This is a genomic window from Streptomyces sp. NPDC044064, assembly GCF_056434245.1.
Genome location: NZ_JBWKFN010000026.1, coordinates 12,885 through 126,572 on the forward strand (window position 1 = coordinate 12,885; position 113,688 = coordinate 126,572).

100 protein-coding genes and 2 pseudogenes (1 of these 102 cut by a window edge) are annotated in these 113,688 nt (G+C 72.6%); 30 read left to right on the forward strand and 72 right to left on the reverse strand.

From position 1 onward, the window contains the following. From AC07DS_RS33735 to AC07DS_RS33745, 3 genes are all read right to left on the reverse strand, one after another. On the reverse strand, positions 1-762 hold a 762-nt coding region (locus AC07DS_RS33735), incomplete at its 3' end, for a protein kinase family protein (RefSeq protein WP_479151504.1). A gap of 26 nt (positions 763-788) precedes the next feature. Beyond that, positions 789-2,354 (reverse strand): serine/threonine-protein kinase, encoded by a 1,566-nt coding sequence (locus AC07DS_RS33740; RefSeq protein WP_479151505.1) that lies wholly within the window; start codon positions 2,352-2,354, stop codon positions 789-791. Continuing rightward, positions 2,351-4,081 carry an FHA domain-containing protein gene (locus AC07DS_RS33745; RefSeq protein WP_479151507.1) on the reverse strand — a complete coding sequence of 577 codons (1,731 nt, stop codon included), beginning with the start codon at positions 4,079-4,081 and terminating at the stop codon, positions 2,351-2,353. Before AC07DS_RS33745 ends, AC07DS_RS33740 begins: the two co-directional genes overlap by 4 nt. 110 nt (positions 4,082-4,191) lie before the next feature. Here AC07DS_RS33745 and AC07DS_RS33750 point away from each other — a divergent pair, with 110 nt between their 5' ends. After that, positions 4,192-5,595, forward strand: coding sequence for a hypothetical protein (locus AC07DS_RS33750; RefSeq protein WP_479151509.1), 1,404 nt, complete (start codon positions 4,192-4,194; stop codon positions 5,593-5,595). 383 nt (positions 5,596-5,978) lie between these two features. On the opposite strand, the gene AC07DS_RS33755 is transcribed toward AC07DS_RS33750, so the two are convergent. The 6 genes from AC07DS_RS33755 to AC07DS_RS33780 all read right to left on the reverse strand — a co-directional run bounded on the left by AC07DS_RS33755 (position 5,979) and on the right by AC07DS_RS33780 (position 12,196). After that, positions 5,979-6,854 carry a methylenetetrahydrofolate reductase gene (locus AC07DS_RS33755; RefSeq protein ID WP_479151511.1) on the reverse strand — a complete coding sequence of 292 codons (876 nt, stop codon included), beginning with the start codon at positions 6,852-6,854 and terminating at the stop codon, positions 5,979-5,981. Between the two features lie 191 nt (positions 6,855-7,045). Beyond that, positions 7,046-8,473, reverse strand: coding sequence for an MFS transporter (locus AC07DS_RS33760; RefSeq protein WP_479151513.1), 1,428 nt, complete (start codon positions 8,471-8,473; stop codon positions 7,046-7,048). Continuing rightward, positions 8,466-10,385 (reverse strand): glycoside hydrolase family 15 protein, encoded by a 1,920-nt coding sequence (locus AC07DS_RS33765; RefSeq protein ID WP_479151514.1) that lies wholly within the window; start codon positions 10,383-10,385, stop codon positions 8,466-8,468. The genes AC07DS_RS33760 and AC07DS_RS33765 overlap by 8 nt, the downstream gene beginning before the upstream one ends. Positions 10,386-10,440: 55 nt before the next feature. Beyond that, a complete protein-coding gene (locus AC07DS_RS33770; protein ID WP_479151516.1) occupies positions 10,441-10,893 on the reverse strand; it encodes a DUF7144 family membrane protein in 453 nt (150 codons plus the stop codon). A 30-nt stretch (positions 10,894-10,923) separates the two neighbouring features. After that, positions 10,924-11,394, reverse strand: coding sequence for an SHOCT domain-containing protein (locus tag AC07DS_RS33775; protein WP_479151517.1), 471 nt, complete (start codon positions 11,392-11,394; stop codon positions 10,924-10,926). A gap of 157 nt (positions 11,395-11,551) precedes the next feature. Next, positions 11,552-12,196: an HdeD family acid-resistance protein gene (locus AC07DS_RS33780; protein WP_479151519.1), complete on the reverse strand. Its 645-nt coding sequence runs from the start codon at positions 12,194-12,196 to the stop codon at positions 11,552-11,554. Between the two features lie 247 nt (positions 12,197-12,443). On the opposite strand from AC07DS_RS33780, the gene AC07DS_RS33785 reads away from it, so the two are divergent. After that, positions 12,444-13,853: a DUF2252 domain-containing protein gene (locus AC07DS_RS33785; RefSeq protein WP_479151520.1), complete on the forward strand. Its 1,410-nt coding sequence runs from the start codon at positions 12,444-12,446 to the stop codon at positions 13,851-13,853. 9 nt (positions 13,854-13,862) lie between these two features. Here the strand turns inward: AC07DS_RS33785 and AC07DS_RS33790 are convergent, their stop codons facing one another. The 6 genes from AC07DS_RS33790 to AC07DS_RS33815 all read right to left on the reverse strand — a co-directional run bounded on the left by AC07DS_RS33790 (position 13,863) and on the right by AC07DS_RS33815 (position 21,546). Further along, on the reverse strand, positions 13,863-14,060 hold the full coding sequence (locus tag AC07DS_RS33790) for a hypothetical protein (protein ID WP_145886974.1): 198 nt from the start codon (positions 14,058-14,060) through the stop codon (positions 13,863-13,865). A gap of 100 nt (positions 14,061-14,160) precedes the next feature. Beyond that, complete coding sequence (locus AC07DS_RS33795; RefSeq protein WP_479151522.1) at positions 14,161-14,679, reverse strand: hypothetical protein; 519 nt, start codon at positions 14,677-14,679, stop codon at positions 14,161-14,163. An 18-nt stretch (positions 14,680-14,697) separates the two neighbouring features. Continuing rightward, positions 14,698-16,326 (reverse strand): MFS transporter, encoded by a 1,629-nt coding sequence (locus AC07DS_RS33800; protein ID WP_479151524.1) that lies wholly within the window; start codon positions 16,324-16,326, stop codon positions 14,698-14,700. Between the two features lie 14 nt (positions 16,327-16,340). Further along, a complete protein-coding gene (locus AC07DS_RS33805; protein ID WP_479151526.1) occupies positions 16,341-18,998 on the reverse strand; it encodes a winged helix-turn-helix domain-containing protein in 2,658 nt (885 codons plus the stop codon). Positions 18,999-19,110: 112 nt separating this feature from the next. Beyond that, a complete protein-coding gene (locus AC07DS_RS33810; protein ID WP_479151528.1) occupies positions 19,111-20,451 on the reverse strand; it encodes a hypothetical protein in 1,341 nt (446 codons plus the stop codon). 90 nt (positions 20,452-20,541) lie between these two features. After that, on the reverse strand, positions 20,542-21,546 hold the full coding sequence (locus AC07DS_RS33815) for a YhjD/YihY/BrkB family envelope integrity protein (RefSeq protein WP_479151529.1): 1,005 nt from the start codon (positions 21,544-21,546) through the stop codon (positions 20,542-20,544). 226 nt (positions 21,547-21,772) lie between these two features. On the opposite strand from AC07DS_RS33815, the gene AC07DS_RS33820 reads away from it, so the two are divergent. After that, positions 21,773-22,231 carry a DUF6325 family protein gene (locus AC07DS_RS33820; protein WP_261386952.1) on the forward strand — a complete coding sequence of 153 codons (459 nt, stop codon included), beginning with the start codon at positions 21,773-21,775 and terminating at the stop codon, positions 22,229-22,231. Positions 22,232-22,320: 89 nt separating this feature from the next. Continuing rightward, positions 22,321-22,623: an SHOCT domain-containing protein gene (locus AC07DS_RS33825; protein ID WP_479151532.1), complete on the forward strand. Its 303-nt coding sequence runs from the start codon at positions 22,321-22,323 to the stop codon at positions 22,621-22,623. 12 nt (positions 22,624-22,635) lie between these two features. Here AC07DS_RS33825 and AC07DS_RS33830 read toward each other — a convergent pair whose 3' ends face one another. After that, positions 22,636-23,049, reverse strand: a complete 414-nt coding sequence (locus tag AC07DS_RS33830) for a CBS domain-containing protein (protein WP_479151534.1) — start codon at positions 23,047-23,049, stop codon at positions 22,636-22,638. A gap of 110 nt (positions 23,050-23,159) precedes the next feature. Further along, a pseudogene (locus AC07DS_RS33835) lies at positions 23,160-23,308 on the reverse strand (flavodoxin family protein); the annotation flags it as partial. A 225-nt stretch (positions 23,309-23,533) separates the two neighbouring features. On the opposite strand from AC07DS_RS33835, the gene AC07DS_RS33840 reads away from it, so the two are divergent. Then, a complete protein-coding gene (locus AC07DS_RS33840) occupies positions 23,534-24,010 on the forward strand; it encodes an SRPBCC family protein (protein WP_479151537.1) in 477 nt (158 codons plus the stop codon). 210 nt (positions 24,011-24,220) lie between these two features. Here the strand turns inward: AC07DS_RS33840 and AC07DS_RS33845 are convergent, their stop codons facing one another. From AC07DS_RS33845 to AC07DS_RS33865, 5 genes are all read right to left on the reverse strand, one after another. Beyond that, the gene (locus tag AC07DS_RS33845) at positions 24,221-24,730 is read right to left on the reverse strand and encodes an O-acetyl-ADP-ribose deacetylase (protein WP_479151538.1); all 510 of its coding nucleotides are present in this window, start codon (positions 24,728-24,730) and stop codon (positions 24,221-24,223) included. Further along, positions 24,727-26,145: a phytoene desaturase family protein gene (locus AC07DS_RS33850; protein WP_479151540.1), complete on the reverse strand. Its 1,419-nt coding sequence runs from the start codon at positions 26,143-26,145 to the stop codon at positions 24,727-24,729. Before AC07DS_RS33850 ends, AC07DS_RS33845 begins: the two co-directional genes overlap by 4 nt. Before the next feature lie 79 nt (positions 26,146-26,224). Next, positions 26,225-27,070 carry an inositol monophosphatase family protein gene (locus AC07DS_RS33855; protein WP_479151542.1) on the reverse strand — a complete coding sequence of 282 codons (846 nt, stop codon included), beginning with the start codon at positions 27,068-27,070 and terminating at the stop codon, positions 26,225-26,227. Positions 27,071-27,161: 91 nt separating this feature from the next. After that, on the reverse strand, positions 27,162-28,928 hold the full coding sequence (locus tag AC07DS_RS33860) for a gamma-glutamyltransferase family protein (protein ID WP_479151699.1): 1,767 nt from the start codon (positions 28,926-28,928) through the stop codon (positions 27,162-27,164). Positions 28,929-29,010: 82 nt separating this feature from the next. Beyond that, positions 29,011-30,087: a lysostaphin resistance A-like protein gene (locus tag AC07DS_RS33865; RefSeq protein ID WP_479151543.1), complete on the reverse strand. Its 1,077-nt coding sequence runs from the start codon at positions 30,085-30,087 to the stop codon at positions 29,011-29,013. Positions 30,088-30,226: 139 nt separating this feature from the next. Between AC07DS_RS33865 and AC07DS_RS33870 the strand changes: the two genes are divergently transcribed. The 4 genes from AC07DS_RS33870 to AC07DS_RS33885 all read left to right on the forward strand — a co-directional run bounded on the left by AC07DS_RS33870 (position 30,227) and on the right by AC07DS_RS33885 (position 35,256). Next, positions 30,227-32,569, forward strand: a complete 2,343-nt coding sequence (locus AC07DS_RS33870) for a sensor histidine kinase (protein WP_479151545.1) — start codon at positions 30,227-30,229, stop codon at positions 32,567-32,569. Beyond that, positions 32,566-33,225 carry a response regulator gene (locus AC07DS_RS33875; RefSeq protein WP_479151547.1) on the forward strand — a complete coding sequence of 220 codons (660 nt, stop codon included), beginning with the start codon at positions 32,566-32,568 and terminating at the stop codon, positions 33,223-33,225. The genes AC07DS_RS33870 and AC07DS_RS33875 overlap by 4 nt, the downstream gene beginning before the upstream one ends. A 104-nt stretch (positions 33,226-33,329) precedes the next feature. After that, positions 33,330-34,394: a lipoate--protein ligase family protein gene (locus tag AC07DS_RS33880; RefSeq protein WP_479151548.1), complete on the forward strand. Its 1,065-nt coding sequence runs from the start codon at positions 33,330-33,332 to the stop codon at positions 34,392-34,394. A 196-nt stretch (positions 34,395-34,590) separates the two neighbouring features. Next, positions 34,591-35,256 (forward strand): hypothetical protein, encoded by a 666-nt coding sequence (locus tag AC07DS_RS33885; protein ID WP_479151550.1) that lies wholly within the window; start codon positions 34,591-34,593, stop codon positions 35,254-35,256. Positions 35,257-35,277: 21 nt separating this feature from the next. Here AC07DS_RS33885 and AC07DS_RS33890 read toward each other — a convergent pair whose 3' ends face one another. Further along, positions 35,278-35,820, reverse strand: coding sequence for a TlpA family protein disulfide reductase (locus AC07DS_RS33890; protein WP_479151553.1), 543 nt, complete (start codon positions 35,818-35,820; stop codon positions 35,278-35,280). A 110-nt stretch (positions 35,821-35,930) separates the two neighbouring features. Here AC07DS_RS33890 and AC07DS_RS33895 point away from each other — a divergent pair, with 110 nt between their 5' ends. Continuing rightward, positions 35,931-36,425 carry a DUF3515 family protein gene (locus tag AC07DS_RS33895; RefSeq protein ID WP_479151554.1) on the forward strand — a complete coding sequence of 165 codons (495 nt, stop codon included), beginning with the start codon at positions 35,931-35,933 and terminating at the stop codon, positions 36,423-36,425. Between the two features lie 30 nt (positions 36,426-36,455). Here AC07DS_RS33895 and AC07DS_RS33900 read toward each other — a convergent pair whose 3' ends face one another. The 4 genes from AC07DS_RS33900 to AC07DS_RS33915 are packed head-to-tail and all read right to left on the reverse strand — an operon-like array spanning position 36,456 to position 43,328. After that, positions 36,456-37,028 carry an FHA domain-containing protein gene (locus tag AC07DS_RS33900; RefSeq protein WP_479151556.1) on the reverse strand — a complete coding sequence of 191 codons (573 nt, stop codon included), beginning with the start codon at positions 37,026-37,028 and terminating at the stop codon, positions 36,456-36,458. Further along, entirely contained in the window at positions 37,021-39,015 is a 1,995-nt protein-coding gene (locus AC07DS_RS33905) for an AAA family ATPase (RefSeq protein ID WP_479151558.1), read from the reverse strand. Before AC07DS_RS33905 ends, AC07DS_RS33900 begins: the two co-directional genes overlap by 8 nt. 60 nt (positions 39,016-39,075) lie before the next feature. Next, a complete protein-coding gene (locus AC07DS_RS33910) occupies positions 39,076-40,686 on the reverse strand; it encodes a hypothetical protein (protein WP_479151560.1) in 1,611 nt (536 codons plus the stop codon). Further along, positions 40,683-43,328, reverse strand: a complete 2,646-nt coding sequence (locus AC07DS_RS33915) for a protein kinase domain-containing protein (protein ID WP_479151561.1) — start codon at positions 43,326-43,328, stop codon at positions 40,683-40,685. Before AC07DS_RS33915 ends, AC07DS_RS33910 begins: the two co-directional genes overlap by 4 nt. A gap of 170 nt (positions 43,329-43,498) precedes the next feature. Between AC07DS_RS33915 and AC07DS_RS33920 the strand changes: the two genes are divergently transcribed. After that, positions 43,499-44,695, forward strand: coding sequence for a macro domain-containing protein (locus AC07DS_RS33920; protein WP_479151563.1), 1,197 nt, complete (start codon positions 43,499-43,501; stop codon positions 44,693-44,695). On the opposite strand, the gene AC07DS_RS33925 is transcribed toward AC07DS_RS33920, so the two are convergent. Beyond that, positions 44,670-45,341: a 4Fe-4S single cluster domain-containing protein gene (locus AC07DS_RS33925; protein WP_479151565.1), complete on the reverse strand. Its 672-nt coding sequence runs from the start codon at positions 45,339-45,341 to the stop codon at positions 44,670-44,672. The two genes, AC07DS_RS33920 and AC07DS_RS33925, sit on opposite strands and share 26 nt — an antisense overlap. A gap of 284 nt (positions 45,342-45,625) precedes the next feature. On the opposite strand from AC07DS_RS33925, the gene AC07DS_RS33930 reads away from it, so the two are divergent. From AC07DS_RS33930 to AC07DS_RS33940, 3 genes are read left to right on the forward strand one after another with little or no spacing between them, the layout of a single operon-like run. Continuing rightward, complete coding sequence (locus tag AC07DS_RS33930; protein ID WP_479151567.1) at positions 45,626-46,288, forward strand: hypothetical protein; 663 nt, start codon at positions 45,626-45,628, stop codon at positions 46,286-46,288. 41 nt (positions 46,289-46,329) lie between these two features. Beyond that, the gene (locus AC07DS_RS33935; RefSeq protein ID WP_479151568.1) at positions 46,330-47,094 is read left to right on the forward strand and encodes a hypothetical protein; all 765 of its coding nucleotides are present in this window, start codon (positions 46,330-46,332) and stop codon (positions 47,092-47,094) included. Continuing rightward, the gene (locus AC07DS_RS33940; protein WP_479151570.1) at positions 47,069-48,697 is read left to right on the forward strand and encodes a hypothetical protein; all 1,629 of its coding nucleotides are present in this window, start codon (positions 47,069-47,071) and stop codon (positions 48,695-48,697) included. The genes AC07DS_RS33935 and AC07DS_RS33940 overlap by 26 nt, the downstream gene beginning before the upstream one ends. 104 nt (positions 48,698-48,801) lie before the next feature. Here AC07DS_RS33940 and AC07DS_RS33945 read toward each other — a convergent pair whose 3' ends face one another. The 3 genes from AC07DS_RS33945 to AC07DS_RS33955 are packed head-to-tail and all read right to left on the reverse strand — an operon-like array spanning position 48,802 to position 53,812. Further along, positions 48,802-49,455: an RES family NAD+ phosphorylase gene (locus tag AC07DS_RS33945; RefSeq protein ID WP_479151572.1), complete on the reverse strand. Its 654-nt coding sequence runs from the start codon at positions 49,453-49,455 to the stop codon at positions 48,802-48,804. Continuing rightward, positions 49,455-50,120: a hypothetical protein gene (locus AC07DS_RS33950; protein ID WP_479151573.1), complete on the reverse strand. Its 666-nt coding sequence runs from the start codon at positions 50,118-50,120 to the stop codon at positions 49,455-49,457. The genes AC07DS_RS33945 and AC07DS_RS33950 overlap by 1 nt, the downstream gene beginning before the upstream one ends. Continuing rightward, complete coding sequence (locus AC07DS_RS33955; RefSeq protein ID WP_479151575.1) at positions 50,117-53,812, reverse strand: CHAT domain-containing protein; 3,696 nt, start codon at positions 53,810-53,812, stop codon at positions 50,117-50,119. The genes AC07DS_RS33950 and AC07DS_RS33955 overlap by 4 nt, the downstream gene beginning before the upstream one ends. Before the next feature lie 273 nt (positions 53,813-54,085). Here AC07DS_RS33955 and AC07DS_RS33960 point away from each other — a divergent pair, with 273 nt between their 5' ends. Beyond that, entirely contained in the window at positions 54,086-54,403 is a 318-nt protein-coding gene (locus AC07DS_RS33960; RefSeq protein WP_479151577.1) for a hypothetical protein, read from the forward strand. Beyond that, the gene (locus AC07DS_RS33965; protein ID WP_479151579.1) at positions 54,400-55,056 is read left to right on the forward strand and encodes a hypothetical protein; all 657 of its coding nucleotides are present in this window, start codon (positions 54,400-54,402) and stop codon (positions 55,054-55,056) included. Before AC07DS_RS33960 ends, AC07DS_RS33965 begins: the two co-directional genes overlap by 4 nt. A 107-nt stretch (positions 55,057-55,163) precedes the next feature. Here the strand turns inward: AC07DS_RS33965 and AC07DS_RS33970 are convergent, their stop codons facing one another. The 9 genes from AC07DS_RS33970 to AC07DS_RS34010 form a co-directional block, all read right to left on the reverse strand. Continuing rightward, the gene (locus AC07DS_RS33970) at positions 55,164-56,699 is read right to left on the reverse strand and encodes an NCS1 family nucleobase:cation symporter-1 (protein WP_479151580.1); all 1,536 of its coding nucleotides are present in this window, start codon (positions 56,697-56,699) and stop codon (positions 55,164-55,166) included. Between the two features lie 148 nt (positions 56,700-56,847). Next, positions 56,848-57,867, reverse strand: a complete 1,020-nt coding sequence (locus AC07DS_RS33975; RefSeq protein ID WP_479151582.1) for a TIGR03842 family LLM class F420-dependent oxidoreductase — start codon at positions 57,865-57,867, stop codon at positions 56,848-56,850. Positions 57,868-57,879: 12 nt separating this feature from the next. After that, positions 57,880-59,283 (reverse strand): dihydropyrimidinase, encoded by a 1,404-nt coding sequence (gene hydA / locus AC07DS_RS33980; RefSeq protein ID WP_479151584.1) that lies wholly within the window; start codon positions 59,281-59,283, stop codon positions 57,880-57,882. A 31-nt stretch (positions 59,284-59,314) separates the two neighbouring features. Further along, positions 59,315-60,157 (reverse strand): nitrilase-related carbon-nitrogen hydrolase, encoded by an 843-nt coding sequence (locus tag AC07DS_RS33985; protein ID WP_145880828.1) that lies wholly within the window; start codon positions 60,155-60,157, stop codon positions 59,315-59,317. 155 nt (positions 60,158-60,312) lie between these two features. Then, a complete protein-coding gene (locus tag AC07DS_RS33990) occupies positions 60,313-61,890 on the reverse strand; it encodes a PucR family transcriptional regulator (protein WP_479151586.1) in 1,578 nt (525 codons plus the stop codon). Between the two features lie 17 nt (positions 61,891-61,907). Further along, entirely contained in the window at positions 61,908-63,191 is a 1,284-nt protein-coding gene (locus tag AC07DS_RS33995; RefSeq protein WP_479151588.1) for an aspartate aminotransferase family protein, read from the reverse strand. Next, positions 63,188-64,030, reverse strand: coding sequence for a nitrilase-related carbon-nitrogen hydrolase (locus tag AC07DS_RS34000; RefSeq protein WP_145880822.1), 843 nt, complete (start codon positions 64,028-64,030; stop codon positions 63,188-63,190). Before AC07DS_RS34000 ends, AC07DS_RS33995 begins: the two co-directional genes overlap by 4 nt. 157 nt (positions 64,031-64,187) lie before the next feature. Then, positions 64,188-66,326: a hypothetical protein gene (locus tag AC07DS_RS34005; RefSeq protein ID WP_479151589.1), complete on the reverse strand. Its 2,139-nt coding sequence runs from the start codon at positions 66,324-66,326 to the stop codon at positions 64,188-64,190. A gap of 148 nt (positions 66,327-66,474) precedes the next feature. Beyond that, on the reverse strand, positions 66,475-66,726 hold the full coding sequence (locus AC07DS_RS34010) for a helix-turn-helix domain-containing protein (protein ID WP_479151591.1): 252 nt from the start codon (positions 66,724-66,726) through the stop codon (positions 66,475-66,477). A gap of 63 nt (positions 66,727-66,789) precedes the next feature. On the opposite strand from AC07DS_RS34010, the gene map reads away from it, so the two are divergent. Next, complete coding sequence (gene map, locus AC07DS_RS34015; RefSeq protein WP_479151592.1) at positions 66,790-67,557, forward strand: type I methionyl aminopeptidase; 768 nt, start codon at positions 66,790-66,792, stop codon at positions 67,555-67,557. A gap of 83 nt (positions 67,558-67,640) precedes the next feature. After that, positions 67,641-70,181, forward strand: coding sequence for an ATP-dependent Clp protease ATP-binding subunit (locus AC07DS_RS34020; RefSeq protein WP_479151594.1), 2,541 nt, complete (start codon positions 67,641-67,643; stop codon positions 70,179-70,181). 3 nt (positions 70,182-70,184) lie between these two features. Here AC07DS_RS34020 and ggt read toward each other — a convergent pair whose 3' ends face one another. Continuing rightward, positions 70,185-71,987: a gamma-glutamyltransferase gene (ggt, locus tag AC07DS_RS34025; protein ID WP_479151596.1), complete on the reverse strand. Its 1,803-nt coding sequence runs from the start codon at positions 71,985-71,987 to the stop codon at positions 70,185-70,187. A gap of 142 nt (positions 71,988-72,129) precedes the next feature. On the opposite strand from ggt, the gene AC07DS_RS34030 reads away from it, so the two are divergent. Both AC07DS_RS34030 and AC07DS_RS34035 read left to right on the forward strand, forming a co-directional pair. Then, the gene (locus tag AC07DS_RS34030) at positions 72,130-72,882 is read left to right on the forward strand and encodes a hypothetical protein (RefSeq protein WP_479151598.1); all 753 of its coding nucleotides are present in this window, start codon (positions 72,130-72,132) and stop codon (positions 72,880-72,882) included. 107 nt (positions 72,883-72,989) lie between these two features. Beyond that, complete coding sequence (locus tag AC07DS_RS34035; protein ID WP_479151600.1) at positions 72,990-74,555, forward strand: alpha/beta fold hydrolase; 1,566 nt, start codon at positions 72,990-72,992, stop codon at positions 74,553-74,555. A 121-nt stretch (positions 74,556-74,676) separates the two neighbouring features. Here the strand turns inward: AC07DS_RS34035 and AC07DS_RS34040 are convergent, their stop codons facing one another. The 13 genes from AC07DS_RS34040 to AC07DS_RS34100 all read right to left on the reverse strand — a co-directional run bounded on the left by AC07DS_RS34040 (position 74,677) and on the right by AC07DS_RS34100 (position 88,817). Beyond that, on the reverse strand, positions 74,677-75,096 hold the full coding sequence (locus AC07DS_RS34040) for a DUF6278 family protein (protein WP_479151601.1): 420 nt from the start codon (positions 75,094-75,096) through the stop codon (positions 74,677-74,679). A gap of 15 nt (positions 75,097-75,111) precedes the next feature. After that, a complete protein-coding gene (locus tag AC07DS_RS34045; protein ID WP_479151602.1) occupies positions 75,112-75,891 on the reverse strand; it encodes an exodeoxyribonuclease III in 780 nt (259 codons plus the stop codon). Between the two features lie 36 nt (positions 75,892-75,927). Further along, positions 75,928-76,563 (reverse strand): MBL fold metallo-hydrolase, encoded by a 636-nt coding sequence (locus AC07DS_RS34050; RefSeq protein ID WP_479151603.1) that lies wholly within the window; start codon positions 76,561-76,563, stop codon positions 75,928-75,930. A 35-nt stretch (positions 76,564-76,598) separates the two neighbouring features. After that, positions 76,599-77,888, reverse strand: coding sequence for a bifunctional 3-oxoadipate enol-lactonase/4-carboxymuconolactone decarboxylase PcaDC (gene pcaDC / locus AC07DS_RS34055; protein WP_479151607.1), 1,290 nt, complete (start codon positions 77,886-77,888; stop codon positions 76,599-76,601). A gap of 94 nt (positions 77,889-77,982) precedes the next feature. After that, positions 77,983-78,228, reverse strand: coding sequence for an alpha/beta hydrolase (locus AC07DS_RS34060; RefSeq protein ID WP_479151609.1), 246 nt, complete (start codon positions 78,226-78,228; stop codon positions 77,983-77,985). Positions 78,229-78,351: 123 nt separating this feature from the next. After that, a complete protein-coding gene (locus AC07DS_RS34065) occupies positions 78,352-80,322 on the reverse strand; it encodes an SWIM zinc finger family protein (RefSeq protein ID WP_479151611.1) in 1,971 nt (656 codons plus the stop codon). Continuing rightward, positions 80,319-83,171, reverse strand: coding sequence for a DEAD/DEAH box helicase (locus AC07DS_RS34070; RefSeq protein WP_479151612.1), 2,853 nt, complete (start codon positions 83,169-83,171; stop codon positions 80,319-80,321). The genes AC07DS_RS34065 and AC07DS_RS34070 overlap by 4 nt, the downstream gene beginning before the upstream one ends. A gap of 96 nt (positions 83,172-83,267) precedes the next feature. Continuing rightward, positions 83,268-83,849: a sugar kinase gene (locus AC07DS_RS34075; RefSeq protein WP_479151614.1), complete on the reverse strand. Its 582-nt coding sequence runs from the start codon at positions 83,847-83,849 to the stop codon at positions 83,268-83,270. Beyond that, entirely contained in the window at positions 83,846-84,991 is a 1,146-nt protein-coding gene (locus tag AC07DS_RS34080) for an ROK family glucokinase (RefSeq protein WP_479151616.1), read from the reverse strand. Before AC07DS_RS34080 ends, AC07DS_RS34075 begins: the two co-directional genes overlap by 4 nt. Before the next feature lie 116 nt (positions 84,992-85,107). Continuing rightward, the gene (locus tag AC07DS_RS34085) at positions 85,108-85,878 is read right to left on the reverse strand and encodes an ATP-binding cassette domain-containing protein (RefSeq protein ID WP_479151619.1); all 771 of its coding nucleotides are present in this window, start codon (positions 85,876-85,878) and stop codon (positions 85,108-85,110) included. Next, on the reverse strand, positions 85,875-86,915 hold the full coding sequence (locus tag AC07DS_RS34090; protein WP_479151622.1) for an ABC transporter permease: 1,041 nt from the start codon (positions 86,913-86,915) through the stop codon (positions 85,875-85,877). The genes AC07DS_RS34085 and AC07DS_RS34090 overlap by 4 nt, the downstream gene beginning before the upstream one ends. Next, a complete protein-coding gene (locus AC07DS_RS34095; RefSeq protein ID WP_479151625.1) occupies positions 86,912-87,916 on the reverse strand; it encodes a sugar ABC transporter substrate-binding protein in 1,005 nt (334 codons plus the stop codon). Before AC07DS_RS34095 ends, AC07DS_RS34090 begins: the two co-directional genes overlap by 4 nt. Before the next feature lie 163 nt (positions 87,917-88,079). Then, positions 88,080-88,817, reverse strand: coding sequence for a GntR family transcriptional regulator (locus tag AC07DS_RS34100; RefSeq protein WP_479151700.1), 738 nt, complete (start codon positions 88,815-88,817; stop codon positions 88,080-88,082). A 137-nt stretch (positions 88,818-88,954) separates the two neighbouring features. On the opposite strand from AC07DS_RS34100, the gene AC07DS_RS34105 reads away from it, so the two are divergent. After that, positions 88,955-89,977 (forward strand): Gfo/Idh/MocA family protein, encoded by a 1,023-nt coding sequence (locus AC07DS_RS34105; RefSeq protein ID WP_479151627.1) that lies wholly within the window; start codon positions 88,955-88,957, stop codon positions 89,975-89,977. Positions 89,978-89,988: 11 nt separating this feature from the next. On the opposite strand, the gene AC07DS_RS34110 is transcribed toward AC07DS_RS34105, so the two are convergent. The 3 genes from AC07DS_RS34110 to AC07DS_RS34120 form a co-directional block, all read right to left on the reverse strand. Next, positions 89,989-91,179, reverse strand: coding sequence for a cytochrome P450 family protein (locus AC07DS_RS34110; RefSeq protein ID WP_479151629.1), 1,191 nt, complete (start codon positions 91,177-91,179; stop codon positions 89,989-89,991). A 72-nt stretch (positions 91,180-91,251) separates the two neighbouring features. Then, entirely contained in the window at positions 91,252-91,929 is a 678-nt protein-coding gene (locus AC07DS_RS34115) for a response regulator transcription factor (protein WP_479151631.1), read from the reverse strand. A gap of 70 nt (positions 91,930-91,999) precedes the next feature. After that, positions 92,000-93,262, reverse strand: coding sequence for a sensor histidine kinase (locus AC07DS_RS34120; RefSeq protein WP_479151634.1), 1,263 nt, complete (start codon positions 93,260-93,262; stop codon positions 92,000-92,002). Between the two features lie 179 nt (positions 93,263-93,441). Here AC07DS_RS34120 and AC07DS_RS34125 point away from each other — a divergent pair, with 179 nt between their 5' ends. After that, complete coding sequence (locus AC07DS_RS34125; protein WP_479151635.1) at positions 93,442-93,642, forward strand: hypothetical protein; 201 nt, start codon at positions 93,442-93,444, stop codon at positions 93,640-93,642. A 55-nt stretch (positions 93,643-93,697) separates the two neighbouring features. On the opposite strand, the gene AC07DS_RS34130 is transcribed toward AC07DS_RS34125, so the two are convergent. From AC07DS_RS34130 to AC07DS_RS34140, 3 genes are all read right to left on the reverse strand, one after another. Then, entirely contained in the window at positions 93,698-94,090 is a 393-nt protein-coding gene (locus AC07DS_RS34130) for a guanyl-specific ribonuclease (protein WP_479151638.1), read from the reverse strand. 169 nt (positions 94,091-94,259) lie between these two features. Further along, on the reverse strand, positions 94,260-94,892 hold the full coding sequence (locus AC07DS_RS34135; protein ID WP_479151641.1) for a dihydrofolate reductase family protein: 633 nt from the start codon (positions 94,890-94,892) through the stop codon (positions 94,260-94,262). Between the two features lie 74 nt (positions 94,893-94,966). Further along, a complete protein-coding gene (locus tag AC07DS_RS34140; protein ID WP_479151642.1) occupies positions 94,967-95,788 on the reverse strand; it encodes an AIM24 family protein in 822 nt (273 codons plus the stop codon). Between the two features lie 102 nt (positions 95,789-95,890). On the opposite strand from AC07DS_RS34140, the gene AC07DS_RS34145 reads away from it, so the two are divergent. After that, on the forward strand, positions 95,891-96,640 hold the full coding sequence (locus AC07DS_RS34145; RefSeq protein ID WP_479151644.1) for an SDR family oxidoreductase: 750 nt from the start codon (positions 95,891-95,893) through the stop codon (positions 96,638-96,640). A gap of 90 nt (positions 96,641-96,730) precedes the next feature. Here AC07DS_RS34145 and alc read toward each other — a convergent pair whose 3' ends face one another. Together alc and allB are read right to left on the reverse strand one after the other, a co-directional pair. Further along, positions 96,731-97,846 carry an allantoicase gene (gene alc, locus AC07DS_RS34150; RefSeq protein WP_479151647.1) on the reverse strand — a complete coding sequence of 372 codons (1,116 nt, stop codon included), beginning with the start codon at positions 97,844-97,846 and terminating at the stop codon, positions 96,731-96,733. 53 nt (positions 97,847-97,899) lie between these two features. Beyond that, on the reverse strand, positions 97,900-99,237 hold the full coding sequence (allB, locus tag AC07DS_RS34155; RefSeq protein WP_479151649.1) for an allantoinase AllB: 1,338 nt from the start codon (positions 99,235-99,237) through the stop codon (positions 97,900-97,902). Between the two features lie 274 nt (positions 99,238-99,511). Between allB and AC07DS_RS34160 the strand changes: the two genes are divergently transcribed. Continuing rightward, the gene (locus AC07DS_RS34160) at positions 99,512-100,306 is read left to right on the forward strand and encodes an IclR family transcriptional regulator (RefSeq protein ID WP_479151653.1); all 795 of its coding nucleotides are present in this window, start codon (positions 99,512-99,514) and stop codon (positions 100,304-100,306) included. 59 nt (positions 100,307-100,365) lie between these two features. Here the strand turns inward: AC07DS_RS34160 and AC07DS_RS34165 are convergent, their stop codons facing one another. Further along, on the reverse strand, positions 100,366-100,692 hold the full coding sequence (locus tag AC07DS_RS34165) for a DUF5955 family protein (RefSeq protein WP_479151656.1): 327 nt from the start codon (positions 100,690-100,692) through the stop codon (positions 100,366-100,368). Positions 100,693-100,821: 129 nt separating this feature from the next. Here AC07DS_RS34165 and AC07DS_RS34170 point away from each other — a divergent pair, with 129 nt between their 5' ends. Further along, positions 100,822-101,430 carry a nucleotidyltransferase family protein gene (locus AC07DS_RS34170; protein ID WP_479151658.1) on the forward strand — a complete coding sequence of 203 codons (609 nt, stop codon included), beginning with the start codon at positions 100,822-100,824 and terminating at the stop codon, positions 101,428-101,430. A 184-nt stretch (positions 101,431-101,614) separates the two neighbouring features. After that, on the forward strand, positions 101,615-103,240 hold the full coding sequence (aceB, locus tag AC07DS_RS34175) for a malate synthase A (protein ID WP_479151659.1): 1,626 nt from the start codon (positions 101,615-101,617) through the stop codon (positions 103,238-103,240). A gap of 40 nt (positions 103,241-103,280) precedes the next feature. Here aceB and AC07DS_RS34180 read toward each other — a convergent pair whose 3' ends face one another. The 5 genes from AC07DS_RS34180 to AC07DS_RS34200 all read right to left on the reverse strand — a co-directional run bounded on the left by AC07DS_RS34180 (position 103,281) and on the right by AC07DS_RS34200 (position 106,656). Then, on the reverse strand, positions 103,281-104,405 hold the full coding sequence (locus AC07DS_RS34180; RefSeq protein WP_479151661.1) for a WD40 repeat domain-containing protein: 1,125 nt from the start codon (positions 104,403-104,405) through the stop codon (positions 103,281-103,283). Between the two features lie 552 nt (positions 104,406-104,957). Then, the gene (locus tag AC07DS_RS34185; RefSeq protein WP_479151663.1) at positions 104,958-105,089 is read right to left on the reverse strand and encodes a hypothetical protein; all 132 of its coding nucleotides are present in this window, start codon (positions 105,087-105,089) and stop codon (positions 104,958-104,960) included. Positions 105,090-105,165: 76 nt separating this feature from the next. Beyond that, positions 105,166-105,444 (reverse strand): Rdx family protein, encoded by a 279-nt coding sequence (locus tag AC07DS_RS34190; protein ID WP_145880645.1) that lies wholly within the window; start codon positions 105,442-105,444, stop codon positions 105,166-105,168. Next, entirely contained in the window at positions 105,441-106,355 is a 915-nt protein-coding gene (locus AC07DS_RS34195; protein ID WP_479151665.1) for a HipA family kinase, read from the reverse strand. Before AC07DS_RS34195 ends, AC07DS_RS34190 begins: the two co-directional genes overlap by 4 nt. Before the next feature lie 79 nt (positions 106,356-106,434). Beyond that, positions 106,435-106,656 carry an integrase gene (locus tag AC07DS_RS34200; RefSeq protein WP_479151666.1) on the reverse strand — a complete coding sequence of 74 codons (222 nt, stop codon included), beginning with the start codon at positions 106,654-106,656 and terminating at the stop codon, positions 106,435-106,437. Positions 106,657-106,759: 103 nt separating this feature from the next. Here AC07DS_RS34200 and AC07DS_RS34205 point away from each other — a divergent pair. After that, positions 106,760-107,795 (forward strand): annotated as a pseudogene (locus AC07DS_RS34205) (IS630 family transposase). 239 nt (positions 107,796-108,034) lie between these two features. Continuing rightward, positions 108,035-108,232 (forward strand): hypothetical protein, encoded by a 198-nt coding sequence (locus tag AC07DS_RS34210; protein ID WP_479151668.1) that lies wholly within the window; start codon positions 108,035-108,037, stop codon positions 108,230-108,232. 51 nt (positions 108,233-108,283) lie between these two features. Here the strand turns inward: AC07DS_RS34210 and AC07DS_RS34215 are convergent, their stop codons facing one another. Next, a complete protein-coding gene (locus AC07DS_RS34215; protein ID WP_479151670.1) occupies positions 108,284-109,429 on the reverse strand; it encodes a 2,3-diaminopropionate biosynthesis protein SbnB in 1,146 nt (381 codons plus the stop codon). A 255-nt stretch (positions 109,430-109,684) separates the two neighbouring features. Here AC07DS_RS34215 and AC07DS_RS34220 point away from each other — a divergent pair, with 255 nt between their 5' ends. Together AC07DS_RS34220 and AC07DS_RS34225 are read left to right on the forward strand one after the other, a co-directional pair. Beyond that, positions 109,685-110,950: an MFS transporter gene (locus AC07DS_RS34220; protein ID WP_479151671.1), complete on the forward strand. Its 1,266-nt coding sequence runs from the start codon at positions 109,685-109,687 to the stop codon at positions 110,948-110,950. A gap of 6 nt (positions 110,951-110,956) precedes the next feature. Further along, entirely contained in the window at positions 110,957-111,247 is a 291-nt protein-coding gene (locus tag AC07DS_RS34225) for a phosphopantetheine-binding protein (RefSeq protein WP_479151674.1), read from the forward strand. A gap of 101 nt (positions 111,248-111,348) precedes the next feature. Here the strand turns inward: AC07DS_RS34225 and AC07DS_RS34230 are convergent, their stop codons facing one another. The 3 genes in view from AC07DS_RS34230 to AC07DS_RS34240 are tightly spaced (each overlapping or abutting the next) and all read right to left on the reverse strand, a layout consistent with a single transcriptional unit that may run on beyond the window. After that, positions 111,349-112,230: an acyl-CoA dehydrogenase family protein gene (locus AC07DS_RS34230; protein WP_479151676.1), complete on the reverse strand. Its 882-nt coding sequence runs from the start codon at positions 112,228-112,230 to the stop codon at positions 111,349-111,351. Next, the gene (locus AC07DS_RS34235) at positions 112,227-113,339 is read right to left on the reverse strand and encodes an acyl-CoA dehydrogenase family protein (RefSeq protein WP_479151678.1); all 1,113 of its coding nucleotides are present in this window, start codon (positions 113,337-113,339) and stop codon (positions 112,227-112,229) included. Before AC07DS_RS34235 ends, AC07DS_RS34230 begins: the two co-directional genes overlap by 4 nt. After that, on the reverse strand, positions 113,329-113,688 hold the 3' portion of the coding sequence (locus tag AC07DS_RS34240) for an acyl carrier protein (RefSeq protein WP_479151680.1). Its footprint extends 15 nt past the window's final position; only the last 360 of its 375 coding nucleotides appear in the window; its start codon lies beyond the right edge, outside the window; its stop codon occupies positions 113,329-113,331. The genes AC07DS_RS34235 and AC07DS_RS34240 overlap by 11 nt, the downstream gene beginning before the upstream one ends.

Consider the following 113,688-nt stretch of genomic DNA (forward strand, 5'->3'; position numbering starts at 1 on the left):
TGCGGTCGCCGCGCCGATGTCCGCCCGCCCCTGACCCGGAAGGTCACCTGGCAGGGGTGCGACTGCCCGGCTCGAGTCCGACCGGCCCGGCTGCGGGAAGTCGCACGGCAGAGGTGCGGTCGCCGCGCCGATGTCCGCCCGCCCCTGACCCGGAAGGTCACCTGGCAGGGGTGCGACTGCCCGGCTCGAGTCCGACCGGCCCGGCTGCGGAAGGTCGCACGGCAGAGGTGCGCCCACCCCGTCGACGCCCGCCGCCGGAGGCTCGGGCTGTGGTGTGTCGCCCAGTGTCTCGTTCAGTGCCGTCTCCGCCAGCAGTGCCACGCCGTCCGGTGCGAGGACCACGGTGTCCGGGCCGAGCGAGCCGTGGGCCAGGCCTGCCGTGTGCAGGGCCAGCAGGGTCTGTGCGGTCTCGTTGAGGATGCTCGCCACGCTGCCCGCATCGGGACGGGGGCCGTCGGCGGACAGGACGTCGGCGAGCGCGGGGGCCGGCGGGCGGGCCGTGAGCAGCCAGACTTCGCCCGCCTCGGCCACCAGGTCGACCGTGCCGAGCAGCCCTGGCAGCCGGAGCTTCGCCGTGGCGAGCACCGCGGCCGCCAGGCGCTCGCGGGTGCCCTGCGGCCCGAGCAGGGCCCGGTCGATGCGCAGCGCCCCGAGCACGGGCTCGCCGGAAGCATCCGGGAGCAGGGCGTGCCAGGTACCGAGGCGCGTGTCCCGTGACCAGCCGGACAGGGGCCGGCCGGCCACTGTGGTGGCTGTCGTCATGTCGATCCGTTCTCGTCGGGCGGTGTTCAGCACGGCGGTGCGTCCAGGGAGGCCGTCTGGGGACCGTCGACGGCCGCCGGGTCACTGCTGAGCGTGACGTCCCAGGTCCCCCGGCAGGGGTGGTTGGAGAAGTCCGCCTCGAAGGTCAGGTCGTACCGGGTGCTCCCGGACAGCGGCTGGGACTGGGAGCCGTACGGGTCGGCGGGGGTGTCGACGTAGTAGTTCGCGGTGACGGTCAGCGGGCCGGTGCCCGTCGTCTCGACGGTCACCGCCGCCACGAGCGTGCCCGGTTTCTGCCCGCGCTGCCACGAGCCGATGGTGATGGTGATGTCGCCGGGTGTGGCCGGGCCGGGAGCCGTGCTGGTCGGGGTCCCGTCCGGTGCCGTCGGCTCGGTGGAGGGTGTGGGCGAGGACGACGGGCTGTCCGAGGGAGTGGCCGAGGGTGCGGTGTCCGCCGTGGGCGGGAGGCCGCTCGGCGAAGCGGACGGGGATGGGGAGGGGGACGGGGAAGTGCCGGGCTTCATCGGGGAGTTGAGCGGTGCGGGGGTCGAACTCGCCGCCGTCGTCGACGTCTCGTGCGGGCGGCCCGCCGCATACGTCGCTCCGCCCGCGACGACCGCCAGCGCGGCCACCCCGCCGGTCGCCACCTTCCATCCCCCGCGCTTCAGCCGGCCCAGCAGGGTGAGTGCGGTGGCCGAGCCGTCCAGCGTCGCGGTCGCGGTGAACGGGAACAACAGGGCCAGCAGCGCGGCGAGTTCGGCGAGCCGGCGGCGACCGCGCTGCTCCCAGCCCGCGCCGTACCCCTCGGTGGCGGCCCGCTCCAGCTCGGCGAGGAAGGCCTCGACGCCGGGCCGGTCCGCCGGGTCCTTCGACAGGCCCGCGCGCAGCAGCCCCCGCACCGGAGCGGGTACGTCGTCCAGCGGGGCCGGTGCGCGCAGGTGCTGCAGGCGCAGGGCCGTCAGGTCGTCGGCGGGGAACGGGCGCCGTCCGGTCAGGCACTCGAAGAACACCACGGAAGCCGCGTAGACGTCGGCGGCGGGACCGGCCGGCGCGCCGTCCCACTGCTCGGGCGCCATGTAGGCGGGCGTGCCCGCGGCCTCGGTCTCCCGGCCGCTGCGCACCGCGATGCCGAAGTCGGCCAGTGCACTGGTGCCGTCGGCGCGGACCAGGACGTTCTCCGGCTTGTAGTCGCGGTGCACCACCCCGGCCGTGTGGGCCGCGCCCAGCCCGAGCAGGGAACCCTTGAGCAGGACGAGCGCGGCCTCGGGGCCGGTCGCCCCGTGCCGGTGCAGCAGCCGGCGCAGGCTGACGCCGTCGACCGCCTCCATCACGATCGCGGCACCGGTGCGTGCCTCGACGTACTCGTACAGCCGCACCACGCACGGGTGCCGCAGCTCGCCCAGCAGCCGTGCCTCGGCCCGGAACCGGGCCAGGAACTCGTGGTCCGTGCGCAGGCGTTCGCCCAGGTACTTGACCGCGACAGGCACGCCGGTCGCGGTGTGCCTGGCGAGGACGACCCTGCCTCCTGCCCCCTCCCCCAGCGTGCGGACGGTCTCGTAGCCGGGTACGGCCCAGCCGGCGTCGTCGGTCATGCCGTCCCCTCCACGGGCGCGGCGATCCCGGCACCCTGCGGTACGTCCCTGGCACCCCGTCGGCGCCGTACCCTGCGCAGCACCCAGCGCACGGGGGCGGACCACACCGGGAAGGCCACCAGGGCGACGACGGCCACCTCGATCACCGTGGTCCACGGCTCGGCCAGCCGGCCTTCGAGCAGGTCGCCGATCCGGGAGCGCCAGGCCAGCAGGGCGAGGGCGAGGAAGCCGTAGGTGCCCACGACGACCGCGAGGCCGTAGGCGGCCATGCCCGCCTGGCGCGGCCCCGGCCGGTTGCCCGCGCGCAGGTCCCGCCACAGGCCGGTGCGGAAGTAGGCGCTCGCCTCCTCACGCAGCCGCGGCACCCGCAGCGCGTCGGTCAGCGCCTGGTAGCCGTCCAGCGGCATCAGCGGGTTGAAGTTGTACAGCGTGTTCAGGTAGAGGCCGAAGGCCAGGTGGTAGAGGACGGCCGAGGCGGGTCCGGCGGGCAGCAGCGCCGCGCCGGTCGCGCACCAGCCGGCCAGCGCCGCCGTGGCCAGCGGCCCGGACAGGGCCACGACGACCCGGGACCAGCGGGTGCCGAACCACATGTCGCTGGTGTCCACGAACGCGAACGGCATGCCCATCATCAGCAGGAACCCGCCGCGCCGGACCTTGCGGCCGTACGACTTCACGGCCAGCGCGTGCGTCAGCTCGTGCACGAGCAGCGCGGTGACGTACCCGGCGGCCAGCAGGACCGGGCCCCACACGCCCGCCCCGCCGAAGTCCAGCAGGTGGTGCCGGCCCTGGGCGGCGAAGAACGCGACCAGGCCACCGGTCACCGACAGCCAGGCGAGCAGTACCCCGGTGCGGGTGAACAGCCGCCAGCCGAATCCCTGGTAGAGCCGGGTCACCAGCCCGTCGAGGCCGGGGACCGACACCTCCAGTTTCAGCAGCGCCCGGTACACGGCGTGCACCGCCCGGCGCCAGCCCGTCGGCCGTTCCTGCTCCGGCCGGCCGGGCAGACCGCGCAGCAGGCCGGCGTCCGCGAACGCGGCCAGCGCGGACTCGATACGGGGCAGGGCGAGTTCGCCGTAGCGCTCGGCGTAGGCGAACAGCAGGTCCCGTACGGTGTTCTCGCCGTCGACGGCGTGCCACAGGAAGACCTGGCGCTCGTCCAGCTCCAGATAGCGGCCGGTACGGGTTGAGCTGAGCACCCAGCGGGGTGCGCCGCGTTCGGTGGGGATCTGCTTGAGGGCCCAGCCGGAACGGCGGCGGGGGCGCGCGGTGAGCGGGCCGCCCGCCTCCGGGGCCTCCTCCTGTCCGGTGGCGGGCAGTTGGGTCAGCTGGGTGCCGACGACCATCGTGCGCGAGCCGATCCGGGCGTCGCGGGGCTGCTCGAACACCAGGCGTACGTCGCCCACGGACAGCTCGGTGCCGTCGGCGAGCCGGGCCGCGCCGCCGTGCAGGTCGACGCCGGCGACGGCGGTGCCGTTGAAGGAGTCCAGATCCTCGATCCGGAAGCCCTCGGCGGTGCGGACGACACGGGCGTGGCGGCGCGAGACGCTGCCGTCGGACAGGACCACGTCGTTGTCGTCGCCGCGGCCCAGCGTGGTGACCGGGCCGGTCAGCGGGACGAGCAGCGCGGGGTCGTCGAGGCCGCGCAGCTGGGGCGCGGCGTACGACGCCGGTGCGGCACCCCGGCGCGGGGTGCCCCAGTGCAGGCAGTACGGGAAGTCGCGTCGCACGTGGACGCGGCAGACATGGCAGAGCATGCGGTGGCTCAGCCTCCGCCGGAACCGCTGAGGAACGTACCGCCGTTGAAGCCGCCGTCCGCGTCGGGCGCGGAGGGTGACAGGTGGGTGGCTATGTCGCCGGTGCCGGGCAGGTCGATGCCACCGCGCACGGTCGTCCCGGCACGGCCGAGGGTGCCTTCACGGCCACCGCCGCCACTGGGACGGTTGGTGTTGTCCGGGTCGCCACCGCCTTCACCACCGCCACCGCCGTCACCGCCGCCATGACCACCGCCACCACTCGGGCGGTTCGTGTTGTCCGGGTCGCCACCGCCTTCACCACCACCGCCGCCACCCTCACCGCCGCCATGACCACCACCGCCACTGGGACGGTTGGTGTTCTCCGGGTCACCCCCGCCCTCACCACCGCCACCGCCGTCACCGCCGCCATGACCACCGCCACCACTCGGGCGGTTGGTGTTCTCCGGGTCACCCCCGCCCTCACCACCGCCACCGCCGTCACCGCCGCCATGACCACCGCCACCACTGGGGCGGTTCGTGTTCTCCGGGTCGCCGCCACCTTCACCACCGCCGCCACCCTCGCCACCACCGTGGCCACCACCGCCACTCGGGCGGTTGGTGTTCTCCGGGTCACCGCCGCCCTCACCACCACCGCCACCGCCGCCGCTGTCCCCGCCGCCGTCGCCGCCGTCGCGGTCGTAGATGCCTCCGTGACCGAAGTGGCCGGCGTCCCCACCGCCTTCACCGCCTGCACCACCGAAGCCGCCGTCCCCACCGAAGCCGCCATGGCCACCGAGGTCGCCGAAGCCACCGTCACCGTCACCGCCGCCACCGAAGCCGCCATGGCCGAACCCGCCGTCACCGAATCCACCAGTGCCCAGACCGCCGTCGCCGAAGCCGCCGTCCGCGCCACCGAACCCGCCGTCGCCGAAGCCGCCCGCGCCCGGCCCCCCGTCACCGAAGCCGCCGTCGGCGCCGCCCCCGAACCCGCCGAAGCCTCCTTCGGCTCCGCCGAAACCGCCGTCGCCCCCGGCGCCGAAGTCACCGAAGCCCCCTTCGGCTCCCCCGCCGAGCCCGCCGAGGTCCGCGCCGACACCCTCGTTCCCGTGGTCGCCGAAGCCGCCGAAGTCACCGAACTCGCCCGGACCGCCGCTCAGTTCAGCGGGCGACCGGTCCAGCAGCGGGCCCCCGAGCAGGCTGTGGGAGCCGGTCGACGCCACGTCGACGCCGCTGACACCGTCCTGACCCGCGGCGGGATCCGGCAGCTCCGACGAGTGGCCGGCGGAGGCCGGGCCCGCTGCGTCGTGGTCGCCGGAGACGTGGTCGGTCGATACGGATTGGTCGGCCGATACGGCATGGTCGGCCGGGACGTCGTGGTGTGCCAGCGCATGCGCCGCGCCGCCGAAGAACAGGGACGACTTGGACAGCCGGGGGTCGAGTGCGGCCGGTCCCCCGTCGGTGCCGGACTCGACGCGGAGGGAGCGGAGTTCGCCGACCTGCGCGGGTGACAGGCCGAGTCTTCGCGCCACCTCGTCGGTGTCGCCGTCGAGTTCGGCGCGGAAGGCCGGGTCCACGGCCAGGCGGGTCAGGGCAGCACGATAGGCGTCGTCGGTCATGGTTCGGTCTCCGTCGGTCTGCGGGGCACTGATGCCGATCGCGGCGGAGCCGAGGATCCCCCCTGGTCGGCGGCAACTGCCATTTCCGGCCATCCCCGCCGATACCTGCTGGAGACGTTATAGAGCTCTGGCATGACCAGCGCAAGAGCAGCAAGCAGGGAGGCAGGCGGGTCCCGGGCGTCCGGCCGGGTCTGGAGCCCACCGATCAGAAATGGCCACCGGCCCACCGGCAGGCCGTCGAGATGTCGAACAGGAGGCCCGGGGCGCCCCGCCGGTCAGGCCTCCCGGTCCGACCGCCGGAAGCGGGCGATCCACTCCGCGGTCGCGCGGAGGCCGCCGAAGGTGTAGAAGTGCACCTTCACCTCGCCGTGGCGTGCGGGGTCGTACCCCTGGGCGAGCGCGTGCAGGAAGCGGTCGGGGCCGGCCGTGCCCATGAGGTTGGTCAGCGAGAAGCCGTACTTGCGGGCGATGGAGGCGCTGGTGCCGACGCCGAAGCGGGTGGCGTAGGTCACCAGCCGGCGCACGCCGGCCGGGCCGGGGACGCCGATGCGGATGGGCAGGGTGACGCCCCGGGCGCGGACGTCCGCCACCCAGCCGAGCACCCGGTCGGCGTCGAAGCCGAACTGGGTGATGACGTCGCCCGCGATCCGCTGCGCCCCGAGCACCGCGCTCTTGTCGCCGAGCGCCGACCACAGGGAGTGGTCGGTGATCGCCGGGTGCCCCTCGGGGTAGCCGCTGATGCCGACGTGCCGTACGCCGTGGCGTTCGAGCAGTCCGGTGCGGATGACGGCGAGGGCGTCCTCGTACGGGCCCTCGGGGCGGGCGGGGTCGCCGCCGACGACGAACACGTTGTCGGCGGTGCCGTCCGCCGCCAGGCCGGCCAGGAATTCCTCCAGGTGGCGCTGGGAGGGCAGCCGGCGGGCGGAGATGTGCGGGACGGGGACGAAACCGAGCCGTTTGACCGCGCGGGCGGCCGCGAGCCGCATGTCCGGGTCCTCGCCGGCGAGGAAGGTGACGTTGATCCGCGTGCCACGGGGGATGCTGTCGCGCGCCTCCTCCAGCTTCGGTACGTCCTTGCCGGTCATCTCCAGGGAGAAGTCGTCCAGCAGCGAGGTGCCCACCGCGGGCGGGACGGTGGCGGTGGGGTTCATCGTGCTCCTCGTACGGCTGCCTGCGACCGCGCACGTCCGTCATCGGCTTCGTACGGCTTCGGTCCTTACCTCGGCCGATGATGCCACGCGCACCCGCGGGCGGAGCAGCCGGGAGAGGGGCCGGGAGGTGTCTTCTGGGTCACGTGGGCGACGCGGGACCCCGGTCGGGGGCCGCCGGGCCCCGGTCGCCCTCAGGCGTGCGTCTCCGGTGCCGTGGCAGGGGCGTCGTGGGGCGTCGGGCCGCCCGGTCCCCGTGGCAGGAGGGCCGCCGCGGCCAGGCCGCCCAGGCCGATCACCGCCAGCGTGATCATGGCGGCGGCGTACGCGCCCCTGCTGAGGCCGGCGACCAGGATGGTGCCGGCGATCGCCGTGCCGAAGGACGAGCCGAGGTTGGACACACTGCGGGACAGGCCGGAGATCTCGCCCTGCTGTTCCTCCGGGAAGGCCGACTGCACCACGTTCACCGACGGGGTCAGCATGACGCCGAGGCCGAGCCCGATCAGGAGGAGCCCGGGGACGAAGGCCCAGGCCGAGGAGGTGCTGCCGACCAGGCCGACCAGCACCGCCACGCCCACGACGGAGCACGCGAAGCCGGTCATGATCAGCATCCGCTGGGAGCGCCGTCGCGCCAGGCTCTCGGCGGACAGCGACGTGACCAGCAGGCCGAGCGTGGCCGCCGTGAAGACCACTCCGGTCTGGATGGCGTCGTAGCCGCGGACGACCTGGAGATAGGCGGCCACCGTGAAGGACGTTCCCATGAGCAGCAGCCACTGCACGTTCTGCGTGACCAGCCCGAGGTTGGAGGTGCGGTTGCGGAACAGGGAGAGCGAGAGCAGCGGCTCCTGGCCGGCCTGTTCCTTGGCCCGCGACGAGCGGAAGAACCAGCCGAGGACCAGGACCCCGAGGACGATCAGGGCGATCATCAGCCAGATGTTGTTGTCCGCCGCCAGGATGCCCATGACGACCAGGACCAGGCCGGTCGCGGACAGGACCGCTCCGCCGGTGTCGAAGGAGCGGGTGGGGTCCGGGGGCAGGGGGTCCTCGATACGGCGGCTCAGCCAGACGATCACCGCGATGACCAGCGCCTGGAAGACGAAGGCCGCGCGCCAGCTGATGCCGGTCGTGATGAGTCCGCCGATCAGCGGTCCCGCCGCGGCCCCGACGCCGCCGAGCGCCATGATGATCCCGAACGCCCGGGCGCGGGAGGTCAGGTCGGGGTGGAGCAGCGTGGTGAGGATGTAGACGGGCGGGATGAGCAGGGCGGTGCCGATTCCCTCGAGGATCGAGTTGCCCAGGATGAGGACGCCGAGTCCCGGTGCCGCCGCGCTCAGCAGCGCGCCGACGGCGTAGACGACGAGGCCGACGACGAAGCACCGCTTGCGGCCGTAGCGGTCGGTGAGTTTGCCGCCGGGGATCATCAGCGCGGCCATGACCAACAGGAAGACGGTGATGGCCACTTGGACGCCCTGGACGGTGGTGCCCAGGTCCTGGCTGATGTCGTTGATCATCACGTTCATGTTGGAGCCGGCGAAGCTGCAGATGAACTGGGCCAGGGCCAGCGCGGCCAGGACCCGCCGCTGCCCCGGCGGCGCCTTCGTCGGCACTGTCCGGTCAGTCATCTCCGTTGTCCCCGTCCATGGGTTCGGGGGGCTCGGTCAGGCCGTACACGACGGAGTGCCGTCTGCCGCCGGTCCCGGGCCGGGTCGTGTCCCGGCTCAGCTCCTCGTCGAGCGCCATGGCCGCGGTGACCAGGGAGAGGTGGGTGAACGCCTGCGGGAAGTTGCCGAGTTGCTCACCGGACGGACCGGTCTCCTCGGCGAACAGGCCGACGGGGTTGGCGTAGGTGAGCATCTTGTCGAAGGCGTGCCGGGCCTGGTGGAGCCGGCCGCTGCGGGCGAGCGCCTCGACGTAGAAGAAGCTGCACAGGTTGAACGTGCCCTCGGAGCCGCGCAGTCCGTCGGGCGAGGCCGCGGGGTCGTAGCGGTAGACCAGGCTGTCGCTCACCAGTTCCTCGTCCATGGCGTCCAGGGTGCTGATCCAGTCCGGGTCGCGCGGGGAGAGGAAGCCGACCCGGGGCATGAGCAGCAGCGAGGCGTCCAGGACGTCGGTGTCGAAGTGCTGCACGAACGCCTGCCGTTTGTCGTGCCAGCCCCGCTCGATGATCTGGCGGAAGACCGCGTCCCTGACGTCCGTCCAGCGCCTGGTGTCGGCGGGACGGGAGAACCGGCCGGCCGTGCGGATGCCCCGTTCGAACGCCACCCAGGCCATCAGGCGGCTGTACGTGAAGTTCTGCTGCCCGCCGCGGGTCTCCCAGATGCCCTCGTCCGGCCGGTCCCAGTGGTCGGCGAGCCAGTCCAGTACGCTGCTCAGCGCCCGCCAGCCGCGGACCGCGCCGAGGTCGCCGCCGGCCGCCAGCGCGTCGAGGGCCTCGCCGTAGATGTCGAGCTGCAGCTGGCCGGCAGCGGCGTTTCCGGCCCGCACCGGCCGTGATCCCCGGTAGCCCTCCAGGTGGCCGAGGATCTCCTCGGTCAGATGGGGGTCGCCGTCGACCCGGTACATGATCTGCAGGGGGTCGCCCGAGGCGGTGCCGCCCGCCTCGACGCGGTCGCGCAGCCAGCGGCGGAAGGCGTGCGCCTCGGCCTCGAAGCCCAGATCGATCAGGGCCCCGACGGACAGCGAGGCGTCCCGGATCCAGGTGTAGCGGTAGTCCCAGTTGCGCTCGCCGCCGATCTGCTCGGGCAGTCCCATGGTGGCTGCGGCGACGGGTGCCCCCGTCGGCGCGTAGGTGAGCAGTTTGAGGGTGATCGCCGAGCGGTTGACCACGTCCTGCCAGTGTCCGCGGTAGGTGGAGGAGCGCAGCCACGAGAGCCAGAAGAGGCGGCACTCCTCCACGTCGTCGGCGATGTCGTCGAGGGACGGCGCGGGCGGGGCCTGGCCGCCCTCCGCGGTGGTGGTCAGGACGACGACGGCGGCCTGACCGGCCGAGAGGGTGAAGTGGGCGGTGACGTCGTCGCCGTCGGCCCGCAGGCGGATCCCGGTGGTGGACTGGACGTGCAGGTCCTGTCCCGGTCCGTGCAGGACGGCCGTGCGGTCGTCGACGAGGCCGAGCGTGTGTGGTGCGCGGCCGTAGTCGAAGCGCGGCCGGCACTCGAAGGCGAAGGGGAGGCTGCCCCGTACGACGCGGGCCACCCTGATCAGGCGGTGCCGGTCGGTGGGCACCGGGGAGTCCAGGGGTGGCATGAGGTCGGCGATCTCGCCGACCCCGCCGGGTCCCATGAACCGGGTGATCAGGATGGCCGTGTCGGACAGATACAGCTGCCGGACGGACATGCCGTCGCCGTGTCCGTCCGGGAGCTCCGCCGCCAGCCGGCAGTGTCCGCCGCGCTCACTGTCGAGGAGCGCGGCGAACACACTGGGCGAGTCGAAGCGGGGAGTGCACCACCAGTCGACGTTCCCGCCGGACGACACCAGGGCCGCTGTCTGGAGGTCACCCACCATGCCGTGGTCGGCGATGGGCGGATACCGGTCCATGCGTTCTCCTACGGCCGGATGCTGCTGCGGGTCCGTCTGCGACCGGGTCGGTGCTCTATGGGCTCATGGCGGTCTCGTCCCCCTGGACCACGCACAGGGCCCAGATGATGAAGCCGGACATCGTGATCATCACGACCGACCAGACCGGGGCGTAGGGCAGGGACAGGAAGTTGGCGATGATGACCAGCCCGGCGATGCCCACGCCGGCGACGCGTGCCCAGGGCGCCGGCCGGACCAGGCCGAAGCTGACGACGCATGCGAGCGCGCCGAGGACCAGGTGGATCCAGCCCCAGCTGGTGAGGTCGAACTTGAAGACGTAGTTGGGCGTCGTGACGAAGACGTTGTCGTGGGCGATCGCCATGATGCCCCGGAACACACCGAGCAGTCCGGCGAGCAGGAGCATGACGCCTGCGAAGGCCGTCAGTCCGCCCGCCCACTGCTGCTTTGCAGAGCGCTGGCCTGCTGCGCGTGTGGTGTGGCTGGGACGTGTGGGGTGTGTCGCGGCCATGCGGCTGCCTCGATTCGTTCTCGTGGGTGCTCAGTGTCCGGACGTGGTGGGGGTGGAGCCGGGGCGCTGCGTCGTTCCGGCGCCGCTGAGAACCAGCTCCTTGGCCCTGCGGTACTCGTCCTCGGTGATGTCGCCGCGGGCCCGGATCTCGGAGAGCTTGGCCAGTTCGTCGACGCTGCTGGTCGCGGCGGTGCCGCCCTTCGCGGTCTCCCGGACGTAGGAGTCGAAGGCCTCCTGCTGTGCGCGCGCCTGCGCGATCTCCCGCTTGCCCATGCCCTTGCCGCGGGCGATGACGTAGACGAGGACGCCGAGGAAGGGCAGGCAGATCACGAAGAGTGTCCAGCCGGCCTTGGCCCAGCCGCTCAGGTCGTCGTCGCGGAAGACGTCGATGAGGACCCGGAACAGGATGATGAACCACAGGATCCACAGGAAGAACCACAGCATGGTCCAGAAGGCGCTCAGCAGCGGATAGTCGTACGCGAGGTAGTTCGTCGCGCTCATGCTCTCTCCTCTGTCCGGGGCACCGGCCCGAAAGAGCTCCTGAAGCTCTCGGACCGGTCTGTGCCGTTTTCAGCGTGCACACGGCGAGGCGGGAGAGTCCTCACCCGAGGCGGGTGATCGTGGCGGGTGAGGATGGCGGGCGGGACGCCCCGCCCGCTCACTCCACGCGGTCCGAGGAGCCCGGGAGCACGCCGCTCCTGCGCAGCGCGGACCGCCACGAGAAGGCGACCCACACCTCGGCCAGGCCCAGCAGCACGAGCCACAGGCCGAGCAGTCTGGTCAGCACCCGCGCCGACTCGGTGGGCAGGGCCAGCACCACGATCCCGGCGACGATGCCGAGCACCGCCGCGGCCAGGACGACACCGCGGTGCGGGAGGTCCTTGGCCGAGAGCGCGGTGTAGAGGGTCACGATGCCGGATGCCAGCCAGGCGAGCCCGACGATCAGCGACAGCGCGGTGATGGTCTGCAGCGGATTGCGCAGACAGAGCACGCCGGCCAGGACGAAGAGCACCGCGATCAGCACTCCGGCGAACCGTTCGCCGTGGGCCTCGTGCGAGAAGGCCATGACGAACCGGAACGCCCCGGCGAGCAACAGGTAGAGGCCGATGAGAACGGCCAGGACGTGCAGTGTCTCGTCCGGCCAGACGAGGATCAGCACGCCCGGTACGAATGTCACGACGGCCGACCCCAGAATCCAGGTCCACGACCCGGCGAGCGCCGTCATGGCGTCTCCGGGGCCGGCGGTCGTCCCGTCGGACGGGTGCGGCGGTCCGGTAGGTACCGGACCACGCGACTCGGTCATGGCTCCTCCTCGCGGGATCGAACGGGTCGCCTCCGGACCGCCGGCGGGGGCGGCGTGCGCAACCCCTCACCGGGACAGCGTGCCGCACGGGACCGGTCGCCGGGTCACCCACCACGGGTGATCCCTCCGTGCGGCGGCGGCGGTGGGGTGGGGGGCACGGGCGGGCGGGCCGTTCTCGGCCCTGCCGCCCCCGCGGCAGCCGGATCCGGGAGCGGACGGCTGGCCGCCGGAAACTGGAGAGTGGATCATGACCGCACCGAGCGCCGTCACCGGCTCCCCGTCACTGGCCGACCGGGCGGCCCACGGCCGCGACGCCCGCACCCGCGCCCCGCGTTCGGGCCACAGCGTGTTCGAACCAGCGCCGGACCGGCCCGGCGTGATCGATGTGCTGGAGCGTCAGTCGGCCAGCCGGGTACCCGAGTTGGTGCCGATCCGGTACGGCCGCATGCTCGAATCCCCGTTCCGCTTCTACCGGGGCGCGGCCGCGGTGATGGCGGCGGACCTCGGCCCGCTGCCCGACACCGGGCTCCAGGTGCAGCTGTGCGGAGACGCGCATCTGCTGAACTTCCGGCTGCTGGCCTCGCCGGAGCGCCATCTGGTCTTCGACATCAACGACTTCGACGAGACCTTTCCGGGGCCGTTCGAGTGGGACGTCAAGCGGCTCGCGGCCAGCTTCGTCATCGCAGCCCGCGCCAACGGCTTCCCGGCCGGGCGGCAGGACGATGCGGTGCGCGCGTGCGTGGGCGCCTACCGGGAGCGGATGCGGGAGTTCGCCGGCATGCGCACGCTGGACATCTGGTACGCCCACGACGACGCCGACCAGCTGCGCGCGCTGCTGGCCTCCACGATGGACAAGAAGGGCAGGCGCCGTACGGCCGAGGCGACCGCGCGCGCCCGGACCCGCACCTCGCTGGAGGCCTTCGCCAGGCTCACCCGGCGCGCGCCCCAGGGCCGGCGGATCACCCCGGACCCGCCGCTGATCATCCCGCTGCGGGATCTGCAGGACCCGACCGCCCGGCACCACGAGGACAAGGAACTGCAGACGCTGCTGGCGGACTATGCGCGCACCCTGCCCTCGGAGCGGCGGCACCTGCTGCGTCGCTACCGGCTGGTGGACATGGCCCGGAAGGTGGTGGGCGTCGGCAGTGTCGGTACCCGGTGCTGGATCCTGCTGCTGCTGGGCCGGGACGACGACGATCCCCTGCTGCTGCAGGCCAAGGAGGCGCAGGAGTCGGTGCTCGCGGCGCACACGGGCGGCGAGCGGTTCGGCAACCAGGGCCGCAGAGTGGTGACCGGGCAGCGGCTCATCCAGACCACCAGCGACATCTTCCTGGGCTGGACGCATGTGCTGGGCTTCGACGGACGCGGCCGGGACTTCTACGTACGCCAGCTGCGCGACTGGAAGGGCATCGCCCGGCCGGACACCATGGACCCGGCGCTGCTGAACCTGTTCGGCCGGGTGTGCGGCGCCTGTCTGGCCCGGGCCCACGCCCGCTCCGGAGATCCCGTCGCCATCGCCGCGTACCTGGGCGGAAGCGACCGCTTCGACCGTGCGCTGACCGTTTTCGCGCAGGCGTACGCGGACCGCAACGAGCGGGACTTCGCGGCCCTGGGCGAGGCGGCACGCTCGGGGCGGATCAAGGCGGCGGTGCTGTGAGTGCCGTTGTCACTCCGGCAGTTGCCGCATCTCGACGACCCGCAGCCCCAGCGACTGGAAGCGGGTCAGCAGCCCGTAGAGGTGCGCCTCGTCGATGATGCGACCGAACAGCACCGTCTGACCGGACATCTTCACATGGTCCAGTTCAGGGAAGGCCTTGGTCAGCGTCTCCGACATGAGTCCATCGATACGGATCTCGTAGCGCATGTGCCGTTCTCCCGCCGCGGGCCTGCTGCGGTCTTCTTGCGATGCTGCTCCGCGCGGCGGCGCCCGGCCTCACCCGGCACAGGTGATCCGGGGTCCGGGTTCAGTGCGTCAGGGCGAGCTTGAACGAGATGATCACGAGGCCGAGCAGCAGATTGACCGCGGCGCTGACCGACACCAGCCGCCAGGAGGCTCCCGCCTGCCGTGCTCCGGCCGCGGACCAGCCCACCTGCCCGGCCACGGCCACCGCGACCGCCAGCCAGCCGGCACCAACGACGCCCAGGCCCAGCAGCGGGCTCACGGCGACGGCGAGGGCGGGCGGGACGGCCGCCTTGACGATCGGCCACTCCTCGCGGCACACCCGCAGGATCGTCGGGCGGTCCAGTGGCCGTTGCGCGAGGTGGGCGCCGAACAGCTGAGCGTGGACGTGCCCGATCCAGAAGACGACGCCGGTGAGCACCAGCAGCGCCACCAGTTGCAGCCGCGGAAACTGACCGAGGCTGCCGGCGCCGATCACGACCGACGCGGCGAGCATCGACCCGTAGACCGCGCCCGTGTAGTCGGCGTGGCTGCGGCGCTCGGCACTGCCGCCCCGCGCTGTGGTGTGGTCGGTCGAGGACATCGCCTTGGCCTTTCGCGCTCACTCGGTGGTGTCGGCGACGCCGGTCGGGGCGCCGCCCTTCGACGGCCGCGGACGCCGGGCAGGTGCGGTCGGCAGGTGGGGTGTGACGAGGAGACTCGCCAGGGTGATCCCGCCGGTGGCGAAGATCGCCGCCTTCAGGCCGTCGAGCTGTGCCGCGGCGTACGAGTCGGTGACGGCGTCGACCTCGGACGGCGGCAGTCCGGCCTGCTCGGCCGCCGAGCGCACCTGGTCGGTCGGCACGAAGCTGACGCCCGATTCCAGGGCGACGCCGGTCTGCCGGCGCGCCTCTTCCGACAACTGGGGGTTGTCCCGCACGTGCACCGTGAACGCGTGGGCCAGCGCGCCGATGAGGATCGACCCGATGAGTGCGGTGCCCAGCGCCGAGCCGAGGTTCTGCGCGGTGAACTGCAGGCCGCCGACCTCGCTGCGTTCCGCCTCGCCCACGCTGGACTGGACAACGTTGCCCAGCTGTGAGGCGAGCAGTCCCATGCCGATGCCGAGCACCGCCATGGCCCCGGCGAACTGGGCGTCGTCGATGACCGGGTCGATCGTGGCCAGCAGCCACACGATGGCCGCCACGAGCATCAGCAGGGCCAGTCGTACGACCCGGCGTGGCCCCAAGGTACGGCCGAGCCGGGCGGCGGTCAGGGAGGTGACGAGCATCGTGATGGACACCGGCAGCAGCCGCAGCCCCGTCTGGAAGGCGTCGAAACCCTGCACCACCTGCAGATACAGCGGGATGGCGAAGAACAGGCCCAGCAGGATGAGGTTCTGGCTCAGCAGGGTCAGCAGACCGGATCGCAGGGGCGGCACGCCGAGCAGGGACAGGTGCACCAACGGGTCGGCGCCCTTGGCCTCGCGTCGGCGCTCCCAGTGCACGAAGAGGGACAGCATGGCCACCCCGGCGGCGACGACGAAAAGGGTGGGTGCGAAGCCGAGGACGGTGAAGGGCGGGTTGCGCGGCTGCACCCAGCCCCAGGTGCTGCTCTGCAGCACCCCGAGCACGCCCAGCCCCAGTCCGGCCGCCGAGAGCGCCGCACCGATCCCGTCCAGCCGGGGCGGCGGTCCGGTCCGCGCGGACTCGCCGATCACCCGGTGGCAGCACAGGACGGCGACGACGACCACGACCTCGCCGGCGAAGACCAGCCGCCAGGTCAGATAGGTCGTCACCCAGCCGCCCAGCAGCGGGCCGACGGCGATGCCGGCACCGGCCAGCCCGCCGATCACGCCGTAGGCCACCGCCCGGTCCCTGCCCCGGTAGGACTCGGCGACCAGGGCCGCCATGGCCGGGAGCACCATCGCGGCGCCGAGGCCCTCGATGACGGACCAGCCCAGCGCCAGGACCCACAGGGTGGGCGCCAGCGCGGTCAGGGCGGACCCGATGCCGTAGACGACCAGGCCGAGCAGGAACAGGCGACGACGGCCGTGGATGTCGCCGAGCCTGCCCCCGATGATCATGAATGCGGCCATCACCAGCGCGTACAGCGTGATGACCGCCTGGATCGAGGTGACCTCGGTGTGGAAGTCCTCCACCAGCTGACTGATGGAGACGTTCATGACGGACGTGTCCAGAACCATCAGGAACTGGGCCGTCCCGAGCACCATCAGGGCTCGCCAATGTCCCACGCCGCCACCTCGGCTCACATCAGTCCGCGTTCACGGGCCCGCCGCACCGCCTCGCCGCGCCGGTTCACACCGAGCTTGCGGTAGACGCTCTTGAGGTGGGTCTTGACCGTGTTCACGGAGACGTACAGGTCGGCGGCGATCTCTTCCGTGGACATCAGCTGGCTCAGGCGCCGCAGCACTTCCAGCTCGCGTCCGCTCAGATCCTCGACGACCAGCGGCGCACGCTCCTCGGCCACCCGGGGAGCGGGGTCGCCGGGGGTGAGCCAGCCCGCGGCGAGGCTCTGCAGCGGCGGGGTTTCCAGCAGATGCCGGATGTGTGGTCCGGCTTCCAGGAACGGGCGCCGCAGCCGCTCCCGCCGGGCCTCCAGCAGGGCCCGGGCGAGCAGCTTGCGGGCGGTGGCGACGTCCCCCGTGTCCTGCGCGGCACGGGCGCGCACCAGCGCGGCGCAGACGCTCACACCCGGGCCGGTACGGCTCAGGGTGCGCAGCTGGTCCACCAGGTCGAGGGCCGCGTCCCGGTTGCCCGCGGCGAGCTGGGCCCACGCCAGCTCCGCCGCGTACGCCGATTCGGTGCCGTAGGGCACGTCGTCCAGCACCTTCGCGGCGGTGTCCGGCCGACCCTCGGCCAGATGCGCGGCGGAGGTGACCAGCGCCGTGTGGACCTCGGCCCACGGGGAGGTCACGTCGGCCGGGACGGCAGGGTCGGCGGCCTCCGCCGCGGCCCTCGGGTCGCCCCGCGCCAGCAGCAGCCGGGCCGTCACGAGGGATCTGCCCGCGGCCGTCACCGGGTCGAGCACGGCGGGGCCGGAGTCGGCAGCCTCCTCCAGGAGGGCCTGGGCCTGCGCGAGGTCGGCGCGGTCCACGGCCACCGCGGCCAGCACCAGCCGCCCGAGATCCGCGCCGGAGGGCCGGTGCAGACCGAACTGTTCGGTCTCGCTGAGCGCCGCCAGCGCCTTGCGTTCGGCCCGGCCGAGCCAGCCGTTCAGGTAGTCGATCAGCGCCAGGTGTCCGAGGGAGTCCTGGCGGGGCAGGGCGGTCGCGACGCCGCTGGGGCAGCCGACCACCTCGGACAGGGCGGCCCGGGCGTCGTCGAAGCTGCCGGCCCACAGCCGGGTCGACCCCAGATGGGTGAGCAGGAGCGCGGTGAGTTCGGGGTGCTTCTCCAGGAGGTGGGCCGGGACCTCGTGGCGCAGTTCCTCGGCCGTGGCCACGGCCTTCTCGGCCCGGGAGGGAGAGCCGGTCAGCCGGGCCGCCAGGGATTCCAGCAGCACGCAGCTCAGCCGGAGCGCGGGATCGGGCTCCTCCTCGGCCAGCTGTTCCTCGGCCTGGCGCAGATGGTTCAGGCCGCGTTCGAGGTCGTGCTCGGCCAGGTCGCGGGCGGCCCGCACCACGTCCGGGGCCGCGCCCTCGGCCTCGGGCCCCATCCGCGCGAACAGCTCGCCGAGGTCGTCCGCGCGCAGCCCGGTGAACAGCTGTCCGATCGCGAGGTCGTCGACGAGGGCACCGGCGGTGAACTCCCAGTCACCGGCGGCGGCACCGTGCGCCAGCGCCTCCGGCAGCGACCCGGTGGCCCGCAGCCACTCCCCGGCCCGCCGGTGGAGTTCCGGTTCCAGGCCCGGATGGCGCGCCCGCAGATGGGCCCGGAGGATCTCGCCGAACAACGGATGCAGCCGGTACCAGGCGTGCCCGAGGTCCTCGACGAACGCGTTCTGCCGGTGCAGCCCGGCCAGGACCGGTTCGAGACCGCTGCGGCCCGTGAGCGCCTCCGCCAGTCCGGGAGAGAAGCGGTCCACGACGCTGACCCGCAGCAGGAGGTCCTGGGTGCGGGCCGTCTGCCGCTTCAGCACCTCGGCGAGGAGGAAGTCGGCGACCGTGCTCCGGCCCGCCTCGAACTCCCTGAGGTAGGCCTCGGGGTCCTCGCTCTCCTGGGCGGCCATGGCGCACAGGCGCAGTCCGGCGGCCCAGCCCCGGGTGCGCTCGACCAGGGCCCGGGTGGCTTCGGCCGGGAGCCGCAGACCGTGCAGCTCCAGGAGGTCGGCCGCCTCCTCGAGGGTGAAGGCCAGCTCGGCGTCCCGGATCTCGGTCATGGCCGACGCGGCCCGGTAGCGGTGCAGCGGCAGCAGCGGTTCGTTGCGGGTGACGAGGATCAGCCGCAGTCCGGGCCCGGCGTGGTGCAGGACGAACTCCAGCTGCTCCGCGGTCTGGGAGGCCCTCTGGCGGTCGAACTCGTCGAGCACCAGGATCGCGGGCCGGTCATGGCCGCTGAGTTCGTCGGCCAGGCGTGCCAGCAGCTTGTGGTCCACGCGGCTCGCGTCCGCGGGGCAGCCGATGTCGGCGGAGAGCGGCACGCCGGCGGCGCGCAGCGCGTGCAGGACGTAGGCCCAGAACATGCCGGCGCCCTGGTCCCCGGCCTCGTTGGTGAACCAGGCGACCGGCCGCCCCAGCCCGGCGGCCCAGTCCGCGACCAGCAGGGTCTTGCCGGCCCCGGCCGAGCCGTTGACCATCGTCAGCGGCGTGCCGAGGGCCTTGTCCAGGTGTTCGACCAGCCGCGGGCGGCGCAGGAAGGTGGCCGGCCTGGCCGGCGGGGCGAACCGTGTCTGCAGGAACGGCTCGCCCAGAGGATCGGCACACATGTCGGCCGGTCCCCCGGTGTTCTGTTCACTCATGGCCATCGGGTCACCACCACGGTCCGTGAGGCAGTGGACGACGCTCCACGGGATCAGAATCGCAGCCTTCGGGCTCCGGCGCAGTTCACGCGGATCGGGCGGCCCCCCGCACCTGCTGTCAGGGCTGGTCGGCGGGCGGTCGCGGCGCCGCGGGGCCCGCGCCCTGCGCGGTGCGGCCGCCGGCCGCGAGCAGCGCGAGCACGGCCAGGACGGCGAGCAGGACGACGACGAGGAGCAGGACGGTGAGCACGGTCGGGTGGTTCCAGAGCGCGAAGACGAGCGCGATGACCAGCAGCGCGGCGAGGGTGAGGCTCTTGCGGTGGGCCAGCGCCCAGCTGCCGGCGCGCCCGGCGTGGATGTGGTGGCCGGCCGCCCACCGGGCGGCGGAGTCCGCGGTGTTGTCGGAGGCGCCCCGGATGGCCACGGGCAGGCGGCCCGGCCCGACCAGGTAGGCGCCGAGGGCGATGACCACGCCCAGGACGACGGCCGTGCGCAGGCTGACCTTGAGGAAGCGGAGCAGGGTGTCGAAGACGGCCGCGGCGGCGGCCTTCGACTGCACCTCGGGCGGCAGGTGGTCCAGGTAGTAGCGGCGGGCGACGACCAGGGCGATGGCCACCACCAGGCAGGCGAAGGCGGCGCCGAGGGCGGTGCGTGCCAGGGCCCGGCGGCGGTGGCGGGCGAGGAAGACGCCCAGGGCACCGAGGACGACGACGAGGACGGGGAACCAGTTCCCGACGACGTCGAGCAGATGCGCGCCCTTTCGGGCCTTGGCGAGCTGGTCGGAGTGGAAGAGCACCAGCTGCTTGTCCACCTCCGGGATCTTCTCGGCGGGCTTGAGGCCCGCGTCGACCAGCTCCTTCTTCACCTCCTCGACGGCCGTACCGACGTTCAGGGTGACCGTGCCGTCACTGACCCCGACGGCACCGCGGCCCTCGCCGGTCAGGGCGTGCACGACGGCCTGGTGGGCGGCGCGGTTGGCGGTGCGCCAGGTCGTCGCGAAGAGGTTGCTGTCGACGACACGGGTGGCGATCCTGGTCACCGCCTGGTTCACGGCGGAGTCGATCTGCGGCCCCAGTCCCTTGAGCGCGTCGGCGGCGCGCGGCGGCAGCCCCTGGGACTGGAGCCAGGCGGCGATGTCGGAGGCGACCTGCGGACCGTCCACCTTGGCGCCCACGGCCTCGGTGATCCGGTGGACCGCCGCGTCCTGGACGGCGGGGTCCGTGGCCAGCGGCGCGACCGTGGACACATACCGGTCGGTGTCGAGTGCGATGTCCTTGACCCAGACCGCGAGCAGGGCGACGGGGACGAGGATGCAGGTCAGCACGATCAGCACGGCCGACGCGGTGGCGCGCGCGGTCCGCGCGGCCGCCCCGCCCCCGTTCCGGCGCGCCCCCGCCCGGCCTCCGGCCGTGGGCTCGTCGTCCGGGCTCGGGGGGTTCGGGGCGGGCGGCTCGGTCACGGTGCCTCCGGCGCGGTGGGGTTGCCTGAACCCCCATTGCCTCAGCCGCACGGGCACCGCGCGCGCTGGGCAGGCCGAATGGACGACGCACTAGGTCTCCTGACTCCACCGCGGGGGCGGGCTGCCCAGGCGCTTCGCCAGCGGGGGTTCCTGTGCGACGACGGCGCCCACGCTGATGCAGACGGCGACCGCGACGGCAACCACGATCATCCAGGACAGAAGCAGGAACACCAGGCCGAGGGAGCCGTAGTCGGTCAGGGCCCGGTTGATGGCCCTGGGCATGTACAGCGGCGCGCTGCTCGTCATGACGGTCAGGACGACGGCCGTGATGACGGCGCCCGGCAGCAGGGGCTTCCAGGTGATCCGGCCGCCGAGCAGCAGATGCTGCGTCCACCACCACAGGCCCGTCTGGGTCACCAGGGTGAGGGGGATGCCCAGCCAGGCGCCCAGGCCGAACCCGTCGCGCATCGGGCCCTGCAGGATCATCGACCCGAGCCACAGGACGAGCCAGGCCACCCAGCGCCAGGGGGCGACGCGGGTGCCCGCTCTGGGGATCTCCCAGGCGCGCTTGCAGAGCCGCTGCAGGGCCCGGCTGACGGCGGTGGCCGAGATCAGCACCATCAGTACGCCGACGACACCGGTGGCCTGCCGGAGATCCTCCGTGGTCGGCTGGAACACCTTCTCCAGCTCGGTCTGGGCGGCACCGGTCAGGCCCAGCACCGCATGCACCGACCTGACCAGTTGCTGCTTCAGCCACGGCGGAGCGTAGGCCGCGACCACGAACAGCAGCGGGATGGCGGTGAGGAAGCACTGTGCGGCCAGCCGGGTGCCGGAGTCGAAGATGTTCACGGACACCATGCGGTCCGCGAGATGGGTGACGACCGGGAAGCGGATCTCCGCCTCGCGGTGCAGCGTCTTCGCCCGGGCCACGAGCTCGGTGCTGCGCCGCTTCCACCAACTCGGCCCGGGACGCCGGTTCGCCCGCCCGCCCCGTCGCATCAGGGTCCCGCGAGCGCGCTTCGGCGGTACCACCGGCGCCGGGTCGGGGTCGGCGCACTCGCGGTGGTCGGCATGGCGTTGCTCATGTCCCTTCAACACGCCTTCCCTTCGACACGCCTTTTCCTGCGGCGCTCCTCCTCCGACCAGAGTGGCCGCCGGGGCACGCGGCGGCACCCCGAGGCGGGGGCGGAGGGGCGTCGTGCGCGGATGTGCGAGGCTCTGGGGCGCGTGCTGCAATGGCCAGGAGGGCTGACCACCGCCGACGCGAGGCGCTGCCACGGAGCCGCGGACGGCCCCCCTCCCCTGTTCCCGAGGAGTGGCCATGAACGGCATCGAAGAAATGGGCCCGGTCGACTACCTGGTCATCGAGTTCCCCGGCAACCGCATGACGGGCGAGGCGTTCCCCCTGCTGGTGGATCTGGTCGAGCGCGGCCTCGTCCGGATCATCGACCTCGCCTTCCTCCGCAAGGACACCGACGGCTCGGTCGTCGCGCTGGAGTTGCAGGACCTCGGCGACGAGGTCGATCTGACCGTCTTCGAGGGCGCCTCGGCCGGCGTGCTGGACCAGAGCGACCTGGACGAGGCCGGCAACGCGCTGGAGCCCGGCAACTCGGCCGCGGTGCTGGTGTACGAGAACGTGTGGGCCGCTCCCCTGGCCCGCGCGCTCAGGCGCAGCGGGGCCCAGCTCGTCGCGAGCGGCCGTATCCCGGTGCAGGCCCTGCTGGCTTCCCTGGACGCCACGGAGGAGACCACTCCCCCCGGTGGCTCCGCGGTCGCCTGACCGGCCGCGCCGACACCGGTCGCCCGGACGACGGGGACCGAACACCGGTCGGCTGAACGGCCGGACCGAATCCTGGGAGATGACCGAACATGCCCGGACTGCTTCGAGGCGTCGCACGCACCGCCGTCGTCGCCGGAACCGCCACCGCCGTGTCCAACCGCGTCTCACGACGGCAGGCGGGGCGATGGGCGCAGCAGGACTACGAACAGCAGCAGGCCTACGCACAGCAGCAGGAGCCGGCACAGCCTGCTCCTCCCGCAGCGCAGTCCGCCGCCCCCGACGAGATGACTCAGAGGATCGATCAGCTCAAGCAGCTGGCCGACCTGAAGGCACAGGGGGTGCTGACGGAGGAGGAGTTCGAGAGCCAGAAGCGCCGGCTCCTGGGTGGCTGACCTCGGCCGGTGTCAGGCGTAGACCCGCTCGACGAAGTCGTGGATCTGGCGGTCCGTCAGATGCCTGGCCAGATCGGCCTCACTGATGATGCCGACGAGCTTCTTCTTCTGGATCACCGGCAGTCGGCGTATCTGGTTCGTGGACATCTCGTCCAGCACCTGCTCCACGGTCGCGTTCGCGTCGATCCAGCGCGGCGTGCCCTGGGCCAGGTCTCCGCACGTCACCTTCGACGGATCGTGGCCTTTGGCCACGCACTTCACGACGATGTCACGGTCCGTGACAATGCCGCACAGTCGTTCGTCGGCGTCGCTGACGGGCAGCGCCCCCACGTTCAGACGGGCCATCAGCTGCGCGGCCCGGTCGAGGGTCTCGGTCGCCGGGACCCACTGGGCTCCGGAATGCATGATCTCTGCGGCGGTGGTCATCGGTTCAACCTCCTGGGACATACACCCGTACGGGTGAACAAGGGCGTCGTTCTTTCACCGTACGAGCATGTCAGCGTCCCCGCGCGGTGTCCCGGACCGGCCGCCGGGCCCTACCGGTGCTCGGGGTTCTCGTAGTCGCGGCGGCAGCCGGCGTCCCGGGCGGTGCCGTGGTGTCGCGGTTGGTGAAGTCGTTCTCCGGACCGCCCGAGCCGGGGTCCAGGTACGACGGGCCGGGGCCGGCCTCACCGATCCAGCCGGCGGTGTGTCGGTGGCGGGCGGCGAAGCGGTCGTGCGGTCCTCCGGGAACCCTGGCGGCACGGTGCGCGACGGCGCGTTCACATCCGGCTCCAGGCTGCGGAACGGCCCTGGCGGCCGCCACCTCGGTGCCTCCGGATGCCCCGGGTGTACCGCGCGGCTACTGTCGAGAAGCCCCCTCCCTCGTCCCCGTTCTCCACCAGGCGCCTCCGGAAGGAGTGTGGTCGGCGTGGCCCGGAACCGCCGTCTGATCCTGAGCTCGCCGTCCGAGGTCTGGAGCCTGCTCGCCGACGGCCATCGCTACGGGGAGTGGGTGACCGGAACCCAGCAGGTGCTCGCCGCGGACCCGCACTGGCCCGCCGTGGGCGCCCGCCTGCAAGTCCGGGTCGGCGTCGGCCCGCTGACCCTCGACGACACCTGTGTCGTCCGTATCTGCGAGCCGCGGCACCGCCTGGAGCTGGAGGCGAAGGCGGATCCCTTCGGCGCGGCCCGCATCGCCATGAACCTGATCCCCTGGGGCGAGCACACGCTGTTCGTCCTCGACTGGCACCCGCTGCGCGGCCCCGGCACCCGGATGCACGGACTCCCCGTGGACTACGTCGTCAGGATCCGCAACGGGATGATGCTGACGAAGCTGGCCCGGATCGCGCTGACCGAACACGGCGAACGCGCAGACGGGGACCTGCTGCACACGGGCGGCGGATGACGCCGCCCCGGCACGGGTGACACCCCGCGCGTCCGCTGCGCTGTACGGGATGGCTCCTCCATGGGGCCCGCGGTACCTCTTCCGCCCCTGACCTCCCGGCGGGGTATCGCGCGCCGAGGCGGGCAGGCGCACTCCCCCAACGCCTGCCCGCCCCGTGCACCGGTCCCGCGCCGGGCGAAGCGGCGAGGGCCGCGCGGCGACGGCGTTACCTCAGCCGAGTTCCCGGGCGAACACCTCGTACGCCCGCTCGTCGAAGAGGACGAACCGCACCTCTTCCACGGTTGTCCGGGCGGCCCGCACCGTGTCGAGCGCGATCCGTGCCGCGTCGTCCATCGGCCATCGGTACACGCCGGTGGAGATCGCCGGGAACGCGACCGTACGGGCTCCCAGCTCGTCTGCCACGCGGAGGGACTCCCGGTAGCAGGAGGCGAGCAGACCGGAGCGGTCCTCGGAGTCGGACCAGACGGGGCCCACCGTGTGGATCACCCAGCGGGCGTCCAGGTCGCCCGCCGTGGTGGCGACCGCCTGGCCCGCGGGCAGGCCCTTGCCGTAGTGGGAGGCCCGGAGCCTTCGGCAGTCCTCCAGGATCGCGGGGCCGCCGCGGCGGTGGATCGCGCCGTCCACCCCGCCGCCGCCGAGCAGTGAGGAGTTGGCCGCGTTCACGATCGCGTCGGCGCTCTGCCGGGTGATGTCGCCCTGGGCCAGGGTGATGGTGGTCATGCCTGCCTCAGCCTTCTCCACACGGCCTTCGCCGCGTTGTGCCCCGACATGCCGTGCACGCCGGGTCCCGGCGGGGTGGCCGAGGAGCAGATGAAGACGGCCGGATGGGGGGTGTGGTACGGGAACGGGGACAGTCTGGGGCGCAGCAGGAGCTGGAGTCCGGAGGCCGCGCCGCAGGCGATGTCGCCGCCGACGTAGTTGGCGTTGCGCGCGGCCATCTCGGCCGGGCCCGCGGTGGCGCGGGCGAGGATCCGGTCGCGGAAGCCGGGGGCGAACCGCTCCAGCTGGCGCTCTATCGCGTCCGTGAGGTCGCCGGTCCAGCCGTTGGGGACGTGGCCGTACGCCCAGAAGACGTGCTTGCCCTGGGGGGCTCGGGTGGGGTCGGCCACGCTGGGCTGCACGGTGATCATGAACGGCTTGTCGGGGGCGCGGCCCTCGCGGGACGCGGCCCGCAGGGCGGTGCCGATCTCGGCCTTGCTCGCACCGATCTGCACGGTGCCGGCGACCCGGGCCTCGGGGGCGGTCCACGGGACCGGGCCGTCCAGCGCATAGTCGATCTTGAAGACGCTGGGGCCGTAGCGGTAGTGGTCGTAGTAACCGCCGAATCCGGCGATGCGGGCGAGCGCGGTGGGCGAGGTGTCGAAGACGTACGCGCGGGCGGGCGGCAGGTCGTCCAGACGCTTGACCTCGTAGTCGGTGTGCACGGCGCCGCCGAGGTCCTGGAGGTAGGCGGCGAGGGCGTCGGAGATCGCCTGGGAGCCGCCGCGGGCCACGGGCCAGCCGCGGGCGTGCGCGGCCAGCGCGAAGACCAGGCCGATGGCGCTGGTGGCGAGGCCGTTCAGCGGGGCCATGACATGGGCGACGAGGCCGGAGAACAGGGCCTTGAACCGCTCGTCGTGGAAGCGGCGCATCAGCACGGTGGAGGGCGGCAGCCCGGCCAGGCCGAACCGGGCGAGGGTGACCGGGTCGCGCGGCAGCGCGGTCAGCGGCAGGGACATGAAGTCCCGGACGAGCGTGTCCCACCTGGGCAGGAACGGCCTGATCAGTCTGCGGTACGCACCCGCGTCGCGCGGGCCGAAGGAGGCGGCCGTCTCGGCGACGGAACGGGCCAGCACGGCCGCGGTGCCGTCCGGGAACGGGTGCGCCATGGGTAGCTCCGCGTGCAGCCACTGAAGGCCGTAGCGCTCCAGGGGCAGGTCGCGGAACGCGGGCGAGTTGATGCCGAGGGGGTGGGCGGCCGAGCACGGGTCGTGCCGGAAGCCGGGCAGGGTCAGCTCCTCGGTGCGGGCGCCGCCTCCGACGGTGGGCCTTGCCTCGAACAGGGCGACGGAGAAGCCCCGGCGGGCCAGCTCCACAGCAGCGGTCAGTCCGTTCGGTCCCGCACCCACCACGACCGCATCGAGCATCGACGGCACCTTCGGACCCCTTCGTCAGCCGATGGCCACTCAGGTTCAGGATAGGCCGCGGGACTGACACTCCCCGGAGCCGGGTGGCTCAGGCTCCGGTGCGCAGCAGGTCCACGATCCGGCCGGCGGTACCGGCGTCCCGGGCCGCTGTGAACGGCAGCGCGTTGGCACCGGTCACACGGAACGGCTCGCCGGTGCGGGTGACGTGGACACCGCCCGCCTCCTCGACCAGGAGCAGGCCCGCCGCGTGGTCCCAGGCGGCCTCCCAGGAGAACGCCACTGCGTCCAACTCGCCCCGGGCTATGGCGAGATACTCCAGGCCCGCCGAGCCGCAGGGGCGCGGGGCGAGGCCGTCGGTCCACAGGGCGCGCAGCGCACGCTTCTGGTCTTCGGTGGTGAAGTCGGGGTGGGACGTGGCGACGGTGAGGTCGCGGCCGGGTGCGGGCGGGCCCGCGAACAGCCGTTCGCCGTCGAGGAAGGCGCCCCGGCCGCGGACGGCCGTGGCGAGCTGGTCGCGCGCGGCGGCGTAGGTCCAGGAGGCCAGGACGGTGCCCCGGTGGGCCAGTGCGACCAGGGTGCAGAAGCCGTCGTCGCCGTGCACGAACTGCCGGGTGCCGTCGACCGGGTCGATGATCCAGACGGGCGCGTCGCCCTGGATCGCGTCGTACGTCGCCGGGTCGGCGTGCACCGCCTCCTCGCCGACCACCACCGAGCCGGGCAGCAGTGCCCCGAGGGCTTCGGTGAGCTGCTGCTCGGCGAGCCGGTCGGCGTCGGTCACCAGGTCGTGCGGTCCGCTCTTCTGGTCCACCTCGTGCGCGGCGAGGCGGCGGAAGCGGGGCAGGATCTCGGTGGCCGCGGCCTTGCGGACCGCCTCCTCGACGTCTGCCGAGCAGCGGGTGAGAAACTCGTCGATGGTTTCCGTGTCTTGGATCATGCCTCCATGAGAACACGCGCCACTGACAATCCCAGCCCGCCCGGTGGACGCCAGGTGGAATCGGGATGAAGAGCGGGTGCCGCCCCCGCCGTCAGCGGCCGACCGCGTATCCCTGCATCCCGCGCGGGTTCGCCGCGGCCGAGAGCACGCCGGTCTCCGGGTCCCGGGCCACCGCGCACAGGCGGCCCTCCGACCAGCCGGGGCCGACGGTGACGTCGTGGCCGCGCCGCCGCAGCTCCTCGATCACCTCCGGGTCCATGCGCGACTCCACCGTCACGCTGCCGGGGCGGCGGCCGCGCGGGTGGAAGGAGCTGGGGAAGCTGTCGTTGTGCCAGTTCGGGGCGTCGACGGCGCCCTGCAGGTCGAGGCCGCCGCGGACCGGGGCGCGCAGGACTGCGGCCAGGAGGAAGTGCAGCTGCCACTGGTCCTGCTGGTCGCCGCCGGGCGTGCCGAACGCCAGCACCGGGACGCCGTCGCGCAGGGCCAGGGACGGGGTGAGCGTGGTGCGGGGGCGGCGGCCGGGGGTGAGGGAGTTCGGCAGGCCCTCCTCCAGCCAGGCCATCTGCAGCCGGGTGCCGAGCGGGAAGCCCAGCTCGGGCACGACCGGGTTGGACTGCAGCCAGCCGCCGCTGGGCGTGGCCGCGATCATGTTGCCCCAGCGGTCGACGACGTCCAGGTGGCAGGTGTCGCCCCGGGTGCTGCCGTCGGCGGCGACCCGGGGCCCGGCGACTGTCGGCTCGCCCGCGCCCATCGGGTCGAAGCCGCTGTCCCGGCCGGCCTCCACGCGCGCGTGTGCCTGGGCGGGAAGGCGCGGGGCGCGTCCGCCGGGGCTGCCGGGGCGCAGCTCGTACGACGCCTTGGCGCCGACCAGGGCCCGCCGGCCGGCGTTGTAGCCGTCCGAGAGCAGCTCGGCGAGCGGCACCTCGGCCGCGTCCCCGTACCAGGCCTCGCGGTCGGCCATGGCGAGCTTGCAGCCTTCGACCAGCAGGTGGACGTAGTCTGCCGAGCCGTAGGAGGGCAGCTCGGGCGGGAGCAGGGCGAGCTGCTGGAGGAGGGCGGGGCCCTGGCTCCAGGGGCCGGCCTTGCACACGGTCCAGCCGTTCCAGTCGTACGTCACCGGCGCCTCGTAGCTCGCCGACCAGCCGGCGAGGTCGGCCGCGGTGAGGGTGCCGGTGTGCCGTTCGCCGCTGGTGTCCAGGGTGGGCCGCCGGGACTGCCGTACCAGTGCCTCGGCGACGAAGCCGGAGCGCCACACCTCGCGCGCGGCGTCGATCCGCGCCTCCCGGTCGCCGGCCCCGGCGGTCTCGGCGAGCAGCCGTTTCCAGGTGGCGGCGAGCACGGGATTGCGCAGCAGCTCCCCGGGCCGGGGCGCCCTGCCGCCCGGCAGGTAGACCTCGGCCGAGGAGGTCCACTCGGTCTCGAACAGCTCCCGGACGCTCTCCACGGTCGCGCCGATGTTCTCCACGGGCGCGTGCCCGTGCTCGGCGTACCCGACGGCGTACCTCAGGACGTCGTCGAGGGACTTGGTGCCGTGATCGCGCAGGAGCAGCAGCCAGGCGTCGAAGGCACCGGGCACGGCGGCCGCGAGCGGGCCGGTACCGGGTACGAGATCCAGACCGAGCCCCCGGTAGTGCGCGACCGTCGCGCCGGCCGGGGCCACACCCTGCCCGCACAGCACGCGTACCTCGCCGTCCGCCGGGGCGAGCAGGATCGGTACCTCGCCGGCGGGCCCGTTCAGGTGCGGCTCCACCACGTGCAGCACGAACGCGCCGGCCACGGCCGCGTCGAAGGCGTTGCCGCCGTCCTCCAGGACCGCCATCGCCGACTGGGAGGCCAGCCAGTGGGTGGAGGACACCATGCCGAAGGTGCCCTGGAGAGTGGGCCGGGTGGTGAACTGCACGGGTCACCTCGCAGTTTGAGCACGTCGGTCGGCAGGCAGGCTATCGAGCGGACCCGGTTCCGCTCCACGGCGGGATCTCTCCTCGGCCCGGATCCCGGGGGGCCGGGGGTTCCGGTGTGCCCGGTGCCGGACTGCCTGCCCACGGGGGCGGCGCGGGAAAGCCCGCGACGGGCGGGTACGGGGTGGCGAAGGCGGGCGGCGGGCCGGGCGGGAGCGGCGCGGGAGCGGTGCGGACCTGGGGGCGGCGGCGCAGCAGCCACACCACCGCCGCCGTGTACAGCGCGATGCCCGCGACGTCGAGCGCGACCAGCGGCCAGGTCGCGTCCGCCGCGGTCTCGTCGCTCCTGAGCCCGTCGACGGTGGCCGCCATGCCGGCGAAGGCGAAGAGGTTGTTGACCGTGTGCAGCACGACGGATGCCTCCAGCCCGCCCGTCCGCCAGGTCAGCCAGCCCGCCGCCGCCCCGAACACCACGAGGTCGGCGAACCCCCAGGGCGTGCCCCAGCCGTGGGCGGCGGCGAACAGGACGGCCTGGGGCAGGAGCGCGAACCAGGGCGAGCGCACCCAGCTGCCGACGGCCTGCGTCAGCCAGCCCCGGAAGACGTACTCCTCGGCGGCGGCCTGCAGGGGGACCAGGACGAACAGCATGGCCAGCGCGGGCCCGAAGACGGTCCATCCCGCCCAGCGGAACTCCTCGCCGTCGTCGCCGGGCAGCAGGATCATGCCGCCCGTCGCCAGCGCGAGGACCGGCACGGCCGTCAGCGCGCACCGGGCCAGCCAGCGCCATCTGAGTCGGCCGGTCACCGAGGAGAGCGTGCCCGCGGGGCGTTGCCCGATCCAGCGCACGGCCAGCAGCACGACGGGTATTCCCACGGCGAGGGCCAGCAGGTCAAGGGCGGTGCCTGGGACGGGGCCGAACTCCACGAGTCCGTCGCGGTCCTCGGGGTACCCCTGCCGGGAGCCCCACTCGTCGGCGACGCCGTAGAGGACGGCCACGACGATCATGTAGACCACGGCCACGACCAGGGTCCCCACCAGCGGACGCCACCAGCGGTGGTGCACCGAGAGCCGGGCGAGTCGGTGGTAGGGCAGGGGTTCGGGCGGCGGTGGCGTCGTCATGGCCCCAACTCTCTCCGGCGGCGCCCGGCCCGGTCATCGCCCCGCGGCACGAACGCTGCCTCTATCGCTGGGTGGGGACCGGTCTCGGTCTCAGGGCCGGTGCCCGCCGTCCGGGCCGCGTTCTACGCTCGTCGGCGAAATGGAGACGATACGCAACTGGCTTCTGCCCCTGGTGCTGGCCGCCGTACAAGGAGCCCTGATGTGGACCGGGTCGGGCTCGGACGAGAGGCCCGGGACGCTGGGCCTGATCGCCGCCGGCTGCGCCCTGCTCGTGGAGACGGCCGCGCTGGGCCGGCGTCGGCAGGCACCCGTGCGGGCTCTGGCGGGGGTGGTGGGCGGCTACGTCCTGGGCATGGCCGCCTGGCCGGACGGCTACGTCGGCCTCGGCACGCCGGTCGCCCTGTACTCCGTCGCCGTCCGCTGTCCCATGCCGGTGACGGTCCGGGCCGTCGCCGGGCTCGTGGGCGTCGAGTGGGTGATGTCCGTCGTACAGGACGGTTTCCGCGTCTCGCTCCTGACGCTGGCGATCACCCTGTCCGCGTACGCCCTGTGCGCGGGACTCGGCGAAGCGCGGCGCCAGTGGCTCGGCGGACGGCTCACCGCGGCCCACCGGCTGGCCGGGGCGGAGCACGCCCGTCGGACGGCGGGCGACCACGAGCGCCGGCGACTCGCGCGCGAACTGCACGACGTGAGTGCCCATCACCTCACCTCGGTCGTCGTCACCGTGGACGCCGCGCGCAGGCTCGAGGCCAGCAGGCCGGAACTGGCCCCCGAGGCACTGTCGTTCGCGGAACGCACCGGCACCGAGACCATGGCATCGCTGCAGCGGCTCGTCGGTCTCCTGCGCGACACCGACTGCCCGGGCCCGGGAGTCACGAGTGCCGAGATCGAGGAACTGGTCGCTGGATTCGGCCGTTTGGGCCGGCCCGTGGCCACCCGCATCCCCGACGACCTGACCGGTCCCGCGGCCGAGGCGATCCACGGAATCGTCCGCGAGGCCCTCACCAACGCCGTGCGGCACGCCCCCGGCACCGCCGCCCGGGTCCACGTCCGCCGGGCGGACGGCCTGCTGGAACTCACGGTGGAGAACGCGCCACCGCGCGCCCCGGCGCCGCACGACACCGGCGGCCTCGGCTCGGGACGGGGCCTGGCCGGCATGCGGGAGCGGGCCGCAGCGGCCGGCGGCGAGCTGACCGCCGGTCCCGGCCCCGACGGCGGATGGCTGGTCCGCGCGACCCTGCCGGACGCCGCCGGGCCGCAGCAGCCTCCCGGGCCCGCCTGGCGGCGGCACGTCCTGCGGGAGCAGCGGCTCGCCGATCCCGCCCTCGCCCTCACCGCGATGATCCTGCCGGTCGTCATCGCCCTCGGGGCCACGGAGGACTGGCCGGAGCGGACCAGGCGCGCCGTGCTGCCGGAGCTGATCGTCGTGACGGTGCTGCTGGTCCTGCACGCGCTGCCGCTGTTGTGGCGCAGACGCGCCCCCGTGGCCTGCCTCGTCGCCGTGCTGGCCACGGCCTGGCTGTGGCCCGTGGCCGTCGCGGTGGTGCCCCTGCCGTCACGGGTGTCGCAGTTCCTCGTCGGGGGCACGCTCGTGGAGCTGCTCGCGGCGTACGCGCTCGCCGCCTACGGGCGGGGGCCCTCCACCGCCTGGCCGGCACTCGTCGCGACCACCTTCGGCACGGCCTCGGCCGTCACAGTCACGGCCGCCGCCGACGGCTCGTTCGAGGGCGGCCCGGTCGACGGGTTCATCGGGGCCATGGTGATCGTCCTGAGCGTCCTGCTGGCTCCCCTCTTCGCCTCCGTGTGCGGTGCGGGTCTCGTGCTGCGGCGCCGGCGCCTGCGCGTCCTGGCGCACGACGACTTCGCGTTCGCCCGTTCCATGTGGCATGCGCAGCAGGCCGCCGAGGCCGAACGGCACCGGCTGGCACTCACGTTGCGCGAGGCCGTACTGCACCACACGGCGTCGCTCGTCGAGCTGGCCCGGCAGGGACGGCTCGACGACGTGGCCGGCACGGCCCGGGCCGCCCTGGCCGCCATGCGGGACATGCTGCACGGCCTCGGCGACGCCACGGACCCCGCCGACCGCCTCGCTCCGGCCCCGACCGCCGCCGACCTCGACACACTGTGCCGCACCCTGCGCGCCGCCGGCCGCGACGTGCGGCTGCGGGGACTGCCCGAGGCCGGGCGGGACCTTCCGCCGTCCGTGCACGTGTCGATGTACCGGATCGTCGAGGCGGCGCTCGGCGCGGGCGACCGCGGGCCGGCCCGGGTGACCCTCAGGCGGCGGCGCGGCACCGTGTCCATCACGGTGACGGGCGCACCGCTCGCCGTCGCCGGCCCGGTGGCCGAACGCCTGCGGGTGCAGGCCGCCGCCGGCGAGGGCCGCATCGTGCTCGAACCGACCGGTACTGTACGGGTGTCGTTGCCGGCCGGACCCGCTCCGGTCCCCGTCCAGGAGGTGTCCCCGTCGCCGTACGCGTGATCGTCGTCGACGACCAGGCCGTGGTCAGGGCGGGTTTCGCCGCCATCGTGGACGCCGAACCGGACCTCACCGTCGTCGGTGAGGCGGGAGACGGGGCGGCCGCGGTGTCGCTGGCGGCCGCCGAGGCCCCCGACCTCGTCCTGATGGACATCCGGATGCCGGGCATGGACGGACTCACCGCGACCCGTCTGATCACGGCGCCGGAGAACGGGCCCCGGGTGCTGGTGCTCACCACCTTCGACCTCGACGAGTACGTGTACGAGGCCCTGCAGGCCGGAGCGTCCGGGTTCCTGCTGAAGGACGCCCGGCCCGAGGACCTGCTGACCGCGATCCGCGTCGTCGCCGCGGGCGACGGCATCCTGGCGCCCGCCGTGACCGGCCGTCTCATCCACACCTTCGCCCAGGGCGCCCCGCGGCTCCCCGCGACGGCCGGCGCCCTCGGCCAACTCACCCCGAGGGAAAGGGAAGTGCTGCTGAAGATCGCCTCCGGCCTCACCAACGCCGAGATCGGCGCCGAACTCGGTGTGACCACCGGCACCGTGAAGACCCACGTGAACGGCCTGCTGTCCAAGCTGGGCCTGCGCGACCGGGTCCAGGCGACCATCCTCGCGTACGAGATCGGACTGATCCGTCCCCGCGCGAGCCGGGAGAGCTGACCCGGGATCCGCCGCGCGGGTGATCTTTCGGACCTGGTCGCCGCCCGGGAACACCGCGGCCACCTGCGACGTTGATCTCGTGCGGCAGGAACGGAGGCCCGGCAGTGCACGGTGAGTACAAGGTGCCCGGCGGCAAGCTCGTCGTCGTGGACGTGGAAGTCGAGGACGGCGTGCTGCGCCATGTGCGCGTGGCAGGCGACTTCTTCCTGGAGCCGGACGAGGCACTCGACGCGGTGAACCGTGCGCTGGAGGGCGCTCCGGCGGACACGGACGCGTCCGGGCTGGCCGTGCGGATCGACGCGGCGCTGCCGGAGGGGACCGTCATGTACGGGCTGACCTCGGAGGGCGTCGGGACCGCGGTGCGCCGGGCGCTCGCGCACGCCACGGACTGGACCGACTACGCCTGGCAGCTGATCCACGAGCGCCCGCAGTCCCCGGCGCTGCACATGGCCCTGGACGAGGTCCTGACCGCCGAGGTCGCCGCGGGCCGGCGCCCGCCGACCCTGCGGGTGTGGGAGTGGGGCGCCCCGGCGGTGATCATCGGCAGCTTCCAGTCGCTGCGCAACGAGGTGGACCCGGAGGGCGCGGCCCGGCACGGGATCGAGGTGGTGCGGCGGATCTCCGGCGGGGGCGCCATGTTCGTGGAGCCCGGCAACACGATCACCTACTCGCTGTCCGTGCCGGAGTCACTGGTCCAGGGCCTGTCCTTCCAGGACAGCTACGCCTACCTGGACGACTGGGTGCTGGGCGCCCTCGGCGAGATGGGGATCCGCGCCTGGTACCAGCCGCTGAACGACATCGCCACCGACCAGGGCAAGATCGCGGGCGCGGCGCAGAAGCGGATCGTCGGCACCGACGGCGGGCCCGGCGCGGTGCTGCACCACGTGACGATGTCGTACGACATCGACGCGGACAAGATGGTGGAGGTGCTGCGGATCGGGCGGGAGAAGCTGTCCGACAAGGGGACGAGGAGCGCGAAGAAGCGGGTCGATCCGCTGCGGCGGCAGACGGGGCTGGCGCGCGAGGCCGTCATCGAGCGGATGATCGAGTCGTTCCGGGGGCGGTACGGACTCGTCGACGGCAGGGTGACCGACGAGGAGCTCGCGCGGGCGCAGGAGCTTGCACGTACGAAGTTCACGTCCCCGGAGTGGACGGCCCGGGTGCCGTAACCCGCACCCGGCTCGCGCGACCCGCACTCAACTCGGGGGCAAAAAGGGGCATACGAGGCGTCGGCCGTTGGGCTCCGTCACCACACAGGCACACAGCGAGTTGGCACTTCCGCCCCACAGGGAGTCGTGTGACACTGTCGTCGCAGTCCACCATGCGGACCCCCCTCCGCACCCCCTCCCCCACGAGAAGTGAGCCGTGCGTTCTCTTCCTCTGCCGCTCGCCCTCACCGCGCGTCTGACGCCGGTCGCCGTGCTGGCCTGCGCCGGCTGGGCGATGTCGTCGGGTCCGGCCACGCCGTCCGCCGACAGTCACCGTGCGGGTCGGGAGACACCCACCCGGTCGGCTTCCGCCCCGGCTTCCACCGCGGCGTCGAAGTCGTACGACAGCGCGCCCACCCCCTGCACCAGCGTGCCCGTGGCGACCGTCAAGTCGCTGGTGCCCGGGGCCAGGACAGCGGGCAAGGAGATCCCCTCGACCGACACCGCGCTGCGCCGCACCTGCTCCTGGAACGCCCTGCAGGGCTACGACTACCGCTGGCTCGACGTCTCCTTCGAGGTCGCCGGATCGGAGCAGGAGGCGAAGAAGGAGTACGAGCAGCGCGTCGCCGAGAAGAGCGGCGGAGGGGCCGTTCCGGGACTCGGGGACACCGGGTACTCCATCGTCAACCTCACCACCGAGGACAAGCAGGAGACCCGCGAGGGCGTGGTGCTGGCCCGCGTCTCCAACGCGCTGGTGATCGTCACCTACAACGGCAGCGACTTCGAGACGAAGAAGGCCCCGAGCACGGACGAGATCAACAAGGGCGCCATCAAGGCGGCGAAGAGCGCCGTGGCCGCCCTGCAGGGCGGCGGGTCCGGCTGACGGAGCCGAACTGACGGCGCTTCAGGACCGTAGGAGCGGCCGCACCAGGTCGCGCACGTCGCGTTCGGTGACGGGCCCGGTGTGGACGTTCGCCATCCTGCCGCGGGTGTCGACGACGACCGTGAAGGGCACCCCCTGCGGCACCGAACCCCTGGGGAACGTCAGCACCTTGCGGCCGGAGGGGTCGCTGAAGCTGGGGTAGGTCAGGTGGTGGTCCCGCTGGAAGGAACGGCCGTTGACGGGCTCCGTGTCGGTGTTCAGCCCGAGCACCTGAACTCCCTCGGCGGCGAGGTGTTTCTGTGCCGCCTCGAGTTCGGGCGCCTCGGCCCGGCAGGGGCCGCACCAGGAGGCCCACGCGTTGATCACCACGACCTTGCCGCGGTAGTCGGACAGACGCAGGGGCTTGCCGTCCAGGCTGTCGCCCGCGAGGTCGGGCGCGGCCGCCCGGCGGTCGGCGGGCACGGGCCCGCTCTTTGCCTCGGAGGGGTCGGCGGTGGCCATGCCGGCATGGCAGGAGGCCAGCAGCAGGCAGGCTGCGGTCCACAGCAACGGTCGCGTCTTCACGAGGAAGGAGTATCTCAACCGTCCCATCAGTGACGGGCCTTGGGGGTGCGGTAGGTTCCGAGGGGACCGATCACCGGCTGTCGCCGGAACCACGACACACGGGGGCTGTAGTGAGGGTGCGGTACGCGGTCGGGGCCGGGGCACTGGCGGTCCTGGTGGCCGCGGGCGGCTGGGGATGGTGGGCCGGGCAGGGCGGCGGCGATGCCCACTACGGGCTGCGAGCGGCCGAGCGGGCGTCCGGGCCTGCGTGTGCGGGCCTGGCCGGGCGCTGGCCCGGGCGGCTGGACGGTCACGACCGCGAGCGAGTGGCGGTGACCGGCGCCGAGGCCTGGGGCGGTGGCGCCGTCACGGCCCGGTGCGGGCTGGTCTCACCCGGCCCGTCGCCCGACCCGTGCGTGAGCGTGAACGGCGTGGACTGGCTGCTCGAACTCGCACGGTCCCGGCAGTCGGGGAAGAAGGTCCTCGTCTCCTACGGCCGCACCCCCGCCGTCGAGGTGACCATCTCGCCCGGCGTGCGGGCCGTCGACTCGGTGCTGACCGACCTGTCCGAGGCCGTCGCCCCCATCACGCAGCGCTCGCACTGCCTGGACTCCCAGGGCCACTGACGCGCCCGGCGGCCCCCGGGCCGACGGCGGCTAGGACGCCGCCTCCCCGGACTCCTCCGCGATCCCCTGGACAATGAACTCGACCCCGGGCCCGAGTTCGACCCGGTCGCCGGCGCTCAGGCGGACCGGTGAACCCGGCACCAGGACACGGTCGTTGACGCGGGTGCCGTTGGTGGCGCCCCGCGGGACCTCGGTCAGCCAGGCCGCCCCGTCCGGGGCGTGCAGGAGGGTCGCGTGCCGGGCCGAGACCGTGTCCTCGTCGGCCAGCAGCTCGGACGCCTCGGGGGCCCAGTCGCGGCTGCGCCCCAGCCGGATCTCCGAGCCGCGCTGCACATCGAGATGCCGGCCGCCGCCGCGGAAGACCAGCCGTACCGCGCCCCCCGGGATCCGGACACCCCCCGGGATCCGGCCACCCTCCGGGGCCGATCCGACCGGGGTGAGACATCCGGGACATGCGCGCACACCGGCGGGGACGACCGCGGAGCACCGCTCGCAACGGTGACCGACGGACGGCCGGGGCGAGCGCGGACGTGCAGAGCCGGGGATGGGCAGTACGGAGTCCCACCCGTCCTCGTCGTCGTCCCAGTCACGCACGTCAGACATCGCTGTCCCCCTTCTTCAGCACGACCGTCGTGTCAACCCGTCCGCTCTCCGTCTCCCGCACGTCCGTCACCACGACCGTGGTGCCCGGCCCGAGCTCGGGCGCCGCGAACAGCTCCCGGGCGAGCGGGTTGATGAGATGCGTCTCCAGCACCATGCCGATGCCACGGCCGCCGTTCCACTTGTCCCGGGTGCAGTGGGCCAGCAGCTCGCGCCGGGCGTTGTCCTCGATCTCCAGGGCGAGCCGGTGTCCCTGGGCCAGCTGGCGCTGGATGTTGCCGACCTGCAGATCGAAGATCCGCTCGGCGATCGCGTCGGAGATGAAGTCGAAGACGACGACGTTGCCGCCGATCCGGTTCATCAGCTCCGGTCGGCCGATGACCTGTTCGAAGTGCTTCTTGACGTTGTCCTTGACCGTGGCCTCCAACTCCTTGTAGGGCGTGCCCGGTTTGACGATCCACTTGCGTTCCTGGGTGTCCGGGTCCGTGCGCTGGACACCCAGGTTGGAGGTGAAGATGAGCACGCACTCGCTGAAGTAGGTGGTGACGCCCTGTCCGTCGGTGAGCCGGCCGTCCTCCAGCACCTGCAGGAACTTGTCGAGGATGCCCTTGTCGGCCTTCTCGATCTCGTCGAAGAGGATGACGCGGAAGGGGTTCTCCCGTACGGCGGAGGTCAGTTCGCCGCCCGCCTCGTAGCCGACGTATCCGGGCGGCGCGCCCACGAGCCGGTCGGCGGAGTGGGCGGCCGAGAACTCGCTCATGTCGAAGCGGAGATACGCCTGGTCGCTGTCGAAGAGTACGGAGGCCACGGCCTTCGCCAGTTCCGTCTTGCCGGTTCCGGTCGGTCCGGCGAAGAACAGCACACCGCGCGGCCGGTGTCCCGGGTTGGTCGCCTGCGCCCCGGAGAGTCCCAGCGCGGCCCGCTTGAGGATGTCCAGGGTCATCGCCACGGCCGCTTCCTGCCCCAGCACCCGGCGGGGGATGGACCGTTCGTTGCCGGGGTCCTCCCCGCGGAGGATGCGCCGGCGGATCTCGCCCCGGCTCCAGGGGTTCTTCTCCACACCGAGCCGGTAGATCCGTACCGCGTCGGGCATGGCGGCGAACGGCATGCCGCGGGAGCGGGCGAGCTTCACGCTCTCCTCCATGGCCCGCAGGCTCATGCCGGTGGCCGCCCGGGCGAAGGCGCCGACCGAGCGTGCGGTCTCCTCCGCATCAGCGCTGGCGGGCGAGTTCGGACCGCCGCCCGATCCCTTTCCGGGGTACCGCTCGTAGCGCTCGCGCAGGAGGCGGGCCATCGTCGTGCGCTCGTCCGCGTCCGGCTCCGGTACGGCGACGGCCCGGATCCGCTCGCTCCCGGAGACCAGCCATCCGGGTATGTCCCGCTCCCCGTCGGCGAGCCAGATCACCGGGTTGAACCGGCCCGGTTCGCCGGGAACGACGGGGGTGCCGGTCCAGGGCTCCAAGGGCCCTGCCTCGTGGGCGAGTTTGAGGCAGGCGAGAAAGAAGTCCCGTTCGTCGTTGGTCAGCCGGGCCGGGTCGGTGACCAGACGCGAGGCGTGGTCGACGACCAGCGCCACCCGCAGCGGCCGCAGCCGGCGTCCGTCCCGCATCATCTCCTCGCGCTGCTCCGCCCACCCGGTGGTGAGGTTCCGCAGCTGGTCCAGCACCGCCTGGCGCTGTGCCGCGGTCTGGCCGGGGAACTCGCGCGGTCCCTGCAGCAGTTCCTCGAGGGCCGCGTGCGTGTCGCCGTCCGCGGCCGCCGCCACATGGAATCCGCCCACCTGGTCGCAGAGCACCAGCGCCTGGTAGCCGACCTCCCGCAGCGGGTTCCACAGCACGTCGAGCAGCGGGTGGAACCGGTCCCGGCCGCGCCGGTTCACGAGGTGCAGGTCACGGATGTTGCCGTGCAGGACGTACTGCGCGTGTACGCCGAGTGTTCCGATCAGCTCCTCCACGAAGGGCGGGAGCCGGTCTTCCTTGGACAGGTCCATCGTTCCTCCCCGTTGCACGCGGACGCGGGCCGCGTGCCGGCATGGTGCTCAGTGGTGGTCTCAGCGGCGTTCGTCGCCGTCGACGGTCCGGTGTCGTGGAGCTTGCCGGTGCATGTCCGCCGGCCGGCCGGTGTCCTGTCCGCGCAGCTCGTCGAGCGTGACGGCGCCCTCCCCCAGCACGCCAGGCAGCGCTCCATCGGTCCGTACCTCGAACTCGAGGCCCAGTCCCAGCCCCTGGGTGATCTGCTGGAACTCGGCGAGCCGCTTGTGGGTCTCCGCGCAGCGGGAGTCGTCGAGGGCACGCTGCTCGGGTGTCCGCTCCCCCGGGGCGCCGCGGTACATGGTCGCCACGCTCAGCGCGCCGCCGACCAGGGTCGCCCTGAGCCAGTGATCGGGCTCCCACCCGTCCGGCGTCCAGTCGAGGCGGATCTCCTGCCCCTCGGGCCGGCCGGCCTCGGTGCGCCCGCCGAACCTCCTGGCCAGTTCCTCGACGGCGCCTGCGCACTGCTCCCGGACGTAGATGGCCTCCAGCGCGCAGCGCCGCTCGTCCACGGCGCTTTCGACCCGGTCCAGTTCGTCCCGGCTCAGCGGGACGCCCTCCTCCAGGGTCCGCCGGAGCAGCTCCACGGCCTCCGGTGCCGGGGCGAGGTCCTCGGCACCCTCCGGGGACTCGTAGACGAGGAAGTCGTAGTGCAGCGCGGCGCGTTCCTGGGCCTCCCGGGTCGTGCGCGCGTCCTTGTTGGCGTCGCGGACGTACTTGCGTGCCTCGTTGAGGTGGATGCGCGCCCGGCGGGGGTCTTCGGCCGCGCGGCGCACGGCGTGCCGGACGGCCCCCGCGGCGAGTTCGGCGGCCTCGGAGACGGCGTACGGGTCCAGCCCGCCGAGGATCTCCGCACCGGCGTGGCGGACCTCCTCCGCGTCCGGGCCGGACTGCGGGCGCCGGTCGGGGGCCGGCCGGACACTCTCTCGTCCCTCGGCCTCGGCGGTGCGCTGCTCGGAGAACCGCAGCAGTGCCCGCTGCCGGCTCTCGCGCAGGGCGCGCTGCCAGGCGTCGTCCTCGTCGTCCAGCCGCAGTTCCGCGCCGAGCCGCTGCTGCTCCCACTCCGCGTGCCGTTCCTCCGCGCGGCGCACGGCCTCCTCGCTGCGGGCCAGTTCCTGCCGCAGGTCGCACAGCCGCTCGCCGACAGGCTCCAGGGGCGGTGGCAGGTCGGGGCGCGGCGGGGCTCCGGCCGGGCCGCCCGCGGCCGTGGCCCGGGCCACCCGCGCCAGCAGGGCGCGCCTGCGGGCGTTGATCCGGACGGCGGCGAACGCGGCGGCCTTCCACTGCTCGGCGGCCGTCGCGGCCAGCTCCTGCTGGCGCTCCAGGCAGCGCTGCTCCTCCGCGGCCCGTACCGCCGCGGCGGCGAGGACACGGGTGGCGAGCAGGGCGGCCCGGCCGGCGAGCAGGACGCCGCTGAGCGAGCCGAGGACCTGCAGCGCCGCGTCGGCGGCCTGATGCACCGCGTGCCCGGCCGCGTCGGCGACATGGGAGGAGACGTGACCGGCCGCGTCGGGCAGGTGGAGCATGCCGGTGTGCGGCAGCGCCTGGGGGTCGACGGGCGGCGGGGGCGGCGGGAAGGTCACGGCGGGTGCCACCGCGCTCACCGTCGGGAAGGCGAGACCCGAACTCATGCCTGTCCTCCTGTCCTTTCGGACTTCGTCTCGGCTGTCGTCGCGGACTGCGGACCGCCCGCCCGCCGTTCCCGGTGGTCACGGAACCTGCGCCACCGGTCCACGAATCGGAGCGGGTTCCACCGGGACCTCCGGTCGACCGCCCGCCATCTCCGGCGCTCGTGTCGCCCGCGCCACCACCAGACCAGAAGGCGCCGCAGATTCCACTCGGGCCGCGGGTCGCGCGGCCGCTCGCCCGCCCGCAGCCTGCGACGCTCATGACGCCCGCGCCACCAGAGCAGGAGACGGCGCGGGCTCCACCAGGGCGGCCGCTCGCCCGCCCGCAGCCTCCGGCGCTCATGACGCCCGCGCCACCAGGCCAGGAGACGGCGCAGGCTCCACTCGGACTCGGGGTCGCGCGGCCGCCGCAGACGCCGCCAGGCCAGGCAGCGGCGCACGCTCCACACGGCGACGGCGACGGCCGAGGCGAGCGGCCACACCCAGGGCGCGCGGGCGATCGCGTAGAAGCCCAGGAAGACGGCGAGCATCAGCAGCGCCGCCGTGATGAAGCGGCCGGCCCGGGTGCGCGCCATCCGGCCGGGGCGCTCCGCGTTGCGGATCAGGAGGCCTGCCAGCGATCTTTCCGGGTGGTAGAAGGGCGGGCCGATGTACACGGCGGTCCACAGCTCCACCGCGAAGACGAACGCGGCCGCGGGCAGTGCCTCCAGCCAGGCCGTCACGACCGCGTCCTGGGAGGCGCGGCCCAGCACGTCGGCCAGGCCGATGACGAAGGTCCAGGGGGCCGTGACCAGCGTGGCGCCGAGCAGGGCCCAGCCCAGGGTGGGCAGCCGGTCCAGCCGCCGCAGTACGGCGAGGAGCCCGTCCTGGTCCACCGCGAGCATCCGCTCGGTCTCCTGGACGACGCGCCGCTGCCTGAGCTCTTGCGCCGCGGTCTGCGCGAGGTCGCAGAGGAGGTGGGCGGCGAGCAGGCGCAGGTCGTCCCCCTGGGCGTCGAGCAGTGCGTCGAACCAGGGAACGCGCTCCGGGAACTGCGCGCGCCTGCGCAGCACCGCGTCGGTGAGCCGGCTCCCGGTGCGTTCCGGTTCGCGCGCCAGCTGCAGGAGCCAGGCGTCCACGGCCACGGTCTGCCGCAGGGCCGCCCGGGCTCCGCGGACCCTGCTGGTCTCGTGGCCCCGCAAAAGCTCCCGGACCGTGGGCTCCCACCGGGCGCGCAGGGCGCGCCAGGTGCGGTCGGTCTCGTCGAGTCCGCGGCCGCCCGGCCGCTGGGCGAGTCCGGTCAGGACGGCGGGCTGCTCCGCCAGGTACCGGATCAGGGCCACGGCGTCGGCGTTCCCGTCCCTGGCTCCCTGGCACAGCAGGCGCATGCTCCGCACATCCAGGTCCGCCCCGTGCCAGGAGACGTCGAGGCCGGGACCGAGCCAGTTCAGGAGCTGTACCAGAGCGGCGACGGACGGCGGTTGCGCCAGTTCGGCCCGCAGGGCGGCGAGTCGGTTCAGCTCCTCGGGGCTGCGGTCGCCGATGGTCTCGAACTGGCCCAGCCAGTGGACGAGTCGGGCCCGGTCGTCGTCGGCGGCCAGCATGCGTTCCGCGGAGACGGGGTTCTGGTCCAGATGGAGCGCCAGCCTGTCGGTCCCGGTGAACTCCTGTCCCATGAACGGGAAGGGCCGGATCACGGGGCGCGGCGTGTCGTCGCCGAAGACACGCTCGTCGGTGCGCGGGGCGACGTCGGGGTCGTTTCCGTCCAGCCAGTCCCGTACCTGCCGGGCGTGCCAGCGTTTCTCGGGCGCCCGGGTGAGCAGGCCCTCGCAGAGCCGGCGGGTCCTTCGGTGCCCGATGTCACGGAGGTCGGGGTCGTGCGTGGCGATCTCCGCCAGCACCTCCTCGTCGCGACGGAAGTCGATGGGGTGTCTGCCGAGGGCCAGTTGGGCGATCACCATGCCGAGCGACCACCAGTCGCCGGCCTCGGAGACGGTCTGCCGCAGCAGCCCTGCCTCCGGCGCGAGATAGAGGGGTTTGCCACGCCAGTCGGTGCGGGGCTCCTCGGCCTCGTCGGGCCGGTGGACGGCGGCGCCGAAGTCGATGAGGACGAGATCTGCCGTATCGGCTCGGCGGGTCTGCACCATGATGTTGTCGGGGGTGATGTCCCGGTGGACGACGCCCCGTTCGTGCAGGGCGGTGACCGCGTCGTACAGCTGGTTCACCAAGCTCTTCACGACCTCGGGGCGTAACCCCTCGGGGTGGTCGGCGTGGTACCTCTCGAGGGTCTCCTCGCCGTGCGACCAGTACAGGTGCCAGGGGTGTCCGTGCGCCTCGCCGGTCTCCAGGAGACGTTCCAGGTGGGGAGCGTGTTGCTCACCGAGTTCCCCGAGCGCCAGCTCGACGTCCGGCCCGGGGGCGTGCAGCCGGTGGTACCACTTGAGGACCAGGGGTATCTCGTCCGCTCCGTGACGGGCGGTCAGGTCACGCACCCTCAGCACCACGGCCTCGGCGGGCCGCCGCGCGCCGGACAGTACGGCGACGAGCGGGAACCTGTCGGCCAGTTCAGGGGGCACGTCGGAGAGGACCGGACGTGTCTCCACGGCCCGGGCATGGGCGAACCCGCCGTCCTCGACGGGGACGACTCGGGTGGGCGGCGTGCTCATCGACTTCCGACCTTCCGGGAAACGCGCTGGGTGCGCCACGGGGGCACGGCGCAGAACGAATCGGCCCGATGCGCAAGTCGCGGGACGATGAAGATATCCGAAATCCCTTCGTGCGACGGGGAGTTTCCCGGATCTTCAGCGATTAACCCGCCGGGACTACGATGTGCATCATGCACCCGTTGCCCTCGCACGAAAGTCTCGTAGACGAACTTCGGGAACTGAGGCGTCGTGGTCTGCCCGGGCTGCGCCACTGCGCCAGGGACTCGCTGCGCGAGGCGGCCGTCGCGGCCGGTCTGTGCACCGGGGAACAGGACGAACAGAGTGGCATCGAGGATCTGCTGGGGGCGGCGGTGCGCCGGCTGGCCGGTGGGCACCCCGTACGGGACGACGACTCCTGTGATCCGCTGGCCCGCGCGGCCGCGCACACCTTCGGGATCTTCCCCGCCCGCCGCGGGGTCCCCGGCACCGACCGGCGCAAGGCCGCGGCGGGTGTCTACGGGGTGACCACCGAGCGCTTCCGCAAGAGCCAGGAACGCGACGTCGTCGCCGAACTCGCGGAGGCGGTCCTGGCCGTGGCCCGGGAGGCGTGCGTGCGGGAGACCGCCGGCCCGCGGACCGGCGATGCCTGGGCGGGCGGCCCGCAGGAGCTGCCGGCCCTGACGACGACACCCCCGGCGCACGCGACACCTGCCGCCGCCGGTGTCCCGCCCCGGCGTCCCCCTCACCCGGGCGCCCGGCCGGGAGCCGCCGCACAGGCGGGCCGGATCACGGTCCGGGTGTGTCCGATCGAGCTGGTGCGGGACGTGGACATCCTGGTCTCCTCGGAGAACACGTTCCTGGAGATGTCCAAGACCTTCCGCTCCACGGTGTCCGGGGCGCTGCGGCGGGCCGCCGCGCTGCGGGACGCCTCGGGCGAGATCGTGGACGACGTCCTCGCCCGTGAACTGGGTGTGTGGCTGCGGACGCACGGCCGGTCCGGCGTGCCCGTGCGGCCGGGCACGGTCGTGGCCACGTCCTCCGGCGCGCTGGCCGCGCAGGGGGTACGGCGTATCCATCACGCGGCGATCGCGGCCCCGGTCGGCGACGGCGAGCGCTACCACGTGACACCCGCCGTGCTGGCCGAGGCGGTGCGGGCGTCCTTCGAACTGGCGCGCCGCGAGGCCGACTTCCTGTCGCTGCCGATGTCCTCGATCTGCTTTCCGCTGATGGGTACCGGCCGGGGCGGCCTGTCCGTCGAGACCGCGGCACGCGGACTGCTCGGCGCGGTCGGGCAGGAGCTGCGCCGGGACCCCTCCTGGTCGGTGCTGGTGGTCACGCCCGAGGAGAGCCACGCCCGTATTCTCATGGCCGCCAGCTCCGCTCGGTGAAGGCCACCCCGGCCTGCCTGAGCATGCGTTCCATCTCGGCGAGTTCCCCGCGCAGCGGCACTCCGTAGAGCCGCAGCTCCCGGTCGTCGCCGGCGCCGACCTGCAGGCGCGGTCCGGCCGACTCCGCGGCCAGGTACGGGGCGTAGCGGGCGGCGCCGAGCGGTGTCAGGGCGATGATCCGCTGGTTCGCCGAGCCGCGCCAGACCAGCCGGGTGGGCTCGGCGACCCGGAACCGGCCGGTGATCACGGCGTCCGCGCCGGCGAGGGCCCGGCGCCGCTCCGGCGTCAGCTCCTCGTGCTCGTAACCCGTGTACACCAGCAGGTCGGGGGAACGGGGCCCGGCGCTCCCCACGTGCCGCCGGGCCTCGTCCCTCAGGCGCGCCGCGCCGGCCAGGAGTTCCGCGAGCGCCGCCGCCTGCTGCAGGGGCTCGCCGCCGCTGACCGTGAGGCCGTCCGCCCCGTCGGCGAGGGCCTCTTGCCACAGCGCGAGCACCTCGGAGACGGTGGTGACCGTCCCGGCCTCCGGGTCCCAGGTGTGCCGGGACATGCACCCGGCGCAGGCCAGCGAGCAGCCCTGGAACCAGACGCCGAGCCGCTTCCCCGGGCCCAGCGTTTCCAACGGGTAGTGGGTCCCATCGAGGCGCATTTCCACGGCATCTCCTCCTCGCACCGGCTTGGAGTATCCAGTGCGCCGATGTGCGCCCGCAATTGCCGGAAGGCCCTCGTCCGGCTGTCCGCCGGGCGGGATCCGGTTGTTTTCCGGAACTCCCGAAGAGAGTGATCGATTTCCTTGAAATCCCCATCCCTCCGTGGGTTTTGCTCCGCTACTCTCTCCCCCATCGCGGCGCCTTCCCACCCGGACCGCGCGCGAGGAATGGGGGATCTTTCGAAATGATCAGCAAAGGTCGAATAGGTGTCCGGGTCCGACGGTTGAGAGCTGGGTACCTCTCCTCGGTACGCGCCCGGTTCCACGGCCGTCGGGACGCGGACGGTCTGCGGGAATTACTGGCGGACGCCTTTACCGGAAGCGAGCCTTCCGACGACAGCCTGCCGCCCTATGTCCTGGGCCTGCGCGCACAGGTGCGGCACAGCACCGCACGGCTGCGGTCCCGCACGCTGAAGTCGCACCGGGCGCTGCACGTCCGCATCCAGAGCGAGTCGGTGCGGGTGGTGACCCAGTACACCGAGCGCACGGAGCCGACTCCGGCCGCGCTCGCCCGGTACGGAGAGTGGGTCGGGGAGTGGCGCTCGGCCGCCTCCGTCTGCCGCGCACAGGCCCAGCAACTCGCCGATGAGGCGAACCAATTGCTCGCCTGCTACTGGGACGCCGCCTGGGCCCGGGCCCGGAAGGGCGACCAGGTCAGCGGGCAGCGGCCCACCGGGTGGCTGCCCGGAGAGATCGCCCTGGACGGGACCTGGGCCCGCCTCGACGACGGACTGCTGAGCGACCGCTGGTACGGCCCGCAGACGCCGGGGCGCGACGCCGACCCCTCGGCGGTCGCACAGGCGTTGCACATCCTCGACCACCAGTCCGCGCGCGGCCGTTCGGGCCCGGCGCGCCACGGCGATGCCTCGAACGGCATCCGCAGGTGATCACCGCTCATCGTCTTCCAGGAAGGCCAAGGACCATCATCGTGCAGCACTCGGCCCGGACCGGTCGTCGGTCCACCGTCCGCGCCGCCCGCCGGCTCGCCGTCTTCGTCCCGTTGGTGTGTGCGCTCGGCGCCCTCGTGTCCTGCAGCAAGCAGGAGGAAGCCCTCACCACGCCCTGCGGACTGGTCGTCGACGGTTCGGGGTCGGCCGCCGCGGTGAAGGAGGGATTCGACTCGGAGGCCAAGCTGAAGGACAGCCTCATCGGGTTCCTCTCCGACCAGAAGTGCGGAACCCTCGACTTCGCCCCCATCACCCGTTCCTCGCGCAGCTCGTCCTGCCGACAGGACGAGGTGGACCTCGACCCGCCGCACGACGCGACCACCGACCAGAAGGTCCAGCGCGCCAACGCCCAGCGGAATGCCGCGGTCGCGGCCCTCGCCGAGCTCAAGTGCGCGCGCACGCAGAACGGTTCGGACGTGTGGGGGGCGCTGACCCGCATCGGGGAGTCCGTCCCCACCGACGGTCCGGCGCCGAAGCTGCTCGTCGTGAGCGACTTCGACCAGGCCGACCCGGAGTTCCATCTGTCGCGGCAGGACATCTCCACCAAGGCCGCGCGCGACAAGGTCATCGACTCGCTCGTCGACAAGCGCGGCCTGCCCGGCATCAAGGGGATGGACGTCTTCCCCGTCGGACTCGGCATGCAGTACAAGGCGAAGCCCAGCGAGGCCGACGACTTCGCGTCCTTCTGGACCGAGGCACTGGAGGGGAGGGCCAAAGCACATGTCGACAACAAGTACAAGCGCTGACGAGCCGCAACCGCGTCGGCGGCGGATCGCCCGCTATCTGCCGTTCACGGGCCGGACCGCGCAGCCGGGCACCGGCACCCGGCCCGGGCCCGCCGCGGACGGCAGGCGCACCAGTCGGCTGCCCCTGGTCATCGACGACCGGGGCCAGCGCGCACTCCTGCGGGACGCCCGCAGCAAGGGCCGGAAGGCCGCCCGGCGCAGGACGCTGGACCCGTGGGTGCTCAACAGCGGCGACCGGGTGCCGTACTTCGCGGAACTTGCGTCCGTGCGGGAGGCCGTGGTCCACCGGATCGAGGAGGGGCTGAACCTCCAGGAGGAGGAGGCACGCCTCCTGGACGCCCGGTCGGGCTCCGAGGTGACGGCCGGTGAGGCCGAGACCAGGATCCTGGTCGAGCGCCTGCGCGAGACCCAGCAGGAGATCGAGACGGCTCGCCGCCAGCTGGATCTGCTCGCGGTCCGTTCGGCGCGCTGGCTCCGCTTCCGGGACAGTCTGCGCGAGCGGGTGGAGGAACGCTGGCTCCAGGCCCGCTTCCCGGAGGCGGCCGAGCCACGGGCTCCCGGTTCCCGGGGCGCGGCGGAACCCGGCCTCCGGGAGGAGGAACCGGATCAGCCGGCGGCCGGCAATGACGCGGCGGCGGACCAGGGCGGCGACGACTGGCAGTCGGTGTCCACGACCGGTGCCGCTCCGGACGGGACGGCCTCCGCGGCGATGCGGGACGTGTACCGTGCCGCGCGCGCCGAGACCCGCGACACCGCGTCGAGCTACGGCTGGGAGGGGCTGCAGACCCGCCCCGGTCTGCCCCGGTGGATGACCTGGGCCCTGCTCGTCGTGATCATGGCCGTCGAGGTGCCGATCTACTGGGTCGCGTACCAGCCGTTCCACGGGGTCGGCAGCACGGGCGGGGACTTCATGTCCGGCGGTCTGGCGATCTCGTCCGCCGTCATCATGCTGATCCTGCCGCACCTGTCGGGGCTCATGCTGCGGTGGCGGGCGGCGACGGGATCGCCGCGCCGCGGGTGGCTGCCGGCTGTCGGGCTGCTCGGTGTGTGGGGCGGTCTGACCTGGGCGCTGGGCCTGCTCCGCGCCAAGTTCGTGACCCAGCACGACAGCCCGGCCCCTGCCGCCGGGGCCGACGGCTTCAGCGGGCTCGGCGCCTCGGCCGGCGACACCACGACCCTGGTGGACCGACTGCACCTGTCGACGCAGACGGTGACCTGGCTGTTCTGCGCCCTGCTCCTGCTCTCGGGCGGTGTCGGATTCATGCTCGGCCTGTTCCGGGAACACCCCTTCCTCGACGCCTTCCGCACGGCGGTGGAGCGGCGTGCGGGGCTGCTGCGTCGGCACGAGGACAGCGTCGCCGCAACCGAGCGGGCGCGGGCCGCCCAGGAGACGGCCGAGGACCGGCAGCAGGCCCGCCGGGAGGCCGCGCGGGAGCGGATGGACTCGGCCCGCCAGTTGTACGAGGCCGCCGCCTATTCGTATCTGGACGGGGTCATGACGGCGTCGAAGGATCCCGCCGTGACGGAGTCGGCGATGCGCCTGTCCCGGAACTGGCCGCTGCTGCCGTCGTCGGCCCGCCGCGAACCGGCCCGGGACCGCTGAACGGCCGCTGGACGCCGGCCCGGTGCGCCGGTCACGCCGAGGCCCCGACCCGCTGATCCGGGTCGGGGCCTCGGCGTTGCGTCATCTGCCGTCGCTGTGTCCGCTCACCCCTCCGGGACGGAGATGACCGCGTGCAGCGGTGCCAGCAGCCTGTTGACCTTGCGCACGTCGTCAGTCGACGCCAGCCGGAGGCGCTCCTGCGGGCGCGGGTCGAGCGGGCGGTCCGGGCAGCGGTCCTGGAACAGCAGGAACGCCGGGCGCGGCCTGCAGCGCTTGGACGTCCACCACAGGCCCTGCACTTCGCTGCTGTGTTCCCGGATCACCCGGACCCAGTAGCGGGTACCCGCGTACTCGTCGGTGTCGATCAGCCAGCCGTCCTGCCAGACGGCGGCCAGCCCCTCGGCGGTCGTGAGGTCCACCAGGGTGAGGTCGGCCGTGGTGCGGACGGCCGAGAGGGCGTACCGGGACGCCTGCGCCCACGGAATCTGCCGCACCCCGCTGCCGTCGCTGAACTCGACCGACCTCAGCAGTACTTCGGACAGCGCGGTGACCGGGTCCAGGGCCGCGTAGAGGTAGGGGTACGGATCCTTCTCGGTGGGGTCGAAGCGGCTGCCCTTGAAGAACTCGTGCGCGACCCTCGGGTTGAACTCGCCGGCCGCGTACTCCTCGTCATGGCACCGCCACACGAGGGTGCCCGCCGGCACCACGGTGACCACCGGCTTCATCACGACGCCCTTGGGCGGAAGCTGACCCACCATCAGAGCGCCCCCACGAGTTCGGCGGCGGCGCGTTCCAGCTCCTCGTCGGGCAGGACGCCGAGCAGGTCCGCGGGGACGCCACCCAGCCACCGGTTGCCGCCCAGCCACCAGTCGGCGGCTCCCCAGGGGTCCCGGTCCGCCCGGAGGAGTTCGTTGATCCGGCGGACGACGGGCAGCGGTTCGGTCGTGCCGGCCCTGAACTGGAAGCGCGGATAGCGGAATCCGTGGTCCGGGTCGCGGAGTCTGATCAGGCCGGCGGGTGTGTCCGCACCGCCGTGCAGCGCGGCGTGTTCGTCCTCGGTCAGCGCCGGTGCGGCGAGGAGCCGCCGGCGGGCCGCCCGCAGCAGTTCACCGGGGTCGGGCGGCGGGGTGCCGAGCACGCCGATCACCGCGTCGATCGTGGTGAGGCTGGGCAGTTCGTGGGTGCCGGAGGCGTAGCGGTGGCCGCCGAGCGCCTCGGACACCGGGTGGTCGGGCGGCAGCGCGGACAACGTCCGCCGCAGCCGTCGTACGGCGCGCGCGACACCCGGCGGGTTCCCGGCTGCGGCCTCCTCCTTCATCTCGCGCAAGGTGCGGGAGAGCAGTTCCAGGTCGTCGTCGTCGAGCCCGGTGATGACGGTGGTCCAGTGACTCTCCAGGAGCCTGAGCAGCTCCTCCGACGTCATACGCGTTCTCCTTCCTCGGGCCGGGCGGAACGCGCCGCCGGTGCCGGGTTGCCGTGGTGGACGAAGGCCGCCCAGGTGTCGGGCCGGTCCCGGAGGTCCTCCGCGAGGCGGCGGGCGGAGACGCCCGCAAGACCGCGGACGGCCGGCCGCTCGTCGGGCGGGGCGAGCATCCAGCGCTGGGCGGCGCGCAGCGCGTCCGGCGGGGCGAGTCCCCGGGCGAGCGCGTCGTGCAGGACGAGCATGAGCACCTCGGACCGCATGTCGTCGACCTTCCACCGGGAGCCGACGGCGTCGGCGGCCAGCCGGTGCACCATGACCGAGGTGACGGTCAGGGCCTCGTCGTGGTCGCGGGTGGTGAGGTCCGTCTCGCAGCCGCCGCAGACGACCAGCGGCCCGGCCGACCGGAAGGCGTCGCCCTCGGCGGGTGTCTCCAGCAGGGTGCTCAGTGTGAGGGCCCCACCGGAGGCGGCCTCGGCCGGCGCGGCCAGTTGGAGGGCCGACCGGGTCGGGTCGGGACCCGCGAGCCCGTGACAGGCGATGTGCACCAGGGAGGCGGGGACGGCTGCCCGGCCGCCGAGCAGGGCCAGCACCGTCTCCGGGGTGGCGGGGTCGTCGTCGGGGCGGTGGATCACGGCCCGCGGGTAGTGGACCTCGGCCAGCGTCTCGATCTCGTCCTCGGCCCACTCCAGGTCGTCCGTCCCGTGGAACACCAGGGCCGGCCGGTCGGCGGGCTCCATGCGCCTTCGGGCCGCGGCGCGCAGGAACTCCCTGCCGGACGCGGCGTGCGTGAGGACGGCGACCTCGCAGGCCCGCACCGCGCGCGGCACGCCGTGGGAGGCGGGCGGGCGCAGGACGGCCGCCTGCCAGGGCACGACGCCGAGTTCGCCGCAGGGCACCAGGACCAGCCGTACGGCCCGGTGGCCGACGGCGCCGTCCGAGGTGCCGAGGAAGCCGGCCTCGCCCAGGGCGCGGCCCCAGACGCCGAGGTGGTCCAGTGCGGGGCCGAGTACGTCGCCGGCCCACTCGCACATCCGGTCCAGGGCGCCGAGCCAGCGCCGCTCGGCGCGCTGGATGTCCCTCGGGTTGACGGTGTCGTCGCTGTCGAGGGCGGCGGCCTCCAGGCGCTGCCGGTGCGCACCGGCCTCCAGGTACTCCGCCACGGGTCCGCGGCCGGCGGGGGCGAGGCCGGGCAGGGGCAGCGCCTCGACGGGGCCGTCGCGGGTGACGAGCAGGACGGCACCGTCCGGGCCGTCGACGCCGGGGACCAGGTACAGCAGCGCGTCCGCTCCCGTCTCCGCCAGTCCGGCGCGCAGGTCGCTCACGGAGGCGAACACCGGCTGTACGTCGGCGTCGCCCTGCCCGCGCAGCACGTCCAGGGAACGGCGCCGCAGATCGCCGGGGAGATCGGAGGCGCCGGCGCCCGCTTCGGCCAGCACCTCCAGCGGGGAGCGGTCCCGCAGGTCACCGGGGAGGCCGGTGCCCGTGCCCGCCGCGGCCGCCAGCTCCAGGAGGGAGCGGTCCTCGGTCCGGTCCCAGGAGCGGTCGGCGGCGGCGCTGCGCCAGCGCTCGGCCAGTTCGGTCTCGCCGAGGGCCGCCAGACGGTCGGCGATGCCCGCCGAGACGGCCGCCGCGCCGAGCACCAGGGAACGGCCCGCCTCCAGACACGCGATCGCCTCATCGGTGAGCCCGGCGCGCAGCGCCCAGAAGGCCGCGCCGCGGCCCCGGTCGGCTGCCGCGCGCGCGATGCGCAGGCCGCGGCGGACGCCCTGCTGGAGGAGTACGTCGTCGGCGGCGAGCCTCAGCGAGGTGCGGGCGAGGCCGACGGCTGCACGCAGCTCGTCGTCGGCGTCGGGCGTGCCCGCCCGGAGGGTGGCGCGCTTGGCGCGGAGCACGGCCTGGTCCCAGGTGAGGCGGGCGCCGCTGGGCGTGCCGTCGGGCAGTTCCGTCAGGGCCTGTTCCAGCTCCGCGATCGCCTCGTCGAGCGGTCCGGGGTCTCCGGTGAGTATGTGCAGGGTGTCCAGGGCGATGGCGATGCCGCTGCGCGACCTGGGCCGCCAGTCGGGGGTGAATCCGGGGCTCTCCAGGGCCTTCCTGGTGCGCCGCACGCCCTCGGCGATACGGCTGGGGTCCGACTCGGCGATCGCCGTCAGCGTGATCAGCGGGGCCCAGGTGCTGTCGAGGACGCCGCGCAGGGCGGGCATGTCCACCGACGTCTCCACGGCCCGCCGCAGGTGGTGTGCGGCCGCGCGCAGGTGGTCCGTCCTGTCGTGCGCCGACGGGGCGAGCACGACGCGGCCCAGATAGGCGCTGCCGAGCACGAAGCCGAGCAGGGCGCCGGTCCATTCCTCGGCGTCGTCGTAGGTCTCGTCCAGCTCCAGTTCGCACAGCGCGTCGATGACGTCCTCCACGGCCGCGTCGTCGCCGCTGTCCAGGGCGGACATCAGCTTCTCGTTGAGCCGGACGGTCTCCCCGCACAGGCGCAGGGAGGCGGCGATGCCGCTCGCGGGGTCGTCGTCCCACTGCTGCGCCTCGAGCAGGGCCCGGGCCATGTCCTCGTCCTGCAGGCTGCCGCCGGTGAGGGCGGCCGCGAGAAGCAGTCCGGGCACCACGGTGCGGAGCCATTCGGCGTGCACGCGGCTGTCGAGTTCCCCCTTGGCATGCGCCTCGTGCATCAGCCGGAACGCTTCCCGGAACCCCTCCAGGTCTCCGGTACGGGCGGCGAGGGCGCCGTGGAAGAGAGCGGCGATCATCCTGGACGGCAGGGGTGCCCCGCCCTCCTCCCCGGTTGCGGAATCCCGCTCTCCGGACAGTTCGGCCAGCAGCCTGGGCAGTTCGTGCGGCGCGATGGTTCCGGGTGACATCACCTCGGTCAGGGCGAGGAGCTGGGTCCGGACGTGCTGGACGTCCCGTGCGTCGTCCGGGTCGTCGGCCGGCACGGCGCCCGTGGGGACCGCGTCCGGGAACTCCCCGAGGGTGTCCTCGATCATGGAGAACATCGACGGCATCAGGGCGGCGAGCGGCGGCGGCAATGCCATGCCCGGCATGGTGGCGAGGAGGTGCCGGGCCCCGCCGACGACCGCGTCCGTGTCGCCCTTCAGCAGCGCCTCGGTCAACGCGCCCAGACCCCGCAGGTTGTCACGGTCTGCGGGGGTCATGCCCTCCTGCTCGCGTTCGAGCAGCAGCCGTACGAGCAGACCGGTGTCCTCCACCATGCCCGAACCGCCCTGTGTGAGGGGGGTTCCGACCGCGAGCATGGACGTCAGCTGGTCGATGGTCCACTGGCTCTGGGATCCGGGCGCTGTCTCGCGGTTCAGCCGCACCAGTCGTGAGCCGAGCAGGCACACCAGGTCCCGGCGCGCGGCCTCCCGGTCCTCGTGGCCGAGCAGGGCCGAGGTACGGGCCCCGTCCAGCAGGCGCACCGCCCGCTCCCGGTCGGCGAGGGCGCCCTCCAGACCGAACCTCACGGCGAGGCATCTCCCAAGACGTGCCTCCACCAGCACGGCCGTCGCCGCACAGTCCTGACTGTGCCTCAACTCGACTTGGAGCAGCTCCAGTTCACCGACCAGTTCATCGAGCTCCGGCCCCCGGGTCCCCTCGTACTCGTCCGGGTCGAGCGGGACGGAGATCCCGGCCGTGCGCCCGAGCAAGGCGGCGGCGCGGTCGGCAGCTGGTACGTCCCCGGCATCACTCATGCGTCATCCCCTCCGCCGTCATGGTGCCCGTTCCCCCGGTCCGGCGGCCGGTTGTCGCGCGCCTCCTCGGCATCCTGCCGGACAACGCCCGGTTCCCGGACGGATTCCGCCCGATCCGTGCGGAGTTGGGGGCCGATGAGTCTCCCGGGCGGGCGTGTTCGGGGCGCGCCCGACCACGGCCGTGGCGCCGGGCGGAGGAAGTCGCCATGCTGGGTGCCCTGTTGCGACGAGAGGTCGCGTACGTCCGGGAAGGCTCCGGGAAGGAGGGATGCGGTGACGGACTCCGCAACGGCGCCCGGCGCCCTCGAACCGTATGTGGAGACGACGCGGGACGACTACGCGGCGCGCTACACGACCGGCCTGCGGGTGGAGGCCGCGGACGACGGAGTGGCCGTGCTGCACGGCCGGTGTCCGCGCTGCGACTGCACGTTCAGCTACACGCACACCGACCGGGTCTTCCGCTCCCCGCGCCGGTCGCCCCGGCCGACGCACGTCCCGGTGCTCTGCGAGTGCCAGGCCGAACACCCTGGGCGTCCGCCCGAGGAGAAGGGGTGCGGCGCCTACTGGAACGTTCTCATGGAACGCGCATGACACCGGGGTGGCAGGTGAGGCCCGGCCCTCCCGCGACCCCCGCCGACCGCCAGGCGGGGCGGCTGACCAGGGAGTTGCTCGCCGGTGAGCTGGCCCGCGCCCGGGAGGCGGCGCTCGCGTGGCGAGGCGGGCTCGCGGCCCTCTTCGTCGGACTGCTCAGCTTCGGCCTGATCAAGGGCCGTACCGACGTGGGGAAACTGGCCTCACCGTACGACGCCCTGGTGGGCGGTGCGCTGCTGCTGTGCCTGGTGTTCGGCACGCTCGGCGCGCTGCTGCTGCTCCGGGCGGCGCACGGGTCGCCCACCGGTGTCCGGCTGCCCGCCGGCGTTCCCGCCGCGGCCACCGCGCTGCACCTGGGCGACCACATGGAGACCCGCCGCACGGTACGGGCCCTCGCACGTGGGGTCGTACTCACCATCGCCTGCGGTGCGATGCTCGTCACGGGGGTGGCGCTGACCTGGTACGGCCCCGAGAAGGACGGCCCCCGGATCCTGGTCCGCATCCCGTCCGGGGACGTGTGCGGCGAGCCGGTGCGCACGGCCGCCGGACGTCTGCTCGTGAGGACGGACACCGGTGAGATCACGGTCCGGCTCGCCCAGGCCGAGGCCGTGGCCGCGGTCGACACCTGCCCCGGAGGCTCGTCCGCCGAATGACCGGGGGCACGGGGGCGGGGCGCACCACGGCAGGACTCGTCGCCTCCCGGTGGTACGCCCCACCGCCGACAGCACCCGGCACACCGGGCGCCGGAACGGGCCCTCGCTCAGACGGCCTCCGCCGCCTCCTCCCGCCGCCCGGTCAGCAGCGTCAGCGCCAGGTACAGCACGAGCGAGGTGCCGAGGCCCACCGCCCAGCCGTAGTCGGCGAGGGACTTGAGCGCCGGGACGGGACGGCCGTCGATCAGTGGATGGAAGTCCGCTCCGCCGATCGCGAGGACGCCGCCGGCCACGAAGGCGACCACGGCCCGCCAGTTCCAGCCGCCGGTGTACCAGTAGCGGCCGCCCGCGCGGTACAGGTCGGCGAGGGCGAGACGGGTGCGGCGCAGGATCCAGTAGTCGGCGACGAGGATGCCCGCGACCGTGCCGAGCAGTCCGCCGACCAGGCCGAGCCAGGTGAAGATGTAGCCCTGCGGGTCGGAGTACAGCTTCCACGGGAAGATCAGCACGGCGAGGACCGAGGTGATCAGTGCGCCGGTGCGGAAACTGATCCTGCGGGGCGCGACGTTGGAGAAGTCGAAGGCCGGGGAGACCAGGTTGGCCGCGATGTTCACGGAGAGGGTCGCCACTAGCACGGTGACCAGGGCGTAGAGCAGGCCGACCACGTTGTCCGTCTTGGCGGCGAGCTGGACCGGGTCCCAGACCGGCTTGCCGTAGACCGCCTGCGAGCCGGACGTGACGAGCACGGAGAGGAAGGCGAAGAGGGTCATCGTGGTCGGCAGACCGAGGGCCTGCCCCCAGGTCTGGGCCTTCTGGCTCTTGCCGTATCGGGTGAAGTCGGGGATGTTCAGGCTCAGCGTGGACCAGAAGCCGATCATTCCCATGAGTGACGGCCAGAACAGCTTCCAGAAGTCGCCGCCCCAGCCCAGCTTGGAGGGCTGGTCGAACAGCGGCCCGACACCGCCGGCCTTGCTGCTCATCCACCACAGCATCACGAACGCGCCGACGAGCACGAAGGGCGCGGCCCAGTTCTCGAAGCGGCGGATGGTCTCCATGCCCCGGTGGATGATGGTGACCTGGATCACCCAGAAGATCGCGAACGACAGCCACATGGTCCAGGCGTAGCCGCCGATGTGCGAGGCGTTCGCCCAGCTGTCGCCGATCAGCTTGCCGGCCAGGAAGTAGATGGCCTCGCCGCCGATCCAGGTCTGGATGCCGAACCAGCCGCAGGCCACCAACGCCCGTACGACGGCCGGGAGGTTGGCGCCGCGCACCCCGAAGGAGGCGCGGGCGAAGACCGGGAAGGGGATGCCGTACTTGGGTCCCGCGTGCCCGGTGAGCAGCATCGGGACGAGGACGATCAGGTTGGCGAGGGCGATGGTGAAGACGGCCTGCTTCCAGTCCATGCCCACCGCGATCAGCCCGGACGCGAGGGTCCAGGAGGCCGTGTTGTGTGCCATGCCGACCCACAGCGCGGAGAAGTTGTACGTCGTCCAGGTGCGCTTCGCCACGGGGACGGGGAGCAGGTCCTCGTTGGCGTAGGGGCCGCTGGGCTGCGGCGAACCAGGGGCGATCTCCACCCGGCCGTCGGCACGGGTGACTTGAGCGGTCGGCGGTATGGCCGTGGGAGCGGTGTCGGTCATGGGCAGGCCAATCGAACAGAGGGGTGGGACGGGGAAAGGCCGTGCGGGTGGCTCCGAGGGGGGTGCGCCCGGCCCCGGGGTGAGGGGAAAGCGCCCTGGCCCCCTTCCCGGGACGGCGGGAAGGGGGAGATCAACCGGTGTGCTGCGGTCAGGCGTTGACGGCCGGGATCACCGTCGCGCCGTAGGCGTCGATGGTGGCCTCCTGGGCGTCATGCATGTCGTACACCGCGAACTGGTCGACGCCCAGTTCGCGCAGTGCGGTGAGTTTCTCGATGTGCTTCTCGGCCGGCCCGATGACGCAGAACCGGTCGACGATCTCGTCGGGCACGAACTCGGTGTCCGGGTTGTCGCTGCGCCCGTGGTGGGAGTAGTCGTACCCCTCGCGGGCCTTGATGTAGTCGGTGAGTTCGTCGGGGACCTGGCCGGAGTGCTCGCCGTACTTGGCGACCAGGTCGGCCACGTGGTTGCCGACCATGCCGCCGAACCAACGGCACTGGTCGCGCGCGTGGGCGAGCGCCTCGGGAGAGTCGTCCGCGGTGACGTAGGCGGGCGCGGCCACGCAGATCGTCACCTCGGAGGGATCACGGCCTGCGGCGACGGCCGCGTCCTTCACGGCCTTCACCATGTACTCGGTCAGGTACAGGTCGGACAGCTGGAGGATAAACCCGTCGGCCTCCTCGCCGGTCATCTTGAGCGCCTTGGGTCCGTACGCGGCCATCCACACGGGGAGTTCGGCGCCCGGCCTGATCCACGGGAACCTGACGACCGTACCGCCGAGGTCGGCCTCGTCCCCGCGGCCGAGGGCCCGGATGACCTTCATGGCCTCGCTGATCCGGGCCAGGGTGTTGGGCTTGCGGCCGGCGACGCGCATCGCCGAGTCGCCGCGGCCGATGCCGCAGACGGTGCGGTTGCCGAACATGTCGTTCAGAGTGGCGAAGGTGGAGGCGGTGACCTCCCAGGTGCGGGTGCCCGGGTTGGTGACCATCGGGCCGACCGTCAGCTTCGAGGTGTTGGCGAGGATCTGGCTGTAGATCACGAACGGCTCCTGCCACAGCACGGCGGAGTCGAAGGTCCAGCCGTACGAGAAGCCGTTGCGCTCGGCCCGCTTCATCAGGCTGACGACACGGGAGGCCGGCGGGTCTGTCTGCAGGACGAGTCCGAAGTCCATGGTGCGCCACTCCTAGGTGAGGTACTGACAGGTGGAGCGCGGGGTGTAGGCGCCGTGCCCGGCGTGTCCGGTGTACTCCCGCTCGGTGATGACGGGTTCGCCGCGCGAGAGCACGGTCTCGACCCGGCCGGTCGTCCGCCTGCCCTCGTACGCCGAGTAGTCGACGTTCATGTGGTGCGTAGTTGCGGACATGACCTGCTCGGCGTGCGGGTCGTAGATGACGATGTCGGCGTCGGCGCCCGGGGCGATGGTGCCCTTCTTCGGGTACATGCCGAACATACGGGCCGGGGTGGCGCAGGCGATCTCGATCCAGCGGCGGCGGGAGATGTGCCCGTCGACGACGGCCTGGTGCAGCAGGTCCATGCGGTTCTCGACGCCGGGCAGACCGTTGGGGATCTTGGAGAAGTCGCCGCGGCCCAGCTCCTTCTGGCCCACGAAGCAGAAGGGGCAGTGGTCGGTGGAGACCACCTGGAGGTCGTTGGTGCGCAGGCCCTGCCAGAGCTTGGCCTGGTGCTCCCTGGGCCGCAGGGGCGTGCTGCAGACGTACTTGGCGCCCTCGAAGCCGGGCTCGGCGAGGTTGTCGGTGGACAGGAACAGGTACTGCGGACAGGTCTCGCCGAAGACGTTAAGCCCCTCGTCCCGGGCCCGCGCCAGCTCGGCGACCGCCTCCATGGCCGAGACGTGCACGACGTACAGGGGCGCCCCGGCGACCTGCGCGAGCCGGATGGCGCGGTGGGTGGCCTCGGCCTCCAGGAGGGCCTTGCGCACCTCGCCGTGGTACCGCGGGTCGGTCTCGCCCCGCGCCAGGGCCTGTTCGACGAGGACGTCGATCGCGATGCCGTTCTCGGCGTGCATCATGATCAGCCCGCCGTTGTCGGCGGAGCGCTGCATGGCGCGCAGGATCTGGCCGTCGTCGGAGTAGAAGACGCCCGGGTAGGCCATGAACTGCTTGAAGCTGGTCACCCCCTCCTCGACCAGCAGGTCCATCTCCTTGAGCGTCTCGTCGTTCACATCGGAGACGATCATGTGGAAGGCGTAGTCGATCGCGCAGTTGCCCTCGGCCTTGGCGTGCCAGGCATCCAGGCCCTCGCGCAGGGTGTGGCCGACGCTCTGCACCGCGAAGTCGACGATCGTGGTCGTCCCGCCCCAGGCCGCGGCGCGGGTGCCGGTCTCGAAGGTGTCGGAGGCGAAGGTGCCGCCGAACGGCAGCTCCATGTGGGTGTGGGCGTCGACGCCGCCCGGGATGACGTACTTCCCGGTGGCGTCGATGGCCCGCTCGGCGGTGAACGCCTCGGCGGCGGGGGTGCCGGAGGCGGCGAGGGCGGCGATGCGGCCGTCCTCGATCAGCACGTCGGCGTGGATCTCGTCGGACGCGGTGATGACGAGACCACCGCGGATGACGGTACGGCTGCTCATGGTCCCTCTCCTGCCAGGGTGGACGGTGTGGTCAGGGTGCGGTCAGCGGCGTGTACGCCCCCGGGGCCCGGTCGCGGTAGAACTGCCAGCGGTCGCGGACCTCGCGGAGCTTGGCCAGGTCCAGGTCGCGTACGACGAGTTCGGTCTCCTTGTCGCTCGCCACCTCGCCGACGAACTGGGCCTCCGGGTCCACGAAGTAGGTCGTTCCGTAGAAGTCGTTGTCGCCCAGGTCCTCCACGCCGACCCGGTTGATCGCGCCCACGAAGTACTCGTTGGCGACGGCCGCCGCCGGCTGCTCCAGCTGCCACAGGTAGCGGGACAGACCGCGCGAGGTGGCCGACGGGTTGAAGACGATCTCGGCACCGGCGAGACCCAACGCCCGCCAGCCCTCCGGGAAGTGGCGGTCGTAGCAGATGTACACGCCGATCCTGCCGACGGCCGTGTCGAAGACGGGCCAGCCGCTGTTGCCGGGCCGGAAGTAGAACTTCTCCCAGAATCCCTGGACTTGGGGGATGTGGGTCTTGCGGTACTTGCCAAGATAGGAGCCGTCCGCGTCGATCACGGCCGCGGTGTTGTACAGGACCCCCGGCTGCTCCTCCTCGTACATCGGCAGGACGAGGACGATGCCCAGCTCCTTCGCGAGCGCCTGGAAGCGCTTGACGGTGGGGCCGTCCGGGATCTGCTCGGCGTACTCGTAGAACGCCTTGTCCTGGACCTGGCAGAAGTAGGGGCCGTAGAACAGCTCCTGGAAGCACAGCACCTGGGCGCCCTGCGCGGCCGCGTCGCGGGCCGCCTGCTCGTGGACCTGGATCATCGATTCCTTGTCGCCGGTCCAGGCCGTCTGGAACAGGGCGGCACGGATCACTCGGCTCATCGGGACCTCCGGTAGCTCGGTGTCCGGTGAGCCTAGAAAGCCGCGAGGGAGCCTTTGAGTGGCAGCGTGTCACGTCTGCGGGCGGTCGGCGTGCCACCGTGTCACGCGTCTGCGAGCCCATGTTTCACCGCCGTTTTCCCAGGTCGTAGCATGTTTCACCCCTGTTGCGCGTCGTGCGCGAGGAGCGCGATGTGCACGGAGGCGGCCTGCTCGAAGTCGTCGAGGTCGACGCCGAGACGGGTCTGTATCGCCTCCAGGCGCCGGTAGAGGGCGGGCCGGGAGACGTGATGGAGCTGGGCGGTACGGGACTTGTTGCGCCCGGTCGCCAGAAAGGTGCGCAGCACGTTCAGCAGCTCCTGGTCGGCCCCGCACAGCAGTCCGTCCAGCTCGCGCTCGGCGAAGGACTGCACCTGGGGGTCGTCCCTGAGCAGCCGGATCAGGCCGCGCAGATGGACGTCCCGCAGGCGTACGACGGCCGGCAGGTCGAGGGCGCCCGACGAGTCGGCCACGGCGTCGGCGACATGCTGTGCCTCGCGCAGCCCGGCCGGCACGTCGTCCCAGTCGGTGCGCGGGTCGGCGGCGGCGACCACCGTGTTCGGCAGGCCGGTCTCGGTCCGCAGCCGGGCGGCGAAGTGCGCGGTCAGTGCCTCGGCCTGCTGGTCGCGGGCGAGGCTGAGCAGTACGGCGGTGGCGCCGTCGGCCAGCTCGGCGACCAGCCCGGAAAGGCCCAACACTCGCAGTGTCCGCTCCAGTTGTCCCGGCTCCCCGCCCGGGACGACGAGGGGCACGAAGGTCCGCCGGTTCACCGGCAGCCCGGCCGCCCGCGCCCGGGGCAGCAGTTGCCTGGCCGGTACGACTCCGGAGACCAGGTCGGTCACCAGGCTCTGCGCGGACTGTTCCTCCCAGGTGTGGGCGGAGCCGCCGCCGAGCATGCGGTGCAGGACCAGGGCCTCGGCGGCCCGGTCGGCGAGCAGCCGCCCGGTGGCCGTGTCGCCCCGGTACCCGCACAGCAGCAGCCGGCCCCAGCGCTCCCCGCGTCCGCCGAGTTCGGCGTGGATCCAGCCGTCGCCCACGCTGCCGCCGGCCTGCCGGGCGATCCGCTCCCAGTCGCGCAGCACGTCGTCCACCGCGGGCCGCTCCCCGGCCGTGGCGAGGACGCGGTGGGCGAGGTTGGTGACGACGACCGGGCAGCCGCTGTGCTGGGCGACCTCGTCGAGCAGGCGCTGCAGCGGGGCGCCCGCGGTGATCAGCCCGGTGAGGGCGGTCCGTACGGTCTCCGACAGGCTCACGGCGGCGAACTTCCGCCGCACCAGCCGGGACTGGACCTCCTCCGTCAACTCGGCGAAGGGGAAGGGCCGGTGCAGGACGACCATGGGCAGCCCGCACCGCTCGGCGGCCCGGCGCATCACCTCGGGCGGCGCGGGAAAGGCCCGGCCGAGCCCGAGCACGACGGCCGCGGCCTCCGCCCGGTGCAGGGACTGGATGTACTCGACCTGCTTGGCCTCGTCACCGGCGAGCAGCACACCGGTGGTGAGCACCATCTCGCCGCCGGTGAGCATCACGCCGACGTCGGCGGCCTCGGCGACGTGCACCCAGCGCACGGGCCGGTCGAGCTGCCCGGCCCCGGCCACCACCTCGGGCTCCCCGGCCTGCACCCGCTCCAGGGTGAGCACCTGGCGGACGGAGAGGGCGGGTTCGAAGCCGTTGTGCGAGGTCACGGAGGTGGTGGTCATGGTGGTACACCCGTTCTCTAGTACGTGCTCCTCAGCGCGCGTTCGAGGATCGCCGCGCCCTCCTCGGCCTCCGCGACGGTCAGTGACAGCGGCGGGGCGATGCGCAGGGCGCTGGTGTTGTGGCCGCCACCCTTGCCGATCAGCAGGCCGCCCTCGCGGGCCGCCTCCAGGACGGCGGAGGCCGCCTGCGGATCGGCCTCGTCCGTGCCCGGCTTGACCAGTTCGACGCCGATCATGAGACCGCGCCCGCGCACCTCCCGCACACCCGGCAGCTGGGCCGCGACGGCCCGCAGCCGTTCGATGAGCAGTCCGCCGACGCGCCGGGCGTTGCCCTGCAGGTCGTGTTCGACGAGGTAGGTGAGGTTGGCGAGGCCGGCGGCCATGGTGATCTGGGTGCCGCCGAACGTCGAGATGCTGTTGGCGTCCAGGCAGTTCATGATCTCGGCGCGGGCGATCACCCCGCCGATGGACGCGCCGTTGCCAATGCCCTTGGCAAAGGTGATCATGTCCGGCGGGCCGCTGCGGGCATGCGCCTGCCAGCCCCAGAAGTGGTCGCCGGTGCGGCCCCACCCGGTCTGCACCTCGTCGGCGATCCACAGGATTCCCTGGGCGTTCAGCACCTCGCGGAAGGCCGCGTACAGCCCGTCCGGCGGGGAGGTGAAGCCGCCGACGCCCTGGACGGGCTCGGCGATCAGCGCGGCCGGCGGGCGGGTGTGCCCGAGGACGTCCTTCAGGTCCTCCACGCACGCGTCGATGAACGCGCGGTCGTCCAGCTCGGCGAAGGGTCCGCGGGTACGGACGCCGCCGTGCACGTACAGGGTCTGCAGCGGGGACAGCGAGGTCGGGGACCAGCTGCGGTTGCCGGTGATGCCGACGGCGCTGAAGGAGCGGCCGTGGTAGCTGTTGCGCATGGCCAGGACGGTGTTGCTGCGCCGGTAGGTGGTGGCGAGCAGCAGGGCGGTGTCATTGGCCTCGGTGCCGGAGGTGGTGAAGAAGACGCGGGCGTCCGGGATGCCGCTCAACTGGGCGATGCGTTCGGCCAGTTCGACCATCGGCCGGTTGAGGTAGAGGGTCGAGGAGTGGATGATCCGGCCGGCCTGCTCGCTGACCGCCTTGGTCACCTCGGGCAGGGCGTGCGCGGTCATGGTGGTGAGGATGCCGCCGAAGAAGTCCAGGTACTTGTTGCCGTCGGAGTCCCACACATGGCGGCCCTCGCCGTGGGTGAGTTCCAGCGGCTCGTCGTAGTAGAGGGCCAGCCAGTCGGGCAGGACACCGCGGTGGCGGGAGTAGAGGTCGTTCACGGCTGCACCAGCCCTTCGTAGGCGTCGGGACGGCGGTCGCGGTAGAAGGCCCACTGCTGCCGCACTTCGTCGATGAGGTCGAAGTCCAGGTCCCGGACGACGAGTTCCTCGTCCTTGTCACTGGCCACCTCGCCGACGAACCGGCCGCGCGGGTCGACGAAGTACGACGTCCCGTAGAAGTCGTTGTCCCCGTACTCCTCCTGCCCCACCCGGTTGATGGCGGCGACGAAGTACTCGTTGGCGACGGCCGCGGCGGGCTGTTCCAGCTGCCACAGGTAGGAGGACAGACCTCGGTGCGTGGCGGAGGGGTTGTAGACCAACTGCGCTCCGTTCAGGCCCAGTTGTCGCCAGCCCTCCGGGAAGTGGCGGTCGTAGCAGATGTAGACACCCACCTTGCCGACGGCCGTCTCGAAGACGGGCCATCCCAGGTTGCCGGGTTTGAAGTAGTACTTCTCCCAGAAGCCCTTGACCTGGGGGATGTGGTGCTTGCGGTACTTGCCGAGGTAGGTGCCGTCGGCGTCGATCACGGCGGCGGTGTTGTAGTAGAAGCCGGACTGCTCGACCTCGAAGACGGGGACGACGACCACCATGCCGGTCTCGCGGGCCAGCTCCCGCATCCGCCGCACGGTGGGCCCGTCGGGCACCGGCTCGGCCCAGCGGTAGTGCTCCGGCTCCTGGACCTGACAGAAGTAGGGGGCGTTGAAGACCTCCTGGAACCCGATGATCCTCGCGCCCAGGCGAGCCGCCTCGCGGGCGTGCTCCTCGTGTTTCGCCACCATGGACTCGGTGTCGCCGGTCCAGGTGGCCTGAACCAGTGCGGCACGTACGACGTTGGCCATGAGCTGCTCCTTCGACGCGACGTCCGAGCCTCTACGCCCGTAGAAACGGCCCGTAGAGGGACGAAAGTAAGCCTCGAGGAAGTCCTTGCCAAGACCATCGTCGTTAACCCGCTGAGTCGATCACGTTTCACACTCCTTAGGGTGAGCGGACGGACGGTCAGGCGGTGAAGCCGGCGACCCTCAGGGCGTGCACCAGGTCCCAGTGGCGCTCCTCCGAGACACCCCGGGCGGCCTCCAGCAGGAGCGGGACGAGGCGGCGCGGGTCGGCGCCGACGCTGCGGGCGGCCTCCTCCGGCGTCCGGACGCGCACATAGGCGTCCAGCAGGGCCCGCACCTCGCGCCCGCGACCCTGCGCGTCCAGCCCCAGCACGCCTGCGCCTATCTCCTCGGCCGGCCTGACCACGCCCTGCCGCAGCATCTGCTGCCCGTCCGCGGCCCGCCCGGCGGCCTCCAGCGCGTCGGCGGCGGTGACCAGCCGTTCGGCGGGCAGCGAGGCGGCCTCCCACAGCAGCGTCGCCCAGTCGGCAGCGAGCCCCGCACGCTGCAGCCGGTCCGCGAGCAGCGGGAACCGCGCGGCGGGCCACCACGCGATCTCGACCAACAGCACATGCGCCTCACCGGTACGCCCTTCACCCCGCAGCCGCACCAGCTCCTCCACGACCCCCTCGACGGCAGCGCCCGTCTCGGCGTCCACCACGACCTCCGCGGCTTCCTCGACCGCCTCACCCCGCTCCGCCGCCCCGGCGAACCGCGCCCCACGCGGGGTACGCCGTCCGACGGCCGCCTCGGGCGCGGCCGCAACAGGACTCTGCGGCACGACAACCGGGGCTCCCGCGTCCTCGACCATCCCGGCGAACCGGGCACTGCCGCGGCGCCGCTTGCGGGGCTTGGCGGGGGCGGGGGGCTCAGGGGCGGGCACGGGGGCGACCTCGCGGGTGGGGGGTGCGGCGGAGCGTGCGGCAGGGGAAGGGACTGCCGGGCCGGCGTCACCCCCTCGCGTGCGCGCTGCCGGGCCGGCGTCCGCCCGCGCGGGCCAAGGGGCCGGATCCGGCACGGAACCGCCCTGGCCGGCTGCCGGGTCGGCATACGACACCGCGGACTGCGAGGCCCCTTCCACCACGGACTCCGCCCGACCGGCCACCGGGCCGACGTCCGACACGGCCGGCCATGAGGACGAGCCCGGCACGGAACCGCCCTGACCGACCACAGGGCCGGCGTCCGGCACGGCGGGGCGAGGGGCGTGGCCGGCGACCGGTCCGGAGAACCAGGGGTCCTGACCGTCGCCGGCGGACGCGGTGAGCCGCCCGTCGTGGCCGGTGGCCCGGGCATCGTGCGGGTGGGACGGGGCCGACCCGGCGCCGAGCCGGGCGGCACCAGGGGCCCCGGCCCCTCCGGGCGCGGCAGCCTCGCCGCCCCCGGCCGCTCCGCCGCCCCCGACCGCCCTGCTGCCCCCGGCCGCCTCGGCGCCCCCGAAGCCCTGGGCGCCGGAGACGCGAGGTCCACCACCCGTACCGGCACGGCCGAAGCCGTCAGCGCCTGGCGCAAGCGGCCCGGCATCGTCCCCCGCCCACAGTGCACCGCCGGTGCCGTCCCACGACGCACCACGGTCGCCTGCCGCCCCGGCATCACCATGGCCCGCCACGCGCCCGTCAGCGCCTGCGGTGCCGCCGAAGGCCCCGGTGGCAGCCCCGTGCTCCCGCGGCGCCACCGATACGCCGTCACGGCCCGGCACTCGCCCGCCACCCTCACCCCGGGCCTCCGCCCCGTCCAGGAGCGGTACTTCCACCGCCCTGCGGTCCAGGTGCGCCATCCTGGCCCGCAGTTCGGCGCATCGGGCTGTGGCTCGTTCGTGGTCGTCGTGGGCCCAGGCGAGGTCCAGGCGCAGGGCGTCGGCCTCCTCGCGGGCGGGTGCCCCGGCGAGCAGGCGGTTCAGTTCGGCCTGGCGTTCCACGGCGTACCGCTGTTCGCGGAGCATCACGTCGAGCCGGTCGCGCAGGGCGTCCCCGACGCCGGGGCGGGCGTCGTACGCCGAGACGGCGGCAGCGTGCAGGACGCGGGCCCGTTGCCGCTCGGCCGCAGCCGCTGCGGGGCCGAACGCCGCATGGAGGTCCTGCAGCAGCGCCTCCACCACGTCCCACGGCGGCACCTCACGCCCGTCGAGGCAGGCCCGCATGCCCTCGGGGTCGCGTTGCCAGAAGACCCCGCACCATCCCCCGCCCTGATCCAGGCGACCCAGGAGACCGTCCAGGTAGTTAGCGAACTCCCGCATCCGACCGGGGAGTTGATCCACAGCCATGCCCGACTCCCGCCCGACTGCCAGCACTCCGGCCGTCAGGCAACACCAGCTGTGTTACGGACTTGCTACGCAGAGTTTTCCGGCAGTGGGCGGGCGACTCATTGCGCGATCCCGCCCCTTGCGCGGACCGGCCCACCGCAGGCGGGTTTCAGACACCCACCAGCAGACAGCGCGCCACCAGGTCATCCATGGACAGCCCGAGCACCCCGGCCAACGCGGCCACGGTGAAGAAGGCCGGGGTCGGCGCCCGTCCGGTTTCGATCTTGCGAAGCGTCTCGGCCGAGACGCCCGCCTCCGCCGCGACCTCGGCCATGCTCCGCCCGCCGCGCGCCGCGCGCAGCAACTGTCCGAGCCGTTCGCCGCGTTCACGCTCTTCGGGGGTGAGGGGGGTGCGCACCATGACACCCATTCTAATACCACCCGCCATCATCACCCCCATTCAAATACCGGTATAGTAATTGGCATGGTGGAACTGAAGACAGACACGTCCATTGACGCGATGCACGCCACGGGCCAGGTCGTCGCACGCGCCCTGACAGCCGTACGAAAGGCCGCCGACGTCGGTGTCTCCCTGCTGGAGCTGGACGAGGTGGCCCGGGAGGTGCTGCGCGAGGCCGGGGCCTCCTCCCCTTTCCTCGGCTACCGCCCCTCCTTCGCCCCGACCCCCTTTCCGGCGGTGATCTGCGCCTCGGTCAACGAGGCGATCGTGCACGGCATCCCCACCCGTGACCGCCTGCGCGACGGCGACCTCGTCTCCATCGACTGCGGCGCCCACCTGGGCGGCTGGGCCGGTGACTCGGCGATCAGCTTCACGGTCGGCCGCCCCCGCCCGGCGGACCTGCACCTCATCGACACCGCCGAGCGCGCCATGGCGGCCGGCATCGAGGCAGCCGTCGTCGGCAACCGCATCGGCGACATCGCACACGCCGTCGGCCGGGTCTGCCGCACGGCCGGCTACGGCATCCCCGCCGGCTTCGGCGGCCACGGCGTGGGCCGCCGCATGCACGAGGACCCGGAGGTCCCGAACGAGGGCCGCCCGGGCCGGGGACTCCCCCTGCGCCACGGCATGGTCCTGGCGATCGAGCCGATGCTGATCGCCAGTGGCAAGGACGCCTACTACGAAGCGGACGACGGCTGGACGCTGCGCACGAGCGACGGCTCCCGCGCGGCCCACGTGGAGCACACCGTGGCGATCACGGATGGGGGCCCGCGCGTTCTCACACAGCGGTAGGACAGCCGACAGGCGCCCCGCGATGCCGTCGGAGACCATCCGTGCCAAGGTGAAATGAACGAACACCAAAGGAACGGAACGTCATGACCGACGGCTACCCTCCCGACCCCTTCGGTGATTTCCTGGGCCGCTTCCTCGGCGGCACCCCCGGCGGATCCGAGCGTCCCCGCCACATCGACATCGGCCGCCTGCTCAGCCAGCCGGCCCGGGAGATGGTGAGAGGGGCCGCCCAGTACGCCGCGGAGCACGGCAGCCGGGACCTGGACACGCAGCACCTGCTGCGTGCCGCCCTGGCCACCGAGCCGACGAGATCCCTGCTGAGCAGGTCCGGTGCCGACCCCGACTCGCTCGCGACGGAGATCGACGACCGCGCGGGCCCCGTCCAGCACCCGCCGGGCGAGGCGCCCCCGCCTACATCGCTCTCGCTCACCCCGGCCGTCAAGCGGGCCCTGCTGGACGCGCACGACCTGGCGCGGTCGAGCGGTGCCGGGTACATCGGTCCGGAGCACGTGCTGAGCGCGCTGGCCGCGAACCCGGACTCGGCGGCCGGGCACATCCTGCACGCGGCCCGTTTCTCCGCGGGCGCCCTGCCGCCCGAGGCCCCGGAGGCCACCCAGACGCGCACGGAGCGCCAGCGGCCCACGTCCACGCCGACGCTCGACAAGTACGGCCGCGATCTGACCGAGCTGGCCCGGGAGGGCCGGGTCGACCCGGTCATCGGCCGCGACGGGGAGATCGAGCAGACCATCGAGGTGCTGTCCCGGCGCGGGAAGAACAACCCCGTGCTGATCGGCGACGCGGGTGTCGGCAAGACGGCCATCGTGGAGGGGCTCGCGGAGCGGATCGCGGACGGGGACGTGCCGGACATCCTGGCCGGGCGACGGGTGGTCGCCCTGGACCTGACCGGGGTCGTCGCGGGCACCCGCTACCGGGGCGACTTCGAGGAGCGCATGAACAACATCGTGGAGGAGATCCGCGCGCACTCCGACCGGCTGATCGTCTTCATCGACGAGCTGCACACGGTCGTCGGCGCCGGTGCGGGCGGCGAGGGCGGTGCGATGGACGCGGGCAACATCCTCAAGCCCGCGCTCGCCCGGGGCGAGCTGCACATCGTGGGCGCGACCACGCTGGAGGAGTTCCGCCGGATCGAGAAGGACGCGGCGCTGGCCCGGCGTTTCCAGCCGATCCTGGTGCCCGAGCCGACCGTCGAGGACACCATCGAGATCCTGCGCGGCCTGCGCGACCGTTACGAGGCCCACCACCAGGTCCGCTACACGGACGAGGCACTGGTGGCCGCCGTGGAGCTGTCGGACCGCTACCTCACCGACCGGCGCCTGCCCGACAAGGCGATCGACCTGATCGACCAGGCCGGCGCCCGGGTGCGCCTCGGCGCCCGGACGAAGGGCACGGACGTACGCACGATGGAGCGCGAGGTGGAGCAGCTCGTCTGCGACAAGGACCAGGCGGTCGCCGACGAGCAGTACGAACAGGCCACCCAGCTGCGGGACAAGATCGGCACGCTGAAGCAGCGGATCGCCGAGGCCAGCGGCGGGGACGAGGCCGACGAGGGGCAGAACCTGGAGGTGACGGCGGAGGCCATCGCCGAGGTGGTGTCCCGGCAGACCGGCATCCCGGTGAGCCGGCTGACCCAGGAGGAGAAGGAGCGGCTGCTGGGCCTGGAAGCGCATCTGCACCAGCGGGTGGTGGGCCAGGAGGCGGCGGTGAGTGTGGTCGCCGAGGCCGTGCTCCGCTCCCGCGCCGGGCTCGCGAGCCCGGACCGGCCGATCGGCAGCTTCCTGTTCCTCGGCCCGACCGGCGTCGGCAAGACCGAGCTGGCCCGCGCGCTCGCCGAGGCCCTGTTCGGCAGCGAGGACCGCATGGTCCGTCTCGACATGAGCGAGTACCAGGAGCGGCACACCGTCTCCCGGCTGGTGGGCGCCCCGCCCGGGTACGTGGGCCACGAGGAGGCCGGCCAGCTCACCGAGGTGGTGCGCAGGTACCCGTACTCGCTCCTCCTGCTCGACGAGGTGGAGAAGGCCCATCCGGACGTCTTCAACATCCTGCTGCAGGTCCTGGACGACGGCCGCCTGACCGACTCGCAGGGCCGGACGGTCGACTTCACCAACACGGTCATCGTGATGACCAGCAATCTCGGCTCCGACGTGATCACCCGGCGCGGTGCCGGGATCGGCTTCGGGCCGGGGGGCGCGGATGCCGACGAGGAGGCGCGGCGCGAGCAGATCCTGCGCCCGCTGCGCGAGCACTTCCGGCCGGAGTTCCTGAACCGGATCGACGAGATCGTCGTGTTCCGGCAGCTGACGAGCGAGCAGCTGCGGCAGATCACGGACCTGCTGCTGGAGCGCACCCGCCGGCTGCTGGACGGCCAGAGCGTCGGGGTCGAGTTCACGGACACGGCCGTCGACTGGATCGCCGAGCGCGGCTACCAGCCCGAGTACGGCGCCCGCCCGCTGCGCCGTACCATCCAGCGGGAGGTCGACAACCAGCTGTCCCGGCTGCTGCTGGACGGCACGATCGCCCCGGGCAGCCGGGTCACGGTGGACGTCAGGGACGGACGGCTGGACTTCCGTGCGCAGCAGGCGCAGCCGTCCGCTCCCGAGGTGTGACGGTCACGGCGCGGCCGGATGGACCACCATCGCCGAGCCGCCGCCGCGTCGTACCTTCTCGGCGGCGGCCAGCCACCTGCCGTCCGGCAGCCGCTGGACGCCGGTGGCCGCGCCGATCTCCGGGTTCAGCTTGAAGCTGTGCCCGATGGCCTCCAGCTGCGTCCTCAAGTCGCTGTTGTACAGGCCTGGTTCGAGTTCGGTCTGGGCCGCGTTGCGCTGGCTGGCGCGCGGCGCGGCGATCGCGTCGACCAGCGGCAGACGCCGGTCGAGGAACTCGGTCAGGGTCTGCAGCACGGTGGTGATGATGGTCGCGCCGCCGGGCGAGCCGAGCGCCACCACCGGCCGGCCGTGCCGGTCGAGGACGATGGTCGGTGAGATGGAGGAGCGCGGCCGCTTGCCCGGCCCGGGCAGGTTCGGGTCGTGCACGGCCGGGTTGGCCGGGGCGAAGGAGAAGTCGGTCAGCTCGTTGTTGAGCAGGAAGCCCCGGCCGGGCACGGTCATGCCGCTGCCGCCGGTCTGCTCGATGGTGAGCGTGTAGGAGACGACGTTGCCCCACTTGTCGGCCACGGTCAGATGGGTGGTGTTCTCGCCCTCGTACGTCGTCGGGGCCGCCGTACCGCCGGCGCCGCAGGCGGCTGGGTGGCGCGGGTCGCCGGGTGCGAGCGGGCTGCTGAGGACCGCGTCGTCCTTGATCAGGCAGGCGCGCGAGTCGGCGTACCGCTGCGACAGCAGGTCCTTGGTCGGTACGTCCTCGAAGGCGGGGTCGCCGACCCAGCGGCCGCGGTCGGCGAAGGCGATGCGGCTGGCCTCGATGTAGTGGTGCAGGTACTGCACCTCACTGGCCTTCGAGAGGTCGGTCCTCTCCAGGATGTTGAGCGCCTCGCCGACGGTGGTGCCGCCGGAGGAGGAGGGCGCGATCGAGTACACGTCCAGACCGCGGTACGAGGTCCTGGTGGGCTTCTGGAGCTTGGCGCCGTAGGCGGCCAGGTCCTTCTCGGTCAGCTTGCCCGGACGGGCGTTCCAGCCCGAACCCGGGTCCACCGGGGGCTTGTCGACCGTGTCGACGATGTCGTCGCCCAGGTCGCCGTGGTAGATCGCGCCGACGCCCTTCCTGGCCAGCTCCTCGTAAGTGCGGGCCAGATCGGGGTTCTTGAAGGTGGAGCCGACGACCGGGAGCTGTCCGTTCGGCAGGAACAGCGCCGCGGTGTCGGGGAAGTAGCGGAACCGGGTCTCGTTGGACGCGGTCTGCGAGCGGAAGGTGTCGTCGACGGTGAAGCCGTCGCGGGCGATCCGCTCGGCGGGCCCGAGGACCCTGCCGAGGCTTCTGCTGCCCCACTGGTCCAGTGCCTTCTGCCAGGTGGCGGGCGTGCCCGGGGTGCCGACACTCAGACCGCTGCTGACGGCGTCGGCGAAGGCGAGCGGCTTGCCGTTCTCCGTGAACAGGTCGGCGTCGGCGGTCAGCGGAGCGGTCTCACGGCCGTCGATGGTGTGCACCGTACGGGACTTGGCGTCGTAGTAGACGAAGTAGCCCCCTCCGCCGATGCCGGCCGAGTAGGGCTCGGTGACGCCGAGCGCGGCCGCGGTGGCGACGGCCGCGTCGACCGCGTTGCCGCCCTTCCTGAGCACCTCGATGCCGGCGGCTGACGCGTCCGCGTCGACGCTGGCCACGGCTCCGCCGTAGCCGACGGCCACCGGAACCTTCGTAGGCGTCTCGCCCGTTGCGGCGGGCGGGGCCGCCGCTCCCACCGACACCATGGCGGCCGAGACCGCCATCACCGCCAGTTTCCGCGCGCCAGGCCGACCCATCCGTACCTCCCGTCGGGACCGTCCGCGCAGCGTAACCAGATTGCCGTACGGCCAACAGTACGCCTCGGCCACCCGCCACACGACCGCCACAGTTCGAACGCCGGTACGTAGCCGTCGCCCGGGCCCGCTACCATGCGCGGCCATGAACGACGACGTGCGCAATATCGTCCTGGGCCTCATAGCGGCCGGCATCAGTGCCGCGCTGGGGTGGCTGGCCCGTACCTACCTGTGGCGGCGCAAGTTGCGGCGCAAACAGGAGTTCTTCGGGCTGCCCGACAACTCGGAGTCCCTGCTCGTCGTCAATCGCGACCCGGCCGCCTCGGAGCCGGCCGTGCACCGCTTCGACGTCTTCGCGCTGCTGGAGCTGTCCGCCCTCATCAAGGACTGCGGGGCCAACCTGCAGATGGTGACGCAGGACGCGACCCAGCAGGGGTTCGGCGAGCGCACCGAGTTCTGCGTGGGCGGCCCGGCGTCGAACCGGCGGATGCTGGCCCACATGGCGGCGATGCTCCCCGGCGTCCGCGTGAACATCGATCCCGAACCCGGCCCGGACCGGGGTGCCTTCCAGATCGGCGGAGAGCGGTACCGCCTGGAACCGGGCGTCTGCGAGTACGTCCTGCTCGCCCGGCTCAGCGCCGGGGAGAGAACCCGGCCGGTGTTCCTGTTCTGCGGGCAGCGGGCCATCACCAACCAGGCGGCCACCCGCTATCTGGCCCGTAACCACGAGCGGTTGAACCGCAAGCACGGCGACAACACCTTCGTCCTGCTGCTGAAAGTGGTCAACTCCCAGGCGTACGGCCCCGATCTGGTCGAGCTGGTCGCGGACGTCACACGGGCGGCGCAGGCGCCCGTCCCGGCGGCGGAAACCGTGCGCACGTCGCACCGGGCCTCTTGACGCCCAACAAACTTTACCGGCACGTAACTTACCGGCGGGTTACTTAGGGTAAGTTCCGCCGGTTACCGTCGAGTCACTTTGCACTTAAACGAGTGAGGAGTGACCCCATGGGACACGGTCGCACCACCTTGCGCACCTCCGCCGCAGGAGTCGTCTCCGCGGCGCTGATCGCGGGGACCGTCGTCGGCCTGGCTCCGGCCGCCCAGGCCGCCTCGTCCGTCCGCTTCGTGGACATCACGGGCGACGGCGGCACCGTACTGAAGGCGAACGTCGTCACGCCCGCGGGCGCCGACGGCTCGCACAGCTACCCGCTCATCGTGCTGCCCACGAGCTGGGGCCTGCCGCAGGTGGAGTATCTCGCCCAGGCTCAGAAGCTCGCCGACTCCGGCTACGTGGTGCTCACGTACAACGTGCGCGGCTTCTGGCAGTCCGGCGGCGAGATAGAAGTGGCGGGTCCGCCGGACATAGCGGACGCCTCCAAGGTCATCGACTGGGCGCTCGCCAACACCCCCGCGGACCCACGGCACATCGGCATGGCGGGCGTCTCCTACGGCGCCGGCATCAGCCTGCTGGCCGCCGCCCACGACAAGCGCATCAAGGCCGTCGCCGCGCTGAGCGGCTGGGCCGACCTGATCGGCTCGATCTACTCGGGCCAGACCCAGCACGTCCAGGCGGGCGCCCTGCTCGACGGCGCGGGCATCATCACCGGCCGGGAGAGCCCCGAACTCCGGGAGATCTTCGACAACTTCTACGCGTCCAACCTGACCAAGGAACAGGAGATGATCGACTGGGGGCGCAAGCGTTCCGCCGCGACCTATGTCGACCAGCTGAACAAGAACGGCGCCGCGGTCCTGATGGCCAACGCCTGGGGCGACACCATCTTCCCGGCCAACCAGTACGCCGACTTCTACGAGAAGCTGACCGGCCCGAAGCGGCTGGAGATGCGCCCCGGCGACCACGCCACCGCCGAGATGACCGGTCTGTTCGGGCTGCCCAACGACGTGTGGACGGACACCGGACGCTGGTTCGACCGCTACCTCAAGGGCACCGACAACGGCATCGACCGCGAGCAGCCCGTCCAGCTCAAGTCCCGTAGCGCGGGCGGATACGAGGGCTACCCGGACTGGAAGTCGGTCGGCGCGACCCGCACCAAGCTGGCGCTCGCGGGCTCCACCACCATCCACGCCAACGTCGACTCGGGCGCGGACGGCGGGATCGTCTTCCTCTCCAGCATCCTGGACCAGGTCGCCCAACTGCCGCCCGTCGCCTCGATCCCGCTGCTGCCGCGCCGCTGGGCGGCCGTGTGGCAGTCGGAACGCTACGGCGCGGCCCAGCAGGTGCGGGGCACGGCCACGCTGCACACCACGCTCACCCCGACCAAGGAGAGCGGCACCCTCATCGCCTACCTGTACGACGTGGGACCGCTCGGCTTCGGCAAGCTGGTCACCAACGCGCCCTACACCTGGCACGGCCGGACGCCCGGCGAGCCGTTCGACGTGAACCTGGACCTGTTCTCCACCGCGTACGACGTACCCGCCGGGCACCGCCTCGCGCTGGTCGTCGACACCGTCGACCCGCTCTACATCGAGCACAACCCGTCCGGCGCGCAGCTGACCTTCTCCTCGCCGCCGGACGACCCGTCATACGTGTCCGTCCCCGTGCGCGAGCAGTGATCATCGGCTGCCGCCGGACGAGCCTGGCCCATGTATCCCGGTGCGGTCCGGCGAGATCACCATCACCACAGGGATGAACGGCTCATCGTAGTCGAGGTCGGTGATCCAGGCGTAGCCGGCGTCAGACCTCGGCGATCTCCCCGTACAGCTGGGACAGTTCGGGGACGCCGGTCGCGGCCCAGGCCCGGCCGGCGTCCACGACCTCGACCTCCCGGCCGGACGCGAGCCGCAGCACGGGCTCGCCGTCGGATCTGATCTCCCAGCCGGCCCCGGGCACGGTGCGCACGACCACCGTGCCGAGGTAGAGCCCCGCGTCGCTGCCCAGCCAGGGCAGCAGCTCCGCGTCGTCGCGCCAGCGCGGGACCAGTTGGTCCAGCGCCTCCAGGGAATCCGGCGTGTCGTCGAGGCGGACGCCCGCCTCGTCCGCCTGGGAGCGGAGCAGTTCACATTCGGACAGGAGCGCGGCGATCGACTCGGGGTCGGCCGGCAGCGCCGCGCCACCGTTCTTGTGGTGCCTGGGGCCCAGGAACGGAATGTTCATGCGCCCAGCCTGGCATCACACGTCCAGGTCGACCACCACCGGCGCATGATCGGACGCGCCCTTGCCCTTGCGCTCCTCGCGGTCGACGTAGGAGTCCTTGACGGCCTTCGCGAACGGCTCGTTGCCGTACACCAGGTCGATGCGCATGCCGCGGTTCTTGGGGAAGCAGAGCTGGCGGTAGTCCCAGTACGTGTACGGGTGGTCGTACTTCAGGGGGCGCGGGACCACGTCCGTCAGGCCCGTCTCCCGGAGGGAGACCAGGGCGGCGCGCTCGGCGGGGGTCACATGGGTGGAACCCTCGAAGGCGGCCACGTCGTAGACGTCGTCGTCGGTGGGCGCCACGTTGTAGTCGCCCATGACCGCGAACGGGCGGCTGCCGGAGGCATCACCGGCGACGGCGGCCTTCAGGGCCTCGAACCACTGGAGCTTGTACGCGTAGTGCGGGTGGTCCACCTCACGGCCGTTGGGTACGTACACCGACCAGACGCGGACCGGTCCGCAGGTCGCCGAGACGGCGCGCGGCTCGGTCACGCCCTCGTAGCCGGGGTCGCCGGGCAGGCCCTTGACCACGTCCTCCAGGCCGACGCGGGAGAGCACCGCCACGCCGTTCCACCGGCCGGTCGCGTGGACCGCCGCCTCGTAGCCCAGCTCGCGCAGCTGGTCGAACGGGAACTGCTCCTCGGCGATCTTGGCCTCCTGGAGGCAGAGCACGTCGGTGCCGCTGCTCTCCAGCCAGGCGAGCAGCCTCGGGAGGCGGGCGGTGATCGAGTTCACGTTCCAGGTGGCGATGCGCATGTCTCTCAACCTACCCGGCGGGTGTGACAGCCCGCCTCAGACGTCCGCCGACGCCCCCGGGGTGAGCCGCTCGTGGTCCGTGCCGCCGAGGGCTCCGATCTGGCGGTCGTAGATCGGCCGGGCGAGGTCGGTCAGCAGGGCGTCGTGGATGTCGTAGGCGCGCTGCGGCTTCACCTCGCGGACGTAGTCGATCACCTCGGAGATCTTGTTCCAGGGCGCCTGCACCGGGAGCATCAGCGTCTGAACGGGGTGCTCGGGGACGGTGAGGGCGTCGCCGGGGTGGAAGACCCGGCCGCCGTCGATGAGGTAGCCGACGTTGGTGATGCGCGGGATGTCCGGGTGGATCACCGCGTGCAGCTCGCCGTGGACCTGTACGTCGAAGCCCGCGGCGGTGAACGTGTCGCCGTGGCCGACGGTGTGCACCCGGCCCGGGAAGGCCGCCGCGATCCGGTCGGCCACGGACTTCAGGGTCCAGATCCCGGCGGCCGGGTTCGCCTCCAGGGCGGCCCGCAGCCGGCCCTCGTCGAAGTGGTCCGGGTGCTCGTGCGTGACCAGGATCGCGTCCGCGCCGACCGCCGCGTCCTGCTCGCTGAACCCGCCGGGATCGATCACGAGCGTCCGCCCGTCCTTCTCCAGGCGGACACAGGCGTGGGACTTCTTGGTGAGCTTCATGTCTCCCCATCCTGCCGCCTGCGGCGGCCCGGGGCTCACTCGGCGGGGGTGGTCTCCTCGCGGATGACCTGCTGGGCCACCCGGAACGCACTGTTCGCCGCCGGGACACCGCAGTACACGGCCGCCTGCAGCAGCACCTCCCTGATCTCGTCCGGGGTGAGGCCGTTGCGCAGAGCGGCGCGGGTGTGGAAGGCCAGCTCCTCCAGGTGGCCCCCGGCGACCAGCGCGGTCAGCGTGACGCAGCTGCGGGTGCGGCGGTCCAGACCGGGCCGGTCCCAGATCTCGCCCCAGGCGTAGCGGGTGATGAACTCCTGGAACCCCCCGGAGAACTCGTCGGCCTGGGACAGCGCACGGTCCACGTGCGCGTCGCCGAGCACCTCCCGGCGGATCTTCAGCCCGGCCTCGTACCGGTCGGGCAGCCCGGCCGGCTGCGGCGGTACGACGACGGGGGCGATCTCGGCGACGGGCACGATCTGCGGCGCCGCCGTCAGCGCCGGGTTGACGGGAACGGCCGGGAGGGCCGTCTGGCCGGTGTCGAAGGGCTGCTGCCAGGCGGTGGAGAAGTGCCGTACCAGCAGGTCGGTGACGGCGGCGGGCTGCTCCACCGGCACCAGGTGGGAGGCGCCGGGCACGACCGCGAGCCGGGCGTCCGGTATCCCCGCGACCAGGGTGCGGGCCTCGGCCGGTCCGGTGACCTGGTCCTCGGAGCCGACCAGCACCAGGGTCGGCGCGCCGATCCGGCCGATCTCGGGCCGGACGTCGAACCCTGCGAGGGCCTCGCAGGCGGCTATGTAGCAGCCCGGGTCGGTGGTGCGCACCATCTGCACGGCCCACTCGGTGATCGCGGGCTGCGCCGCGGCGAACCCGCCGGTGAACCAGCGGTCGGGCGAGGTGCGGGCGATCGGGTCGAGCCCGTTGGTCCGGACGACCACCCCGCGCTGGCGGAACTCGTCGGGGGTGCCGAACCGGGGCGAGGCGGCGACCAGCGCGAGCGAGGCGAGGCGCTCGGGGTGGCGCAGGGCCAGCTCGATGCCGACCGCACCGCCCAGCGCGCAGCCCGCGTAGCCGAAGCGCTGCACACCGAGTGCGTCCAGGGTCACCAGCAGACGGGCCGCCAGCTCACCGACGGAGCCGGCCGGGTGGGCGGGGGCACCGCCGTGGCCCGGCAGGTCGAACCGGAAGACCCGCCACTGCTTCGTCAGCTCCGGGATCTGGCGGTCCCACATGTGCCAGGTGGTGCCGAGGGAAGGGCCGAGGATGAGGACGGGGGCGTCCTCCGGGCCGTCGAAGCGGTACTGCAGGGTATTCGTCGGTGTCTCACTCACGCCCTGCACGCTCTCACATCTCGCCGTTTCCCAGGTGCTCGGGTCGGAGCCCCGCGCCGGCCGTCCCACGTCATGGAGGCTTCGTGAAGATCCTCTATGTGCCGCCGCTCACGTTCCGGCTCCTGTTCGCCCGAGCGGCGAGCTCCGCGAACCGGTCCGGCATGCGGCCGTCGGTGACGGCGCCCGGCTCCGGCATGCGGATCAGATCCTCCGCCGAGGGCCACGCGCCGTACCCCGAGGCCGGGTTGAGATGGCCGACCGCGCCCAGCTCCACGAGGCGGCTGCCCCAGCTCCGGGCCAGTGCGGCGACACGCTCCGGCGCACACAGCGTCTGCGGCAACTCGGCTCGTGCGGCGTCCGGCGTCCGTGCCGACCGGGCCCTTCACGGGCCCGTCCCCGTGGCACGCGCCGGGGTCACTCCGCACGTCGTCGTCCGCCCCGGAAGCTCCTTACGGTCGTGTGCTCAGAAGTCGTCCGGCGTGCCCAGGCCGGTGAGGGCGCCGACCGGGTCCAGGTCGGGTGTGCCACGGGGCCACCAGTCGTCCTGGTCCGGCTCCGACTCGTAGGCGTACCAGAGGCCGTCGCGGCCCAGGCGGAGCTGGACATGGCCGCGGGGGTGGGTGAGGCGGTTGCGCCAGGGACGGAACGCCGGGAGGTCGGCGGCGAGCAGCAGCGGGCGGGCCCGGTCGAAGCGGCCGGCCGGCGGATCCCACGGCTCCTCCAGGACGGCCAGCCCCTCCGGCCCGCCCTGCCGCCAGGCGGCGACCGCGCGGGCCAGATCGGCCGTGCTGCGGTCGGTGGCCGCGGCGAGCGTGGCGTACAGGGTGCGGGTGGTGGCGGTCAGGCCGGAGCCCGGGCGGGCGGCGGCGAGGCGTACGGCGTCCTGCCAGAGGGTCAGTTCGCCGACCGGGTCGCGGCCGGTGGCGAGCAGCGCGTGCGCACGGGCGGCGGCGTCGGTCGCCAGCTGGTCCAGCGCGAAGGGGTCGGGTCCGCCGGGTGCTGCCGGGTAGACCGGGGGCTGCTCGGGGTGTGGCGGTACGGGCAACGGCATCGGCAGCGGCGGGAGTCGCCGCGGGGCGAGGGCCTCGGCCGCACGCACACCGGGCAGGGACCTCGGTGATCCCTGCTGGGCGGCGCGGGCCGCACGGGCCGCGCTGCGGCGGGACAGCGCGTCGAGCAGGCCCTTCTCGCCCCGGCCGCGCAGCAGGAGCAGCACGAAGGGGTCGGCGTCGAGCAGGCGTGCCGTCTGGTAGCAGAGGGCGGCCGCGTGCTTGCAGGGGTGGCCGGAGTCGGGGCAGCTGCACTGCGGGGCGAGGTCGCGGGGGCCGGGCAGCAGGGGCACACCGCAGTCGGCGAGGGACTGGGGCAGCTCCTTGTCCAGCAGGGCCGCGATGTGCCCGGGGCGGTCGGCGGCCGCGTCCAGGAACCGCTCCCAGTCCGCGTCCTCCAGCGTGCGCAGCCGCACCTGCACCCGGTACGGGCGCGGACGGCTCCCGCGTACGTACGCGAGCACCAGGCCCGGCGTCACGGTGATGGCGTCCACGTGGCCCTGGTCCGCGTAGCCCCGGCCGCGGACCAGCCGCTTCACGTCCAGCGCACCCTGTTCGAGCGCGTCGACCCAGGCGTTCCCCCACCAGGTCCCGGCGAACGCGGAGTCCGCGGCGGAACCCTCCCGGGGCGGGAACGCGGTGAAGGTGCGGCGGAGTTCGGTGTCGCGGTGCGGGGTGGCCATGGTGGCGGGGATCTGCGGGGATGCGGGGGCCGGGGGGCGGGGTTCGGCGCGGTCGGCTCCGCGGACGGTGGTGTGCGTACCGGTGTCGTCGTCCGCCGCCTCGGGAGCGTCGGCCGGGTCCGCCATCGCCGCCATGGCCGCCGTGTCCCCTGCGTCCGCTGCGTCCGCTGCGTCCGCCGTGTCGGCGACGGACGGCATGCGGAAGGCGTTCGCCAGGAACTGGCGCATGTCGTGGGCGGCTTGGACGCGGGCAGTGGTCCGGGATTCGCCGACCGGGCGAGCGGACCCGGGTGCGGAGCCGGTGGACCGCGCCGACGCCCGCCTCCCACGCCGGGCCCCCGGCGCCTCCGCCTCCACGCGCAGCGCCTCCCGACGGGCGGCCCGGAGCGCTTCCCTGGCGGCGTCGGCGGGGCGCCCCGCCGGACTTGGGGTGGATGAGGAGGCTGCGGCCCGCGGCGCGTTCGTGTCGCCCGCGTGACCGGACGGCACCGTGCCATCGGGCTCTCCCCGGTCAGCGGACTCCACGGCGGCACCGGACTCGTCCCGGTCACCGGGCTCCGCCGAGGCAGGGTGTTCCGGCCGCTTCGTCTCCGCGGTGTCGCTCCGCTCGGCCTCCGCCCGCTCCCGTGCCGCCCGCAGGGCCCGGCGGGCCGCGTCGCCGGGGCGGGACGCGTCGCCGGGGTGCTGTTCCCCGGTCGTCATGAGGACCTCCGCAGGGAGACCAGGTCGGACAGTTCGCGGTCCGTCAGTTCGGTCAGGGCCGACTCGCCGGAGCCGAGGATCGCGTCGGCCAGGGCGCGTTTGGACTCCAGCATCTCGGCGATGCGGTCCTCGACCGTGCCCTCGGTGACCAGGCGGTGGACCTGGACGGGCTGGGTCTGGCCGATGCGGTAGGCGCGGTCGGTGGCCTGTTCCTCGACGGCCGGGTTCCACCAGCGGTCGAAGTGGACCACGTGGCCGGCCCGGGTGAGGTTCAGGCCCGTGCCGGCGGCCTTGAGGGAGAGGACGAGGACGGGGGTCTCGCCGTCCTGGAAGCGGTCGACCATGCGCTCGCGTTCGGGCACGGGGGTGCCGCCGTGCAGGAGGTCCACGGGGACCGCGCGGGCGGACAGGTGGGCGGTGATGAGGCGGGCCATGCCGACGTACTGCGTGAAGACCAGTACGGAGCCGTCCTCGGCGAGCACGGTGTCCAACAGCTCGTCCAGGAGGGCGAGTTTGCCGGAGCGCAGCCGAGCGTGGGGCAGGCCGGCGTGTGCGTCCTCCTTCAGATACAGCGCCGGGTGGTCGCAGATCTGTTTCAGGGCGCCGAGCAGCTTCAGGACCAGGCCCCGGCGGGCGATCCCCTCCGCGGTCTCGATGGCCAGCATCGACTCGCGCACCACCGCCTCGTACAGCGAGGCCTGTTCCCGGGTGAGCGGCACCGGGTGGTCCGTCTCGGTCTTGGGCGGCAGCTCGGGGACGATGCCGGGGTCCGACTTCTTGCGGCGCAGGAGGAAGGGACGCACCAGGCGGGCCAGCCGGTCCACCGCCTCCTGGTCCTCGCCGTTCTCCACCGCGCGCGCGTGCCGGGCGCGGAAGGACTTCAGGGGGCCCAGGAGGCCGGGGGTCGTCCAGTCGAGCAGGGCCCACAGTTCGGAGAGGTTGTTCTCCACGGGGGTGCCGGTGAGGGCCACGCGCGCGGGGGCCGGGATCGTGCGCAGCGCCTTGGCGGTCGCGGAGTACGGGTTCTTCACGTGCTGGGCCTCGTCGGCGACGACCATGCCCCAGGGCTGCCCGGCGAGTTGGGCTGCCGTGGAGCGCATCGTGCCGTAGGTGGTGAGGACGAAGCCGCCGCCGAGGCCCTCCACGGTGCGGTCGGGGCCGTGGAAGCGGCGGACGGGGACACCGGGCGCGAACCGGGTGATCTCCCGCTGCCAGTTGCCCAGCAGGGAGGCGGGACAGACCACGAGGGTCGGCTCGGTGCGGGCCCGCTTCAGGTGCAGGGCGATGAGCGTGACGGTCTTGCCGAGGCCCATGTCGTCGGCGAGGCAGCCGCCGAGCCCGAGGGCGGTCATGAGGTCGAGCCAGGCCAGGCCGCGGAGCTGGTAGTCGCGGAGGGTGGCGGCGAGCCCGGCGGGCGGCTCGGCCGGGCCGAGGCCCGCGGTGAGGCGGTCGCGCAGGGTGGCCAGTGCGCCGACGGGGACCGCCTCGACGGTCTCGCCGTCGACGTCGGCGGTACCGGTGAGCGCGACGGACAGCGCGTCCACCGGGTCGAGCAGGCCCAGTTCGCGTTTGCGGGCCTTGCGGACCAGGGCGGGGTCGACCAGCACCCACTGGTCCCGGAGCCGTACGACCGGCCGGTGGGCCTCGGCGAGCGCGTCCATCTCGGACTCGCTGAGCGGATCCCCGCCGAGCGCCAGCTGCCAGCGGAACTGGAGCAGGTCCTCGCTCTCGAAGAATCCGGTGCCGTCGGTCGCCGAGCCGGGCGCGGGCCGGACCACGGCGGCGGCGGTGAGGTCGCGGGCGAGGTCCCGGGGCCAGTGCACGGCGACCCCGGCGGCGGCGAGCCGGGAGGCCGCCACGCCCAGCAGCTCGCCCAGCTCCTCCTCGGACAGCGCGAGGACGTCGGGGGTCTCCTGCTCGGCGAGCCGGTCCAGGGGCGGCCACACGCGGGCCGCGCGCCGCACGGCGAGGGCGGCGTCAACGCGCGCGCGTGGCCCGAAGGCCGCGTCGGCCTCCCCCGCCCACAGGGCCGCCGCGTCGGCCACCAGGGTCGGGTCGGCGAGGCTGTGCACCTGGACGATCGCCGCGCCGGCCGCGCGGGTGCCCTCGACGGCACCGGCGTCGAAGACGTCGTACGCGGACATGTCCAGGCGCAGCGAGATCCTCACGCCCGCGTCCATTCCGGCGGCGACCTCCGCGGCCCAGTCGTGGGCGGCGGGCAGTGCCTGTGGCTCGCGGGCGGCGAAGGGGCGGCCGGCGGTGTGGGGGGCGGCCGGGGTACGGGGCAGGGTGTCGGCGACCGCGTCCAGGAAGGAGCGGATCAGGGCCTCGGGCTCGGGCAGCCGGAGCGGTCCGGGGTCCGGCAGTGGCACGGCGTGGCCCTCCGGAGGCAGGGCCGCGGCGACCGCGCGCAGGTGGGCGATGTCGTCGGGCTCCAGCGGGCCGGCCCGCCAGGCGTCGTGGCCGCTCGGGGTCAGGCCGGGCAGCAGGCGGCCGCGGGCGACCAACCGCAGCGCGTGCAGGGCGGCCGCTCCCCAGCAGGCCGTGGCGGGGTGGGCGGCCGGGTCGCGGCGGGCCCGGACCAGCAGCGGCAGGGCCTCGGCGAGCGGCAGGGTCAGCGCGGGCACCTGCCTGCGGCGCACGCTCGCCCCATGGCGTCGTACGACGGTCAGCTCGTCGGTGTCGCGGTCGCCGGGCAGCGGGCCGCCGTCGGGGTCCCAGAAGGCGACGCGGCCCTCGCGCGGGAGCGGCGCGGGCAGGTAGACGGACGCGAGGCGCACCGGAACGAGGTCCTCGGTCTCCCGGGCACCTCCCGTGCGCTCGGCCACCGCAGCCGTGCCTTGGCCCATACGTCCTGCCACCTCCCGTCCGCATCTCGGATCAGACGTCCTCGACTCTACGGGCGGGGTCTGACAACCGGCTCCGGCGGCCGGCCGAGGCCCCGGTTACGGGACCGTGCGGGAGACGACGTACACCATCGGATAGTTCGGGTCGGACATGTTGACGACCACGTCCTGGGTGGGTGCCGGGTTCTTCTGCTTGTGGGTGAGACCCGACCAGGGGCCGGGGCCGGTGAAGTTCCAGCCGGAGATCTTCTGGTCTCGGGAGCCGATGGTGATGTGGTCCTTCTTCAGCTGGTCCCGGCGTACGCCCATGGTCCCCAGGAAGCTGTCCAGGCCGGCGCTGTTGGTGCGGAACTGCACGTACAGGCGGCTGGTCTTCCAGTTGTTGGTCTCGTAGTAGGCGATGTAGTCGGCGGGGTGCGGGACGGCCACCTGGTAGAGGCGGCGCTGCACCTTCGAGGGCCAGCCCGGGGTGAGGCCGGTCGCCGAGTACTTCGCCTCCTTGTCCTTGCCGCTGTTGCGGCTCTGGTTGGCGGAGATCACCAGATAGCCCGCCGGGACGCCGATGAGCAGCCCGATGATCAGCAGGGTCAGCGCCCTGCGCTTGGCCTTGTGCCGCGGGTTCTCGGCGGGCCTGCGCGGTTCGTCCGGGGGCGCGGACTGATGGGGCAGCGAGGCGATCATGCGGTGTCCCGGTCGCGGCGGGCCTGGGTGTACCGCTCGTAGCGCTCGTACCGCTCCACCCGGCGCCGCTTGGCCCGCCGGAACCGCCGGGCGACCAGCCGGGCCAGGTCGGCGGCGCCGACCATGCCGGCCTCGGGGCCGAGCTGGGCGCGGGTGATCCGGGCCTCCGGGCGGTAGCCGCGGCCGGTGAGGTGGCGCTTGAAGGCGTCCCGGGCCGGGGCGATGAGCAGTTCGTCGGCGGCGCTGACGCCTCCGCCGATCACGAAGCAGGACGGGTCGAGGGCGGCGGCGAGGTTGGCGATGCCGACGCCGAGCCACTGGCCGATGTCCTGGAGCAGCTCGACGCACATGGCGTCGCCCTCGCGGGCCAGCTCGGTGATCATCGGGCCGGTGATGTCGGCGATGTTGCCCTTGACGTGCTCGATGATCCCGTAGGCCACCGGGGAGTCGGCCGCGGCCAGCTCCTTGGCCTCGCGGACGAGCGCGTTGCCGGAGCTGTACTGCTCCCAGCAGCCGCGGTTGCCGCACGGGCAGCGGTGACCGCCGGGGACGACCTGCATATGGCCGAACTCACCCGCGACGCCGTACTTGCCGCGCTTGACCTGGCCGTCCTCCAGGATGGCGCCGCCGATGCCGGTGCCGAGCGTGATCATCACGAGGTGGTCCTCGCCACGGCCGGCGCCGAAGCGCCACTCCGCCCAGGCGGCGGTGTTGGCGTCGTTGTCCACGAGGACCGGGACGGAGAGGCGGCCGGCGAGGCGGTCCCGCAGCGGCTCGTTGCGCCAGGACAGGTGGGGCGCGAACAGGACGCGGTTGCGGTCGGCGTCGACCCAGCCGGCGGCGCCGATGCCGACCGCGTGCACGTCGTGACGGTCGGACAGGTCCAGGACCAGTTCGACGATGGTGTCCTCGACGACCTTGGGGCTCTTGGACTTGTCCGGGGTCTCCGCGCGGAGTTTCTCCAGGATGTTGCCGTCCGCGTCCACCACGCCGGCCATGACCTTGGTGCCGCCGATGTCGATGCCGACGGTGGGCACACGCGGGGCGGTCAGATGTGACCGGCGTTCCCTGGTGCCGACCGTCCGGAGCACGGGGGCCCGGCGGGAGCCGATGGGGGCGGTGAGGTCGCGGTAGGTGCTCATCGGGCTCGATTCTGCCGCACGCTCACGCTGAGTGCTGCGCGGGGCGGGTGCGGGGGGTGCGCGTCCAGTGCCGGCCGCGGGTGCGTCGTGGCTGGTCGCGCAGTTCCCCGCGCCCCCTAACCTCGCTGCAGTTCGTGGCGTAGGGCGTCGAGGTCGGATCCGCCTGCCATCTGCTGGGTCAGCTCGTCCAGCGTGATGTCGTCGCGTGTGTGGTTGCCCACCATCGTGCCGCGCCGGAGCAGTACGAAGCGGTCGCCGACGAGGTACGCGTGATGCGGGTTGTGGGTGATGAGGACGACACCCAGGCCCTCGTCGCGCGCTGCCGCCACGTACTTCAGGACCACGCCGGACTGCTTGACGCCCAGGGCCGCCGTCGGCTCGTCCAGGACCAGGACCTTCGCGCCGAAGTGGACGGCCCTGGCGATCGCCACACACTGGCGTTCGCCGCCGGAGAGGGTGCCGATGGGCTGGTCGACGTCGCGGAGGTCGATGCCCATGCGGAGGAGTTCGGCCCGGGTCGTCTCGCGCATGAAGTCGATGTCCAGGCGCTTGAAGGGGCCCTTGCCCTTGCGGGGTTCGGAGCCGAGGAAGAAGTTGCGCCACACCGGCATGAGGGGGACGACCGCCAGGTCCTGGTAGACCGTGGCGATGCCGCGGTCGAGGGCCTCGCGCGGGGAGGAGAGGGTCGTCTCCTCGCCCTCGATGGTCAGCGTGCCGCCGTCGTGCCGGTGCAGGCCCGAGATGATCTTGATGAGGGTGGACTTGCCGGCCCCGTTGTCGCCGAGGACGCAGGTGATCTCGCCGGGGTCGACCTCCAGCGAGACGCCTTCGAGGGCACGGACGCTGCCGTAGTGCTTGCTGACGTCGGCCAGCTGGACGAGAGTCACTTGTCGGCCTCCGCGCGCTTGCGGACCCAGGCGTTGAGCAGGGTCGCGAGGAGCAGCATCGCTCCCAGGAAGAACTTGAACCAGTCGGGGTTCCACTCGGCGAAGACGATGCCCTTGCTCGTCATGCCGAAGAGGAGAGCGCCCACGGCGGAGCCGATCGCGCTGCCGTAGCCGCCGGTGATCAGGCAGCCGCCGATGACGGCCGCGATGATGTAGATCAGCTCGTTGCCGACGCCCTCGCCGGACTGGACGGCGTCGAAGGAGAAGAGCAGGTGCTGGCCGGAGATCCAGGCGCCGAACGCGACGCCCATGTAGAGGCCGATCTTGGTCCTGGCGACCGGGACACCGACCGCGCGGGCCGCGTCCTGGTTGCCGCCGGCCGCGAAGATCCAGTTGCCGGCGCGGGTGCGCAGCAGGATCCAGGAGGCGAGGGCGACCAGGCCGAGCCACCACAGGATGGTGACCTTGAAGTCGACACCGCCGAGCGTGAGGGTCGAGGCGAAGACGGCGCGGGCGCTGGGGAAGCCCTCCATGTCGGCGATGGTCTTGGTGGAGACCGTGCCGTCGATCAGCTTGGTGAAGCCGAGGTTCATGCCGGTCAGCATCAGGAAGGTGCCCAGCGTGACGATGAAGCTGGGCAGCTTGGTGCGGGTGAGCACGAAGCCGTTGAAGGCACCGACGGCGAGCGTGACCAGGAGCGAGACACCTACGCCGACCCAGGTGTTCGCCGTCATCTGGTAGCTGAACATCGAGGAGATCAGCGCGGAGGACGTCACCAGGACGCCTGCCGACAGGTCGAACTCGCCGCCGATCATCAGCAGGGCCACGGGTACGGCCATGATGCCGATGGTCGAGGAGGCGTACAGGACCGTGCTGAGGCTGGCGGCGCGCAGGAAGCCGTCGGCCGAGAAGGCGAAGACGGCGAAGACGGCGAGCGCGCCGACGACCGAGCCCAGTTCGGGGCGGGAGAGCAGCTTCCGCAGCGGCGAGGTCTGCAGAATCCTTTCGTCACTCGTGTGTTCCACAGTGGCGGTCATCGGGTGCCCCGCTCGGTGTAATCCGCGAGGGCGGCCGCCTGGTCCTTGGTGATGACCTGCGGACCGGTGAGGACCGGCTGGCCGCCGCCGAGGACGTCGCCGTTGTACTTGTACAGCCACAGCAGGTCGACGGCCTGATAGCCCTGCAGGTACGGCTGCTGGTCCACGGCGAAGCCGAGGGTGCCGTCGTTCAGTTCGGCGGCGACCTTCGCGTTGAGGTCGAAGGTGTCGATCTCGGCCTTGCTGCCCGCGTCGGCCTTCGCCTTCACCGCGGTGTCGGCGTAGGGGGCGCCGAGGGTGACGACGGCGTCGACGGACTTGTCCGCCTGGAGCTTGGCCTCGATCGCGGACTGCACGTCGGGCATGTTCGTGCCGTTGACGTAGAGCTTGTCGACCTTGCCGTGGAAGGTCTTCGCGACGCCGGCGCAGCGCTGCTCGTGACCGACGTTGCCCTGCTCGTGCAGGATGCACAGGGCCTGCTTGCGGCCGCGCTTGTTCAGCTCCTCGCCGACGGCCTGGCCGGCGATGTACTCGTCCTGGCCGATGTGGGTGAGGGCACCGAAGGCCTTGGACTCCTCGGAGCCGGAGTTCACCGTGATCACCGGGATGCCGGCCTTCTCGGCGCGGGCCACGGCGGCCTTGAGGGCGTCGGGCTTGGCGAGGGTGACGATGATGCCGTCGACCTTCTTGTCGACCGCCGCGTCCACCAGCTGGGCCTGCTGCTGTGCCTCGTCGTCGTGCGAGTACAGGAAGTTGATGTTGTCCTTGACCGCGGCCTGCTTGGCACCGCTCTGCACGATGTCCCAGAAGGTGTCGCCGTCTCCCGAGTGGGTGATCATCGCGAAGGTCCAGCGGGGGGTGTTCACCGCTGCCCTCCCCTGGGCGGCGGCGGCCTTGCGGGCGTCCTCGGCCCGCTTTCCGCCGGTGCTGCTGCACCCCGCCAGGGACACGGAGAGTGCCCCTGCCAGCGCTATGCCCACCAAGGTCCTAAACCGTGCCACGAGGCCGTGCCCTTCTTGCCGTGTCCGTACGTGTGCAAGGGGCCGGTGATCCCTCAGCGGCCCCAAACACTCCAGTATCGGACACGGGGAACACTGCTCATGCGACCGGGGAGCGCCACCCCTTCACATTGTCCGGACATCGGGACGAACGGCCGGCCGGCCTTCAGGGGCGTACGAGCAGCTGGAACTCGAACGAGTACCGGGTGGGGCGATAGGTATGGTCGCCGAACTCGACCGCGCGGCCGGTGTCGTCGAACGTGGTGCGCTGCATGGTGAGCAGCGGGGCACCCTCCGCCTCGACGAGCCGCTCGGCCTCGGCGGCCGTGGCGCTGCGGGCACCGATGGACTGGCGGGCGCTGTGCAGGGTGATCCCGGCGGAGCGCATCAGCCGGTACAGGCCGGTGGCCTCCAGCTGGCTGGTGTCCAGGTCGAGCAGGCCGGGCGGCAGGAAGTTGATCAGATAGGCCATCGGTTCGCCGTGGGCGAGGCGCAGGCGTTCGATGCGATGGACGTCACTTCCCTCGGCGACGGCGAGCGCGGCCGCGACCTCGGCGGAGGCGGGGACGACGGTGTTGACCAGAACCTTGGTCGCGGGCCGCTGGCCGGCCGCCTCCAGATCGTCGTAGAGGCTGCTCAGCTCCAGGGGGCGCTTGACCTGGCTGTGCACGACCTGGGTGCCCACACCCCGGCGGCGGACCAGCAGACCCTTGTCCACGAGGGACTGGATGGCCTGGCGGACGGTGGGCCGGGACAGGCCGAGCCGTGCGGCCAGCTCGATCTCGTTGCCCAGGAGGCTGCCGGGCGTGAGGTCGCCCTGCTCGATGGCGGCCTCCAGCTGCTGGGAGAGCTGGAAGTACAACGGCACCGGCGAACTACGGTCCACGCGGAGGTCGAGTGACACGGTGGGGTCCACATCTGGTTTCGGCACGGCCCGAGCGTAGCCCCGTGCCCGGTTGACGGGAAGTTGTGTAGACAGATTGTCCAGTTGTTCGGACATTAGCATTGACAGCGTACGGGGTCCGCCCTCACTTTGTTTCCATGCGCATCGGGGTCATCGGTACGGGCCGCATCGGCACCATTCATGCGAACACGCTGAGCCGCCACCGTGAGGTCGGGTCGCTGATCCTGACGGACGCGGACCCGGCGCGGGCACAGGGGCTGGCGCAGCGCCTGGGCGAGACGGCGGCGCCCGGGGTGGACGAGATCTTCAAGTGGGGCGTGGACGCGGTGGTGATCACCACGGCCACGGCGGCGCACGCCGAACTGATCGGTCGGGCAGCCCGCTCGGGCCTGCCGGTCTTCTGCGAGAAACCGATCGCCCTGGACCTGCCGGGCACGCTGGCCGCGCTCGCCGAGGTCGAGACGGCCGGCACGGTGCTGCAGATGGGCTTCCAGCGACGCTTCGACGCGGGGTACGCGGGCGCCCGGGAAGCGGTCCGCTCGGGACGGCTCGGGCGGCTGCACACCGTACGGGCGATGACCTCCGACCAGTCCCCTCCCCCGCCGGAGTGGCTGCCGCTGTCGGGCGGGCTGTTCCGGGACACGCTGATCCACGACTTCGACGTACTGCGCTGGGTGACGGGCCGTGAGGTCGTGGACGTGTACGCGACGGGGTCGGACGCGGGCCCCGCGATGTTCCGCGAGGCCGGTGACGTCGGCACCGGGGCGGCCCTGCTCACACTGGACGACGGCACACTGGCGACGGCGACGGCGACCCGGCTCAACGGCGCCGGCTACGACGTCCGCATGGAGCTGGCAGGGGAACGGGACACGGTCGTGGTGGGCCTGGACGACCGCACGCCGGTCGCGTCCACCGAGCCGACCGGGCCGCCGCCCGCGGACAAGCCGTGGGCGGGCTTCCTGGAGCGGTTCGGTCCCGCCTACGAGGCCGAGCTGTGCGCCTTCGTCGATCTGCTGCGCGGTCAGCGGCCCAACCCGTGCGACGGCCGCGAGGCCCTGCAGGCACTGCGGATCGCCGAGGCCTGCGAGGTGTCCCGGCGGGAGCGCCGCCCGGTGCGGCTGACGGAGATCCAGGACCGGGCGCAGCCGTCGTACGGCTGAAGCCGCTGCGCTCACCAGCGCACCGGCAGCGTGCGCATCCCTCTCATCAGCAGGCCCGGCAGCCACTCGCCGGGGGAGCCGTCGAGCACGAGTCCGGGGGCGCGCTCCAGGAGGGTGCCGACGGCGGTGCGGCCCTCCAGGCGGCCCAGGGGCGCGCCCAGGCAGTAGTGGATGCCGTGGCCGAAGGCGAGGTGGCCGCGCGTGTCGCGGCGGATGTCGAAGCGCTGCGGGTCGCTGTAGCGGTCGCCGTCGCGCTGGGCGGCGGTGAGCCCGACTATCACGTGCTCGCCCTGCTCGATCGTCGTGCCGGCGATCTCCAGGCGCTCGGCGGCGTACCGGAACGTGGCGCTCTGCACCGGGCCCTCGTAGCGCAGCATCTCCTCGACGGCGCCGTCCAGGAGGCTCATGTCGGCGCGCAGGGCGGCGAGTTGGTCGGGGTGGGTGAGAAGGGCGAGGACGCCGTTGCCGATCAGGTTGACGGTGGTCTCGTGGCCCGCGATGAGCAGCAGGAAGGCCATGCCGCGCAGTTCCCGCGGGGAGAGCCGGTCGCCGTCCTCGGCGGTGGTGCGGATCAGGTCGCTGAGCAGGTCGTCGGTGGGCCCGGCGGACCGCTTGTCCTCGATCAGCTCGGTCAGGTACTCGCCGAGACGGATCATCGCCTCGTACTCCGTGTCCCCGTTGGTCGGCGCGACCACCTCGGTGGACATCTTCCGGAACTGCGCGCGGTCCATGTCCGGGACGCCGAGGAGTTCGCAGATGACGGTGATGGGCAGCGGGAAGGCGAGCGCGTCGATGAGGTCGGCGTGGCCGCGCGGAATCATCTCGTCCAGCAGGTCGTCGGTGATCTGCTGGATCCGCGGGCGCAGCCGCTCCACCCGGCGCATCGTGAACGCGCGGGTGACCAGGCCGCGCAGGCGGGTGTGCTGAGGCGGGTCGGTGGCCAGCAGGTGCTTGCCGACCATGTCCTCGTCCAGGAAGGTCGTGCCGATCTTGGAGCCGTCCTTGGCCAGCCGGGAGTCGGCGAGCGCCGCCCGCGCCTCTTCGTACCCCACCACCAGCCAGGCCTCGTACCCCTCGTCCGCGCCCGGCAGCCGGACGCGGTGCACGGGGCCCTGCTCGCGCAGACGCGCGTACACCGGGTGCGGATCCCGGCGGAAGGCGTCCCCGAACTCCCCGAGATCGACCACGTGTTGCCTGTCCATCGCTCCCCTTCCGGACTCCCCCGAGGCCTCCCGGGCACCTCCCGGTACACGGACAACGCGCGGGGTGCCCGCTTAGTGCCCCTCCTCGTCGAGAAGTCCCGCGTCGTAGGCCAGCAGGGCGATCTGGACCCGGTTGTTGAGGCCGAGCTTGGCCAGGATGCGCGAGACGTGGGTCTTCACGGTGGCCACGCTCATGAACAGTGCGGCGGCGATCTGGGCGTTGGCCAGGCCGCGGCCGACGGAGACGGCGACCTCCCGCTCACGGTCGTTGAGCGCGGCGAGCCGCTCCCGCGCACGCTCCTGCCGGGAGTCCGCTGCGGTGCCGGCCGCGTGCCGCATCAACTGGCGGGTGACGGCGGGCGACAGCACCGGCTCGCCGGCCGCGACCCGGCGCACCGCGTCGACGATCTCGGCGGGCGGGGTGTCCTTGAGCACGAACCCGGCGGCGCCCGCGCGCAGGGCGTGCAGCACCTGCTCGTCGGCGTGGAAGGTGGTGAGCACCACGACCTCGGGTGCGTCCGCCCGCTCCCGCAGGCTCCGGGTGGCCGTGAGCCCGTCCACCGACGGCATCCGGATGTCCATGAGCACGACGTCCGGCCGGGTCCGCCGGACCGCGTCCTCGACCTGGTCGCCGTCGGCGGCCTCCCCGACGACCTCGATGTCCCCGGACCCGCCCATCATCAGCGCGAGTCCGGCGCGCACCAAGGGGTCGTCGTCGACGAGGAGGAGTCTGATCGGAGTCGCACTCATGGGGGTCACGTAATCACGGGAACGCGGGGCGATGGGCAGGTCCCGGCCAACGGCGGCCCCCCGCCGCGGCTCAGTCCCCGCCCCACGGCAGCCACCCGCGCACCTCGAAGCCCCCGTCCGCCGTCGCCCCGTGCTCCAGGCTGCCGCCGGTCAGCGTGGCGCGTTCGGTCAGGCCGATGAGCCCCTGTCCGGAGCCGGGGACCGGCGGGACGTCGGATTCGGGGGCGGGGTTGCGCACCGTGACCGTAAGGCCGGCCCCGGGGCCGCCGGTGACCTGGACGGTGACGTCGGTGCCGGGGGCGTGCTTGCGGGCGTTGGTCAGGGCCTCCTGGGCGATGCGGTAGGCGGTTCGGCCGACCGAGGCGGGGACGGCGGCCGGGTCGGTGACGCAACTCTCCAGGGTGACCTTCATGCCCGCCTCACGGCATTCGGTGACCAGGGCGTCCAGCGCGGCCAGTGTCGGCTGCGGGCGGCTCCCGGCCGCGTCGTCGGACTCCCCCGCCCGTAGCACGCCGATGATCTCCCGGAGGTCCTGCAACGCCTCGTGGGCGCTCTCCCGGATGACCCCGGCCGCCCGCGCTATCTCGTCCCGGGGCGCGTCCGGCCGGAACTCCAGGGCTCCGGCATGCACGCTGAGCAGGGTGAGCCGGTGCGCCAGCACGTCGTGCATCTCGCGCGCGATGGCCTCGCGGGCCAGTCGCTGCGCCTGCTCGGCGCGCAGCCGCGCCTCGGTCTCCGCGCGCCGGGCCCGGTCGCGCAGGCTCAGCATGAGCTGCCGTTTGGAGCGGACGAACTTGCCCCAGCCGATGAGGGAGACGGTGAGCAGTACGGTGAACGCGACGACGGCGGCGTAGGGCAGTTCGGGGTCGGGGCGCAGCCAGTAGAAGAGCGGGAGCAGGGCGAGTTCGACACCGCCGATCCAGGCGACGTGACGGAAGGGCCGGTGCACCGCGAGGGTGAAGATGACGACCATCCCGGCGCCGCCCGCGGTGTTGGACAGGAATCCGACCGGGATCATCGCGACCGCGAGCCCGACCGGCCACCGGCGGCGCAGCCAGAGCGCCCCGCAGGCGAGAGCGCCCAGCACCTGGTCGAGCACGGCGAGGGAGTGCGGCAGTCCGGATTCCTGGGGCAGGGACTGCGCGCTCGCCAGGCCGAGGACGACGGCCAGCAGGAAGCACGAGAAGTCGACGACCCAGTCGCGCGCGGTGCGCCGCGGCCGTCGGCCCGGGTCCCCGGCGTCCGGGTCCAGTTCGTGCATCAGGGCGGACGGGAACAGCCACCGGCGGCCCGCGAACTCCTGGGGCGCCCGCGCCGGTTCGTCTTCGCTCACGGTCGGCAAATCTACGCAGGTTCGGCTCGGGCGACTGCCCCGTGCCGCGGATCGCCGACCAAAGTCGCACCGGCGTGGACTTTGGGTGGTGCCGCCCGGGCGGGACGTCGTTCCTCCGGCACACATGCCTCGCCCCGCGGCCGATGCGTGGGGGGAAACCGCGGGGCGAGAGTCGTGCCATGAGACAGGTGCTGGAATTTCTCGGATTCATCGCCCTGGCACAGGGCGTCATGGGCCTGGTGCACGAGTTCACCCACTGGCACGTGGGTCTCGTGCAGCGGATCGGCTTCCTCGACGGCTACGAGGTCTACGCGAGCGTGGCGCTCCTGCTGCTCGCGTTCGCGCTGTTCGCCGTCGCGGACGGCCGGAAGTCCGGCTGAGCACGGACCGGGCCCCCGGCCGGGCGCACCGTTCCCCAGGATCGGACGGTCCGGCTCAGCAGCCGAAGTCGACCAGGTCGAACGTGGCGTAGTGGTCCGAGGTGTAGTAGTCCTCCTGGTCCGCCTTGCCGGTCACGATGCGCCGGGCACCGCGGGTGGAGGAGCCGGGGGTCTTCACCGTGTACTCGTGGTAGTAGCCGGACGAGTGCTTGGGCAGGACGCCTTCACGGTTCGAGAAGACGGTGCCGTCCTGCGAGTACGGGAAGGGACCGCCCTGGTCGATGAGGTCCAGGGTGTCGTACGCCTGCGACGGCAGGTCGCTGTAGCAGATGCTGCCGACGGAGGCAGCGGCGTCCGCCGTGGTGGCGGAGACGGTGCCGCCCACGAGAAGGGCGGACAGGAGGGCGGCTGCAGCGCCGATGCGTGTTGCGCGTGGGGGGAATCTCATGGCTCCATGATGACGCGCGTAGACGTTGGCATGTCAACGACAAAGTTGAAGATTTTCCCGTCAAGTCCGATGAGTTTTCGGGAAGTTAACCTGCCGACCGCCACCCCCACTCGGCCCCCACAAGGGCCGGTGCCGGGCGGCGGTGACGGTCTTCCGCTGGGGCTCAGCCTCAGGCCCCGGCGTCTTCGGGGAGAGCGTAGGAGCCGTACTCCGGGGCGCCCAGCAGGTCGTACGACTGGATGGAGACGCCCGCGCCGGTGACGCGGCCCCCGGTGTGCCGGAAGCGGGTGGGGACCGCGCCCTCCGTGAACAGGCGGCGGCCGGCGCCGAGGACGACCGGGAAGGTCAGCACGTGCAGAGTGTCGATCAGGCGGAGGTCCAGCAGGGAGCGGACCAGGGCGCCGCTGCCGTGGATCTGCAGTTCGCCGTCCGTGCGCTCCTTGAGGGCCGCGACCTCCTTGGCGAGGTCGCCGGCGACCACGGTGGTGCCGGACCACTCCGGTGCCGTCAGCGTGGACGAGACGACGTACTTCGGGAGGGCGTTCAGCTTCGAGGCGATCGGGTCGGCCGGGTCGGTCATCCTCGGCCAGTAGGAGGCGAAGATGTCGTACGTACGGCGGCCGAGCAGGAAGGCGCCCGCGCGGTCGAAGACCTCGGTGACGAACCGGCCGAAGTCGTCGTCGCCGTACGGAAAGCTCCAGCCGCCCTGGTCGAAGCCGCCGCTGGTGTCCTCCTGAGGGCCGCCGGGCGCCTGGTGTACGCCGTCGAGGGTGACGAAGATGGTGGAGACGAGCTTGCCCATGGCGGGTGCCTTCTTCCGGGTGCGGGATCTGCTGTCATCACCTCAGACCGCGCACCCACCCGCAACTCATCGGCTCAGCCCGTGTGCGTCGAGAACAGTCCGCCGGTCGGGCCCTGCTTGTCGCCGCCCTGGGCCTTCTTCAGGGCGTTGGCGAGGCTCTCGATGGTGAGGGACTGCAGGATCACCCTGCCGTTGCCCTCCAGCGTGGCCAGGGACAGGCCCTCGCCGCCGAAGACGGCGTTCATGATGCCCTGGCGGTTGAGGCCGCCGACGCGCTGGACGCCGTACTGGATGCCCTCCTCGAAAGCGACCACACAGCCGGTGTCCACCTCGATCCGGCCGCCGAAGTCCGCCGGATTCAGGTCGATGAAGTTGCCCGCGCCCGCGATGATCACCGTGCCGTGCCCGGTGAACTTCTCCAGGACGAAGCCCTCGCCGCCGCTCATGCCCGTACGGCCGCCCTGGAAGGCGATGCCGAACTGGACGGTGGACTCGGCGGCCACGAAGGCGTCCTTCTCGGCGAACCACGCCCGCGCGCCGTCCAGCTCCAGGGCGCGCATCTCGCCGGGCAGCACGCCCGCGAAACCGACCGTGCCCTCGCCGCTCTGGGCGGTGAAGTACTGGAACGCCAGCGACTCCCCGGCCAGCATGCGCTGGCCGACCTGCATGGCGGTGCCCATGGCCTGGCGCAGCATGCCGCCCATGCCGCCCGAGCCGCTCTGCTGACCGCCGTTGCCGTTGCCGTTGGCCGACGGGCTGGACAGGCGGGTCTCCATGGTCACGTTCGTCGTCTTGAACAGGAACTTCCCCGCCTCGCAGTACACGGTCTGGCCGGGGTGCAGGTTGACGACCGCCATCTGCATGGCGTTGCCGACGATCTCTTGCTGAAGGGTCACGGGGGGACAACGCGGGACACGGAGCGAAGAATTCCGGCGGTGGCCGGATTCGGTGTCCGTTCGCCGCCAGCGGACGGCCCTCGCGGCCGTTGGGATGGAGACATGACAGCTCACGGAACTCTGAACGGCAAGGTGGCTCTGGTGACCGGCGGCAGCCGTGGCATCGGGGCGGCGGTCGCGCTGCGCCTCGCGCGCGCGGGTGCGGATGTGGCGGTGACCTATGTGAACGGCAAGGAGGCGGCCGAGGACGTCGTACGGGCCGTGGAGGCGCTGGGGCGCCGGGCGGTGGCCCTGCGCGCCGACTCGGCGGACGCCGACGAGGCGGCGGGCGCGGTGGAGCGCACGGCGGAGGTGTACGGCGGGCTCGACGTTCTCGTGAACAACGTGGGCGTGGGGGTGCTGGGTCCGCTGCACACGCTCACGCCGGAAGAGGTCGACCTGGTGCTCGCGGTGAACGTGCGCGGAGTGTTCCTGGCCGCCCAGGCGGCGGCCGCGCGGATGCCGGCCGGCGGGCGGATCGTCACGATCGGTACGTGCATGACGCAGCGGGTGCCGGGACCGGGCGGGACGCTGTACACGACGAGCAAGGCGGCGCTGGTGGGCCTGACGAAGGCGCTCGCCCGGGAGCTGGGGGAACGCGGCATCACCGCGAACATCGTCCACCCCGGGCCGACGGACACGGACATGAACCCCGCGTCCGGGCCGTACGCGTCCGCGCAGGCGGCGATGACGGCGCTCGGGCGGTTCGGGACGGCGGAGGAAGTGGCGTCCATGGTGGCGTTCTTGGCGGGACCGGAGGCGGCGTACGTCACCGGGGCCGAGTTCGCGGTGGACGGAGGGCACGCGGCGTGAGCCTTTTCGGACCACACCCGTCCTGAGCGGAGACGTGGGGCGCACCGGTGCTGTCCCGGCCGGTGCGCCCCACGCGCGCGTGGGCGCGGATCAGCCGCCCAGCTCCTGGTGGCGTGTCGACAGGGCTGTCGTGCCCTGCTCCGTCAGGGTGCCGTACAGCCTCAGGCGGGAGATGCCGCCGTCGGGGAAGATGTCCACGCGCGCGTGCGTGCCGACGGCCGGCTGCGGGAGGACGAAGCGGTGGTCGGTGTCGGGCTGGAGGCGGGTGCGCGGGAGGATCTCGGTCCAGTCTCCGTCCTCGCCGTCCTTGACGGAGACCGACGCCCAGCCGGCGCTGTTGCCCTTCAGGTAGGCCGTGTCGATCTCGATCGCGCGGATCTGGGACTGGGCGGCCAGCCGGTAGCGGATCCAGTCGTTGCCCTGGTCGCGGCGGCGGCGCGTCTCCCAGCCGTCGTCCATCTTGCGCGAACGGCCCGGCTGGATGGTGTTGGTGGCCGGGGAGTAGAAGAGGTTCGAGGCGTCCTCGACCTGGCCGCCGTTCTCCAGCGCGACCACGTCGAAGGTGCCCAGGACCGACAGCCACTCGGGGTCGGGCACGACCTCGCCGTACACGCGCAGGCGCGCGATGCCGCCGTCGGGGTGCTGGTTGACGCGCAGGTGGGTGAAGCGCTGTTCGGCCGAGACGGCGAAGCCGTTCGCCGCGTGGCCGCCCACCGCCGTGCGCGGCACCAGCGTCGTCCACTTCACGTCGGCCGACAGCAGCTCCTCGGGCGACGGGGAACCGGGCACCGAGGCGCCCTCGACCGACACGGCCTGCGGGTAGTTGCCGCGGAAGTGGGCCGTGTCGACGACGATGCCGCGTACGACACCCGGCGCGCCGAGGCGGACCAGCGCCCAGTCGTGGTCCTCGGCCGTGGGCCAGGGGTGCTCGGCGGAAGTGCCGCGTCGGCGGCGGGTCTCCCAGCCGTCCATGATCTTGCCCTTGTGGCCGAAGTGCTCGGGGTCGAACTCGGCCGCCCCGGGCAGCAGGAGGTTCTCCCGCTGTGCGAAGAACTCGTCGTTGGCGGCGATGACTCCGGCGCCGAGCTGCCGGTCGGCGAGGTTGGCGTACTGGGTGAAGGGGAAGTCGGCGGTGCGGTAGTCCGCATACGGGTCGCCTCCTCCGTAGGGGTTCGCGTCGCCGGTGAAGCTGAGTATCGCCGTCACGGTGATCAGGGGGTCCTTTCGGGAGTCGGCGGGATGCGGGTGCGGAGGGTGGCTTATCGGGGGCGGGAGAGGAGTCGGCCCTTCGGCTCGGTGAACTCGCCTTCCGCGACGATGCGCTCGCCGCGCAGCCAGGTGGACTTCACGACGCCGTACAGGGTCTTGCCTGCGTACGCGGTGACCCGGTTGCGGTGCTGGAGGCCGGCCGGGTCGACGGTGAAGGTCTCGTCGGGGGCGAGGACGGCGAAGTCGGCGTCGCGTCCGGCCTCGATGGCGCCCTTGTCGCGCAGGCCGACCAGGGCGGCCGTGCGCGTGGACATCCAGCGGACCACGTCCTCCAGGCCGTGGCCGCGCCTGCGGGCCTCGGTCCACACGGCCGACAGGCTCAGCTGGAGCCCGGAGATGCCGCCCCAGGCGGTGGCGAAGTCGTCGGTCTTCAGGTCGGCCGTCGAGGGCGAGTGGTCGGTGACGACGCAGTCGATGGTGCCGTCGGCCAGCGCCTGCCAGAGCAGGTCCTGGTTGGCGGACTCGCGGATGGGCGGGCAGCACTTGAACTCGCTGGCGCCGTCGGGGACTTCCTCGGCGGTGAGCGTCAGGTAGTGCGGGCAGGTCTCGACCGTGACCCGGATGCCCTCGGCCCGGGCGGCGGCGACCAGCGGCAGGGCGTCGCTGGAGGAGAGGTGCAGGATGTGCACGCGCGCGTTCAGCCGCCTGGCCTGCGCGACGAGGTTCGCGATGGCCGTGTCCTCGGCGTCGCGCGGCCGGGAGGCGAGGAAGTCGGCGTACTTGGGGCCGCCGTGCTGCGGGGCGGCCGCGAGGTGGTGCGGGTCCTCCGCGTGGACGATCAGCAGGCCGTCGAAACCGGCGATCTCCGCCAGGGACTGGGCGAGCTGCTCCTGGCCGAGGTGCGGGAACTCGTCCACACCCGACGGCGACAGGAACGCCTTGAAGCCGAAGACCCCCGCGTCGTGCAGCGGGCGCAGGTCCTTGACGTTGTCGGGCAGGGCGCCGCCCCAGAAACCGACGTCGATGTGCGCCTTGTCGACGGCCACCTTCTGCTTGACCCGCAGGTTCTCGACCGTGGTGGTCGGCGGGAGGGAGTTGAGGGGCATGTCGACGAGTGTGGTGATGCCGCCGGCCGCCGCCGCGCGCGTGGCGGTCCAGAAGCCCTCCCACTCGGTGCGGCCCGGGTCGTTGACGTGCACGTGGGTGTCCACCAGGCCGGGCAGCAGGACGTGGTCGCCGAAGTCCTCCAGGCGTGCCGCGGCCGGGATCTCGGCGTCGTACGGCAGTACGGCCGTGATCTTGCCTGCGGACACGGTGACCGTGGCGGCCCGCGTCCCTTCCGGAGTGATGACACGCGTCGAGCGCAGCACCAGTTCAGCGTCGGACACCCGAACCCCTCTCTCTGCCGCCGTTTTACTTCCAGGAAACGGGATTTACACCCACGTAACGGAATTCAACGTTCTGTTGAAGGAGTCTTCACTCCCGCCACCCAGCCGTCAAGAGGCACACTTCTGAGCAGCACCGCACGAGTGCCCACTCTGGACGTTTCCACAAAGCGGAATTAGAATTTCAGCAAGCAGAACGTAGCTACGTACGAGCAGGGAGTCAACCGACTGCCGGGTAGGCTTCTGCCCTTCCTGCCAGTCCCGAAAGGAACGCGCCGTGCCGACGTCCAGCGCCAGCACCAACGACTCCGCCAAGTCCTCCGCCAGCGGCGGGGTCCAGTCACTGGAGCGTGCCTTCGACCTGCTCGAGCGGATGGCCGACGCGGGCGGCGAGGTCGGGCTCAGCGAGCTGTCCGCCACCAGCGGGCTGCCGCTGCCCACCATCCACCGCCTGATGCGCACCCTGGTGGCCTGCGGCTACGTACGCCAGCAGCCGAACCGGCGGTACGCGCTCGGCCCGCGGCTGATCCGGCTCGGCGAGTCCGCGTCCCGGCTGCTCGGCACCTGGGCGCGGCCGTACCTCGCCCGGCTGGTCGAGGAGACCGGCGAGACGGCGAACATGGCGCTGCTGGACGGCGACGAGATCGTGTACGTGGCGCAGGTGCCGTCCAAGCACTCGATGCGGATGTTCACCGAGGTGGGGCGGCGGGTCCTGCCGCACTCGACGGGTGTGGGCAAGGCGCTGCTGGCCGGCGTGCCGGACGACGAGGTGCGTGCGCTGCTCGCCCGTACGGGTATGCCGGCCGCGACGGAGAAGACCATCACCACGCCGGACGGGTTCCTGGCCGCGCTGGAGGACGTGCGGCGGCTGGGGTACGCCGTGGACGACAACGAGCAGGAGATCGGCGTCCGCTGCCTCGCGGTGCCCGTGCCGGACTCCCCCACCGCGGCCGCGATCTCCATCTCCGGGCCTGCGGGGCGGGTCACGGAGGCGGCGACGGACAAGATCGTGCCTGTGCTGCAGGGCATCGCCGTGGAGCTTTCCCAGGCGCTGGCCAGTTCGGGAGCCTGAGAGAGAGGCTGCGGCCGTCTTTCGTGGCAGTTGTCGACGAGGCTCGAGCGAGGGCCTGCTCAGTCGCCCTGCCGGTCGCGCGGCGGCTCCCCGAACAGGTCCACCGCGTACCGCACTCCCGACAGTCCGCGCGCCAGCGCGCTGACCGAGCCGATCGCGCCGGCGATCAGTAACAGGGATCTGCGCAGGCGCGGTATCTCCGGCATGCCGCCGCCGGCCATCGCGGCCAGGGTGGCCAGCTCGTCCTCGGCTATGCCCCGGTCGGGGAACTCGGACGGGAGCACGGCGAGTTCGCGGCGCAGCCGGGACACCGCGGTCCGCAGTTCCGCCACCCTCGGATCCTCGTCGCTGCCGGTCACTGACCTCTGCCCCAAGCTCTGCAACACAGCCCTCCCCCTGGCACGCCGTCGTGCGCGGGTCAGTAAACGCCACGCCGTCCCGCGGCGCCACAGCGCGGACCGAAATTCAGCCCAAGGGAACCGGCTCCCGTGGTCCGCGTCAGGTATGCAGGACGCATGACGGACAAGCGGGACCATCGTGAGGAGATCGCCGGGCTGCTGCTCGCGGCGGGTGGCGGCAGACGGCTCGGCGGGCGGCCCAAGGCGCTGCTGGAGCACCGGGGGCGCCCCCTGGTCGAACACGCGGCCGGGGTGCTGCGTGCGGCCGGATGCGACCGGATCCACGTCGTCCTCGGCGCGCGGGCGGACGACGTCCGGGAGCGGGCCGAGCTGAGCGGCTGCGTGCTGGTCGACAACCCCGACTGGGCCGAGGGCATGGGCTCCTCCCTGCGCGCCGGACTCGGCTCGCTCGCCGGTACGGGCGTGCGCGCGGCCCTGGTGAGCCTGGTCGACCAGCCGGGGATCGGGCCGGACGCGGTGGCCCGGGTACTCGGCGCGTACGAGGGCGACGCCTCGCTGGTCTCGGCCGCCTACGACGGCGTACGCGGGCATCCGGTGCTCTTCGGCGCGGCCCACTGGGCGGGCATCGCGGCGGCCGCCACCGGCGACCGCGGCGCGCGCGCCTACCTGAAGGAACACGCCTCGGCGGTCCGCCTCGTGGAGTGCGCGGACGTGGCCGAACCGTACGACATCGACACGGAGGCCGACCTGAGCCACCTTGAGTGAACGGGGTGGCACCGAGCGCCACCTTGCCTCGACTCAGAGAATCTCGACATCAACAAACCATTGAAGTTCCACGATGAGGAAACTACTATCCACTGCTCAGAAGCGTCCGACCGCACAGTGGGCGCTCACTGTCCTATTCGTGCCACTAGGCACCCGGTGCCACCGCTGAAGGAAGTGACAGCTCATGTCCGCACCAGCGCCGTCCCCGCTGGCCATCGTCGACGCCGAGCCCCTGCCCCGGCAGGAGGAGGTCCTCACCGACGCGGCGCTCGCCTTCGTGGCGGAGCTGCACCGGCGGTTCACCCCGCGCCGTGACGAACTCCTCGCCCGCCGTGCGGAGCGCCGCGCCGAGATCGCCCGCACCTCCACGCTCGACTTCCTCCCGGAGACGGCCGCCGTCCGCGCGGACGACTCCTGGCGGGTCGCCCCGGCCCCGGCCGCGCTGAACGACCGGCGCGTCGAGATCACCGGCCCCACCGACCGCAAGATGACCATCAACGCGCTCAACTCCGGCGCCCGGATCTGGCTCGCCGACTTCGAGGACGCCTCCGCTCCCACCTGGGAGAACGTGATCCTCGGCCAGGTCAACCTGAGCGACGCCTACAGCCGCGACATCGACTTCACGGACGAGCGCACCGGCAAGTCGTACGCCCTGCGCCCCGACGAGGAGCTGGCGACCGTCGTCATGCGCCCGCGCGGCTGGCACCTGAACGAACGCCACCTCGTCGGCGCCGACGGCAAGCCGGTCCCCGGCGCCTTCGTCGACTTCGGCCTGTACTTCTTCCACAACGCCCAGCGCCTGCTGGACCTCGGCAAGGGCCCGTACTTCTACCTGCCCAAGACCGAGTCGCATCTCGAGGCCCGCCTGTGGAACGAGGTGTTCGTCTTCGCGCAGGACTACCTCGGCATCCCGCAGGGCACCGTCCGCGCCACCGTCCTGATCGAGACGATCACGGCGGCGTACGAGATGGAGGAGATCCTCTACGAACTGCGCGACCACGCCTCCGGGCTGAACGCCGGCCGCTGGGACTACCTGTTCTCCATCGTGAAGAACTTCCGTGACGGCGGGCCGAAGTTCGTCCTGCCGGACCGCAACGCGGTGACGATGACCGCCCCGTTCATGCGGGCGTACACCGAACTCCTCGTCCGCACCTGCCACAAGCGCGGCGCGCACGCCATCGGCGGCATGGCGGCCTTCATCCCCTCCCGCCGGGACGCCGAGGTCAACAAGGTGGCCTTCGAGAAGGTCCGCGCCGACAAGGACCGCGAGGCGAACGACGGCTTCGACGGCTCCTGGGTCGCCCACCCGGACCTGGTCCCGATCGCCATGGAGTCCTTCGACCGGGTCCTCGGCGACCGGCCGAACCAGAAGGACCGGCTGCGCGAGGACGTCCACGTCGAGGCGGCCGACCTGATCGCGATCGACTCGCTGGCCGCGAAGCCGACCTACAACGGGCTCGTCAACGCCGTCCAGGTCGGCATCCGGTACATCGAGGCCTGGCTGCGCGGCCTCGGCGCGGTCGCCATCTTCAACCTGATGGAGGACGCGGCCACCGCCGAGATCTCCCGCTCCCAGATCTGGCAGTGGATCAACGCGGGCGTCGAGTTCGAGAACGGCGACAGGGCCACCCCGGAGCTGGCCCGCAAGGTCGCCTCCGAGGAACTGGACTCCATCCGCAAGGAGATCGGCGAGGAGGCCTTCGCGGCCGGCCACTGGCAGGAGGCCCACGACCTGCTGCTCCAGGTGTCCCTCGACGACAACTACGCCGACTTCCTCACCCTGCCGGCGTACGAGCAGCTGCGCGGCTGACCCCGCCCACGCCCCCGGCACCACCCGGCGCCGGGGGCGTTCACACGGACAGCCCGTACCGGCGGCGCTCCTCGGCGGTCAGCGCGCGCAGCTCGTCCGCCGACCGCTCCAGGAGTGCTTCGCACCGCCGGGCGTCCGTACCGTCGGGCAGCGACCAGGTGTAGCGGCGGTGGTCCTCGCCGACGACGGCGAACGCGCGGCCGTCGCCGGACCAGCGGGCGTCCAGCGGCACCCGGCACTCCAGCCGGGACACCGCCTGGCACTCCCCCGTCCCGGCCCGCCAGAAGGCGACCCACCCGTCCCCCGCGGTCGCGAGCAGGCGTCCGTCGGGGGACCACAGGAGTACGGCGGCCTTCCCGTAGGTGGCGGCGGAGCGCACCAGGGGTGCACCGTCGCCTGCACCGCAGATCCGTACGGCCGACTCCCCGTCGAGGAAGGCGAGCCGACGTCCGTCGGGCGACCAGCAGGCCGCGCCGGCGGTGCCCCCCTCGCCCACGGGGATGCCGAGCAGCCGACGGCCGGTCGAGGCGTCCCGGACCACCAGGGGGCCCTCCTTCTCGGCAGTGACCAGATGCCGGCCGTCGGCGCTCCAGGCCAGCACGCCGGTCCCGCGCTCGATCTCCTCGGTCACCGCGAGGCGGCTCCCGGTCACGGGATCCCAGACCTCGACGCGGTGGGTGACCGTGACGAAGTCATGGCTGACCGTGGCGAGGAGCGAACCGTCCGGGGACCACAGGACCCGGTCCACCATGTCGTACGCCGTGGACATCACGGCGGTACCGCGGCCCGAGGCGGGGTCCACGATCTCCACCCGGCCGCCGGGGAAGGACACGGCCAGCCGCTCCGCGCCGGGCTGCCAGGCCACCGACACGGGCTTCGGGTCCCGGGCCGCCACGGCCCTTCTCGATGCGGCGTCGGGCTCCGTGAGGTACACGGCGTCGCCTCCCTCCACGACGGCCGCCACGCGCCCGCCGTCCGAGGAGGCGCTGCGCAGGATGCCGTTCGGCAGCGGCCGGGGACGCCACGAGCCGGGATCACCGATCCACACACCGCTGAACGGCGACCGCCAGGCGAAGCAGGTGCTGTCGGCGCGCCAGGCGATCTCCTCGGCGCCCCAGGGGACACGCAGGCGGCGCAGCAGCGTGTGGCCGTCGACCCGCCACACCGTGATCGCCGCGCTCGCCCCCCCCGGCCGGCGTCGGGCACCGCCACGGCCACCGTCTCTCCGTCCGGCGACCAGAAGACACCGCCGGCTTCCACGCCGGCGTCCCACTCGTCCAGGACGGTGCCGTCCCGGGCTGCCCTGATCCGTACGGTACGGCCGGACACCTCCGCGGCTCTGCCGCCGTCCGGGGCCCAGGCGAACCACGAGGTCGTGCCAGGGAGTTCGCCGTCCCCCCTGACGATCCGCCAGGCCGCCTCCCCGTCCGGCAGCCTTACGACGTGCAGCTCGTTCCAGGAGAACAGCGCGAGGAGGGAGCAGTCGGGCGACCACGCCAGCGCCTTGACCGGCGGCGCCTCGCAGGAGTGACGCACCTGCGCGAGCCGCCCCTGCGGCACAGGCGTGAAGTCGATGATGTCGACGCCTGTGCCGGCCAGCTGGGCGGCGGCGCGCCAGCCGTCCGGTGACAGCCCGAACACCCGGTCCCCGAAGGGGCCGGCCGCGCCCGTGGCGGACCGGAACCCGGGAGCGTCGAAGCGTCCTACGGCGAGCGTCTCAGGGGTGTCCACCCAGTAGGCGTCCCCACCAGCCGTCCGGGTCCGCCGTGAGGAGGTTGGTGCCGACACCGAAGACCAGTCCGAGCAGCAGCGACGTGAGGTCGAGGCTCGTCCTCCGGGTGCCCTTCACCGGGCGCCGGACGCCGGTCGGGCCGATAAGCCGGTCACCGGCCGAGCCGGTAAGCCGGTCCTCGGCCGGGCCGATGTCACTCGGCGGCCCTGTCCGAGTGGCCCAGCGGCTTCCCCGGGGCCACGAGGTCGCGGACGAGGCGCTTGACCGCCGTGGGCTCCGGGAAGCCCTGTTCGCGCCGGTCCCAGACGACCTCGTCGTCCACCCGGACGACGAAGACGCCCCCGGTGCCGGGCTTGAGCGACAGCTCGGTCAGCTCGGTCTCGAAGGTGGTGAGCAGCTCCTGCGCCAGCCAGGCGGCACGCGGCAGCCAGCGGCACTGGGTGCAGTACTCGATCTGGACGCGGTGGGTCATCCGAGGTGCACCGACCAATCCTGTTCCGCCGCCGGCTTGCCGTGCAGGTCGGGGACCCGCTTGAGCCAGTCCGGGCGGCCCTGCTGGGACTTCGCCGCACGGGCGGCCTCCTCGGCCGCGAGTTCCGCACGGCTCGGGAAGTCGGTGGGCAGCCACTCCTGGGACAGCCGTACGCGCGCGAGGAGGTAGTCGACGTAGGCCGCGCGGACGTCGTCGGGCGTGGCGAACCCGGCGTCCTCGGCCAGCCAGGGGTCCGGCACCTCGGCGACGACGCCCCGCAGCAGCTCCTCGCTCACGCGTGGGGCCAGTTCGGCGTCGGCGGCCCGGACGTCGGGGCCGTAGTGCCCGAGGGCGTGGTGACGGAAGTCGTACTTCTTGCCCGGGGTCGTGGTGTCCCAGCGGTGGTGGAAGACGAGGGCGGCACCGTGGTCGATGAGCCACAGGCGGGCGGGCGCGGTGCCGAACGTCGGCCAGACCATCAGGTTGGAGCTGTGCACCGTACGGTCCACGTTGGCGGTCAGGGCGTCGAGCCAGACGATCCGGCCGGCCTCCAGGGCGTCCACGGGGAAGCTCTTCGCGATCTCCGGGGTGAAGTCCTTCGCCCCCGGCAGGTAGTCCATCCCCAGATTCACGCCCGCGCTGGATTCGTGCAGATCGCGCACCTCCTGGTGCGGCTCGCCGGCGGCGATGCCCGGGTCGAAGTGCACGAGGACCAGTTCGGGGAAGCGCAGGCCGAGCGCCCGGGCGAGTTCACCGACGATCACCTCGGCGACCAGCGCCTTGTGGCCCTGTGCCGAACCGGTGAACTTCACGACGTAGGTGCCGAGGTCGTCGGCCTCGACCACGCCGGGGACGGAGCCGCCGGACCTCAGGGGTGCGATGTAGCGGGTTGCGGTAACCTCTCTCATCATCTTCCAAGGCCCCACTGCTCGTTTATCTTACATTCCATGGCCAGCCCCGGCACGGTGCATTCCGGGGAAACCTTCCCGATCAGCCCTGGGGAGAATCTGGGGAGTTTCGACTGGCATGCTCGTCTCCCTGCCTCCCCAGCAGTCCGTCAATGGCGGTGCGCCCCTTACTTCCGGCCTCCGGCATGAAGTGAGCATAGTAACCAAGCGTGACAGCCGGAGAGGAGTGCCCGAGCCATCGTGCCAATGTCACCACGGACTCCCCTGCCTCCAGCATGATCGAGGCGTACGTATGCCGCAGCACATGGAAGCCGTCCTTCGGCGCCGCCTCCCACTGCCACTTCTTCGCCCCCTTAGAGCGCGGAGGAATGATGCCGGCCTTGGCCAGCGCCGGCTTCCAGGTGTAGGTGTTCCAGGCTCGGCGTGAGCAAGTCCGGCTCGCTGCCGCTGAGCTGATCGAGGCCGGGGCCAGTGACAGGGAGGTGGCCCGGCGGTTCAGGGTGACCCGGATGTCGGCGAACCGCTGGCGGCGGGCGTTGGCTTCGGGCGGCCGGCAGGCTCTGGTCTCCAAGGGCGCCGGTGGCGCCCGCTGCAAGCTCAACGCGGGGCAACTGCGGGTTCTGCAGACGGTGTTGGACGCCGGCCCGGCCGCCTCCGGCTGGAGTGACCAATGCTGGACGCTGGCCCGAATCGCCGAGATCGTGCGCCGCCGGTTCGGTGTCGAGTACACCCTGGCCGGGCTGGACCTGCTGCTGCACCGCATCGGCTGGAGCGTGCAGGTCCCTTCCCGCAAGGCCACCGAGCGAGACGAGGCGAAGATCGCCGCCTGGAAGGACGAGCAGTGGCCTGTCATAAAAAGAGGGCGGCGGACTTGGGCGCCTGGCTCTGCTTCGAGGACGAAGCCGGCCAGGGCCTGAGGCCGCCCAAGGGCCGCACCTGGGGCCGCCGGGGCCACACCCCGTGGTGCGGGTCACCGCCGCGGGCACCAAACGTGTCTCGATGGCGGCGTTGATCTGCACCAAAGCCGGCCAGCGGCCCCGGCTGATCTACCGCATCCACCTCGGCCGTGGCCCCGCCAAGGGCCGGCGCAAGAGTTTCACCGAGACCGACTGCGCCCGCCTGCTGGATGCCGCGCACCAGCAGCTCGGCGGACCGATCGTGCTGGTCTGGGACAATCTGAACACGCATGTCAGCCGCAGCATGCGCGAGCTGATCGCCGCCCGATTATGGCTGACCGTCTACCAGTTGCCGCCGTACGCTCCCGAGCTCAACCCCGTCGAGGGCGTGTGGTCGCACCTGAAGAGATCACTGGCCAACCTCACCGAACACAGCCTCGACCAGCTCACCACGTTGGTGGAGACACGGCTGAAACGAATGCAGTACCGCCCCCGCCTCATCGAGGGCCTCATCCCCAAGACCGGGCTCAACTTTCAACCGCCGTAACCTCAGCCGTTAAAGATCTCTAGCACTAGGTCACGGAAGAATCTTCCAGTCCAATTCACTCAAGCGGCGCAGGAGCTCCGGCCAATCCAAGAGATTCTGCTCGATGATGTGACGGGCAGCCCGGACGACCTGGACCTGGACAGCGGGGCGCATGAAGGGGTGGGTCCCTCCCCAAGGCCACCGCCTCCTTGCGCGGACTGACGGCGGTGGCCGCAGTTCGAGCCGCACACACCGTCGCGATGGCCTGGAAGGAACACACCCACACCACCTCCCGGCAGTGGCTCGCACAGGCCGACGGCGAGAGTGAAACCCAGAGCACCCTGGAAGAACGCATCATCGCGGCGCTGACGCGATTCAACACCGCTTCCTCTTGGCCCAGTTGGTGGAGAACATGGTCGATCCGCCGCTTCCCGCTGCGACTGCCCGTCACCTGGTGACAGGGCCTGTCGCGCGGCGAGGCTTCGGCGTGGCCCGCGCCCGGACGCCTGTCAGCAGGACTGCTTCAGGTAGAGGAGGGCGGACTGCGTCAGCGCCTTGTCATCGGGCGAGCGCTTCTTGGGCGGGGCTCCGGCTCCCGCGGGGGCGGCCTTCGCGGCATCCTCGGTCGCCGAAGGCCGCCCGGTGGCGGGCCCCCCACCGTGGAAGTCGGGGATCCAGGTGCCGATACCCGCCTCCTGCGCGGTCTCCTGGACCTGGGCCGCCACCGCGATGTCGAGCATCGCCAGGCCGAACTGGGAGTAGACGAGCACCTCATCCCGGTCGCGGCGCGGCGCGGCGCGTCCGAGCAGCACCTCGCCCAGCGTGCAGCGGATGAAGTCCCGGTGCCCCCGCTGCTGTTCGAGCCGGTGCAGCGAGGTGTTGACCCGGCAGACGTGGTCGGGGTCGTCCACCACGTTGTCGAGCCGCTCCAGTTCCGCGGGGTCGATGTCGCGCACCGACATGTGCAGAATCGTGGCGCCTGCGGGGCAGGAGGACATGCTCGCGATGTGCGGGTCGCGGGCGTTGGTGGCGATCGACACCAGGGGTGCGGCGGCGAGTACGGCGTCGGCCGACTCGGCCGACTCGACCTCGGCGCCGGGCGAGAACGCGCGCACCTGGGCCGCGAACGCGCGGGCGCGGTCCTGGACGAGGTCGAACAGCAGGATCCGGCACTCCGCCCCGTACGCGGCGAGGAGATGGCGCACAATGGCCAGATTGATCGGACCGCAGCCGATGACGCCGAGCGTGCTGAGCCGCTCCTCCGTGTGCAGCGTCCGCGCCGCGAGGGCGGCGCTCGCCCCGGTACGGGCGAAGTTGACCTCCGAACCCTCCATCAGCGATGTCACCCGGCCATCTGCAAGGGAATTGACGGCGATGACGGAGGAGGCACGGTCCTTTCCGGAGTCGACGTTGCCGGGAAACGACGAGATCCACTTCATGCCCGCGCGTTCGTCGTCCCTCAGATACGCGGGCATGCCGACGATGCGGTCCCGGGGGCGCGAGGAATCGGTGAGAAACACGGAGAACGGCACGATGGCCGTGCCTGCCGCGTGCGCCTCGTAGGCCGACCGTACCGCTGCCATGATTCCCGCGTGACGGTCGGCCAGACAGGCGGCCACCTGCTCGCGGCTCAGCACCAAAACCTCGTTGCCCATCGCCCGTTCTTCCTTTCGGCCACACAGGTCCGCGCGGATCGCGTCCAAGGATGCAACTACCGAAAGCGGTGTGGAGGCATGGCGGGAGGATCGCGCCCATACTGCCGGGAAGTTGCCTCCGGTCCGCCTGTGTTCCGCCCCTCGACCGCCGCTTCGGCAGCGCGGAAAGTGCCTCCGGAAGTGCCGGTGCGGGCGGGGAGCGGAACCTAGCATCGCTCGGGAGAATTTCGCTCACCGGGATCGGATCTGTTGTTCATGACTGTCCTCTTCAAGGGTGACTTCGCCAGACTGTGGTCCGCCACCGGACTGTCCACACTGGGCGACGGCGTCACGATCGCGGCCGGCCCGCTGCTCATGGTGAGCATCAGCACCGACCCGGCTGTCGTCGCGGGGGCGGTGTTCGCCCAGCAGTTGCCGTGGTTGCTGTTCTCCCTCGTCAGTGGTGTCCTGGTGGACCGCGTGGACCGCCGTGTGGTCGTCGGTGCGGTGGGCGTCATGCGTGCCGTGGTGATGGGCGGGCTCGCCCTTCTGGTGTGGCAGGGATGGGCCGACGTCCCGATCGTCTACGCGGCCGTGTTCCTGCTCGGCGTCGGCGCGACCCTTTCGGACAACGCCGGTCAGGCGCTGTTGCCGAACGTGGTCGCCGACGGTGACCTGCCCAAGGCCAACGCCGGGCTCTCGGGCATCCGCATGGTCTGCAACCAGTTCGCGGGACCGCCGCTGGGCGGCTGGCTGTTCGCCGTCGCGGCGGCCGTCCCGTTCGGTGTGGACGCGGCCTGTTTCGCCCTCGGCGCCCTGCTGGTTCTCAGCCTGCCGCGCCGCGGGACCGGCGGCGCGGCCACCGGAGCGGCCACGCCCACCCGCCGTGGATCCATCCGCGGCGAGATAGCCGAAGGGCTGCGCTGGCTGTGGAACCACCGGGGGCTGCGCACGCTGGCCGTGACCATGGGGCTCATGAACCTGACCTACGGCGGCGCCTATGCCATCTACGTGCTGTACGCGCGCGAGCGCCTGGGCCTCACCGAGGTGGGTTACGGCTTCCTGCTGGCCGCCACGGCCGTGGGCGGCGTGGTGGGCACCGTCGCGGTCGCCCGCCTGGAGGCCCGGTTCGGTTCGGCCGTGCTCCTCAGGTGTGGTCTGATCACGGAGACCCTGACGCATCTCGTCCTGGCCGTGACACGGCTGCCCTGGGTGGCGGCTGTCACGCTGGTCGTCTTCGGCGCGCACGCCACGATCTGGGGCGTGCTCGGCGTCACGCTCCGGCAGCGGGTCACGCCGGCCGAGATGCTCGGCCGGATCAACAGCGTCTGCCTGCTGTTCAGCATGGGCGGCTACGCCATCGGCGCGGTCCTCGGGGGTTTCGTCGCCCGCGCCCTCGGGGTCACCGGGCCGTTCTGGGTGGCTTTCGCCGCGATGTGCGTGCTGACCCCCCTCGTGTGGCGGCACATGACACCGGCCGCGCTCGCCCCCGGACCCCGGGACGGCACCCCGTCCCACCCGACTACGACCTCAGGACAGTGAATCGTCATGACCAGCCCGCTCCCCACCGCCGACACGGCGGCCGTGCTCCGTGACCTCTTCGCCGAGATACTGGAGCTGACGCCGCAGGACATCGGCGCGGACGACGACTTCTTCCACCTCGGCGGGCACTCGCAGCTCGCCATCCGCCTGGCCGCCAAGATCCGCGCCCGCCTCGGGGTGAAGATCTCCGTCTCGGACGTCTTCGCCGCCCCCACCGTCGCCGGCCTCGCGGCCTGCGTGGCCGAGGCGCCCAAGGCCCCGGCGCCGTTGACCCGGCGTGTGAGCCGGGAGGCGTGAGCCGTAAGGCGTCATGCGTGGGTCCGGCATGCGGACGGCCGGTGCGACGGGGGTCTCCCCGACGCATCGGCCGTCTGTGCCGTCTGCTGTTCGTCGCCGTGTCAGAGCAGGCCGGCCATCCTGCGCGTGCCGGCCGCCGTCCACAGGGCGCGCGGCGAGCCGCTCACCGCCGGCAGTGAGCAGGCCGTGCGGAACAGCTCGATGACATACGGATCGCTCGTCCCGGCCGCGCCGAACACCTGCACGACCGCATGGGCGCAGTCCAGAGCGGCCGACACACAGGCCGCCGCGGCTGCGGGAGCCCGGTGCCCGGCGCGCTCGCCGTCGTCCTCCCGCTGCGCCGCCCGCCACAGCCCGGCGCGTGCGAGGGTCAGGTCGACAGCCCCACGCGCGATGCGATGCCCGGTGCCTTGATGCTCCACCAGGCGCCGGCCCGCCACCACCCGGCTGCCGGCCCGCTCCTGTGCCGCTTCGAGGCAGCGCCGTGCCACTCCACACGCGTACGCGGCGACGAGCAGCAGCCCGCGGTCGTTCACCGCCTCCGCTTCCAGGGGGTCGAGGGTGATCTCGGCTGACAGCGCGGCGAACGCCGCAGGGCACGGCGCGGTGAGCCGCCACACGCCGTCGGTCGCCCGGCGAAGGAGCGGCTCGTCGCCGCGCGACGCCGTGCCCCGCTCCTCGGTCCAGGCCCGGAACGCCTCCGCGGCGGAGGCGTCGCGCCCTTGGGCCACGTACACGTCGAGGAACGCGTGCACCGACCGCACCAGCGCGTGGGAGCGCACCCCCACCCCCAACTCCTCCATGACCAGGCACCATTCGAGGGTGCCGAGCAGCGGCCGGGTACCGGGTTCCGGGGCGAGCAGCACGGACAGACCGACGGTGTCGAACACGTCCCAGCCCGAGGCCTGCGTGGGTGCCGCCGCGTCGCTCTTGGCGACGGCGTCGATCAACTGGTGCTGTACGGCGTCCAGTTCGAGGTTCACCGGATGGTCCTGCCGATCATGAGTTCACCCGCGATGAGGTCGAGTTGGAGTTCCTGCGCACCGCCGGACACCGTCAGCTCCGGGGCCTCGGCCACGGCCGCGCGCAGCACGGCGCGGTGACCGTCGGCGTCCGCGGCCACCGGACGGGACAGCAACTCCTCGGTGGCCCAGCGCGTCAGCGCCTGAGCGGCCAGACCACTGGAGAGTTTGGCGTAGGAGGTGACGATTTCTTCGGTCTCCAGGCCGTCGGCGGTGCCGGCCGCGTGATAGGCGAGTGCCCGGGCGCTCTCCACCAGGAACTCGCACCGGGCGAAGCCACCGGCCGCGTCGCGCTGTTCGTCGGCCGGCAGGGCGGCGAACTCCGCCTCGGCCGCGGCCAGCCAGTTCTGGGCGCGGGTGAGGTAGTCGAAACCGCCGCGCTCGAAACCGATCACCGTGGGCAGCAGTGCCCACCCCTTGTGCAGCTCGCCGACGAGCGCGTCGCGGTGCACACGTACGTCGTTCAGGGTCACCGTGTAGTAGGGCTCACCGGCCGCGCGCGGGGTCGGTTCGATGTGTACGCCCGGCTGGGTCAGGTCGACCAGGAACAGCGAGATTCCGTTGTAGCGGCTGTGCGCGCGGCTGGTACGGACCGAGCAGAGCGCGATCCGCGACCAGGGGGTGAGCAGACTCCAGGTCTTGCGGCCGCTGATCACCCAGCCGTCGCCGTCGGGCTGTGCGCTGGTGGTGATGAGGGTCAGATCGCTGCCGGCGTCGCGCTCGGACAGCAGCAGGCTGGCGAGCAGGCGCCCGGAGGCAATCCGGGGCAGCCAGTGCCGGCGCTGTGCGTCCGTACCGAACATGAGCAGGGGGCAGCCGACGCCCTGGACGGTGATCAGGTGGGCCACGTCCGGCAGGCCGCGCAGTCCGATGCGTTCCGACACCGCCGCGTGATGGGCGAGGGACAGATCTCGGCCACCGTACGCGGCCGGGTAGTGCACGGCGATCAGGCGTCTGTCGCCGAGGGCGGCGAACGACTCGTGGACGTCCGCGTCCGGCCCGAGGGAGTCGAGCACCTCGTCGACCTCGGCGACCAGCGCCGCCTGGTCCGGTGCGAGATCACGACGCACCGGCGGAGCTCCTCGCGCTCAGGGCGGCGGCGAGCGACCCGGCCGACGTGGTACCGGCGGCCGTGCCGGTGTCGGCGCTCGCACGCAGCTGCTCGACCTGCGCGACGAAGTCCCGCAGCACCGGGTGATGGAAGAGCAGCGACACCCGTACCCGGACGCCGGTCCTGCGAGCCAGGTGGCCGACCAGGTGCATCGCCAGGACGCTGTCGCCGCCGCCGGAGAAGAAGTCCTCGTCGAGGGTGACGTCGGTGCGTTCGAGCAGTTCGCCCGCGAGGGACAGCACGAGGGCGGACACGTCGCCCGCCTCGCTCGTCCCGGGGCCGTCCTGCCGTATCTGATTCACTTCGTC

Bases quoted from the DNA above. Each gene is read 5' to 3' on its own strand.
- AC07DS_RS33740 (WP_479151505.1), bottom strand. From the start codon at position 2,354: ATGACCGACGACGCCGGCTGGGCCGTACCCGGCTACGAGACCGTCCGC.
- AC07DS_RS33820 (WP_261386952.1), top strand. From the start codon at position 21,773: ATGAACGGCATCGAAGAAATGGGCCCGGTCGACTACCTGGTCATCGAG.
- AC07DS_RS34075 (WP_479151614.1), bottom strand. From the start codon at position 83,849: ATGATCGCCTCGCTGCCCCATCAGTCCGCGCCCCCGGACGAACCGCGC.
- AC07DS_RS34195 (WP_479151665.1), bottom strand. From the start codon at position 106,355: ATGATGAGAGAGGTTACCGCAACCCGCTACATCGCACCCCTGAGGTCC.
- aceB (WP_479151659.1), top strand. From the start codon at position 101,615: ATGTCCGCACCAGCGCCGTCCCCGCTGGCCATCGTCGACGCCGAGCCC.
- AC07DS_RS33755 (WP_479151511.1), bottom strand. From the start codon at position 6,854: ATGAACCCCACCGCCACCGTCCCGCCCGCGGTGGGCACCTCGCTGCTG.
- AC07DS_RS34045 (WP_479151602.1), bottom strand. From the start codon at position 75,891: ATGCGCATCGCCACCTGGAACGTGAACTCGATCACCGCCCGCCTCCCG.
- AC07DS_RS34170 (WP_479151658.1), top strand. From the start codon at position 100,822: ATGACGGACAAGCGGGACCATCGTGAGGAGATCGCCGGGCTGCTGCTC.
- AC07DS_RS33830 (WP_479151534.1), bottom strand. From the start codon at position 23,049: ATGACCACCGCCGCAGAGATCATGCATTCCGGAGCCCAGTGGGTCCCG.
- AC07DS_RS34020 (WP_479151594.1), top strand. From the start codon at position 67,641: ATGACCGACGGCTACCCTCCCGACCCCTTCGGTGATTTCCTGGGCCGC.
- AC07DS_RS34220 (WP_479151671.1), top strand. From the start codon at position 109,685: ATGACTGTCCTCTTCAAGGGTGACTTCGCCAGACTGTGGTCCGCCACC.
- AC07DS_RS34130 (WP_479151638.1), bottom strand. From the start codon at position 94,090: ATGAGATTCCCCCCACGCGCAACACGCATCGGCGCTGCAGCCGCCCTC.
- AC07DS_RS33805 (WP_479151526.1), bottom strand. From the start codon at position 18,998: ATGGCCATGAGTGAACAGAACACCGGGGGACCGGCCGACATGTGTGCC.
- AC07DS_RS33940 (WP_479151570.1), top strand. From the start codon at position 47,069: ATGTCGACAACAAGTACAAGCGCTGACGAGCCGCAACCGCGTCGGCGG.
- AC07DS_RS34070 (WP_479151612.1), bottom strand. From the start codon at position 83,171: ATGGGCCAAGGCACGGCTGCGGTGGCCGAGCGCACGGGAGGTGCCCGG.
- AC07DS_RS33915 (WP_479151561.1), bottom strand. From the start codon at position 43,328: ATGAGCACGCCGCCCACCCGAGTCGTCCCCGTCGAGGACGGCGGGTTC.
- AC07DS_RS34125 (WP_479151635.1), top strand. From the start codon at position 93,442: ATGAGACAGGTGCTGGAATTTCTCGGATTCATCGCCCTGGCACAGGGC.
- AC07DS_RS33865 (WP_479151543.1), bottom strand. From the start codon at position 30,087: ATGACGACGCCACCGCCGCCCGAACCCCTGCCCTACCACCGACTCGCC.
- AC07DS_RS34215 (WP_479151670.1), bottom strand. From the start codon at position 109,429: ATGGGCAACGAGGTTTTGGTGCTGAGCCGCGAGCAGGTGGCCGCCTGT.
- AC07DS_RS33985 (WP_145880828.1), bottom strand. From the start codon at position 60,157: ATGAGCCGAGTGATCCGTGCCGCCCTGTTCCAGACGGCCTGGACCGGC.
- AC07DS_RS33855 (WP_479151542.1), bottom strand. From the start codon at position 27,070: ATGATCCAAGACACGGAAACCATCGACGAGTTTCTCACCCGCTGCTCG.
- AC07DS_RS33950 (WP_479151573.1), bottom strand. From the start codon at position 50,120: ATGACGTCGGAGGAGCTGCTCAGGCTCCTGGAGAGTCACTGGACCACC.
- AC07DS_RS34005 (WP_479151589.1), bottom strand. From the start codon at position 66,326: ATGGCTGTGGATCAACTCCCCGGTCGGATGCGGGAGTTCGCTAACTAC.
- AC07DS_RS33945 (WP_479151572.1), bottom strand. From the start codon at position 49,455: ATGGTGGGTCAGCTTCCGCCCAAGGGCGTCGTGATGAAGCCGGTGGTC.
- AC07DS_RS33990 (WP_479151586.1), bottom strand. From the start codon at position 61,890: ATGACCACCACCTCCGTGACCTCGCACAACGGCTTCGAACCCGCCCTC.
- AC07DS_RS33965 (WP_479151579.1), top strand. From the start codon at position 54,400: ATGACACCGGGGTGGCAGGTGAGGCCCGGCCCTCCCGCGACCCCCGCC.
- AC07DS_RS33795 (WP_479151522.1), bottom strand. From the start codon at position 14,679: ATGTCCTCGACCGACCACACCACAGCGCGGGGCGGCAGTGCCGAGCGC.
- AC07DS_RS34035 (WP_479151600.1), top strand. From the start codon at position 72,990: ATGGGACACGGTCGCACCACCTTGCGCACCTCCGCCGCAGGAGTCGTC.
- AC07DS_RS34050 (WP_479151603.1), bottom strand. From the start codon at position 76,563: ATGAAGCTCACCAAGAAGTCCCACGCCTGTGTCCGCCTGGAGAAGGAC.
- AC07DS_RS33975 (WP_479151582.1), bottom strand. From the start codon at position 57,867: ATGGACTTCGGACTCGTCCTGCAGACAGACCCGCCGGCCTCCCGTGTC.
- ggt (WP_479151596.1), bottom strand. From the start codon at position 71,987: ATGGGTCGGCCTGGCGCGCGGAAACTGGCGGTGATGGCGGTCTCGGCC.
- AC07DS_RS33770 (WP_479151516.1), bottom strand. From the start codon at position 10,893: ATGGCCGCGACACACCCCACACGTCCCAGCCACACCACACGCGCAGCA.
- AC07DS_RS34040 (WP_479151601.1), bottom strand. From the start codon at position 75,096: ATGAACATTCCGTTCCTGGGCCCCAGGCACCACAAGAACGGTGGCGCG.
- AC07DS_RS33760 (WP_479151513.1), bottom strand. From the start codon at position 8,473: ATGACTGACCGGACAGTGCCGACGAAGGCGCCGCCGGGGCAGCGGCGG.
- AC07DS_RS34110 (WP_479151629.1), bottom strand. From the start codon at position 91,179: ATGGACAGGCAACACGTGGTCGATCTCGGGGAGTTCGGGGACGCCTTC.
- AC07DS_RS34080 (WP_479151616.1), bottom strand. From the start codon at position 84,991: ATGAGCACCTACCGCGACCTCACCGCCCCCATCGGCTCCCGCCGGGCC.
- AC07DS_RS34115 (WP_479151631.1), bottom strand. From the start codon at position 91,929: ATGAGTGCGACTCCGATCAGACTCCTCCTCGTCGACGACGACCCCTTG.
- AC07DS_RS33775 (WP_479151517.1), bottom strand. From the start codon at position 11,394: ATGAGCGCGACGAACTACCTCGCGTACGACTATCCGCTGCTGAGCGCC.
- AC07DS_RS33860 (WP_479151699.1), bottom strand. From the start codon at position 28,928: ATGGTGTCCTCCACCCACTGGCTGGCCTCCCAGTCGGCGATGGCGGTC.
- AC07DS_RS34145 (WP_479151644.1), top strand. From the start codon at position 95,891: ATGACAGCTCACGGAACTCTGAACGGCAAGGTGGCTCTGGTGACCGGC.
- AC07DS_RS33925 (WP_479151565.1), bottom strand. From the start codon at position 45,341: ATGCGCCTCGATGGGACCCACTACCCGTTGGAAACGCTGGGCCCGGGG.
- AC07DS_RS33785 (WP_479151520.1), top strand. From the start codon at position 12,444: ATGACCGCACCGAGCGCCGTCACCGGCTCCCCGTCACTGGCCGACCGG.
- AC07DS_RS33970 (WP_479151580.1), bottom strand. From the start codon at position 56,699: ATGACCGACACCGCTCCCACGGCCATACCGCCGACCGCTCAAGTCACC.
- AC07DS_RS34225 (WP_479151674.1), top strand. From the start codon at position 110,957: ATGACCAGCCCGCTCCCCACCGCCGACACGGCGGCCGTGCTCCGTGAC.
- AC07DS_RS34135 (WP_479151641.1), bottom strand. From the start codon at position 94,892: ATGGGCAAGCTCGTCTCCACCATCTTCGTCACCCTCGACGGCGTACAC.
- AC07DS_RS33900 (WP_479151556.1), bottom strand. From the start codon at position 37,028: ATGTCTGACGTGCGTGACTGGGACGACGACGAGGACGGGTGGGACTCC.
- hydA (WP_479151584.1), bottom strand. From the start codon at position 59,283: ATGAGCAGCCGTACCGTCATCCGCGGTGGTCTCGTCATCACCGCGTCC.
- AC07DS_RS33765 (WP_479151514.1), bottom strand. From the start codon at position 10,385: ATGGACCGGTATCCGCCCATCGCCGACCACGGCATGGTGGGTGACCTC.
- AC07DS_RS33825 (WP_479151532.1), top strand. From the start codon at position 22,321: ATGCCCGGACTGCTTCGAGGCGTCGCACGCACCGCCGTCGTCGCCGGA.
- AC07DS_RS33905 (WP_479151558.1), bottom strand. From the start codon at position 39,015: ATGGACCTGTCCAAGGAAGACCGGCTCCCGCCCTTCGTGGAGGAGCTG.
- AC07DS_RS34065 (WP_479151611.1), bottom strand. From the start codon at position 80,322: ATGACGACCGGGGAACAGCACCCCGGCGACGCGTCCCGCCCCGGCGAC.
- AC07DS_RS34030 (WP_479151598.1), top strand. From the start codon at position 72,130: ATGAACGACGACGTGCGCAATATCGTCCTGGGCCTCATAGCGGCCGGC.
- AC07DS_RS34105 (WP_479151627.1), top strand. From the start codon at position 88,955: ATGCGCATCGGGGTCATCGGTACGGGCCGCATCGGCACCATTCATGCG.
- AC07DS_RS33955 (WP_479151575.1), bottom strand. From the start codon at position 53,812: ATGAGTGATGCCGGGGACGTACCAGCTGCCGACCGCGCCGCCGCCTTG.
- AC07DS_RS34190 (WP_145880645.1), bottom strand. From the start codon at position 105,444: ATGACCCACCGCGTCCAGATCGAGTACTGCACCCAGTGCCGCTGGCTG.
- AC07DS_RS33870 (WP_479151545.1), top strand. From the start codon at position 30,227: ATGGAGACGATACGCAACTGGCTTCTGCCCCTGGTGCTGGCCGCCGTA.
- AC07DS_RS33920 (WP_479151563.1), top strand. From the start codon at position 43,499: ATGCACCCGTTGCCCTCGCACGAAAGTCTCGTAGACGAACTTCGGGAA.
- AC07DS_RS33780 (WP_479151519.1), bottom strand. From the start codon at position 12,196: ATGACCGAGTCGCGTGGTCCGGTACCTACCGGACCGCCGCACCCGTCC.
- AC07DS_RS33790 (WP_145886974.1), bottom strand. From the start codon at position 14,060: ATGCGCTACGAGATCCGTATCGATGGACTCATGTCGGAGACGCTGACC.
- AC07DS_RS34000 (WP_145880822.1), bottom strand. From the start codon at position 64,030: ATGGCCAACGTCGTACGTGCCGCACTGGTTCAGGCCACCTGGACCGGC.
- AC07DS_RS34010 (WP_479151591.1), bottom strand. From the start codon at position 66,726: ATGGTGCGCACCCCCCTCACCCCCGAAGAGCGTGAACGCGGCGAACGG.
- AC07DS_RS33845 (WP_479151538.1), bottom strand. From the start codon at position 24,730: ATGACCACCATCACCCTGGCCCAGGGCGACATCACCCGGCAGAGCGCC.
- AC07DS_RS33910 (WP_479151560.1), bottom strand. From the start codon at position 40,686: ATGAGTTCGGGTCTCGCCTTCCCGACGGTGAGCGCGGTGGCACCCGCC.
- AC07DS_RS34210 (WP_479151668.1), top strand. From the start codon at position 108,035: ATGGCCTGGAAGGAACACACCCACACCACCTCCCGGCAGTGGCTCGCA.
- AC07DS_RS34090 (WP_479151622.1), bottom strand. From the start codon at position 86,915: ATGACCGCCACTGTGGAACACACGAGTGACGAAAGGATTCTGCAGACC.
- map (WP_479151592.1), top strand. From the start codon at position 66,790: ATGGTGGAACTGAAGACAGACACGTCCATTGACGCGATGCACGCCACG.